This window comes from Roseibium sp. MB-4 (assembly GCF_053005265.1).
In genome coordinates, this window is the sequence record NZ_JBRKQB010000001.1 from 619293 (window position 1) to 734635 (window position 115343).

Below are 115343 nucleotides of genomic sequence, written 5' to 3' on the forward strand. Positions count from 1 at the left end.
CAAAGCCGTTTGGTTTAAGGTCGCATTTCAGGAAATGGAGTTGAAGTAATGGTGCGCGGCCTGGATCATGTCGTAATGCCTGTTCATGACCTTGCGGCCGCCGCTGCGGCTTTCGAGCGGCTCGGGTTTACGACATCACCGGAAAACCGCCATTCCTGGGGAACTGCCAACCGGCTGATTCAGCTGGACGGCTTTTTCCTGGAAATTCTTTCCATCGCCGACGACAGCCTGATCACGGAAACTCAGGGCTCAACGTTCTCATTCGGCGGCTTTAACCGGGAATTCTTGAATAAGCGGGAAGGGGCCAGCATGCTGGTCCTCGACAGCGCGGATCCCAAAACAGATCGGTCCGACTTCGAACGGGCCGGTTTGCAGCTGTATGACCCGTTCTCGTTTGAACGGGTTGCCAACCGCCCGGATGGAACGACGGCGCAAGTGGGGTTCGATCTGACAATTGTTGGAGATCCTGAGAGCCCTGAGATCGGTTACTTCACCTGCCACAACCGTTTTCCGGAAAACTTTTGGCAGCCAGCGTTGCAAAACCATGCCAATGGCGCTCAGACCGTCAAAGCGGTTTACATGTTGGCAAAAGATCCGTCTGATCATCACGAGTTCTTGGGTGGGTTCACTGGCCAGCGGGAGATGCGGGCAACCAGCCTTGGCCTTGAACTTGAAACAGCACGTGGTCAGGTCGTGGTTTTTAATCCGCGCGCCTACAGGTCCTTGATCGGGGACAAGGCCGCCGATGCTGTGTCAGGCGACCTTCCGCAAATCGCAGCGCTCGAAGTCTGCTGCAAAGGTTTGAAAACGCGCCAAGTTGTGCCTGCAAATGATTTGTTTGGCCTGACGCTTATCTTAAGCCCGACTGACTGATTTTCACTTCTTAGACCGCCTCTGCCACGCAGGGATGACACTCACCAGCACCAGTCACGTCTTCGCGACAGCCCTTGTTGAAACTCTAAGTCGCAATATATCCGGTTAAGAACGCGATTGTTTTTCGTCTCGTGATTTGGATTTCGGAGCGTGTGTTTGTCATGATCAAGATGCGGTTTGAGGCTTTGGCGCCAAAGATTGCCATTGCCGCACTTTCGGCGATTGTGTTGGCTGGCTGCTCGCCGACTGCCAATACTGGCGGGAGCCCCAGTGGCTTTTCTAATGGAACGTATATTGAGCCGCCGCCACGACAAGTCGGACGCGGACAATCCGGTGGTGGGCGATAACACGCACTTTTCGGTCCATTTTCCGTGCCGAAACTTGTAACGGTTACCTGATAGCGATTTACTCTGTGGCAGCTTTATTCAGGAGTGACTGTTTCATCTGTCAGATGAATTGAACGGATAGTATCTGATGAGACCTGAAAAACTTAAATATGCATCCCGATTTCTCGTTCCGATGCTTTTAACCGGTGCTGTCTTGGTGGGATGTTCTCCAACCACAAACAGTGGTCAAAGCTCGACCGGAGAAGTCGGGACTTTCACGAATGGAAAATACAATGCCCCGCCGCCTCGATTTGTTGGTAGCGGGATGGGCGGCGGGCGCTGATCTATGCGGGTTGGTCCGCTGTACCCTTGAATACACGCTTAATTGACTTCAAATTATAGCTACCGGCTCAATCTCAAGTTGAGTGATGTGATTTGTGCATCTTGACGGTTGATTTGGATGGACGTTGTCTCATGAATGCTAATCAGTCCAAAAGGTCACTCCGTGTTCTTGCCTCGACGCTTCTGATCGGCGCCGTATTGGTTGGATGTTCCCCGACAACGGGCGGCGGAACTGGCGCAACGCCCGGCGAGCCTGGCACATATGTCCACGGCAAATATATTGAGCCGCCGCCTCGGCGAGTCGGGCGCGGTGGTGGCCGCTGAGCCGAACATCATGCGAGATGTATTGCCAGTATAGGCGCTTTTGCATGCGTTGGCGTAAGTTGAGAAATTCCTTTGCCGGTTCATTCGATCGGCCTCTTCATTACAACAATTCTGCAGATGCTCAGGTCTTCGCTCGGGTGGTTCGTTGAAAATACCCCAGCGGCTTCCGGACCTTGCGCGCTGTGAAAGTTGAATAATCGCTTGTTGAAACGGGAACTCCTTTTATAGTGATGGGCAAATCACTGGTCTGGCCGGATCGGCCATCACGTGGGAGCCTACCCTTATGTTTTTTGAGCGTTTTAGCCTCAAAACCCGTTTCGCCGCTGCACCGTTATTAGCTGCAGCTGTCCTCGCAGGATGTTCTGATAACAGCGCAAATCAGCAGGCTGAAGCACCACCGCCTCCGGCAGTGACGGTTGCGAAGATCGAAAAAACCGACATTCGACAAAGCGCGCGCTTCGTGGGTCAGGTCGCTGCTGTCGATCAGGTTGACCTGGTTGCCCGTGTCAGTGGGTTCCTGGAAAACAAGGCTGTGCCGGATGGGTCGGTCGTCAAAAAGGGCGATCAGCTTTTCACGATTGAAAAGGCCCAGTACGAGGCATCTTTGTTGAAGGCCAAGGCAGATGTCGCCAGCGCCAAGGCGGATGCAGCGCTGAAGGCCGCTGACGAAAAGCGCGACAAGGATCTTTTTGAAAAAGGCCATGTTTCGGAGGCTGCTTACGAAGCGACACTGGCTCAGAAAGAGCAAGCCGAAGCCTTGGTTGAGGCCGCTGAATCCGCTCAGAAACAAGCCGAGCTGAACCTCAGCTATACGGATGTATCTGCGCCATTCCCCGGCCAGATGGGCAAGACGACTTACAGCGTGGGAGAGGTTGTCGGACCCAACACACAGCCGCTTGCAAAACTCATTCGGCTTGCACCCGTCTACGTGAATTTCTCCGTGAGCGAGTCTGAGTACCTCAATGCTGTAAAGAACCACGGCATCAACCCATCTGACATTGATGCGAGCAAGTCTCCTGATATCAAGCTGATCCTGCCGAACGGCCAGCAATATGAGGAAGTTGGCAAAATCGTTTATATCGACAACGCAGTCGACCCAACCACCGGGACGATCGCTTTCCGCGGCCAGTTTGCCAACGAAGACATCCGCCTGCTGGCTGGGACCTATGTCACCGTCATTCTTGAGGCTCCGGAAACAGAAACAGCCCTGGTTGTGCCGCAATCTGCGATCCAGCGCGATCAGCAGGGCGATTTTGCGCTTCAGGTCGCCGACGACAAGACCGTGAAGCAGGTCTATCTGGATCTGGGTCAGCAGGTCGACACGAACTTCGTTGTTAAAAAGGGCCTCGATGAGGGCGCCGAAGTGATTGTCGAAGGGCTGCAGAAAGTCCGCCCGGGCGTTGAGGTCGATCCGGTTCTTGCCTCACAGCCGGCGGAGAGCAGCTAAATGTTTTCACGCTTTTTTATTTACCGGCCGAAGTTCGCGCTGGTCATTTCCATTGTGATTACGCTCGCCGGTTTGTTGGGATATGTGTCCCTGCCGGTTGAGCAGTTTCCAAATATTACCCCTCCGGTGGTGAATGTTGCTGCCACCTATACCGGCGCGAACGCCGAGGTTTTGGAAGAAACGGTTGCCGCGCCGATTGAGGCGCAGGTGAACGGCGTTGACGACATGATCTACATGCAGTCAACCAGCAACGACAGCGGCAATTATTCACTTAATGTCACCTTTGCCGTTGGAACGGACCCGGATATCGCAACGGTCAACGTGCAGAATAGGGTCAGCCAGGCGACCAGCCAGTTGCCGTCGGAAGTGACGCAAAACGGTGTGACCGTGCAAAAAGCCAGCACGAACATGCTGCTGGTTGTCACGCTTTATTCGCCGAATGGCACCTATGACGAGCTGTTCCTGTCGAACTACGCTTCGATTTACATGAAGGATTCGCTTGCGCGCGTGCAGGGTGTCGGCCGCGCGGATGTGATGACGGATTTTGCCTATGCTATGCGCATCTGGTTGGATCCTGACCGCCTTGCCAGCCTTGGCATGACACCGACAGATTTCATCAACGCGGTACGTGATCAGAACATTCAGGTGGCAGCGGGTCAGATCGGGGCACCACCTGTCCCGGCCGGACAGCAATTCCAATACACGATCAAGGCGGAAGGCCGTTTGGCGGAAGCCGAGCAATTCGAACAAATCGTGCTGCGGACCGGTTCCGATGGCGCGGTCGTGACGATCGGGGATGTGGCCCGCGTGGAGCGCGGCGCACAGTTCTACAATGCAAGCGGTCAGTTCAATGGTCAGCCATCGACGGTTCTGGCGATTTACCAGGCACCGGGCGCAAATGCGCTCGCCGTTGCAGATGCTGTGAAAGCACGTCTTGAGTCGCTCTCGGAAAACTTCCCGGAGGATGTTGAATATGGCGTGCCGTTCGACACCACGGATTTCGTGCAGCAGTCTTTGAACGACGTGATTTCTACCCTGTTCCTGACCTTCCTGCTGGTTGTGTCGGTTGTGTTTATCTTCTTGGGGAATTGGCGGGCGACGATCATCCCGACCGTAGCCATCCCGGTTTCTCTCATCGGAACATTTGGTGTTCTTCTGGCGCTTGGAATGTCGCTGAACACAATCTCATTGTTCGCGCTCGTACTGGCGATCGGGATCGTGGTGGATGACGCGATTGTCGTCGTGGAGAACGTTGAACGCATCATTGCCGACGAGGGGCTTGGGCCGAAGGAAGCTACCGCCAAAGCGATGTTGCAGATCACCGGACCGGTTGTTGCAACCACGCTTGTTCTGCTTGCAGTGTTCGTGCCGACTATTTTTATGCCCGGGATTACCGGACAGCTCTATTCGCAGTTCGCGGTCACCATTTCCGTCTCTGTGATCATTTCCTCGATCAACGCTTTGACGCTGTCACCGGCGCTCTGTGGACTGATCCTGAAGGCCCGGTCCGGTCCGCCAAAGGGAATCATGGGCATCTTTGACCGCGGGATCATGTCAATCCGTGATGGCTACACAGCGATTGTGCGGCGCTTGGTGCGTGTTGCTGTCCTGTCGCTCGTGGTGGTCGCAGGTGCGGTGGCCATGATCATGACGCTCGGCAGTACCTTGCCGCAGGGCTTCTTGCCGCTGGAAGATCAGGGTTACCTGATGGTCGATGTTCAGCTGCCGGATGGCGCAGCACTTGGACGGACAGAGGGTGTCACCCAGCAAGTCGTGGATTTGGCGACCAAGACGCCTGGCGTTGAGAACATCGTCCTCGTGAACGGATACTCAATCCTCAACGGGGCCACCTCCTCGAATTCCGCTCTTGTTATTGCGACGATGACCGGGTGGGATGAGCGCCAGGAACCAGGTCTCGATATTAATTCGATTTTGGGCAAGTTCTGGGCGGAATTCTCAACAATTCCCGGCGCAAACATCATCGCATTTAACCCGCCGCCGATTCCGGGACTTGGAACCACCGGCGGTGTTCAGGCGATGCTGCAACAGACCGCGGGCGGTAGTCCGCAGGATCTGGCATCCGCCGTCGGCTCGATGGTCTATTCGGCCAACCAGAACCCGGCGATTGCACGGGCTTACTCAACCTTCCGTGCAAACGTTCCGCAGGTCTTTGTCGATCTTGATCGTGAGAAGGCCAAAACGCTTCAGGTGAACGTGTCGGATGTGTTTACAACGCTTCAGGCCTATCTTGGCTCGTTCTATATCAACGACTTCAACATTTTCGGCCGCGTCTACAAGGTCATGATCCAGGCGGAGGGACAGTTCCGCGACCGTGTGGATGACATTGGCAATCTCTATGTCCGCTCAGCCGACGGAACCATGGTGCCTTTGCGCAGTTTGGTGACAACGGAAAATGTGCTCGGGCCGCAGATCCTGACCCGCTACAATATGTTCCGCTCCGCGGCCCTTATGGCCGATCCAGCGCCCGGCGCTTCGACGGGTGTCGTGATAAATGCCGTTGAGCAAGCGGCGGTGGAAGCGATGCCTCCCGGGTATGCTTATGAATGGACGGGCACGGCGCTGCAGCAGCAAGGCTCTGGCTCGATCGTAATGTTCATTCTCCTGCTCTCGGTCATTTTCACCTATCTCTTCCTGGTGGCTCAGTATGAGAGTTGGACGATGCCCGTGGCGATCCTGATGTCGGTAACCTTCGCGCTTCTTGGTGCGTTGGTGGCCGTGGCCGTGACCGGTGGGGATGTGAACCTCTATACCCAGATCGGTATGATCATGTTGATCGGTCTTGGGGCGAAGAATGCGATCCTGATCGTCGAGTTCGCGATCGAACAACGCGAGAGCGGAATGTCGATCAAGGACGCGGCCATTGAGGCGGCGCATTTGCGGTTCCGCGCCGTTATGATGACGGCTTTGTCGTTCCTTCTCGGGGTCGTTCCATTGATGACTGCATCGAGCGCAGGTGCCGCCAGTCAGAAAGCCATTGGCTTTGCCGTCTTTGGCGGGATGTTCTTCGCGACTACAATCGGTGTGATGCTCATTCCGGTTCTTTATGCCAGCCTTCAGAGCATGCGAGAAACCGTCAAAGGGTGGTTTGGGTCCAAGCCGCCGCAGGCGCCGTCTGAGGGCGGTGAGACAGGCGCTCAGCCTGCATAAACTGCGCATCACACGGTTATAATAACAAAAGGCTCCGGAGCGTTTCGGAGCCTTTTTATTTCAGACATTGGTGCGCGCCGCTTGCATCTTATCGACATCGGTCGGGATCAAATACTGATACCTGTGTGTTGTCTTTGGGAAAGCCAGAACCATCTCTTTGGTGGAACCGGCTGATAGCGATTCTGGAGCGCAACGCGGTCTGTATCAGAATGCAGCGAAGGGAAACTTTGTTGCGGGACCCGGAGAAGACTGACGTCCGTACTTGACCCGCCTCAATGCATCAGCGCAAGAGGTTGCGAAGCCTCGGTTTGCACTTCTAGCGGGATCTGATATTTGTCTTTGAAGAAATTTGGTGAGCCGACAGGGGTTCGAACCCTGGACCTACTGATTAAAAGTCAGTTGCTCTACCAGCTGAGCTATCGGCTCTCACCAAAACCGACGTTTTATGGTGCCGCGTTTGCGCCGCATCTCGTCGGTGGCGCTGTGTTTATGCCGACACCGGACACAATGCAAGAGGCAATTTTGATTTTTTCTACAGGACTGTAAAAAATGCGGGGAGGGGTGTGGGTAGAATGATCATTCCACGTCAAAACTGATTAGGGAAAGGTATCAGATAGGCTTGTTAAGTATATCGGTATTGATGGTGAACATACGCTGTTCTGTGTTCCGATGATTACATAATCACGACTTCATTTGATTCATATTTATGAAAATATTTTCTTTTCTACTGCGAAAACTGTCATCTAGCGGCGTGTTCTTTAGTGCTGTAGCTTGATGTCAACATTGAGAGGCTACATGTACACAAATAATAATGAGACGCAGATGAGCTCGATCGAGTTTGATTTCGTTAAAGGCCATATTGCGGCGACTATGACGTTGATTCATGCATTGATTGATCAAGGAGCGCTCGATCGGGAGCGTCTGGACAGTTTTTTTGCCGCTTTTGTAAAAGATCTACCAAATGACCGGGAAACGCTCAGCTTACGTTTGATTATTGATCAGTGGCGTGAGGGGCTTCGAAATGGCGAGTCAGAAGATTCTCTGAAGGGCCAGATATTTGCGGTGATCGACGGCGGGCGCATCAACTGAGGCGGCCCACGCCGGGGCCCTGTTTTAGCTGGCTCAATTCCTCCCCAAGCAAACCGATATAACATCGTGTTTTGTTGTTCCAATTGCAGTTGGGACGCGGCTCAAACGAGAAAGATCGCCGGGAAATACAATCCCGGTGTCGAACGGCTGTTGCCTTATCTGGCCGCGGCTTCATCTCTTTGGTATGGGTGCAGACACAGCATCAGCATTTGGAAGAGGTGAAGTGTGCTACGGTATCAGACACTGGCGCGTGCGTGTGCATTAGGCAAGAAGGTCATGGCCGTGATCGCGCAAATCCCGAGCAACCGCTATCTCATCGCCGGTGTAAGTTTTTGCTGTATTGCTTTGACCGCACCGGCCGCTGCTAAGGACCAAGTGTTTCTTACATTGGCCACAGGCGGAGTGACCGGTGTCTACCATCCGGCGGGCACAGCGATCTGCCGGGCCGTCAATGAAAGCCGGTCTGAACACGGCGTGCGGTGTGCTGCTGAAGCCGGCCGCGGATCGGTTGGGAGCCTCAAACAACTTCGGGATCGCGACGTTGATTTCGCGATCGTTCAGGCCGACTGGCAACACCATGCTTATTTGGGAACGTCCGTATTTGCTGAATTTGGGCCCATGGCGGATCTGAGGGTTGTTGCCGGACTGCATACCGAAATGGCAGCCATCGTCGTGCGAGCAGATTCGGGTTTCATGGACATCTCTGACCTGAAAGGACTGCGCATCAACATCGGTCCGGCGGGCTCTGGTTCTGCCGCGACCTGGGGTCAGTTATCGCAACACCTTCCCTGGTCGGAGGAAGATCGCGCAGCGATTACCCAAGAAGATCTCTCCGGGCTGGGTGAAGCGCTGTGCTCAGGCGAAATCGACGCGTATTTTGTTGTGATTGGTCATCCGGCGGGCGTCATTGAAGAAACACAAGAGGTGTGCCCAGTCCAGTTTATTGAGATCGGTGCCGGCATCTCAGAGAAGATGGTGGCTGATGCTCCCTATTATCGCGCCGCCGAGATCTCTTCAGGGGCTTATGGAGAGCACAATGCGATTGAAACCATCGGGACGCGCGCATTGCTCGTCACTGTCGAGCAAATGCCTGCTCATGCTGTTTCAACCGTCCTAAGATCTCTGTTGTCGGACATTGAGCGATTCAGAACGGTCCATCCAGCTGTCACAGATCTGGATGGAGCCCAACTTGTTGAAGCGAAAACGGAAGCGCCGCTACATCTTGGCGCAGTGCAATTTTATCAAGATCAAGGCTATTTGCCCTGAAACGGCCTCAACCAAAGAGCAAGCGGTGATAATAACCGCTCGCCAAATGGTGACCAGGTCGTGTTTGTGTCGGCAGCTTGAGCCGGATAAAAGACACCCATTGGAATAAGACCGCTTCGGCCCACAAGGAATATTTTCTGGAATGATCCAAGACGTCACCATCATCGGCGCCCTCCTTGCCGGGGTCCTATCTTTCGTGTCTCCATGCGTTCTGCCGCTTGTGCCGCCCTATCTCGGATATCTCGCCGGGGTCTCACTGGATCAGTTGACGGGTGAAGACGACACTGACGACGCTGCCTCGCGGCGTGTTTTCTTCAGCGCCCTGGTTTTTGTGCTCGGCTTCTCGACGGTCTTCGTTCTCCTCGGCGCCACCGCAAGTTTCCTGGGTCAATTCATACGTATGTATCTGGATTATCTTGGATATATCGCCGGGGCAGCCATCATCGTGATGGGTTTGCACTTCCTTGGCGTGTTCAAGATCGGTTTTCTTTACAAAGAGGCCCGCGTGCATGTGGACCAGAAGCCCGCAGGCCCGATGGGCGCTTATGTCATTGGACTTGCGTTCGGATTTGGTTGGACACCCTGTGTTGGGCCTATCCTGGCTGCAATCCTGTTTGTCGCTGGGGCCAAAGATACGGTACTGCAGGGAACGGTTCTTCTGACCGCCTATGCCATGGGCCTCGGGATTCCGTTTCTGATCGCGGCGTTGTTTGCCAAGCCCTTCCTGCGGTTCATGAAGCGCTTCCGCAAGCACATGGGCACCGTTGAAAAGGCCATGGGTGGCGTTCTCGTCCTGACAGGGATTATGTTCCTGACCGGGCAGATGGCCGTTTTCTCGTACTGGCTTTTGGAAACATTCCCAGCGTTCCAATACATCGGCTAACTGCCGAGGCGTGGTCGGGCGGTGGCAGCTTTAGAAGGTCTGTTGCGGGAAGTCGGCCGCAGAGACCATCGGGGCTCCGTTATAGAGCGTAGGCTGGCAGACGTTGGTCACGTCAAGAAGGTAATAACAAGCAGCTGCTGCATCTGCAGCGTTTCCAAACGGCCCAATCAGGAGTGAGACGCCGCCTTCAGCAGCGCGTTCCTTTATGAGCGGGCGGAGATCCTGCATGCGTTCTTCATTTTGTTCCCGGAAGTTCGACCAGGCATTTGCGGCTTCGGCAAGCGAAGCATAATGGCCGACAATGGCACCGAAATCACTCCGCTTGAGCGTGCTTGATCCGCCGCCGCGCAGAGTTCCGACGCCGTCGGATGGTACAATGATCTTGGGCCGCAAACTTGTTCCTACAGGTGTGCTGTCGAAGTTCTCTTGAGGCAGCAGGGTGTCTGCCTGTGGAATGGATCCCGTCGTTATCGGTGCTGTCTCTGCCGAAGGGAGTTGAACGATTTTCACCGGAGCTTGGGAGGCAATCGGCGGTTCATATGCCGGTGTTGCTTGCCCGGAATGGATGGTTATCCGCCGGGAGGGCGGGCGCCGTTCACCTTGCTGATTTGCAGATGCCGGGGCTTCAAGCGCAGCGGTTTGGATATTCTCCGTCGCATGCGGTTTTGGCAGAGGAGCCATCGGACGTTTGATCTCGGTCGCATCCGCAAGATCAGGAACAGCAGGGTCCTTCATGAATGAAGCGGTTGTGGAAGAGGTCTGGTTTTCTTGAGCCGGGATCACGGCAACTGGTCGCGAAAGTTCCGATTCAAGTGCAGCAATGCGGCGGGAATAGCCGTCATTCTGCTCACTCATCGTGCTCAGTCGGCGGCGCAAGCGGGCTATCTGATCCTGCAATACCGAAATCTGGCTCTGATCCAACGTCGGTGGTTCTGGAGATGCTGATTGCGCAGGCATATGAAGCACTTCAACAGCGTTCGGGCTCGTGTAGGACCGGATGGATGCCGTGGATCCGACGTCTCCTGCTGGCGGCAGTGGCAAACCAGCGACCCGTGTTCCTGCCGGCGCAATACCGGAGGTGGATGATCCGAATTTGTAGGACGCCATGCCAATGGAACCCATCACAATCGCGGCGAAAGCCCAAGACAGCACACCGACACGCGATGGCGTGAAGGTGTCGCGGATGTTTTCCCGCATCGGTTTTTTGGCCCTGGCCGCCTGCAACTGTCCTGTTCCCCGATTCTCGCTTCGAATCCTTCGAAAGGTAGTTCATTTGGCGCTGAATATGGTTAATGAAACGGTAATATGCACTGTAGGCCGTTCAGATCTTTCAATGTTCTGTGGATCGGGGCATATAGGGGCCAAAGTGACTGGGCGCGCCGCCCAAGTTGAGTGAATTGAGGCGTTTATGACATTGCGAAGCTGCCATTCCGTGGTGCTGGCTGCCGGGCTTGGGACCCGCATGAAATCAGACTTGCCAAAGGTCATGCATCCGGTGGGCGGCTTGCCGATTGTCGGCCACGTTCTGAAGGTCCTCAGCCAAACCGGCTCGAGCCGACTGTCTGTTGTGACAGGTCCCGACATGCCAGAACTTGAAAAACTCGTTGGCAACCTGGCACCTGAAGCGCGGTGTTTTGTGCAGGCGGATCGCCTTGGCACTGCCCATGCGGCACTTGCAGCTTCTGCCGCTTTAGAGGATGCCGCCGACGATGTTTTGGTGCTTCTTGGAGATGCTCCGCTCGTCACGTCGGAAACAATTAGCAACGTCCGCCAATCGCTGTCTGAAGGTGCAGACCTGGTTGTGGTCGGATTTGAGGCTGAGAATCCGTTTGGGTACGGCCGGATGCTCATGGAAGACGGGCGGCTTTTGGCCATCCGGGAAGAGAAGGAAGCCAGCGAGGAAGAGCAGAAAATTACCTTCTGTAACTCCGGTATCATGGGCTTTGCTGGCTGTCATGCACTCGAATTGATGCGCGCGATTGGCAATGACAACGCGAAGGGTGAATTCTACCTGACCGATGCGGTTGAAGTCGCCAATGCCAAAGGTTTGAAGGTCGTCGCTGTTGCAGGGACGGAAGCGGAAACCCAAGGCATCAATACACGGTCCCAGCTTGCCGCCTGTGAGGCTGATTTTCAGGCACGAAAGCGCATGGAGGTCCTGGAGAACGGTGTCACGCTTCTTGCGCCAGAAACAGTCTTCCTTTCCCACGACACGATCATCGAACCCGATGTCATCGTTGAGCAAAACGTTGTCTTCGGACCCGGGGTGACAGTCCGGTCCGGTGCACAGATCCGGGCGTTCAGTCATTTGGAAGGTGCCGAGGTCGGGAACAGCGCAGTTGTTGGACCTTACGCGCGTTTACGACCCGGCACGATGCTTGGAAAAGATGTGCGGGTGGGCAATTTCGTTGAAGCCAAGAACGCAAAATTTGGAGACGGGGCCAAAGCCAATCATCTCAGCTATGTCGGTGATGCGAGCATCGGCGCGGCAACCAACATCGGGGCAGGGACGATTACCTGCAACTACGATGGTTTCCTGAAGCACCGGACCGAGATTGGGGCCGGCGCGTTTGTAGGTTCGAACTCCACCCTTGTCGCGCCAGTCACGCTTGGTGGTGGCGCATTTGTTGCGGCGGGTAGCGTCATTACAAAGGACGTTGGCGCTGACGCAATGGCCTTCGGACGGACCCGCCAGCAATCCAAGGACGGGATGGCCAAGGTTCTCCGCGACAAGCTGAAAAAGGCGAAAGATCAGAAGTCCTGACAGGGTGCCCGGCGGACCCGGCTTGTCACTTTCTGAAATAAGCTTTGATTTCAATTTGCCACGCCGCCTCGTCTAAACCGGGGCGGACGATTTGGTTTGGGTAATGTGAGGGACATAACTGCATGTGCGGGATTGTTGGCATTTTGGGCGGGGTTGCAGCGGCGCCGAGGCTTGTGGATTCGCTCAAGAGGCTGGAATACCGCGGTTATGATTCTGCCGGCGTTGCAACGCTCGTTGGCGGTGAACTTCAGCGCCGCCGAGCGGAAGGAAAGCTGCGTAACCTTGAAGCCGCGCTTGAAAAGACTCCGCTGGAAGGCTCCAGTGGCATTGGTCATACGCGTTGGGCGACGCATGGGGCACCGACGGTCGGCAACGCCCATCCGCATCAGGCAGGCAGCGTTGCGGTTGTCCATAACGGCATCATCGAAAATTATCTCGACTTGCGCGATGAAATTACCGCGGCCGGTGCGGTCCTTGACACGGAGACCGACACGGAAGTCGTTGCGCATCTTTTGAATTTCGAGATCGCAAAGGGCGCTTCGCCTAAGGACGCGGTTGCCGCGGTCCTTCCCCGTCTCAATGGTGCATTCGCACTCGCCATTCTGTTCGCTGGTGAAGACGATCTTCTGATTGGGGCGCGCAAGGGATCGCCGCTGGCTGTCGGTCATGGCGACGGTGAAATGTTCCTCGGGTCTGATGCAATTGCGCTGTCGCCGTTTACCGACCGGATCACTTATCTGGACGAAGGGGATTGGGCTGTTCTGACCCGGACATCCTCAGAGATTTTTGATGCCGCCAATCAGCCGGTGGCACGGCCGGAGGCGCGTTCGTCCGTCACCGCTGCGCTGATGGACAAGGGCAATTACAAGCACTTCATGGCGAAGGAAATCCATGAGCAGCCGGAAGTGCTCGGTCACACCTTGTCCCGGTATCTGGATTACGGCGCGCAGTCGGCCAAGGTGGCGGGCGCTGACAAGATGAAGTTCAAGGACCTGTCCCGTCTGGTTATTTCCGCCTGCGGCACAGCATATCTTGCCGGTCTTGTTTCCAAATACTGGTTTGAAAAATACGCAAGGCTTCCGGTCGACATCGATATTGCGAGCGAGTTCCGCTACCGAGAAACGCCGATGAGCGACAAGGACAGTGCGCTGTTCATTTCCCAATCCGGAGAGACCGCCGATACGCTCGCCTCGCTGCGGTATTGCAAGGAGCAGGGGGCTGCCATCGGCGCTGTCGTCAATGTGCCGGAAAGCACGATTGCCCGCGAAGCAGATGTGGTGTTTCAGACGATCGCGGGTCCTGAGATCGGCGTTGCCTCAACGAAGGCGTTCACTTGCCAGCTGGCTGTCCTGGCCGCACTTGCCCTGCAGGCCGGTCGGGAACGCGGTGTGTTGACTGTAGAAGACGAGAAAAAACTTGTGGCGGAACTCACAGAAGTTCCAAGCCTTGCGCTGAAGGCACTTGCCAGCGAACAGGCGATCGAAAAACTGTCGCAGCCTTTGTCCCAGGCGACGAACGCGCTGTATCTCGGCCGGTCGACCAGTTTCCCGCTCGCACTCGAAGGCGCGCTGAAGCTGAAGGAACTCTCCTACATTCATGCGGAAGGGTATGCAGCAGGTGAACTGAAGCACGGACCCATCGCGTTGATCGACGAGAACATTCCGGTTTTCGTTATCGCGCCCTATGATCGGATTTTTGAGAAGACCGTCTCGAATATGCAGGAAGTCGCCGCCCGTGGTGGGCGCATTATACTCATCACCGATGAAAAGGGCGCCGCAGAAAGTGGAAACGCCGCGCAGGACACAGTCATTCTACCGGAAATGTCGGATATCGTTGCACCGATTATCTACGCACTGCCGGTTCAGATGATTGCATATCATACGGCCGTTTTCATGGGCACTGATGTCGATCAGCCGCGCAACCTTGCCAAGTCGGTCACGGTCGAATGACCATGCCGAATGCGAATAAGTCAGACATCGTCCTGTTTAAAGAACAGCACCGCCAGGATGTCATCGCGCTTTGGAAAAAATGCGGTTTGGTGCGCGCTTGGAATGATCCGGACAAGGACATTGATCGGTGTCTCAGCGTGGACGCCAGCCGTTTGTTTGTGTTGATCAATGACCAGACAGTCATTGGCTCGGTGATGACCGGTTACGATGGCCATCGTGGCGCGGTTTATTATTTGAGTGTCGATCCCGCGCACCAAGGCGGCGGATACGGACGCAAACTCATGCAGCAGTGCGAAGACTATCTGACCGGCCTTGGCTGCCCTAAGATCAATTTGTTCGTACGCAAAGACAATGACGCCGTGCACAGGTTCTATGGGGACATGGACTATGCGCTTGAAACGTCGGCAGCCTTCGGAAAGCGTCTGATTCCGGACGACTGATGGCCGCCGATGGCTCGCGATGAGCGTTACATCGAGTCCGCGCCCTGGTCCTTGGGAGTGGGGCCAGACGGACGGGACACAACATAGATGGCGCATCCGATCATTCCCACCGCGACTATAGCTGCGAGCCAGAGTTGTGGTGCAGTGCCCCAATAAAACAGAGCATACCCGAAGCACATTCCGGCAATGGCATAGAGCTTGGCATTCAACGGGATAGCGCCGTGTTCGCGCCAGGAAATGACCGGCGGTCCAAACACGGGGTGATCGAGGATCTTTTTTTCCAGCCGGGGGGAGGATCTTGCAAAACAAGCGGCTGCAAGAATGAAGAAAATCGTACTGGGCAGAATCGGCAAGAACGCCCCAACGATGCCCACCGCGACGCAAGCCAGTCCGAGTATGATGAACGTGGTGCGGTGCAATCGTGCCTCCGATTCCGGCAGAAACTGCGGTCAAAGCCGAAAATTAATTCAAGCGCAGGATACCGCGCTGCGATAAAGATACTTATCTAGCTGGTGGCTGGATGCAAAATGGAAACTCACAAACGATGTTCAGGTTCCGCTCATGAGCAAGCACAAACATAATGCAGATGATGAGCATTTGGTAGCCCACCGCCCCAATGCCGCAACGCGAGTCCGGAACTATTTTCTCACAGGTCTCGTGATCACCGGGCCGATCGGCATCACGTTGTGGCTGACCTGGACGTTCATCAAGTGGGTCGACAGCTGGGTCAAACCCTTTGTCCCGCGGGTCTACAATCCGGAGACCTATCTGCCGTTCTCGATACCTGGTTTCGGTCTGATCGTTGCAGTGGTTGTCCTGACGATCGTGGGTTTCCTAGCGGCCAATTTCCTGGGCCGCAGTTTGATCTCCTTCGGCGAGCGTCTCGTCGATAGAATGCCACTTGTTCGTAATATTTACAGTGGCTTAAAACAAATATTTCAGACAGTACTTGATCAGCGTGGAACGAGTTTCAACAAGGCTGCCTTGATTGAATATCCACGGAAGGGCCTGTGGGCGATCGTGTTCATCTCCACAGACACCAAGGGTGAAGTCTCCTCACAGCTGAAAAATATGGCTGATACCGTGTCTGTTTTTCTGCCTACAACGCCGAACCCGACATCCGGCTTCTTGCTGTTTGTTCCCAAAGAAGACGTCATCGAACTGAACATGAGCGTTGAAGATGCGGCCAAGCTGGTCATTTCGGCCGGGCTTGTAAGCCCGGATTATCCCGAATATGTGGAAGATCTGGTGGTCGATCCGAAACAGGCAGAGCGCCTGAAAAAGGTCGAGAAAGTCTAGGAAACCAGCTTGTGCGGCTGGTCCGGAACAGACGCCGGCGAACACTCCAATAGCTTCCCAAGAGGTAGGCCATTCGGCTAGGGTGAAGACCCGCTTTATGTTCCTCCCGGACTGTTATCTATGCCCTTTGTTGATCACCTGATTGCCTTCTCAGCGCAGCCTGCTGCCGATTTGCCTGAATCGGCTCTCATGCTTGGCCAGTTCTCGTTGCTTGATTGGCTTGTCTGCGGCAGGGCCGGGGTGGAAGAACCGGTGGCTCAAAAACTTCGCGTGTTTGGTGCAAACGAAGGGGGCGTGCAAACTGCCTCAACATTTGGCGGTCCCAAGATGCCGCCAAGAATGGCCGCTCTCATCAATGGTGCTGTTAGCCACGCGCTGGATTATGACGACACCCATTTTTCCCATGTTGGCCACCTGTCGGTCGGCATCTATCCTGCGGCACTTGCCGCCTCCGAGGACGCTGGTGCCAACGTATCGGATTTGCTGGCAGCGTTTGTAATTGGTGCGGAGGCCGCGATCCGCATTGGCACGGTTCTTGGTGCATCGCATTACAATCTCGGTTTCCATCAAACAGCGACTGCCGGAGCGTTTGGCGCAACGATCGCTGCCGGGCGCCTTTATGGCCTGTCACCGGAGCAGATGCGGGCAGCCATTGGGCTCTGCGCGACCCGCGCTTCCGGCCTGAAGTCGCAATTCGGCACGATGGGCAAGCCCTACAATGCCGGGATCGTTGCCTCCAACGGTATTGAATGCGCCCAGCTTGCGCGCCTTGATATGACATCTTGCGACGACGGATTGATGGGACCGCAAGGATTTGTGGAAACGCATAATCCCGAAACCCTGCCAAGCGAGGCGGTCTGGGATCAGGGATCTGGAAACCGGCTTCTGCTTGAAGACAACAAGTACAAACTACACGCCTGCTGTCATGGCTTGCATGCCATGATCGAAGCGCTGTTGTTGGCAAAGGACGTTGGCGTAACCTTTGACGATGTTGCTGAATTTGTATTGAGAACCAATCCGCGGTGGCTGAAGGTTTGTGACATCAAACAGCCGCGCACAGGGCTTGAGGTCAAGTTCAGCTATGCTTGGCTCGCCGGCATGACCCTAAGGGGCGATATGACCGGCGCACCAGACACGTACACAGACGCATTGGCGCTGGATCCGGCCCTGGCAGCATTTGCAGAGAAAGTGACGGTGATTGGCGACGATAGCCTGACTGACTTGCAGGCTGAGGGCGTTCTGACGTTTAAAAACGGTGAGACCCGGCAAGCGTCCTTTGATCTTGCAGCGTCACTGCCAATGGAAACCCTGGAAGGCAAATTAAGGTCCAAGGCGCAGGCTTGCCTCGGTCAAGAAGGCGCTGACATCTGGTCAATCCTGAACCGTTTGGACCAGATGAATGCACGGGAGATAGGAAGACTTGTCTCCGGTTAACCCGCCCGCAGCAATTGGATCGCGGCATCGCGGCCGAAGAGATAGAGCAGGCAGCGCAGAGCCTCGCCGCGTTTTGATTTCAGGTCCGGATCCGTTTCAAGAATGAGCCGCGCATCGTCACGGGCGACTTCCATCAGGTCGGCATGTTCATCGGCCCTGGCAATCCGGAACCCCGGTGTCCCGGACTGACGGGTGCCGAGGATTTCCCCGCCGCCGCGCAGACGCAGATCTTCTTCCGCGATCAGAAAGCCATCGTTGGTCTCGCGCATGATGTTGAGCCGCGCACCGGCAGTTTCCCCGAGCGGCCCCTTGTAAAGCAGCACACAAGAGGACGGCTTGTCGCCGCGACCGACTCGGCCGCGCAGCTGGTGAAGCTGGGCGAGACCAAACCGTTCGGCATGTTCGATGACGATGATCGTGGCATCGGGAACATCGACGCCAACCTCGATCACGGTGGTTGCAACGAGAACCCGCGTGCGGCCGGACTTGAAATCGTCCATCGCCGCGTCTTTTTCGTCCGCGCTCATTCGCCCGTGCACCAGAGAGACCCGTTGGCCAAGCGCATGTTCCAAGACCCGGTGCCGGTCTTCCACGGCTGCCAGATCGATTTTTTCAGACTCTTCAACGAGTGGACAAACCCAATAGACCTTTTGGCCCTCCCGGGTCGCAGCGCCCACGCGGCCTATGATTTCATCAAGGCGGTCCAGCGATACGGATACAGTCTTGATCGGCTTTCGCCCGGCGGGCTTGCCAAGGAGTTTGGAGACATCCATGTCGCCGAAACAGGTCAGAACAAGCGTGCGGGGGATCGGTGTGGCTGTCATCACCAGCACATCGACGCCGCGCCCCTTGGAAGAAAGCGCCAGACGCTGGTGCACACCGAACCGGTGCTGCTCGTCGACCACCACCATCCCGAGGTCCTTGAACGTCACAGAGCCCTGGAAAAGCGCGTGCGTTCCGACAACCAGATCGATCTCGCCCGCATCCAGCTTTTCCTGAAGCAGGCGGCGTTCCTTTTGCGTGTCCTTGCCGGTCATGAGCGCCAGCCGGATGCCGGCCTTCTCGCAAATCGGGGCCATGGACGCAAAATGCTGACGGGCTAGGATTTCTGTCGGGGCCATGAGGCCGCCCTGGGCTCCGGTCTGTATCACTTGGGCCAAGGTTGCCAGCGCAACTACGGTTTTACCGGCTCCAACATCGCCCTGCAGAAGACGGAGCATGCGGGTGGGTTGGGCGAGATCCGCATTGATGTCCTTGATCGCGTCTTTCTGGCTGTCGGTCAGCTCAAAGGGCAGGGCGTTGATGACGGCCGCCTGCAATCTGCCGTCCGGTTTGCGTTCAATCCCCCCGAGCGTGCGCATGTTGGCCCGCACCAGCGCAAGTGCAAGCTGACTTGCGAGCAGTTCGTCATAGGCAACCCGCTGCATGTATGGGGATTGCGGCTCGACATCCTGCCGTTCTTTCGGGGCATGAAGGGTTTTCAGCGCTTCGGCAAAGTCAGGCCATCCGGTTTGGTGGAGATACGGCTCATTCAGCCACTCTGGCAAATGCGGGATTTTTTCGCACGCCGCCTTCATGGCCTTTTGCAATGTCTTGGAGGCAAGGCCCGCGGTTAGCGGATAGATCGGCTCGATCGGCGGCATCTGATCGGCTTCTTCCGGAGACACCGAATAGTCCGGATGCACCATCTGAGGCCGGTCATTGAACCATTCGACCTTGCCTGACACGATCCGCCGTTCGCCTTCCGGAAAGGTTTTTAGAAGCCAGTCCTGACGTGAATGGAAGAAGACGAAGGTGATCTGGCCTGTCTCGTCATAGGCGGATATGCGGTAGGGCGCCTTGGAGTGCCGCGGCGGAGCAGAATGCCGCCCGATGGTGACATCTAGCGTGACGATGTCGCCGTTTTCCGAATAGGCGATTCCCGGTTTATGACGCCGGTCGATCAGGCTGTGCGGGATGTGAAACAACAGATCGGCAACCGTCGCCTCCCGGTCCGGTTGACCGCCGACCAGTCCCGCGACCAGTTTGGCGATTTTCGGACCGATCCCGGGCAGCGTGGAGACGGGAGCAAACAGCGGATCAAGGACCGGGGGACGCATGGAAGGTGTTGTACCTTTGTCAGACGGCGGCGAAGCGGGCGGGATCTGTTCTGCCATGAAGATTGGCCTCAGTGCAACAATTGGAACATTCTGTGAACTTGGCCGCTGACATCCCGCAAGTTGGGCGCTATATAGTCCCCAGTTTTCATTCGATCCGGTAAGGTGATAGGCCATGCGTCTGTCTTTTCTTCTGGTTCCAGATCCGAAGGTTCTCCATGTCCGATCATCCGAGTGCGACCAATGACAATGAAACCGGCAGCCGGGATGCGCGGCGCAAGAAGATCCTGTTTCGTTGCTGGCACCGGGGCATGAAGGAAATGGATCTGCTGCTCGGCGGGTTTGCGAACGCCAAGATTGATGAACTCAATGAAGACGAACTGCGTGAGCTGGAGCATCTTCTGACCGCGCACGATCAGGATCTTTACGCCTGGATGACGGGCCGCAAGCCGTTGCCAGCAGAATGGGACGGCCCGCTCTACCGCCGGATCATTGCCTATCATGAAGCCGCTGGACCGGCCGGCTTTGTAAAATAAGAATAAAAGGACGGTTTTCGTGTTCGACAGCCTGTTGAAGGACCAGGCCAATGTGACATTGGCTGGCGTGCCCGATGGTGCGGAAAGCTATGCGCTTGCACGCTTGCTTTCAGAAACACCCGCCCAGGGGCTGGCGCTGGTGTTTGTCGCCCGGGACGCAACGCGCATGGCGATGATCAGCGAGGCGCTCGGGTACTTTGATCCAGCGGCCGAGATCATACAGCTGCCGGCCTGGGACTGTCTGCCCTATGACCGTGTGTCGCCCAATCCGGCGATCAGTGCACGCCGTCTTTTAGCGCTTGGTCAGCTTGCGCGTGGCATCGAGGCGGGGCGCAAGGTTCTTCTGGTCACCACCTTGAATGCTGCCGTTCAGCGGATCCCGGAAAGGGCGTTCATGGCCGAGCAGACCTTGTCGATGGCACCGGGCAATCAGGTCGACATGGCCGCGATTTCCAAATGGCTGGAGATGAATGGATTCTCCCGCACGCCAACCGTACGCGAAACCGGCGAATACGCGGTACGCGGCGGTATTGTCGATCTTTTTGCACCCGGTGAAGAAGAACCTGTCCGGCTTGATTTCTTCGGTGACACGCTGGAATCGATCCGCTCGTTCAACCCGGAAACCCAGCGAACCTCCAAACAACTGAAACGACTCGATCTCGTCCCGATGAGCGAGGTGGTTCTGTCTGAGGAAAGCATCTCCCGGTTCCGCCGCTCCTATCTGGCAAGTTTTGGCGCGGCGAGCCGCGACGATGTGCTCTACCAGTCTATCAGTGACGGGCGCCGTTATGCGGGCATGGAACACTGGTTGCCGTTGTTTCATGAAAAACTGGAAACCCTGTTTGACTTCATCGGCGACACTCCGGTCGTGTTGGATGCCAGCAGCGCGGATGCCGTGCGTGAGCGGCTTGACCAGGTTGCTGAACACTACAAGGCCCGTGAGGAAGCCCGCGAGATGGGATCGGGTGCCGGCACAGTGCCTTACATGCCTGTGCCACCAGAAAAGCTGTATTTCACCCAGAACGAATGGACGGCAGCGCTTGCGGACCGGGCGACGGCAACGCTTGATCCTTTCACGCCGCCGCCGGGCAGCGGAAAGACAGTGATCGAACTTGGCGGCCGCCAGGGGCGCAGTTTTGCAGCCGAACGGACGGCAGGAGACGTCAATATTTTCGACGCTCTGACGACCCATGTCCGGGAGCTTCAAAAAAGCGGTAAGCGCACCGTCATCGCTTGCTGGTCGGATGGGTCCCGGGACCGGCTCGGTCAAATCCTCGGCGATCATGGTCTCGGCGCAGTCCAGAATGTCGAGACGCTCGGCGAAACGGAAAAGCTTCCAGCCAAAACCTCTGCACTTTGTGTTCTTGGCATCGAGCACGGGTTCGAACTCTCTGACATCGCATTTATCGGAGAGCAGGACATTTTGGGTGACCGGCTTGTGCGCAAGTCCCGCCGCAAGTCCAAGGGCGCAAATGTCATCACCGAAGCGACCGGATTGTCGGAAGGTGATCTCGTGGTTCATGTGGAGCACGGCATTGGACGCTTCATCGGCCTGAAGACCGTCGAGGCCATCGGCGCGCCGCACGACTGCCTGGAATTGCAATATGCTGGCGGAGACAAGCTCTATCTGCCGGTTGAAAACATCGAGCTTCTGTCCCGCTATGGATCGGAAGACCAGGAAGCGCAGCTCGACAAACTCGGCGGTGGGGCCTGGCAGGCGCGCAAGGCCAAGCTCAAAAAACGGATCCTGGAGATTGCCGACGGTCTTATCAAGACGGCGGCGGAGCGGGCGCTCAAGACGGCGCCCGTGGTGGAAACACCGGAAGGCGTCTACGACGAGTTCGCCACGAAATTCCCTTACGAGGAAACCGACGATCAGCTGAACGCCATTGATTCCGTCTTTGAGGATCTGGCCTCCGGGCGGCCGATGGACCGGCTGGTGTGCGGTGATGTCGGGTTCGGCAAGACGGAAGTGGCGCTGCGTGCTGCGTTCCTGGCTGCCATGTCCGGCCGCCAGGTTGCCGTCGTGGTGCCAACCACACTGCTTGCCCGGCAGCATTTCAAGACGTTTTCGGAGCGCTTTCACGGGCTGCCGATCAATGTCGCCCATGCCTCGCGCCTTGTGCCCACCAAACAGCTGACCCAGACCAAGAAGGGCATCGCCGATGGATCCGTCGACATCGTTGTCGGCACCCATGCACTGCTTGGAAAATCCATCCAGTTCCGTGATCTTGGACTGCTGATAATCGATGAAGAGCAGCACTTCGGGGTGAAGCACAAGGAACGGCTGAAGGAGCTGAAGTCGGACATCCACGTTCTGACCCTGTCCGCCACGCCAATCCCGCGCACCCTGCAGCTGGCATTGACCGGCGTCCGCGAACTGTCGCTGATCGCGACACCGCCGGTCGACCGGTTGGCGGTGCGGACTTTCGTCTCTCCGTTCGACCCGCTGGTGGTCCGTGAAGCCTTGCTGCGCGAACACTATCGCGGCGGCCAGAGCTTTTATGTTTGTCCGCGCCTGTCCGACATTGCCGAACGCAAGAACTTCCTGGAAGAGGCCGTCCCGGAGCTGAAAGTTGCCGTTGCGCATGGGCAAATGCCACCGGGCGAGCTGGAAGACGTCATGAACGCCTTCTATGAGGGCAAGTACAACGTTTTACTGTCGACGACGATCGTGGAATCCGGTCTTGATATTCCGACCGCAAACACACTGATCGTGCACCGCGCCGACATGTTCGGGCTTGCCCAGCTTTATCAGCTGCGCGGTCGGGTTGGCCGGTCTAAAACGCGCGCCTATGCACTCTTTACCGTTCCGGCGAATAAGACATTGACGCCGACCGCCGAACGGCGCCTGAAAGTCCTGCAATCGCTGGAAACGCTCGGTGCCGGGTTCCAGCTGGCCAGCCACGATCTCGATATTCGCGGCGCGGGCAATCTCCTGGGCGATGAACAATCCGGGCACATCAAGGAGGTCGGCTTCGAGCTCTACCAGCAAATGCTGGAAGAAGCAGTTGCCAAGCTGAAAGACGGCGGCGCGGATTTCGGCGAGGAACAATGGTCGCCGCAAATCAACATCGGAACGCCCGTCCTGATCCCGGAAGACTACGTCGGCGATTTGCAGCTGCGCCTGCAGCTTTACCGGCGTCTTGGTGATGTGACCGAAGCGCAAGAGATCGACGCTTTTGGCGCCGAGCTGATCGACCGCTTTGGCCCGATGCCGGAAGAAGTCCAGCATCTCCTCAAGATCGTCTATATCAAGGGACTGTGCCGAAAAGCGAATGTCGAGAAGGTGGATGCCGGTCCGAAGGGTGTCGTTGTGTCCTTCCGCAACAGCGAATTCGCAAACCCGGCGGGTCTTGTGTCCTACATCGCGGAGCAGGGTGTTCTCGCCAAAATCCGGCCGGACCAGAAAGTGGTTCTGACCCGCGACTGGGAAAACACCGACAAGCGTTTGAAGGGCACAGCCACGATCCTGACCAAACTGGCGCGCCTGGCAGCGGCTTGAGAAAACGGATATTGCGGCACTATGTCCGCAGTGTTTTTCTGAAGAGCTGATATGGTCGCAGCCTCAACAACTTCAAGCGGAGTGCGTCAGATGAGTGCCGCCGCCAGCCTTCCTTTGGACAGTCACCTTAACGCCTATCACGCTTCAAAAGACTTCATGGATGTCTACTGCGGGAATTTGACCGGACGCCCGGACCTTATCGAGTGTGATATCCGGGTTTTTGCCAAGCACATGACCACGATCGATATGCCCTGGGCGCAGGGTTTGTTGAAACTTCGTGATCGGCTTGCGAAAACGGTGAATCTCAAGTCTACAGACGATTTGGCGAGCGAAGCACCGCCGAAACCGCTCAGTGAGGTTGGGCCGGGAGATCGGATCGCGTTCTTCAAAGTCTATGAAGTGCGTGAGAATGAAATTCTGCTTGGCGAGGATGACTGGCATCAGGATTTCCGCCTGTCGGTCTTTAGGCAGTTGACGCCAAAGCCAAAGGTTTTCATTTCAACGTGCTGCAAGCGGCACAATCTCTTCGGCTATGCCTATCTCGCGGCAATCCTGCCAGCGCATAAGATGCTCGTGAAACAGAGCATTGACAACGCGTTGGATCGGCCGTTGGTGCACTGACCTCAGGAGATTTAACGCCTGCTGCGCTATGAAACGTCGTCCCAACCTTCTTCGCCGATTAGTGGCACGAAAGTGACTTCGCCGAGAGTCTTGGATGAGAAATCCGTCTCGGACTGCCGAGTGATCCGCAACAAGTGTTGATGGTGGCGGGACGGACCGATTGGGATCACCAGCCGACCCCCGATCGTAAGCTGGTTCTTGAGTGTGCCGGGCAGGGCCGGGCTGCCGGCTGCGACCATGATGGCGTCGTATGGTGCGTCTTGCAGATATCCAAGGGTGCCGTCGCCGCAATGGATTTCGACTGTCGGATACCCTGCGCGGAGAAGATTGGCTTTTGCACGGTCTGCAAGCTCTGACTTGCGCTCTATTCCAATGACCTTCGCGCCCATATCTGCCATCACGGCTGCTGCGTATCCCGAGCCCGTCCCGATATCGAGAACGCGGGCACCTGGTTCGATTTTCAAGGCTTCACACATCAGTGCAACTACATAGGGCTGCGAAATTGTTTGACCGTAGCCAATTGGCAAAGGACGGTCCTCATAAGCGTATTGACGGCCTTCAAACGGCACAAACAGGTGGCGCGGGACTTTTGACGTAGCTGCAAGGAGCGCGGCATCAGATATACCGCGCGAACGAATTTGCCGATCCACCATAGTCGCGCGTTCTTCGTGATCGTCTCTCATAGTTCCATTCTTCAGGAACCGGGGATGGTTGCAAGTTTAAGAACTGCATCAAGACTCTATTAAGTCTGAATCGCCATAGTAGCCGAACGAAGAGGCCACCAGTTTTAGCGTTCAAGGTCCCAAGAGTGCCCCGAGCAGCCACACGTCAGCGAAAACAATCCTTCCTGCGCCGTCTCATCACCCCTGCGCTTGCTATTGCAGCGCTAGGCTATTTCGGCTTTCATGCCATGAATGGTGAATTGGGAGTGGTCGGCCGTGCCATGATCGAGCGCCAGGTTGCCGAACTTGAGGGCGAATTGCAGCTTCTTGTCGCCGAGCGCCAGGAACTTGCAGCACGGGTCAGTTTGCTGCGCCCGGAAAGCCTCGATCCGGATATGCTGGATGAGCGAGCCCGGCTCTATCTTAATCTGGTGCATCCAGATGAGCTGGTCGTGCTGAAACCGCAAGTCGTGGCGCAATAAACCAAAAATCAGTTGAATTTCGCGACTTAACCAATATTTGGTTACGTAAAAAATAATTACAATAAATCAAAAATATAGCACCTCATCGCACTGCGAGATTGCCATGTTGGATTGCCCTTTCATCCGGGATACGTTTCTGTAACCTGTCTTAGGGGAAACGTCACACCGAGTTGAGGGAAATGGCAGCAGCGAAGAAGACCAGCGCCGGCACCAGCCGGACCCGCAGTTCCGCCAAAAAGGCCGAACCTGCGATCGCCGAGTTCACCAAGGAAGAGGAACTTCACGCCTACCGCGAAATGCTTTTGATCCGCCGTTTTGAAGAAAAGGCCGGTCAGCTGTACGGCATGGGCCTCATCGGTGGTTTCTGTCACCTTTACATCGGCCAGGAAGCGGTTGTCGTCGGCATGCAGATGGCCAAGATCGATGGCGATCAGATGATCACGGCCTACCGGGATCATGGTCACATGCTGGCGATGGATCTCGACCCGAAAGGCGTTATGGCCGAGCTCACCGGACGCCGCGGCGGCTTGTCGAAAGGCAAGGGCGGCTCCATGCACATGTTCTCCAAGGAAAAGCACTTCTATGGTGGCCACGGGATCGTCGGTGCGCAGGTGTCCCTTGGAACCGGCCTTGGCTTTGCTAACAAATACCGGGAAAACGGCAATGTCTGCATGACCTTCTTCGGTGACGGCGCCTCCAACCAGGGTCAGGTTTACGAGAGCTTCAACATGGCCGAGCTCTGGAAGCTGCCGGTCATTTACGTGATCGAGAACAACAAATACGGCATGGGCACCAGCGTTGAGCGCTCATCCTCCATGACAGACCTGTCGCAGCGCGGCGCGTCCTTCAACATTCCGGGCGAAAAAGTCGACGGCATGGATGTGCGCGCCGTGATGGCCGCCTCCAAAAAGGCGCTTGAATGGTGCCGTGACGGCAAAGGCCCGTACATCCTTGAAATGGTGACATACCGTTACCGCGGACACTCCATGTCTGATCCGGCGAAATACCGGTCCAAGGACGAAGTTCAAAAAATGCGGACCGAGCACGATCCGATCGAACAGGTTCGCAAGCGTTTGCTCGACAATAAGTGGGCAACTGAGGACGATCTCAAAGCAATCGACAAGGACATCCGTGCCCGCGTTGCGGAAGCCGCCGAATTTGCACAGACCGATCCGGAGCCGGACGCGTCTGAACTCTACACCGACATTTTGCTTTAAGGCCGGGGGACATTATGCCGATTGACATTTTGATGCCGGCGCTTTCGCCGACAATGGAAGAGGGGAAACTCGCCAAGTGGCTGAAAGCCGAGGGCGATACAGTTTCCGCAGGCGATGTGATCGCCGAAATCGAGACTGACAAGGCAACCATGGAAGTGGAAGCCGTGGATGAGGGCACGCTTGGCAAGATCCTGGTTGCCGAAGGCACCGACAACGTCAAGGTGAACGAAAAGATCGCGATCCTGCTGGGCGAGGGTGAAGATGCCAGCGCCGCCGATGCTGCTGCGTCTGCACCGGCTGCGGACGCTGCTCCTGCGGCCGCCGCTGCGCCAGCTGCGCCATCACCGGCCGTTGCATCCGCGCCAACCCCACAGGCGCCGGCGCCAGAGACTGCCGAAGATCCGGAGATCCCGGCTGGCACGTCCATGAAGTCGTCGACCGTCCGCGAAGCGTTGCGCGATGCGATGGCGGAAGAAATGCGCCGCGACGGCGATGTTTTCGTCATGGGTGAGGAAGTTGCCGAGTACCAGGGCGCCTACAAGATCACCCAAGGCCTCCTTGACGAGTTCGGCGCAAAACGCGTCATCGATACCCCGATCACCGAACACGGCTTTGCCGGTTTGGGTGTCGGCGCGGCGATGGCAGGCCTCAAGCCGATCGTAGAGTTCATGACCTTCAACTTCGCCATGCAGGCGATTGACCAGATCATCAACTCTGCCGCCAAGACGCTCTACATGTCCGGTGGACAGATGGGTGCGCCAATGGTGTTCCGTGGGCCGAACGGGGCTGCCGCCCGCGTTGGTGCGCAGCACTCTCAGGACTACGCTTCGTGGTATGCGCATGTGCCGGGTCTGAAAGTGATCCAGCCGTATTCGGCAGCGGACGCCAAGGGCTTGCTTAAAGCGGCGATCCGTGATCCGAACCCGGTGATCTTCCTGGAAAACGAGATCCTTTACGGTCACTCGTTCGATATCCCGGATATGGATGATTTTGTCTTGCCGATCGGCAAGGCGAAGATTGAGCGCGGTGGCACGGACGTAACACTGGTGTCCTGGGGCATTGGCATGACCTACACCATGAAGGCCGCTGAAGAATTGGCGGGCATGGGTATCTCGGCCGAGGTGGTCAACCTCCGCACGATCCGCCCGCTTGATATCGACACAGTTCTTGCCTCGGTTCGCAAGACCGGACGGGTAGTGACTGTCGAGGAAGCCTTCCCGATGTGCTCTGTGTCTTCCGAGATTGCGTTCCAGGTTCAGGAAAAAGCGTTCGATTATCTGGATGCGCCGATCCTGCGGGTCACCGGTAAGGATGTTCCGATGCCGTATGCCGCAAATCTGGAAAAGCTGGCGCTACCGAGCGTTGCCGAAGTCATCGACGCGGTCAAAGCCGTAACCTACACGGCCTAAGGCGGGGGAATCGGACATGCCAATTAACATCACCATGCCGGCTCTCTCTCCCACGATGGAAGAGGGCAACCTGGCCAAGTGGCTGGTCAAGGAAGGCGACACGGTTTCAGCCGGCGACGTCATTGCTGAAATCGAAACCGACAAGGCAACCATGGAAGTGGAAGCCGTGGACGAAGGAACGGTCGGCAAGATCGTCGTTGAAGCTGGAACGGAAGGCGTAAAGGTCAATGACCTGATCGCTGTTCTTCTGGAAGATGACGAAGATGCAAGCGCGATCGACACCTCGGGTGGCGCGGCCCCTGCAGCGCCAGCGCCATCTCCGGCCCCTGCCGCAGATGCCGGGGCGAAGGAAGTCATCCCAGTTGGCGCTGAGGCGGCAACGGATCCGATCCCGGCTCCAAAGGCCGCTGACGGCGGACGCATTTTCGCCTCGCCATTGGCGCGCCGTTTGGCGCAGATCAATGGACTTGATCTGAAGGCTCTGTCGGGTTCCGGCCCGCATGGCCGGATCGTCAAGAAGGACATTGAAGCAGCTGTAGCAGCTGGAACTGGCAAGGCAGCAGCTGCACCAGCCGCCGCGGAAGCTTCGAAGGCGGCCGCTGCGCCAGCGGCAAGTCCGTCCTCGGATCAGGTTCTTAAGCTCTTCGAAGAAGGCTCCTACGAACTCGTTCCGCATGACGGCATGCGCAAGACCATTGCCAAGCGGCTGACCGAATCCAAGCAGACTATCCCGCATTTCTATGTGTCGGTGGACTGTCAGTTGGATGCGCTTCTGGCCCTGCGGTCCCAGCTGAATGGGGCAGCTGCAACCGACAAGGACGGCAAACCAGCCTACAAGTTGTCAGTCAACGACATGACCATCAAGGCCCTGGCCCTGGCGCTGCGGGACGTTCCGGACGCAAACGTGTCTTGGACGGATGACAACATGGTCAAGCACAAGCACGCTGACGTAGGGGTAGCCGTATCGATCCCAGGTGGTTTGATCACGCCGATCGTTCGCCGAGCAGAAGAAAAGCCGCTGTCGGTCATCTCCAACGAGATGAAGGACATGGGCACCCGGGCAAAGTCCAAGAAACTGCAGCCTCAGGAGTACCAGGGCGGCACGACGGCCGTGTCCAATATGGGTATGATGGGCGTCAAAAACTTCTCGGCTGTTGTCAATCCGCCGCATGCCACCATCCTGGCTGTCGGTGCGGGCGAACAGCGCCCGATCGTCAAGGACGGCGCATTGGCCATCGCAACCGTGATGACCGTGACGCTCTCCACCGACCACCGCTGTGTGGACGGGGCGCTCGGTGCCGAGTTGCTGGCAGCCTTCAAGGGATACATTGAAAACCCGATGAGCATGCTCGTCTAAGACAGGCTCTCAAAAGCGCGGCGTCTCTGCCGCGCTTTTTTCAAGGTTTCTACTTTTCGCCGGGGAAAACACCATGGCTGATACCAATTATGACGTGATCATCATCGGCTCCGGGCCGGGTGGTTATGTAACCGCGATCCGTGCCGCGCAGCTCGGGCTGAAAACTGCGATCGTCGAGCGCGAACACCTCGGCGGCATCTGCCTCAACTGGGGTTGTATTCCGACCAAGGCGCTGCTGCGCTCTGCGGAAATGATGGACCATGCCAACCATGCCAAGAGCTTCGGCTTGAAGCTGGAAGGCAAGATGACGGCGGACGTCAAGGACGTGGTCGCGCGTTCCCGCGGCGTGTCTGCACGGCTGAATGGCGGCGTCGGTTTCTTGATGAAGAAGAACAAGATCGACGTCATCTGGGGCGAGGCGAAACTCACCAAACCGGGTGAAATCGTTGTCGGCAAGCCGTCCAAGCCGGCGGTCGAGCCGCAGCATCCGGCGCCGAAAGGCACGAAGGGTGAGGGGACTTACACCGCCAAGAACATCATCGTTGCGACCGGTGCCCGTCCGCGCGCTTTGCCGGGTATTGAGCCGGATGGCAAGCTGATCTGGACGTACTTCGAGGCGATGAAGCCAGAAAAGATGCCGAAGTCTATGGTCGTTATGGGATCTGGCGCCATCGGAATCGAATTCGCGTCCTTCTACCTTTCCATGGGTGTGGATGTGACCGTTGTCGAACTGATGCCGAATGTCATGCCGGTTGAGGACGATGAGATCTCCAAGTTTGCCCGCAAGATGCTTGAAAAGCGCGGCATGAAGATCATCACCGAAGCGAAGGTGTCCAAGGTCGACAAAGCGGCCGACAGCATCACGGCGCATGTGGAAACGAAGGATGGCAAGGTTCAGCAAATCACGGCAGACCGCCTGATTTCCGCAGTCGGTGTTCAGGGCAACATTGAGAACCTCGGACTTGAAACGCTTGGTGTCAAAACCGATCGCGGATGTATCGTTATCGACGGCTACGGCAAGACCAATGTTCCCGGTCTTTACGCTATTGGCGATGTCGCCGGTCCGCCGATGCTTGCACACAAGGCAGAACATGAGGGCGTCGTTTGCATCGAAAAGATCGCGGGCCTGCCAAATGTCCATCCGATGGACAAGGGCAAGATCCCGGGCTGCACTTACTGCAATCCGCAGGTTGCCTCCGTCGGCTTGACCGAAGCCAAAGCCAAGGAGCAGGGCCGCGACATCCGGGTTGGGCGGTACCAGTTCAATGCTAACGGCAAGGCGATCGCTCTCGGTGAAGACACCGGCATGATCAAGGTGATCTTTGACAAGAAGTCAGGCGAGCTGCTTGGCGCGCATATGGTTGGCGCGGAAGTGACCGAACTCATCCAGGGTTTCGTTGTTGCGATGAATCTGGAAACGACCGAAGAAGACCTGATGCACACCATCTTCCCGCATCCGACCTTGTCGGAAATGATGAAGGAAAGTGTGCTCGATGCCTATGGTCGCGTCCTGAACGCTTGATCGAAACTGCGCATTCATATCTGGACCCAGGCAGCGAAATGTTTAACGTGGCGCTGTCTGGGTTCAGGCACATAAGGAGCCGTTTGTTATGGATGTAAAAGCAATTTTGATTTGGGTTGCGATTGGGATTATCGCCGGTTGGCTGGCCAGTGTCGTCGTTGGCGGCGGCGGATTGATCCGCTATTTGATCACCGGTTTGATTGGCGCGTTTGTTGGTGGCTTTTTGTTCAAGCTTGTTGGCATCAACATTGATCTTGGCAATGCGTATGTGAACGAGATCGTGGTCGCAGCCATCGGCGCGGTTGTTATTGTGCTGCTGGCGCGCTTGATCGCCTGATTTTTTCAAAGGAGTGCCCGCAATGGGGCTGATTATCACAATCATTATTGGCCTGATTGCGGGCGCTGTCGCCCATAGGGTGCTGAACAGCCGGGGCGGTTTTCTGGGCAGTCTTGTTGTTGGCCTGGTCGGCGCGCTGATCGGCGGTGAGCTAGCCTCCATCCTCAATCTGAATGTCACCGGTGGCGTGCTCGATCGGTTGATCATCGCCGTGATCGGCGCGATCCTTTTTCTGTTCGTCTGGAAGAAGGTGTTCAAATAAACCATGGTGCGGCTCGCGGCAGACCATCGCCTCGCCACATATGGAACGCTCGCGCCAGGCCGGGTGAATCACCATCATGTTGAAAATATTGAGGGAACCTGGACCACAGGGGCGATCCGGGGACGTTTGGTGGAAGCCGGGTGGGGCGCTGAGCTTGGGTATCCAGGGCTTGTTGTCGATCCGAACGGCGACAGCATCGAAGTGCATGTTTTAGTCTCAATTGACCTTATCAACCATTGGGACCGGCTGGACGCGTTTGAGGGAGCCGGGTATCAACGCGTTCCAATCGATGTCGAGACGCCTGAAGGACAAGTCCCGGCATCGATCTACGTGATTGCAACTGAGACAGAAGAATGAAGACCGAAGCGTTTGCCCGCATATCCGATTTTCCGATGACCGCTTCAGACAAGCTGCGCTATGCAGACACCGACCGGCAAGGGCATGTAAACAATGCGGTCTTTGCGACCTTTCTGGAAACTGGGCGGACCGAAGTCATCTACGGTGAAGCTTTAGCAGACACTGGAGCATCCTTTGTTATCGCAAGGTTGGAGCTGGATTTCCTGGCTGAAGTCAACTGGCCTGGCGAAGTGCAGATTGGAACTGTGGTGCAGGATGTCGGAAGATCTTCCTTCAAACTGCATCAGAAGATCTTTCAAGACAGCAAGGCTGTTGCACAGGCTGTCACCGTCATCGTCCAGATGAACAATGAAAGCCGCCGGTCCCATCCGCTGACAGACCGCGCGAAGGACCGTCTCAATACGCTGACCAGCCCTGCGTCAACTTGCTAGCAGGCATGACAGTTTTGTGGCTTGATCTTTAACGGAAAGAACGACACTTAAGGCCCATGGTTACGATCGTCGACACGCTCAATCGCCCGAAAGATCCATCCGAAGTGCGCCCGCGCCACCCGGAAAAGGCTCACCGTCCGGATAACCCCGTCCAACGGAAGCCGAAATGGATTCGCGTCAAGGCACCGACATCGCCCGTCTACAAAGAGACGCACAACACAGTCCGGCAGAATAACCTCGTGACTGTGTGTGAAGAGGCCGGCTGTCCCAATATTGGCGAGTGCTGGTCGAAGAAGCACGCGTCTTTCATGATTTTGGGTGACACCTGCACCCGCGCTTGCGCGTTCTGTAACGTGCGCACAGGGATGCCGGGACCGGTCGACCCGAAAGAGCCCCAGGGTGTTGCGGACGCCGTGGCGACGATGGGCCTGGAACATGTCGTGGTCACATCCGTCGACCGGGATGATCTGGACGACGGCGGCGCACGGCATTTCGCGGATGTCATTCAGGCGATCAGGAAGACGTCTCCAACAACAACCGTCGAGGTCCTGACGCCGGATTTCCTGCGAAAGGATGGTGCCATGGAAATTGTTGTTGAAGCGCGCCCGGATGTGTTCAACCACAATCTTGAGACAGTACCGTCCAAGTACTTAAAAGTCCGCCCAGGAGCCCGGTACTTCCATTCCATCCGGCTTCTCCAAAAGGTGAAGGAACTGGATCCGGAAATGTTCACAAAGTCCGGCATCATGGTTGGTTTGGGCGAAGAGCGGAACGAAGTCCTCCAGTTGATGGACGACCTGCGCGCTGCAGATGTCGATTTCCTGACGATCGGTCAGTACCTGCAGCCATCGAAGAAGCACCATCCGGTGATGTCCTTCGTGACGCCGGAAGAATTCAAAGGCTATGAGCGGATCGCTTACGCCAAGGGGTTCCTGAAGGTCTCTGCAAGCCCACTGACACGGTCATCACACCACGCGGGCGAAGATTTCGCGGATCTGCGCGCGGCCCGCAAGGCAAAACTCGGCCACTAACGGCCCGCATAAAGGATTTGGCAAGGCGATAGGACCACACTAACCCATGCCCAGTTTTTCATCTTCGCATAAGGTCAATCACAAGGCGGACGATATGTTCCGCCTCGTGGCAGATGTTGAGCAATATCCGAAGTTCGTTCCGCTTTGCCAGGCCCTGCAAGTGCGTGGTCGGAAGGAACTGCCGGACGGGCGCACCGTGCTGGTCGCCGACATGACCGTTGCCTATAAGATGTTCAAGGAAACTTTCACCAGCCGGGTGGAACTTCAGCCGGATAGCAAGACCATCTTGGTCGAGTATCTGGACGGCCCGTTCAAGCATCTAGAGAACAAGTGGACGTTCAAGGATGTGGACGATGGCCGGAGCACCGTCGGGTTTTACATCAATTACGAATTCCGCAGCCGAGCGCTCGGGTCGTTGATGGGGGCCATGTTCGATAAGGCGTTCCGGAAATTTTCAAACGCCTTCGAAACCCGCGCAGATCAAGTCTACGGCGGCTAGGCGTCAGTCCGGCCGCTATTGTTGATTTATTTGAACTGCTTGAATGCGTCGCGGATCGTATGAATCCGGCTTGCCCGCGTCTGGAAGGATCCTTCCGGCTCCCGAAGGGCTTCGATTTCCCGTTTCTCCAGGCCAAGGTCGTAAAGGCTGGCGAAGGCCGTATTGTCGCTGCATAACACGTTGCGTTCTTCACCAAAATTTTCTTCCAGGATCAGTGTTCGACCGGCGGCAACTTCTTCCTCGGTCCAAACGACGGTGGTCGTGCTGACCCAGAACATGCGATCACAATACTGCGCCTGGTAGTAGCCTTCTTTCGGCCGTGTCAGAATTTCGTGAGAGCCGGTGAATGTGCCATCCGGATATTGGGACCGAATGTAGTAGTCGCTTTGCGCAAAACTGGAACCGGCCAGAGTGATCGCTGGCAAAAACGTCAGGATTGCTATGCATTGAGCGCGTGTCATCGGCAAATGTCCTGTACAGCTTTCGGTTCTCGTCTTTAAGTCACGATCCTTTTTTACTGCAATTGTCTTGCGCGAGCCTTACCAATGGATTTCGAGCCTATTCAGTGGCGTGGTAAGAGCCTTTTGCCTTGTCGCCAGAGCCGAATGATTTGCTAATTGCAGCGAAGCGGCTGATCGGGTTCACCAGCGGACCGTCTTCCTGAATGATCAGGCGTGGATCTTCATTGATCCCAAGATCAGCAAGGGTGACTTGTTCCTCCGGATTGGCACAAATCGGCCGCCAGCCTTTGCCGCGATTGTACTCGACGCGCAGCTCATATCCGCGGTCAACTTCAAGCTGGGTCCAGGCAACAGTTGCGTACCTCACCCAATAGGATCTTTGGCAATAGGTCACCTCAACCAGACCTTCGGCCATGCGGTTGTAGATTTGATGGGACCCGCGGAAGATGCGATGACCGTCCCGGGAGATGATGTAGGTATCACCCGGTTCAAGTTGGTCAGCGGAGGTCTGGGTCGGTACGGTGCACGCGAGTGCCAGCGCGGCGGCCATTACTGTCTTCTGGATCATCATATCCGGTCCTTATTCGCGAACTCATTTCGCGAAAGCAAAGCTGCTCAACGTCTTGAATAACCGAAATCCTTCAAGAACAAATTTCTGAAGGGGTTCGAAATTGTCTAAAGTTTTAATGAAATAAACTCTGCGGCATGCGCTGCGGTCAGAATGTAAATCAGCGCGTATGGTAGCTTTTATATCGGCTGTCAGCCTTGCTCTTGTTAAAGATGCCGCTGATCGCGCTCAAGCGGCTGACAGGTTTGTCGTCACTTTGTGATTGCTGCAGGAATTCTCTCGGTTGCATGTCGATGCCAAGATCAGCAAGGGCAACCTGATCCTGCGGGCGCTGACAGATCGGGCGCCATCCACGGCCGAAATTGTATTCGATCTGTACTGTCCGGCCGAGTTCGGTCTCAAACTGTGTCCACGCAACGGAGTGGCTGCGCACATAGTAGTCGCGATTGCAGTAGCTGACTTGTTTCAAACCGCTGGAATACTCCAGGTAGAGTTTGTGGCTTCCAACGAACGTGCCTTGTTGATCCCGGGATATAAAATAGAAGTCGCCAGGCTGGGGAATTCCACCTGCCTGAGCACTGACTGGAACCAACAATGTGATCGCCGCGAGAAGGGCGTTTCTGAGCGTCATGGCACGAATGTTTTGTTTGCAACGACTGCAACCTACATTTGCCGGGCCTGGTCGTAAAACGCCTTTCTTGGCCAGTGTAAACCACCGGTTACCAAGCGGCGGACGGTTTTATAGGTGTTTTATTTGCATTGCGCAATTGGCCCTAATCACGCCAGCAGGACGCTGGGTCATGTGCTTTCGACAGCTATTGAACAGCTACTCTTTGCGAGGTCAAAAAAATTCGACTGAGCAGCTAGTCCAGAGCGTCTAGCAGAGCGGTGAGGGCGGTCTGGACCGTTTCTAGTCGGATCGAGGTCCTGCCATTGTCGGCGAACCAGCAATGCAAATGCCGCGTCGGTTTGTTCTTCACCGCAACAGCAATATGAACGGTTCCGACTGGTTTTTCGTCGCTGCCTCCACCCGGTCCGGCAATTCCTGTGACGGACACTGCGATGTCGGCTTTGGACTTGGCGAGCGCACCTTCGGCCATGGCTATGGCGACGTCTTTGCTAACAGCGCCGACCTTCGCAATCAGTTGTGCCGGTACACCGAGCATGTCCGTTTTGGCTTCGTTGGAATAGGTCACAAACCCGCGATCCACGACGGCTGATGAGCCCGCAATATCGGTCAAGCTCCCGGCAATAAGCCCGCCGGTGCACGATTCTGCTGTCGCCACCATCATGTTCTGGGCCTTCATGGCGTCTAGTACGGACGCTGCGAGGGTGCCTAGGTCAGAGAGGCTTGCAGGATTTTTGCCTGACATCTGGATCTCACTCATCTTCGTTCAGTGGCAAGCGGACCGTAACGCTGGCGAGCGTTGCGATTCCCTCTTTCCGGCCAGTAAACCCGAGTTTTTCCGATGTCGTCGCCTTTACGGATACCCGAGAGCTCGGAATGTCGCAGATAGTAGCGATGGATTCCCGGATTGTTTCGCGATGCGGTCCGATCTTTGGAGCCTCGCAGACGATGGTGACGTCTATATGGGCGATCCGGCCGCCAAGGTCTTTGACACGTCGGACCGCGTCGATCTGAAACTGGTCCGAGTCAGCGCCTTTCCACTTTGGGTCGCTGGGCGGAAAATGCTGACCAATATCACCGTCGCCAATCGCTCCAAGGGTGGCGTCTGTAATCGCATGCAGAACCACGTCCGCATCCGAGTGGCCTTTTAAGGATTGGGTATGAGGTATAGCCACGCCGCCAAGAACTACCTCTGTTCCGGCCTCAAATGCGTGCACATCATATCCGATGCCGGTCCGGACATCTTGAAGGCTTGCCAGAGACGGTTTTTGATGGGTTGAGGCAGTCATGGTCCACGTCTTTGCTAGAGTTTGTGCCCGGCTGAGGTCGGCCGGCGTTGTTATCTTGAAGTTCGCCGGATCGCCATTGCTCAGTGCGATCTCAAGGCCAGCCCATTCTGCAAGACTGGTATCATCGGTAAAGTCATCGAGACCAGCAGCTGCCGCGGCCCGATGCGCAGAAAGGATCTTGGCGAAGGGGAAACCCTGCGGCGTTTGTGCCGCATGAAGATTGCTGCGGTCGATGGTTTCCAACCTGTCAGCGCCTTGTGGCTGGCGTTTTAAAGTGTCAACGACGGGAACAGCGGGAAGAACGCCGTCTTGACCTTCTTCTAATGCTTCGATGACGCCGTCCAATACGTCGGTGCTCAGGAAGGGGCGAGCTGCATCATGTATAAGGACAAAATCCGGGTCGGCTTTTTCCAAGGCTTTCAAACCGTTCAAGACAGACTTCTGCCGTGTTTTTCCGCCAACCACCGCCGACAAGAGCTTTGAGGATACTTTCTGAGGCAAGGACTCCAGGGCATTGATATACGCGTCGCCGTCGTCTGCGTGGATCACCGTAAGAATAGTTGAGATTGCGGGATGATTCCCGAGTGCTTTCAATGTATGGGAGAGGATCGAAGCGTCGGCGATTTGCCGGTACTGCTTCGGAGTGGTGCTGCCGTCTTGCGCCATTCGGCTGCCGCGTCCGGCGGCGACAACAAGAGCGGCGGTTTTCGGCATGGTGATGGATCTCCAAAGGGCAGTTGCCTCGTCACGAGATCGTCTTTAACCAAATCAATGGCCTGACCGCAATTTATCCCTTGTTGCCATCTGTGAAATGTCTAGTATATAGGCAGAATGAGAAATGCACAGACAATGAGCATTTGTGAAAGCGCGTCGCGACCTGGCATGAAGTCTATCAAGATCGGCCCCCACTCCCTGAAAAATCGCGCAGTCCTAGCGCCGATGTCTGGCGTGAGCGATTTGCCGTTCCGTCGTCTAGCGGCCCGGTTCGGCGCCGGCATGGTGGTCAGCGAAATGGTTGCCAGCGAATCCTTCGTCAAAGGTGATGCGGAAACCCAGATGCGCGCGGAAGCGCAGGATGGGGGGCTGCATGTCGTTCAACTGGCCGGCCGGGAAGCGCGTTGGATGGGCGAAGCAGCCAGAGTTATCGCAGGTCTGGGCGCCGATATCATCGATATCAATATGGGCTGTCCCGCGAAAAAGGTGACCTCCGGTTACTCCGGTTCGGCCTTGATGCGCGATCTCGATCATGCCTTGACCTTGATTGAAGCAACAGTTGAAGCCGTTGATGTTCCGGTAACGCTCAAGATGCGGCTTGGTTGGGACGACACCTCGATCAATGCACCTGAGCTTGCGCGCCGGGCGGAAGCTGCTGGTGTGCAACTGATCACGGTGCATGGCCGGACACGCTGTCAGTTTTATAAAGGCACGGCAGATTGGGACGCGATTTCGGCCGTCAAATCTGAAATATCGGTACCGCTCATCGCCAATGGGGATTGCACGGGTATTGAAAGCGCTGACGCGATGTTGGCGGCATCTGGTGCCGATGCGGTCATGATCGGGCGCGGGGCATATGGCCGGCCGTGGCTGCCGGGCCTCGTTGGACACTATCTGGAAACGGGCGAAATCCTGTCAGCACCCCAAGGCAATGCGCTTGGCGATCTGGTGATTGAGCATTACGAGGCAATTCTGGACCTTTACGGCGTTTTGCCAGGCGTGCGTATCGCACGAAAACACCTCGGCTGGTACCTCGATACGTCTATTGAACAGGGCGGATTGGACATGCCAGGTGCACTCAAAAAGACAATGATGACATCGAACCAGCCGGATGAGGTTGTCCGGATTGCGTCCGATTGGTTTTCTTCCTGCAATACACGGACGGCAGCGTGACGGATCGAGATACTCCAAAGGGACGCACCGAAGCCTTGGCCAGCGATGGTCCAACCATCCTCGATGCACTCCCGCATCCGGTCCTGCTTGTTGCCCCAGATGGGGTAATTGAATCGGCCAATATGGCGGCAGAGTTTTTCATGCGGTCCAGCATCTCCGTGCTGCGCCGGCATCCAATCAATGAGTTCATCCCGTTCGGAAGTCCGCTGCTGACTTTGATTGATCAGGTTCGTGAGCGCGGTGCCGCTGTCAACGAGTACAAGGTCGATATCGGGTCACCGCGCATCGGCGCGCCGAAGATTGTCGACATCAATGCAGCGCCAGTCGCGAACCGGCCCGGTGCTGTGGTGCTGATGTTTCAAGAGCGCACCATGGCGGAAAAAATCGACCGTCAACTAACGTCGCGTGGCGCAGCGCGCACGGTCACAGGCTTGGCCGCCATGCTTGCGCATGAGATCAAGAACCCGTTGTCCGGGATTCGGGGTGCCGCCCAGTTGCTTGAACAATCAGCTCCCGATGAAGACCGGGCTTTGACCCGGTTGATCACGGATGAAACCGACCGGATCGTGAAACTGGTCGACCGGATGGAAGTGTTTTCCGACGAGCGGCCGATCGAGCGCGACCCCGTCAACATCCATGTGGTCCTGGATCATGTGAAGCGATTGTCCGACAGCGGCTTTGCACGGGACAACAGGATTATTGAGAATTATGATCCGTCGTTGCCGCCGGTCTATGCCAACAAGGATCAGTTGATCCAGGTGTTCCTGAATCTGATCAAGAATGCCAGTGAGGCGATTGGCGACGATCCGGATGGCGAAATCCGGATTTCGACTGCATTCCGGCCCGGTGTCCGCCTGTCCGTACCTGGCACGGAAGACAAGGTCAGCCTGCCGCTCGAGTTTTGCGTCCAGGACAATGGTCCGGGCGTTCCTGAAGATTTGCTGCCGCATCTGTTTGAGCCATTTATCACAACAAAAACAAACGGTTCCGGACTGGGTCTCGCGCTCGTTGCCAAGATCATCGGCGATCATGGCGGTGTCATCGAATGTGACAGCCAGCGCGGAAAAACCGTCTTCCGGATTTTGATGCCAGCGTATTCAACCACCGATTCCGGGCCTGGGGCCGGAGCAGTATAAGGGCTGACTGACCATGCCGACTGGCACGATTTTGGTTGCCGATGATGATGCCGCCATCCGCACCGTGCTTAACCAGGCCCTGTCGCGGGCTGGATATACGGTGCGTTTGACATCGAATGCGTCCACGCTCTGGCGCTGGGTTTCAGCCGGCGACGGAGATCTGGTGATCACCGATGTGGTGATGCCGGATGAGAACATCTTTGATGTCCTGCCGCGCATCAAGAAGATGCGCCCGGAACTGCCTGTTTTGGTTATGAGCGCGCAAAACACGTTCATGACCGCAATCAAGGCATCGGAAAAGGGCGCCTATGAATATCTGCCCAAACCGTTTGACCTGAAAGAACTGACCGGCATCGTCCAGCGTGCGCTGGAAGAGCCAAAGAAACGTCCTGTGGCCGACCTTGAGGAAAGCGGTGAGGGAATGCCGCTTGTCGGCCGTTCGCCGGCAATGCAGGAGATTTACCGCGTTCTGGCTCGTCTGATGCAGACTGATTTGACAGTCATGATCAATGGCGAATCTGGAACGGGCAAGGAGTTGGTGGCGCGCGCGCTGCATGACTATGGCAAACGGCGCAACGGCCCTTTTGTCGCGATAAACATGGCGGCCATCCCGCGGGATCTGATCGAGGCCGAGTTGTTCGGGCATGAGAAAGGCGCATTCACGGGCGCACAGAACAGGAGCTCTGGCCGGTTCGAGCAGGCAGATGGCGGAACGCTTTTCCTGGATGAGATCGGTGATATGCCCATGGAGGCGCAGACCCGACTTCTCCGCGTCCTGCAGCAAGGCGAATACACCACTGTCGGTGGTCGAACCCCGATCAAAACCGATGTCCGTATCGTTGCGGCCACCAACAAGGATTTACGGCATCTCATCAATCAGGGACTATTCCGCGAAGATCTGTATTTCCGGCTGAACGTTGTACCGATCCGGCTCCCACCGCTGCGCGAACGGGTTGAGGACATTCCGGACCTTGTGCGGCACTTCTTTTCCATGGCGGAAAAGGAAGGTCTTCCGGCCAAGCAGGTCGATCAGAGCGCGATGAACCTGATGCGCCGGTACCGTTGGCCGGGCAACGTGCGGGAACTGGAAAACCTCGTTCGCAGGTTGGCGGCGCTCTATCCGCAGGATATCATCGGCGAGGCAATGCTCGATCATGAACTGAGCCAACCGTCCACGAATCCGCTTGAAGATGAAACTTCCGAAACCGTTGATCTTGGCGGTTCCGTTGAAAAGTACTTGTCCGGATATTTCGAAACGTTCGGCGACGCGCTGCCACCCCCTGGTCTCTACCATCGCATTTTACGGGAGGTGGAGTACCCTTTGATCAGCGCGGCGCTTGCGGCAACGCGAGGAAACCAGATCAAGGCGGCAGAGCTTTTGGGCGTGAACCGCAACACTTTGCGCAAGAAAATTCGGGATTTGGACATTCAGGTTATGCGCTCCACACGGTGACGCTGGAACAAAATTCAGCGCCACTTTTCACTTGAATTTGTCAGTGGACGATTTTGCCTTGTCGCAATTTCGCAACATTGTGTGGTAAGTCTGCCGCATTCGCAGATCGTGTTATTCTGCGCCGAATTTTTGCAGGCAAATACCAGGGGCCGAATGATACTGGAATCCGCGCAACATCCCGTAGCGCAATCCGGCAGCGCCAGTAAGTTCTGGCGGCGCGCCGGTCTTGCAGTCATGATCCTGGCGCTCATTTCCATCGGGGTCACATTTTTCATCCTGATGGGTCTGACGTCTCTCGACCCGACACGCGACGTCATCGTCACGGCCATGGCGATCAACGGCCTTTGGGCCGTAATCCTGTTGGCGCTCATCGGCTATGAAATCATCAAACTGCTTCAGGCCCGCCGCCGTGGCCGGGCGGCCGCCCGTCTTCACGTACGAGTGGTGGCGTTGTTCAGTGTCGTTGCAGCCGTTCCAGCGATCCTTATGGCCATTCTGGCGGCGGTGACGCTTGATCGCGGGCTCGACCGTTGGTTCGAGGACCGAACACGCACCATCATCGACAACGCCTTGACGGTGGCGCAGGCCTATTTGCAGGAGCACGCAAGGGTTCTGCGGGGCGATCTCATCGCAATGCGGACCGATCTGGACCGGGCCAAGCCAGTTTATGATTTCGAACCGACCCGGTTTGATCAGTTCTTCCGAACTCAGGTCTCCTTGCGCGGCATTCTGGCGGCCTACATCATCAACCGCGAAGGCGACGTGGTGACTAGGGTTGTTCTGGATCCCAACGCCGATATCCCACTGCCGCCGGCAGATAGCATTTTCAAGGCACAATCCGGTGACCCAATTCTAATCGCGCCGGGGATTTCGAACCTTGTCGGCGGCGTGATGAACCTCTCCGCCTACGATGGCTTTGTTCTTTATGCGGTACGCCGTCTTGATCCGCGTGTCGTGGAGTACATGGGCCTTGCCGAAAGCGGCGCACTTCAATACCAGCAAATGGAAAACAGCCGGTTCGGCGTACAGGTCGCCTTTGCGCTGGTCTATCTTGGTGTTGCTCTGGTTCTGCTGCTTTCCGCGATATGGATCGGCTTCGGGTTCGCAAATCAGCTGGTCTCACCGATCCGTAGTCTCATTTCAGCTGCAGATGAAGTGGCGAGCGGTAACCTGTCTGTCACCGTCCCAACAGAAAAAGCCGGCGGCGACCTAGCCAATCTCGGGCAGAGCTTCAACAAAATGACCGGTCAGTTGGTCGGTCAAAGGGATGCGCTTCTTGCGGCAAACGAGCAGATAGATCGGAGGCGACGCTTCAACGAAGCTGTCCTCTCTGGGGTTTCGACCGGCGTTATCGGGGTGGACGATGAGGGATCGATCATCCTGGTCAACCGGTCCGCCGAAGAGCTCCTGCAAGTTGAAGAAATTCGTATCCTGAACAAGCCGTTACCGGACGTCTTGCCGGAGTTGACGGACTACCTTTCAGATGTTCTGGCCTTGCAAGGCGACAAGATGCCAGAAACCCAGATTGAAATCACGCGCGGGGGACGACTGCGGACAATCAATGTGCGCACGACGAGCGAGCAATCAACCCGCCGGGAACACGGCTTTGTTGTGACGCTGGACGACATTACCGACCTTGTGTCCGCGCAACGCAACTCGGCCTGGGCGGATGTTGCCCGCCGGATTGCGCATGAGATCAAGAATCCTTTGACACCGATCCAGTTGTCTGCCGAGCGGATCCGGCGGCGTTATGGCAAACGGATCGAAGCGGACCGCGAAGTCTTTGACCAGTGCATTGATACAATCGTGCGCCAGGTCGGCGACATCGGGCAGATGGTCGATGAATTCTCCTCCTTTGCGCGTATGCGCAAACCGAAAAAAACCACGAGCGATTTGCGGGAATCTGTTCGAAATGCTGCCTTCATGCAGTCCGTGGCGAACCCGGACATATCCGTAACCGCCGACTTGCCTGAGAGCCCTGTTTTGGCGACGTATGACGAGCGGCTGGTCGGACAGGCCTTCACAAATGTTATCAAGAACGCCACAGAAGCCGTTGCGGCCCGGACGGGTGACGATTTGCCCAAGGGATCGGTCTCCGTTCACGTCAAATGTGATCCAGAAGACGATCCGCAGCGGGTAATTGTTGATGTGGTCGACAACGGCATCGGCCTGCCGGAAGAAAATCGATCGCGGCTCTTGGAGCCGTACATGACGACACGTGAGAAGGGGACAGGACTGGGACTTGCCATCGTGCGCAAGATTCTTGAAGACCATGGAGGGGGCATTGAATTGCTTGATGCGCCGAAGGCCAATCCAGGCGACACCGGAACGCTTGTCCGGTTGACGCTCTCCATGAAGCCGTCTGAAGCCCTTGAAACAGACCAAACCGAAGAAGAAGCAGTGACTGCCCATGGCGCATGACATTCTGGTTGTAGACGACGAAACCGATATCCGTGAGATGATTGCCGGTATTCTGGACGATGATGGATACGGCACCCGCACGGCGCATGACTCAGACAGCGCGATTGCCGCCGTGAAAGAGCGAAAGCCTTCGCTAGTCATTCTGGATATCTGGTTGATGGGAAGCCGGCTGGACGGCCTGGCGCTTTTGGATCAGTTCAAGGAAACCGATCCGGATATGCCCGTTGTGATCATTTCCGGTCACGGCAACATCGAAACGGCTGTTTCCGCAATTAAACGTGGAGCCTACGACTACATCGAAAAGCCATTCAAGGCTGATCGGTTGGTACATATTGTTGAAAGGGCCTTGGAAGCCTCCAGTCTTCGCCGCGAAGTGCGCGACTTGCGCCAAAGAAGCGGGGAGACCAGCGACATTGTTGGCGATTCTTCAGCTGCCAACGGTCTCCGCCAAACTATCGAAAAAATTGCAGGAACGAACAGCCGAATTCTGATTTCCGGGCCATCGGGGTCCGGCAAAGAACGTGCAGCGCGGATGATCCATGATCTTTCACCGCGTGCGAAAAGTCCGTTTGTTGTCTTGAACGCGGCCACCATCACACCGTCCCGAATGGAAGAGGAGCTTTTCGGGATCGAGGATGAAAGCGGCAACCTGCGCAAAATTGGTGCTTTGGAAGAGGCCCATGGCGGGACGCTGTACCTCGACGAAGTTGCCGACATGCCGGCGGAAACCCAGGGCAAGATCCTCAGAGTGTTAGTGGAGCAGAGTTTTTCGCGTGTTGGCGGAACCGGCAAGGTTCAGGTCGACATCCGTATCCTGTCGTCGACATCAAAGAATCTGGAAGAACACATTGCGACGGGCTTGTTCCGGCAAGATCTCTATCACCGCCTGAGCGTGGTGCCTCTCCGCGTGCCGGGGCTCGCCGAGCGCCGGGAAGACATCCCGGTGCTTGTCCGCCATTTCATGGAGCAAATTTCAGCCGCATCAGGTATTCCGCTGCGCCCGATTGGCGACGATGCCATGGCAGTCCTTCAAACACACGATTGGCCCGGAAACGTCCGCCAGCTGCGGAACAATGTCGAGCGTCTGCTGATCCTGAGTCGGGGCGAGCCGGACAGCACCATTACCGCGGACCTTCTCCCGGCCGAAATCGGCGAAACGCTTCCGAGCCTTCCGTCTTCCGGTACGGGGGAACACCTGATGTCTGTTCCTTTACGCGAAGCGCGGGAAATCTTTGAACGCGAATATCTTCAGGCGCAAATCAAGAGATTTGACGGCAACATCTCGCGCACGGCGGAATTTGTCGGTATGGAACGGTCAGCGCTGCACCGCAAGCTGAAGACCTTGGGAATGACCTAACGCGCCAGCGTGCCTGTGAGAGCCAAATAGCAAGAGCCGGGAAGGGGTTTCCATGAAAATCGTGATTTGTGGCGCCGGACAGGTCGGCTACGGGATCGCCGAACGGCTAGCTGCGGAACAGAACGATGTTTCCGTTATTGATTCCTCGCCCAAACTGATCGATGCGATTGGCGATCAGCTGGATGTTCGCGGTTTTGTCGGACACGGTGCCCATCCGGATGTTCTGGCCCAGGCCGGAGCGGAAGAAGCCGATATGATCGTTGCCGTGACCTTGTATGACGAGGTGAACATGGTCGCGTGTCAGGTGGCCCATTCCCTCTTCAATGTGCCGACAAAGGTCGCGCGTATCCGCGCGCAATCCTATCTTCAGGGCCGTTGGCGCAATCTGTTTTCCCGCGAAAACATGCCGATTGACGTGATCATTTCACCTGAAATCGAAGTCGGTGAAATGGTGCTTCGGCGCTTGGCCCTTCCTGGTGCCGTGGAAACCGTCCGGTTTGCCGATGACAATGTCGTTGTGGTCGGGATCATGTGTGAAGACGACTGCCCGGTCGTCGATACGCCGCTTCATCAGCTGACAGAACTGTTCCCGGATCTCGGAGCTGTTGTCGTCGGTCTTTACCGGAACAACAAACTGTTTGTGCCGAAAAGCAGCGATTCCATCTACACAGGCGATCTTGCATATGTCGTAGCTAAACGGGATCAGGTGCGCCGCACACTCAGCATTTTCGGGCATGAAGAGCCGGAAGCCGGCAAGGTTGTGATCGCAGGCGGTGGCAATATCGGTCTTTATGTTGCGAAGGCCTTGGAACAGCGTCAGGCCGGTACAAAGATCAAGCTGATCGAAGCATCCCGTGAACGTGCCATTTCAGTTGCGGATGATCTCAAAAGGTCGGTTATTTTGCATGGCAGCGCGTTGGATCTGACAATTTTGAACGAAGCCGATGCCGGTGATGCGGACACGATGGTTGCTCTCACGAATGAAGATGAGGTCAATATTCTGTCGTCCGTTATGGCCAAAAAACTTGGCTGTAAGCGGTCCTTGTCGCTCTTGAACAACCCGAGTTATCCGGCGTTCACCAACGCGCTTGGAATTGATGCCTTCATCAATCCACGCGCCGTCACGATTTCCAAGATCCTCCAACATGTGCGCCGCGGCCGGATCCGGGGTGTCCACACATTGCAAAACGGCGCTGCCGAAATTGTTGAGGCAGAAGCGCTCGACACGTCGCCATTGGTCGGGCGGCCGTTGCGCATGATCGACTTGCCGTCCGGGATCCGGATCGGAGCGGTGTTCCGGGATGGCGAGGTTCTGACGCCGAATGGAGATCTGCAAATCCAGGCGAAAGACAGGATCGTAATCTTTGCAGTTGCCAGCAGGGTCCGGCAGGTCGAGCAGATGTTCCGCGTCAGTCTTGATTTCTTTTAAGTCAGTATGACGTTTTTCTGATCTTGCATTTGTCTGACCAAACGGTCAAAACAGTAGCAATACCAATTGGTTCAAAAAGAACCTGCCGGGATCAGGAGAATTCATGAGCCGTATTGCCTATGTGAATGGTCAATATGTCCAGCATTCGGAAGCTGCAGTCCATATTGAGGATCGCGGTTACCAGTTTGCAGATGGCGTCTATGAGGTTTGCGAGGTTTGGAACAACCAGATCGTTGACATGCCGCGCCATCTGGACCGTCTCGGTCGGTCCTTGAGCGAGTTGTCTATTGATTGGCCTATGAGCCGGCCGGCAGTCGAATTTGTGCTGCGCCAGGTGGTGCGCCGGAACAAGGTGCGCAACGGGCTTGTGTACATCCAGGTGACACGCGGCGTTTCAAAACGTGACCATTTTTTCCCGCCGGCAAATGTCGCGCCTTCAATTGTTGTGACGGCACGCTTTTCCAACCCGGCTGCGGTGAACGCGCAAGCCGAGGCCGGGATTGCGGTATTCAGTTACCCGGAAAACCGTTGGCCGCGGGTGGATATCAAGACTGTTGCCCTGCTGCCGAATGTTCTCGCCAAACAGAGCGCGAAGGAAAAGGGTGGCAAAGAGGCCTGGTATGTGGACGCGGACGGCAATGTGACCGAAGGCGGCTCAACCAATGCCTGGATTGTCACAAAAGATGGCAAGCTGATCACGCGGCCGGCGGAGAGCGGTATCTTGCGTGGGATCACACGCACAGCGATTTTGGACCTCGTTGAGCGCGAAGGGTTGTCTTTCGAAGAACGGCCTTTCAGCCTCGAAGAGGCCTATGATGCCAAGGAAGCGTTTGTTACCGCTGCGACAAATATCGCAATGCCTGTTGTACGAATTGATGACAAGGTAATCGGGAATGGGCATCCCGGATCGGTTGCAACCCGATTGCGCGAACTGTTCCATACTGCTACTGATTTGAAGGTGGTGTGAATCGTAGCCCTCTATGATGCTGGGCTGGGGATACTTGAGGGTCAGGGCAGATGACCCACTGATAGATGGGCAATAAAAAAGCGGGCAGGCTGGGTACACCATAATCTGAGAGGATTTGTGCTTGGAACAGTCAGCCAGGAGAAAACCGGGTGCCTGGCCGCATTCGGACCAAATAGGATAAAAGAACACATGGCTGAGCGCGCACAAAACCTACAAGACACATTCCTCAATCACGTTCGCAAACAAAAAACACCGCTCACAATTTTCTTGATCAACGGGGTCAAGCTGCAGGGAGTTGTGACGTGGTTCGACAATTTCTGCGTTCTGCTGCGCCGCGACGGTCATTCGCAGCTGGTTTACAAACATGCCATTTCCACAATTATGCCAAACGGACCTGTTCAATTGTTCGACCAGGCTGAGGAAAACGCGGAAAAGGCAAGCTGATTGAAACCGAAGTCTCGCGAAGACGACTTTTCGAAATCCAATGGTTCAGAAGAACCGGGTCAGAAATCTCTTAGACAAAAAGACACTGGGGTAGATCGTCTGCCCCAGCGCTTTCGTGCGATGATCCTAGAACCGGTCATCCAGCTGCGTTCTGAAAACTCCCAGGCAGACCTCAGATCCAACCGGAGCCCGGAAGCCCGGCTTGACGAAGCGATTGGCCTCAGCGCGGCCATCAACTTGAATATCGTCCATTCAGGCGTGGTGCGGATAAACAATCCCAAGCCTGCGACGCTGTTCGGCGAAGGTAAGGTTGCGGAACTTGCCGGCATTGTTGCCAGTGAGGATCTGGATCTGGTCGTTATTGACCACCCGTTGTCTCCAGTTCAGCAGAGAAACCTGGAACGCCGCCTGAAGACCAAGGTGATCGACAGGACGGGTTTGATTCTGGAGATCTTCGGTGACCGCGCACGGACCAAAGAAGGCAAGCTGCAAGTCGATCTGGCGCATCTGACCTGGCAGAAAAGCCGGTTGGTCCGGTCCTGGACGCACCTTGAACGGCAAAGGGGCGGCGCCGGGTTCATGGGCGGCCCAGGGGAAACCCAAATCGAGGCCGACCGCCGTCAGATCCAAGAACGGATCATTGCGCTGCAGAAGCAGCTTGAAAGCGTGCGCCGAACCCGGGAACTGCACCGAAAGAAACGGAAGAAGATCCCGCAACCGGTTGTCGCCCTGGTCGGCTATACGAATGCCGGAAAGTCCACACTTTTCAATCGTCTGACTGAGTCCGAAGTGTTTGCCAAGGATCTTCTCTTTGCAACGCTGGACCCAACGCTGCGCAAAATCACGTTGCCGCACGGACGCGAGATTATCCTGTCAGATACGGTTGGCTTCATTTCGGATCTGCCAACGCATCTGGTGGCCGCTTTCCGCGCGACCCTTGAAGAGGTATTGGAAGCGGATTTGATCCTCCATGTGCGTGATATTTCACACCCTGACACGGACGCGCAGGCCGAAGACGTTCAAAAGACCTTGGAAGAACTTGGTGTCGATGCGCTGACTGGCGCACCGATCATTGAGGTCTGGAACAAGATCGATCTCCTCGACAAGGACTACCGGGCGAAACTCCTTTTAGAAGAACAAGGTGAGGGTCCCGTCGCCCTGTCTGCTGTGACCGGTGAGGGCATTGATCATCTGAGTGCCCGCGTTGACAGTTTCATGGCGCGGCACGACGATATCCTGTCGGTCCGCATACCAGTCGCTGAAGGCGCTTTGATTGCAAAGCTTTACCAGATGGCTGAGGTCCTCGAGCGTTCCGACGGCGAGGAATATGTGACCGCGGAAGTCCGGGTCTCGGACAAGCAACGTGGACCGTTCCGGGATCTCTTCGGCAAGTTTGCGTTTGTTCCATCTGAATAACGGACCGATACACGCCCTTCGGGCTTCTGATACCGGAACAGCGCCAACCTTTCGAATTGACGGGTTCATTTTTTAAATGACCGGGACGGTACACGTCCTGGTTTGATGGCAGGTGTTTGCGTTCCTGCCGCCGTATTTCCTGTTTCCGGTCTCAGTGCCGCCGAAATTCCGGCCATTTCGCTAACTATCAGTCTTAGAACAATAAAACTGGTCCAAAACGGATCGCCGGCACTCTGTTTTTTCGAGTTGGGGGCATATTTGAGAGCGGTTCAACGCACTCAGACATGCGGCACGGGAATTCGGGGAAACCACCTGAAGCTTAGACAGGCATAACAATGCTATTCATGGTGGGAGCAACTGATGCGACTTATCTATCCGCATGTCGGATTTCTACTTCTTATTGCTGTCGTTTACAGCGCACTTCTCAGCGGTGTTCCAGCTGAAAACCTGATACCAGCTACCTTTGGAGTTGGTACATTTGTGGCCATGACAGTGTGTATGGTGCTGGCCGCTCGGATAAGGATCGTTGACGGACTTCTGGGTGGTCCCGGGCGATCTTACCAAGTGCACAGGATCTTTGCCCATTGGGCATGGATTATGACCCTTGCTCATTGGATCCTGGCGGAACCGCGCGGAGAAGGCATTGTGCCCGGCTGGGAAGAGTTTGGCACCCGCGCCGGGACATTTGCGGGGATTTATCTCATGATCCTGGTGTTGTACGGGCTCATCCCGGCGATTCCCTATCATGTCTGGCGCTGGACCCATTATGCAATGGGCCCGATTTATCTCGTCACGGTCGCTCACGTCTTCCTATCGGCTATCCCTGTCGAAGATTTCAGTGTGCATTGGTGGGTGCTGGCGGTCTTGTCTGTGGTTGGCATTGCTGCGATGGCGCGTGTCATCGCGCACCATTTGCACCGGCCTCGCCGAATGCAGGTAAGTGCTTTGAAGCACAACCATGACAGCATCGATATCCGGCTTGAACCGCGAGATGGCCGGGGGCCGGTCGCATGGTGTCCGGGCCAGCACGCGAGCCTCTCCTGCACCAAACGGGGCCTTCGGGAACCGCACCCGTTCACAATTGCATCGGCGCCAAGTCAGAACGGCATGCGTTTCGTTATCTTCGACCGTGGAGATTATACAAAGAAGCTGCAGACGCAGCTCAAGGTTGGCGACGAAGTGCTGTTGAACAGGATTGCGGGTGACTTTGCCCCACAAACCGATCAGAAACGGATCTACAGGCAGATTTGGGTTGCGGGCGGAGCAGGGATTACCCCGTTTCTGGCAGCGCTTGGCGCAATGTCCCCTGACCACGGGCCGCGCATTGACCTGTTTTATATCTACAGATCCATGAACCATGCGGTCGATCTCAATTATCTGGCGGCAATGGCCAAACGGTTGCCTCAACTGGTGGTGCACTTTCTCGGCGATGCGGAAGGCGGCCGCTTCAACATGGAGACCTTCGATGCCCATTTGCCGCCTGGTTGGCAATCATCCGAGCTCTTTGCGTGCGGTCCGGATCCACTGCTGACAATCGCATGCCGGTCCTATCGCGCAGCCGGAGGTCAACTGCCGATCCACACGGAGGTCTTTGATTTCCGCAATCCCATACGGACATGGCGGCAGGTCTTCGGCCTCGGACCCAAACGCACCATCCAGCAGCGCCCCCCATCAGATGACGCTCATCAGATCGGTCCGAAAACCATCGGGGCACCAGCCGGAATGCAACCCGCCTGGCCACAGCGCAGACCTCAACTGGCGCCTGAACCAGGAGCGATACCGTCGCCCGTGGCAAGTTGATGATCAAAGGCTAGGAATTGGCGTTGGTTCGTGGAGGACTAGCGCCAATTCAATTGGGTAAACACTCAGTGTCTAGTTCTGTTTGGCCGGGGGGTGATAGGCGCAACAGGTAAGCTGGTTCCGGCTGAATTGCGGCAAAACAGTATTGAGGCGCACTCTTCGCGAGACGTTATCCCTTTCACCGGAAAAGGCCAGCACCAACGGTTTGCGAAACAAAATGTATTTGTTGGCAACCAGCCCGGTGATACCCATTTTTTCGCTGATGCGGAGCATGACTGATGGATCGGTCACGGCGACCTCTATCCGACCGGCTGCAAGCATACGAACAAGATCTTGTTCAGTGTCCACGCCGGTCGCCGTGGTGGCGTGGTGTTCGACCTCTTCTTGAATTTCGATCGGATAGACAAAGCTCCGCACATACCCGACCGGGTAATTTTCAAAGAGATCGTGCGTGTTGCGCCAAGACACACTGGTGTCCTGACGGTGAACAACTCCAACCTGAGACATCATGATGGGCCGGGAGGCTTTGAAACCTTCGATGATTTCTTCTGGCCAGGCCGGAAAATAGCCGATGTACTGGCCGCTTTTTGCAAGCGCCTTGGCACGGGGGAACGACATGTAATCGATTTCGAGGGTCACACCGATCTCGGCTAAAGATGCGCGGAGAACGGCAACAGCGCTGCCACCATCCTTTTCCTGCGGGCTTGAATAGGGCGGCCAATCCAATGCTGAAATGCGCCACGTCTCAGCATGCGCTGAATACGCAGCTGCGAGGGTCGCCATTGCAAACAGCGCAAAAGCTTTGAGGAGGGCCATGAAAGTCTGGTGCTTCCGAACGTGTTTTTCAGAAGTTTGAGAGATTCTGACCCCAAGTAAACCTTGGCAAAAAACGTATGGTCAGTTTTTGCGAGGCTCAAAACAGGATCAGGTTGCAGTTGGATCCTGTTTCTTTGCAGCTTGCCACGCCGTTTCCATGTCTTCGAGGCTCATCGCTTCCAGTGTGGTTCCATTTGCCTCTGCAACGCCCTCGATTGCTGCAAACCTTCGGCGGAATTTCCGGTTGGTCCGGCGCAGGGCTTCTTCCGGGTCGATATCGAGGTGCCGGGCGAGGTTTGCCAGGGCAAAGAGCGTGTCCCCCAACTCGTCTGTGATCCGGTCCTTGTCAGGATCAGATTTGGAGAGTTCCTCGTCCAGCTCATGGGTCTCTTCCCGGATCTTGTCCAGAACCAGCCGGGCATCGTTCCAGTCGAAACCGACCTTGGATGCCCGGCGCTGGAGCTTGTCCGCCTCTTGAAGGGCAGGGAAGGCCGTTGGCACGTCGTCGAGAAATCCTTTGTTCGGCTCGGCAAGCCCCAGGGCTTCCCGTTCAGCACGTTTTTCAGCCCGTTCTTCCGATTTGATCCGCTCCCAGATTCCCTTGACGAGTTCGGGTTTTTCACCGGTTTCATCGCCAAAGACATGCGGATGCCGACGGATCATCTTTTTGGTGATGCCCTCCACCACATCGGGAAACGAAAACTGATCCTTTTCCTCCGCCATCCGCGCGTGGTAGACCACCTGCAAGAGGAGGTCGCCAAGTTCTTCGCGCAGCTCCAGCATGTCGTCTTTCGCGATCGCGTCGGCGACCTCATACGCTTCTTCCAGAGTGTAGGGCGCAATCGTCGCGAAGTTCTGTTCCAGATCCCAGGGGCACCCGGTTCCGGGCGTGCGCAGGGCAGCCATGATTTCGATAAGGCGGGAGATGTCTCGGCTGGGTTTCATTGGAGGCCTTGGCAGATAGTTGTTGCGCTCGAAGATGCCACTCTTGGCAGGTTCCAAGGTGAGTTTCAATCCGCCTGACATGCTGCGCAGAAGTATGCCTTGCGTGTGTCGATTTCGACCTGCGTGATATCACCCGCACAGGTGGGGCAACTCCGTTTCCCGAAGATATTGACCCGCTCGCGATACCGGCCCCGACCGGGGGCAGCCTCATCGACAGTGATGATCGCGTTGCGTTTGACGCCGATCTCGAGCAAATGTACGGCATCGGCCCAGAGGCGCTCAAAGTCATCTTTTGAGAGGTCTTTTCCAGGCCGGTCAGGATGAATGCCTTGGCGCCACAAAATTTCACTGCGGTAGATGTTGCCGATACCGGCCACAACGGATTGGTTCATCAGGAGCTTGCCGATGGGTGACCGGCTCTTGGAGATCCGGGAGTAGACCCGCTCAGGATCTGCATCTGCGCGAAGAATGTCGGGGCCAATCCGCGATGTCAGCTTGGCCAGATCATCCGGATCGAGGATCTCACACGCCGTTGGTCCGTTGATATCGATGAGATGTGTGTCGCCAATCATCCGGATACGGACCGCGCCCCGCGGTTCGGGCTCAGGGAGTTTCCTTTTTCGGATACGGCCGAACAGTCCGAGATGGACGTGAAGAAAGGTTTCCCGTTCAAAGCTGTAGATCAGGTGTTTGCCATAGGCTTCGACATCTTTGCAAAGGCGTCCGTTGAGCCAGGCGGCACCATCTTCGAACCGCCCTTGCGGTGAAGAAATGGCTAAATAGCGATTTTTAAGGATTTTCCGGTGGTCACTGGCGGCACGATGGATCGTATGGCCTTCTGGCATTGGCGAATGGCTCTTGGAAATGCGGGTGGGATGAAGGGCTTCAATTTGAAGTCCTCCAAACCATAGGGCGCGTTTCCGATCAGACCAGTCCTAAAGGTCACCCTCCGGACGCGTTACCCGCGGATTGAGGGATGCCAGAAGGTTACCGCGCGCTCCAGAAGCGCAACCAGGCCATAAAACAAAGAGCCGGCCAACGCTGCGACAGCAATTTCTGCCCAGACCATATCGACATTCATTCGCCCGACTTCTGTGGAAATCCGGAAGCCCATGCCGACTATCGGGGTGCCGAAGAATTCCGCCACGATAGCCCCGATCAGAGCGAGCGTGGAGTTGATCTTGAGCGCATTGAAAATGAACGGCATGGCCATGGGCAAACGCAGCTTGAACAAGGTCTGCCAGTAGTTGGAGGCGTAGGTCCGCATCAGATCCCGTTGCATGGAATCAGATGCGGCGAGACCAGAGACCGTATTCACCAGCATCGGGAAGAAGGTCATGATGATCACGACGGCCGCCTTGGATGGCCAATCGAAGCCGAACCACATCACCATAATCGGGGCGACACCGATGATTGGCAGCGCGGAAACCAGATTGCCGATTGGCAAAAGCCCCCGGCGGAGGAAGGGTACCCGGTCGACCAGGATCGCGATCAGGAAACCTGCTCCGCATCCAAGCGCGTAACCGACGAGCACTGCCTTCAAGAAGGTCTGCTGGAAGTCGGCCCAAAGGGTGGGGACAGACGTCGTCATCCGCAGCCAGATCTCGGACGGCGCTGGCAGCAAGACCTTGGGAACACCTGCGCCGGTTACGATCAGCTCCCAAAGGATCAAGAGCGTGATGCCAAAGATCGCCGGGATGGCCAGGTTCACAATTCGGGTGGTGAGCAGCGACCGGCTTTTCCAGATCGCCAAACGTTCCACGAACAACCAAAAGGCCGCCCAGGTTGCAGCTGTCAGCGCCCAGAACCCGAGTGCGGCGTCCCCTTCGTGGCGGCCCGCCGCGCTGATTAAAAGCGAAGCAGCGAGGGCCGCGACAATGCCCAATGCTAAGTCGCCAATCCAGTTGCGCATGAAGCCAAGCTCATAACGAACGCCAAGGATCGCCAGAAGCACGAGGCTCAAGGCAAGTTGTGGTGCCTCCAGAATGCCGATATCCGGTTTGAAGGCGGTGCTGAAAAGCCCGACAAGAACCATGGCGACGACAAACCAGGCGAGTAGTGCCGGCATGTCGAACCGGCGTTTTGAGACCGTTTGTGCACTCATCTCGCCATCCCCATGCGCTTCAAGGTGAGTTTTTCAAGGGCGCCGATCAGGGCCACCAGGCTTCCGGCCAGGAAGGCGGCCATCAAAAGCGCGGACCAGATCTGGATGGTTTGACCATAGTACGAGCCCGCGAGAAGGCGTGCGCCAAGTCCGGCGACGGCTCCAGTCGGTAATTCCCCAACGATCGCGCCCACCAGAGACGCCGCCATGCCGATCTTCATGGATGTGAAGAGGTAGGGAACCGCGTAAGGCAAGCGCAGTTTCCAAAACGCTTGAAGACGCGTTGCAGAATAGGTGTGCATCAGATCCATATGAATGACTTCCGGAGAGCGCAGGCCTTTCACCATTCCGACGGTGACCGGAAAGAAGGACAGATAGGTCGAAATCATCGCCTTCGGCAGCAATCCGGAGATGCCGACCGCATTCAAAACCACAATGATCATCGGCGCGATGGCGAGGATCGGAATGGTTTGCGAAGAAATCACCCATGGCATCAGAGACTTGTCGAGAACGCGGCTGTGTACGATCCCGACAGCAAGCAGGATTCCGAGCAATGTCCCGATCAGAAACCCGAGAAGGGTCGACGACAATGTAATGCCGGAATGGTAGATGAGGGACCGCTTGGACGTGATCTTCTTTTCGACCGTTGTGTTCCAGATCTCAGCGATGACCTGATGCGGTGCCGGCAGAACGGGGCGCTCCTGGGCCAACGTATCTGTGACCAACTGGCTCATTGGCACGTCGGTCTGATTGGCCCGCTCATACATGTCCTGCTGAAACGGCGTGTTCAAGGCAACAGCTGCGACGTACCAGATTGCAAAGATCGCGAGAACGACCACCAGGACCGGTCCGAGAGTGCCGGACATCAGACCAGCAAACGGATTTGTGCTGCGCGGGGCGGTGAGGGCTGTGTCAGACATAAGCTGCTCCCTCAGTCTTCATAGGAGTGACCGGCCTTCAGGCCTTCGCGGACACGGTGGGCGATCTTCAAAAACTCCGGAGTCTCGCGAATGTCGAGATTACGGTCGCGCGGCAAGTCGCTTTCGATCACATCGTAAATCCGGCCGGGCCGCGGACACAGGACGACGATCTTGGTCGACAGGAACACAGCTTCCGGAATGGAGTGGGTGACGAAAACGACGGTCTTATTGGTTTTCGCCCAAAGCTGCAGCAGCTGCTCGTTGAGGTGATCGCGCACAATTTCATCGAGCGCGCCAAAGGGTTCATCCATCAGCAGGAGGTCGGGTTCCACAGCCAAGGCACGGGCAATGGATGCCCGCTGCTGCATTCCGCCGGAGAGCTGCCATGGGTATTTCTTTTCAAATCCGGCGAGGTTCACCAGCTCCATGTTTTTCTGGATGCGCTGCTGCTGTTCTTCGCGTGAAAGGCCCATGATCTCCAGTGGCAGGGCAACGTTTTTTGCAATCGTCCGCCAGGGATAAAGGGCTGCCGCCTGAAAGACATATCCATAGGCGCGATTGAGCCGTGCCTCTTCCGGAGAAACGCCATTGACGGTGATGGATCCAGCCGTTGGCCGCTCCAGATCGGCAATTACGCGCAGCAGGGTGGTCTTGCCGCAGCCGGATGGACCGATGAAGGAGACGAAGTCACCCTCCTCGATTTTCAGGTCAATGTCGGACAGCGCATGGACCGGGCCATCGTTGGTTTCAAAGGTGAGCGACAAATTGTCGATATCGATCACCCGGTTCGCCTGTGAGCTCATGGCGTCTTCCAGTCCATCTTCAATTTCAGCGGCAGTCAGCATTTTCTTCTTTTTCCTACAGGCGAAGGTCGCGGGGCAATGCCCGGCAAGAGCTCAGGCCGCGATATCTGGATCGCGGTCTGAGCTTGTTTCAAATCAGACGCCGCTGGCCGGTATGCCGGTGCGTTCGACCTTGCGTGGTGCGGTCAGTTCCTTCCAGGTGGACAGCGCCTTGTTGACCGCCTGGAATGGCTCGCGTTTGACGAATTCACCATGGCCCTGCTGCGGGTTGACCGTCCCGTCTTCGACCGCGACGCGTCCGCGGGTTAACGTGTAGCGCGGCAGACCTTTCACATGCTTGCCTTCAAAGACGTTGTAATCGATGGCAGATTGCTGGCTAGAAGCGGAGATCGTCTTTTCCTTCTCTGGGTCCCAAACCACAATATCTGCGTCTGCGCCAACCAAAATTGCTCCTTTTTTCGGATAGATATTCAGGATCTTTGCAATATTGGTTGAAGTCACAGCAACGAACTCGTTCGGTGTCAAACGGCCCGTGCCGACACCGTAGGTCCAGAGCATCGGCATCCGGTCTTCGAGGCCGCCGGTGCCGTTCGGGATCTGGGTGAAATCGCCGATACCGGTGCGCTTCTGATCGGTCGTAAAGGCGCAGTGATCAGTTGCAACAACTTGAAGAGACCCGGAGGCGAGCCCCGCCCACAGGCTGTCCTGGTGTTTCTTGTCGCGGAAGGGCGGCGACATCACCCGGCGGGCGGCATGGTCCCAGTCGGGATGCTTGTACTCGCTGTCATCAAGGGTCAGGTGCTGGATGAGCGGTTCGCCATAAGCCCGGATGCCGTTTTGGCGGGCGCGGCGGATCGCTTCATGGGCCTGCTCCGACGATGTGTGCACGATGTAGACCGGGACGCCGGCCATGTCTGCGATCATGATGGCGCGGTTTGTGGCCTCGCCCTCGACTTCCGGCGGGCGGGAATAGGCATGCGCTTCCGGACCGTTGTTGCCTTCTGACAGAAGTTTTTGCTGCAGCGTTGCGACAACGTCACCGTTTTCGGCGTGCACCAGCGGCAGGGCACCAAGTTCCGCACAGCGTTGGAAAGATGCGAACATCTCGTCATCGTTCACCATCAAGGCGCCTTTGTAGGCCATGAAGTGCTTGAAGGTGTTGATGCCTTTTTCGCGGACAACAGTCTCCATCTCGTTGAAGACCTGCTCGCCCCACCAGGTGATCGCCATGTGGAAGGAGTAGTCGCAGTGGGCCATCGTCGACTTGTTGTCCCACATCTGAATGGCTTCCAGGAGACCTTGACCGGGCGAGGGCAGGGCGAAGTCCACCACCATTGTCGTGCCGCCCGAAAGCGCCGCACGGGTGCCGGAATCAAAGTTGTCAGAAGAGAATGTGCCCATGAACGGCATTTCGAGGTGCGTGTGCGGATCGATCCCGCCCGGCATCACATAGCAGCCGGTCGCATCCAGTGTTTCATCGCCGGATAGATTTGGACCGATTTCGACGATTTTGCCACCTTCGATTTTCACGTCCGCTTCATAGGAAAGGTCAGCGGTGACGACGGTGCCGCCCTTGATCACTTTGCTTGCCATTGTCGTTCCCCTTCTTGTCTCGGCGGTCTCGGACTATCGGTCCGAACAGCCTGTCTCGTCTGTTTGATCAAAACTCTGCCTGGCAGAAGATCACCGGTGCCGTCACCGGCCGGTCCTTGCGGATCATGTTGATGTTCAGCCGCGCGCCTTCTGCGCAGGCTTTTGCAAAATCAATGTCGGCATCCGTGTATTCGGCATTGAAGGCCGGTTTGTTTACCTCTGGATAAGCTGCGATCTGCTCGCATGTGCCGGTTTCAAAGCAGCTTTCGGTGATCGCGAAATCAAAATGCGGCAGCAAGGCTTCGGTGAGCTCCGGGACGTTCTTTTGCGCGATCCTGAGCCCCAAACCATGCGCCACATGGGCCAGCGTTGTGGCATAGTGGACCGTATCCGCCGCGGTTAGCGGGAAGCCGCTGTCTTGCGCATAAGCGTCGAGACCATCCGGTTCTATGGCAGTGAAACCCTGTTTTTTGCAGGCAACGATCTGCTGTGTGATCACCGGCACAACCATTTGAAGGCGGCGTAAATCCAGATAATGTTCGTTCGGCTTGGTCTTGTGTGCGCTGCCGATGACAGTGGGCGGAAGGTCAGAAAACCCAGGGTCTGTCTCTGCAATTGTTCCAGCGTTGACGTGGCAGACCGTATCGACCCCTTGTGCGCGGAGCGCTTGCAGTTGGTCCGCAGTGACAAGCCGCGGATCAAGCGTCAGCACTTCGACATCCCGATCGAGATCGGCAGGTCCTTTGAGCTGCCAATCCCACCGGTCTCCGACATGGAACTTCGCCGCCGCGAATGCCGGTGCCGAATGCGCCCCGCAGACCCCAAATCCACACACCATCGTGATAGCCGCTGCTCTCAGCGCCTTTCCGATGTGCATGATTTTTGGGGCTGCGTATCTCATTGGTGTCTCTGTTAGTTCGGAACCTACTCCACGATTTCCGCTGTTTCGACGACCGCATGGAAGAGAACATCCGTGCCAGCTTTCGCCCAATCCTTGGAGATTTCTTCGGCTTCGTTGTGGGACAATCCGTCCACGCAGGGACACATGATCATCGCTGTCGGCGCGACCTTGTTGATCCAGCAAGCATCGTGACCCGCGCCGGAGATGATGTTTTGATGGGTGTAGCCGAGGCGCTCAGCCGCATTGCGGACAGCGGTGACGCAGTTTTCGTCGAAGGTGACCGGATCAAAGCCGCCGACTTTTTCAAACTCGACCTCCAGGCCCATCATGTCGCAAATCTTCTTTGCGCCTTTCTTCATATCCTCTTCCATCGCCGCAATGACGTTGATGTCCGGCGAACGGAAGTCGATGGTGAAAACCACTTTGCCCGGGATCACATTTCGGGAATTCGGATAAACGTCGATATGGCCGGCGGCGCCGACGGCGTGCGGCTTGTGGGACCAGGCAATCTCGTCGACCAGATCCAGGATCCGGGCCATACCAAGTCCGGCGTTCTTGCGCATCGGCATCGGCGTGGATCCGGTATGGCTGTCCTTGCCGGTAATGGTCACCTGGGTCCAGGAGAGGCCTTGGCCGTGAGTGACAACACCGATGTCCTTGCCTTCCGCCTCCAGGATCGGGCCTTGCTCGATGTGCAGCTCGAACATGGCGTGCATCTTGTCTTTGCGGGCGCCAACTTCTTCATCGCCCACCCAGCCGATACGCTTCAGCTCATCGCCAAATTTCAGACCTTCATGATCTTCTTTTGCATAGGCTTCATCGAGGGTGTGAATGCCCGCAAACACGCCGGAGGCCAGCATAGCCGGGGCAAAGCGCGTGCCTTCCTCGTTGGTCCAGTTGGTCACAACGATCGGGTGTTTGGTCTTGATGCCGAGATCGTTCATCGTGCGCACGACTTCAAGGCCGCCAAGCACACCCAGAACGCCGTCGTATTTGCCGCCGGTCGGTTGGGTGTCTAGATGAGACCCGACATAGACGGGCAGGGCGTCCGGATCTGTGCCCGGCCGTGTCATGAACATGTTGCCCATGGTGTCGACACCCATGGTCATGCCGGCGTCTTCGCACCATTTCTGAAAAAGTTTCCGGCCTTCCGCGTCCGCATCTGTAAGGGTTTGACGGTTGTTGCCACCAGCAACGCCCGGACCGATCTTGGCCATTTCCATCAGGCTGTCCCACAGCCGGTCTGCGTTGATCCTGAGGTTTTCGCCCGGAGCTGCCATGGTGCCCTGTCTCCTATTTCAATTCCACTTCGACGAAGGACATCGGATTGTCTCCGCCGTTGATTACATTGTGTTCCACGCCTTCAGAGCGCCGGTAAGCCGTGCCAGCTGCAACCGTTACGGTTCTGCTCGTGCCACCCGGCTCCTCCAGCAACATCTGGCAGTCAGTGACTGCCGTAATGACGTAGTCGAAGCCATGACGATGCCAGCCGGTCTCCGCGCCAGGTTCGAAGTCAAATCGTGTCACGCGGACACGATCATCATCGATCAGGGTTTCGCTGGTGGCAGCTGGTCTCGTCATGACTGGCTTTCCGTTAGTCGATCGCGTTCAAAACCGTCCGCAATTTGCCGAACAACTCGTCGATTTGAGCTTCGGAAATGATCAGCGGCGGCGACAACGCGATGATGTCACCGGTCGTGCGGATCAAAATGCCGTCGTCATAGGCTTTCAGGAATGCGGAGAACGCACGTTTCGTCGGCGCACCGTCGATCGGTGTCAGCTCAATCGCCCCGATCAGGCCAAGATTGCGGATGTCGATCACGTGCGGACAATCTTTTAGCGAGTGCAGGCCGTCTTCCCAATATTGGGCCAGGCTTGCCGCCCGGGTCAGAAGGCCTTCTTCTTCATAGGTATCCAAGGTCGCCAGAGCGGCTGCACAGGCAATCGGGTGACCGGAATAGGTATAGCCGTGGAAAAGTTCGATCAGATGATCGGGCCCATCCATGAACGCATCATAGATCTTCTTGGCGCAGAACACTGCACCCATCGGGATCACGCCGCTGGTGATACCCTTGGCCGTCGTCACCATGTCCGGAATGACGTCGAAATAGTCGACCGCGAACGGCGTTCCGAGGCGTCCGAAACCGGTGATCACTTCGTCGAAGATCAGGAGAATGCCGTTCTGGTCGCAAATTTCCCGCAGACGCTTGAGATATCCAACTGGCGGGATCAAAACGCCCGTCGAGCCGGCGACAGGCTCCACGATTACGGCAGCGATAGTGGAGGCATCATGCAACTGGACCAGACGGATCAGTTCTTCGGCATATTCTGCACCGTTTTTCGGCTCCCCGCGGGAAAAGGCATTCCGGCTGAGGTCGTGAGTGTGCGGCAGATGGTCGACACCGTTCAGCATATTGCCGAACTGTTTGCGGTTCGCGACGATGCCGCCAACGGAAATCCCGCCGAAACCGGTGCCGTGATAACCGCGTTCACGGCCGATAAACCGGGTCCGTGTGCCCTGACCGATGGAGCGCTGATACCCGAGTGCGATTTTCAGGGCCGTGTCGACGCTCTCAGACCCCGAGTTCGTGAAAAACACATGATCCAGCGGGGAGGGCATCATGGCGGTGAGGCGGGCCGCCAGCTCAAATGCCTTCGGATGGCCCATCTGGAACGCCGGGGCGTAGTCCATCTCGGCGACTTGATTCTGGACCGCTTCCACGATCTTCGGGCGGCCGTGACCCGCGTTGCAGCACCATAGACCTGCTGTCCCATCCAAAACCTGCCGGCCATCGGAGGTGGTGTAGTGCATGTCCTTCGCGCCGACGAACATCCGCGGGTTCTGCTTGAACTGGCGGTTCGCCGTGTAGGGCATCCAGAATGCTTCAAGATTGTTGGTTGCAGCCTGGCTCGATGCTGCTGATGCCGATGACGACATGCGTCCTCCTTGCGGTCCTTAACGCGTATCGCGAACCGCCTGTTGGTTGTTTTCTATGGAGGAGAGTAAGACATAGGTCAGCTGCCCGCGCAAAGCAGGAATTTCACTGACATGCCGGGTCCTCTCCCCCTGGCTGTTCCTTGTGCACCTGGCGCGGGCTTTGGCCTCTTTTGCCGGGTGCGAAATCCTCTGTCGGCCATTTGGGCCAGACCGTTTTCCGGCCATTCTTGCCTGATGACTGAGGCTCGTCCGGTTCCGTCTGCCCCATTGCGGCGCCGATCCGGATCGTCTAGCCTTCTGACCATCTGGTCAATTTAGCCTATGGCGCTTTTGACCAAATGGTCAAGATGCAAAATCAGCCGGTGTGACTAATTTGTGATCATGTCCGTGTTTGGTGCATTTTCATGGCCAAGGACGGCGCGGATGTTGGTTTCTGAAGGAAATCGGTTGTCTGTGGGGAATACGCTCTAAGGGGCAAGTGCGGGGTAGCTAAATGGCTGATGTCGGTGGGCAAGTGCCTGCGAGTTCAAGGGTCGGTGGTATGAGCCGGATCCAGGAGAAAAACAGGACACTGATTCTGGACGCCGCCTTGAAGGAATTTTCCCGGTACGGGTTTTCCGGTGCAACGGTGGAGCGGATCGCAGCCGAAGCCGGTATGTCGAAATCCAATCTCCTGTATTATTTCTCGTCCAAAGAAGCGATCTATACGGCAGCTCTTGCGCATATTCTGGACGTCTGGCTGGCACCTTTGAAAACGCTTGATCGGGAGGGCGACCCTGCCACGGAACTTGCTGCCTACATCCGCCAGAAGATCGAGATATCCGCCAATTTCCCTGAAGCCTCGCGTCTGTTTGCTAATGAGGTGATGCAAGGGGCGCCGCAAATCCTGCCGATCCTGGAAACAGATCTCCGGCGTCTGGTTGCCGAAAAGGTGGCGGTGATCGAAAGCTGGATTGCGGACGGCAAGATCAGCAAGACCGAGCCGTTGCATCTGATCTTTTCCATCTGGGCGACCACGCAGCATTACGCGGATTTTGCCGTGCAGATCCGGGCTCTGACTGGTCACGATTTGAGCGATGAGGATTTCAAGCGGGAAACCGAGCGGGCCGTGACACAACAGATTCTGGCAAGTGTCGGACTGCGCCTTCCCGAAGAGGCACCCGAAACCGCATGAGCGGGGATGAAGACCAGCCGGCGCCGTCGTCCCGAATTCCGGTCACCGGAAGTCTCTACATCACGCGCGACGATTTGAGTGAGGATTTCATTCGAGCCTCGGGTCCGGGCGGTCAGAACGTCAACAAGGTGTCGACGGCCGTTCAATTGAGGTTCAATCTGTGGGCCAACCAAACGCTGCCGCATGAAGTCAAAACCCGGGCCGCGAAGATAGCCGGAAGCCGATTGACGCAATATGGCGAAATCATTCTCCAGGCGGACCGGCACAGGACCCGGGAGCGCAACCGCGAAGATGCGTTGGCCCGGTTGATTGATCTGTTGAAACGGGCGACCGAAAAGCCCAAGCCCCGAAAAGCCACCAAACCTACTCTTGGGTCTAAGCGCAGACGGCTCGATGCCAAGAAACAGCGCGGTCAGGTCAAGAAACTGCGGGGCCGGTCTTCTGGTTTCGAGGACTAAACTTAAGTAATTATTCTGTTTTTCCGGCGGCCTTCAGAAGAGTTGCCTTAAGATCCGGATCTTCGGTTGCCCGTGCCAATACGAGGGCGCCAACCATTTGGGAGATGAACCTCAAGGCATCTTCTTGCTCGGAGAGGGGCGTGGTTTCATCTTTCCCCGAAACGAGTGCGGCCGTTTCGCGTAAGGCTTCGTCAAAAGCTAGACGGACTTCCTTGGTCTGCCTCGGTGCATCTCCGGCAAGGGCTGCATAGGCGCAGCCGGTCCCGCGAGCGTTTTCATGGGTTTTGGACAAATACCAGCGCGTTACAGCATTTTTCGAAGAGCCTGATGTTTCCTCGGCAATGCTTCGGCGCCAGTGGTCCAGGTTTTCAGTCAGGGCGTGCGCGGTGGCTTCGGCCATCAAGGCGTCCTTGCTGGCGAATTGTTTGTAAAACGCGCCATTTGTGAGGCCTGCTGCCTTCATCAAGCCGGCAATGCCAATACCATCGAACCCGTGTTGGCGGAACAATTGGCTGGCTGTCTCGACAACCCGTGCCCTGTTTTCGCGCGCATCTTCGCGGCTCAATCTCATCAGAAAATCTCCATCAACTGACTTTGATTATAGTCATAATCTTTTTGTTGACAATAAAGAATACGATCATAATCTAAGCGTGAAATTCAGATAGAGGTTCAGATCATGCCGCTTACTCAAGACAGGCCAATCGTCATCAGCGCAGCAAGGAGAACACCGTTGGGGGGCTTCATGGGGGCATTGGCGTCTGTGCCTTCCCCGCAACTTGGGGCAACCGCGATATCAGCAGTTCTCAAGGATGCTGGGGTTTCTGGTGATCTGGTCGACGAGGCGCTTATGGGATGCGTCTTGCCCGCAGGCATCGGGCAAGCACCCGCGCGTCAGGCGGCGCGTGCTGCCGGTCTGCCTGATTCTTGCAACGCCACAACCATCAACAAGGTCTGCGGTTCCGGCATGAAATCGGTCATGCTTGGCCATGATCTTCTCAAGGCCGGATCAGCTGATGTCGTGGTCGCAGGCGGCATGGAATCAATGTCGCGGGCACCGTTTCTGCTTCCTGAGATGCGCGGAGGGCGAAAGGCTGGGTCCACGGAAGTCATCGATCACATGATGCGCGACGGTCTTGAAGATGCTTATGAGACCGGTAGGCCGATGGGAGCCTTTGGCGAAGCAACTGCGGAAAAGTACCGGTTTAGCCGGTCTGACCAGGATAGCTATGCCATGGAAACTTTGGAACGGGCGCAAGCCGCTGTTCGTAATGGAACCTTTGCATCGGAAATCGTGCCCGTTCCGGTCCAGACGCGAAAGGGAACCATCCTTGTTGAAAAGGATGAGCGCCCCCCGCAGATCAACTCCGCCAAGATACCGGATTTGCGGGCAGCCTTTGGGGAGAATGGAACGATCACGGCAGCGAGTTCGTCTGCCAATGCAGATTGCGCAGCTGCTTTGGTGCTCACCAGCAGGGAAACGGCACATGAGTATGAAATGCCTGTCCTGGCCCATATTGTCGGTCATGCGACTCATGCCCAAGAACCGGAATGGTTCACAACAGCGCCTATTCCTGCCATTCAGAAAATGATCAAGCAGATCGGCTGGACGGTTGAAGACGTTGATCTTTTTGAAATCAATGAAGCTTTCGCCGTCGTCGCCATGGCCGCCGCCAAGGAAGTGGGGATCCCGCGCGGCAAACTCAATGTAAATGGCGGCGCTTGTGCTCTTGGGCATCCCATTGGAGCGACCGGAGCCCGTATCGTGGTCACACTGCTTCATGCCTTGAAGGCGCGCGGCCTCAAAAAAGGCATCGCGTCCCTGTGTATCGGAGGCGGGGAGGCAACCGCGATCGCAATTCAGTTGCCATAATCGCAACGCTTCGTTTTTCAAATCCCTATTCCAAAACTTGCCGGCAGAAATACCCGCCGATTGCGGCCGGGTGGTACGGCGAGTTTTGGCAAGATGATAGGAATAAATTCTTATGATGAGCCTTGCTCTCTTGTTGTGCCCCTTTGCGTTCACCATGGGTGCTTTTGCGTTCTCCGGCGCCTTGGTACCAATGGCTGCAAGTCTTGGTGTCACTGTCGGCGAAGCCGCGGCGCTGCAGTCCGGCTTCGCAATCGCCTGCGCGATTTGCGGTCCGATGCTTGCCAAACTGACATCATCTCTTCCCCGCAAGCCCCTCCTGCTGACGGTCTTGATGTTGATGACGGTACTCAATTTTCTTTCGGCTATGGTGCCTGGGTATGGCGCGTTGATGGCCTCAAGGGTCTTGGTTGGTGGTGTCGGGGCATTGGCTTTTCCGCTGGCAACAGCGATTGCCTCAGCTGGCGCAACCGAAGACAGCAGACCGGCGGCTGTCGCCAAGGTCTATGCCGGGATACCTCTTGCCATGATCGTCGGCATTCCGGTTGGATCCGTCCTCGGGAATACCGTCGGATGGCAGTCCTGTTTCGCGGCAACGGGTATTGTCTCGGTCATGGCCTTCGCGCTGGTTTTGGTGAGTGTGCCCTCCAAAATCCCTTTGCAACAGCATTCTGCCGGGTCTCGTGAGCCTGTAGGGACGGCCATTGTGGCTCACCTTGCGATCATGCTGATTGCCTCCACGGCCTTGTTCACACTGGTGGGGCTGCTGGGACCGATTATCCGCGCAATCACCGGGTTTTCAGGCCTTGGGATCGCCGCGCTTCAGCTCTTAGCCGGGCTGAGCAGTCTTGCCGGGATCCGGCTTGGGGCGAGATACGCGATGGGTCAAAACCGGTCCTTGCTCGCAGTCCTGTTCCTGGTCTTGGCTGTTTCACTTGCCGTTGTCGTTCCATCGCTTGGACTTCAACAGGCCGGCAGTATCGGACTGGGAACCATCTTCGTAAGTGTGGTCCTTGGGCCTGTAGCCCAATTTGCCATCGGCGCAACTGTGCAAGCCCGGCTTGCCGCTTTGGCTGGTTCTTCGGCGACCTTTGTTTTCGCGTTGAATGCATCCATGGTTTACTTCGGTCAGGGCCTTGGAATTGCGCTCGGCGCTGCCGCACTGGATCTCTCAGGAATAGCATCCGCGCCAGCCATAGGAACCGCGATTGCGTTGACCGGTTGCCTGTTGGCCGTATGGCTCGGACACTTCACCAAAAACAATTTTCAAACAGCAAGAGGATAAAATGTCTCCAATTAACAACGAGGCCAGGTTGGCCGCATTTGAGGGCCAGGTCACCCATCATTTTGCCGATAACAACGGCACCAAGATCCATTTTGCCAGCGCAGGCGAGGGGCCGTTGGTCGTGTTTATCCATGGGTTCCCGGATCACTGGCTCACCTGGTGGCAACAGATGGATGCTTTGTCAAAGACCCACCGCACTGTTGCCATGGACCTTCGGGGGTTCAATCTCTCCGATCATCCGGAAGATCCATCTGCTTACGCACCAGAGACCCTCGCTTCAGATGTCTGCGCGGTCATAGACGCCTGTGGCGAACGGGGCGCTGTCGTGATCGGTCATGACTGGGGCGGTTTTGTCGCCTGGCAAACGGCGATGCTGTTTCCAGATCGGGTGCAGCGCCTTGGAATCGTCAATCTGCCGCATCCCTGGGCCATTGCACGCGAACTTGCCAACAATCCGGATCAACAAAAAGCCAGCGGTTATGCGCGGGTGTTCCAGCAGCTGGGCTCTGAAGCCAAACTTGATTTTGACCGGCTCTCCACCTGGATCCATGATCCGGCGTTCCGTACCCGCCATATGGCAGCGATGGAGAAGTCCAATCGCACAGGCATGCTCAACTATTATCGGGTGTGTTTTCCCGCCGAGCCTTACACCGAACGCACCGATACCCCGCCCCCAATCAAAGTGCCGGTTCTTGTCGTCCATGGGACAGAAGACCCTTATGTCCTAACCGCGGGCCATAACAATTTGTGGGAGTACGTGGAGGGCAGTTTGACCATTCGGGCCTGGTCCGGTGTCGGTCATTTTGTTCAACATGACGCCCCGGACCGGTTGACCGCGGCAATCAGGAGCTGGATAGGCGAAACGATCTAGAAGAGCGAGCGTTATGGTAATCCCGCCCGGGCGTGTTTGTTGACATGGTGCGCCACGCTTTTATCCTGATCCAAGGGGTGATTGGGGATCATCATGACGACCATAAATCATCATATCATCGACCGCGGCGATGGCGCCGCGGTGGAACTGTTTCAGGCGCATCCGATTGGAAGCGGAGAGCCGGGCGGTGCGATCTTGTTCGTGCATGGCAACCAGGAAGGTCAACTCACCGGCGCCCGCGAACTCGTAGACCGGGGAACCTTAAGCACGTTTGCGGTCGCCATGAACGTCACCGCGGCCGCCGTGTCTCAACCCGGTTTTGGGGCGTCTGATGGTCCATGTGATTTTTGTGGTCCCAACACCCAGGATGCGATCATCGCCGCATTAAACGCGTTGAAAAATCAACCATCTATCGACCCGGGGCGCATCGTTCTTTACGGCCACAGCCGGGGCGCTGTCGCAGCCGGTATGGTTGCCGCCCGGTATGACGGATTGCGAGCGGTGGTCCTCTCAAGTGGCGTGTATGATCTCAACGCGTTTCATATGGACTGTGCGGATGGGCTGCGCATAGCAATCGAGACGGAGGCCGGGCAGTCGGCTCAAGCGTTTCACGAACGCTCCGCCTTGTTTCATGCCGACAAAATCACCACTGAGACGCTGCTGTTGCATGGCCGCCATGATGACCGGGCGCCTGTTGCACAAGCCGAAGCATTCTCGTTGGCGCTTGAAAATTCGGGCGGGAAGGTGATCTTGAAGGTTCTCGAGTGCGGGCACCGGCTGCCGGCGAAAGCCCTTAAGGGCGTTGTCGAGCCGTTTCTCAAGGAGAGGCTGTCTGCCGAACAGGTGATACATTAGCTCAGGCGTCAAGCATGAGACGAGTGAACGGCTGAAGTGTCATTTCGGCCTGACCCCAAGTAGTATTACGCATCGTTGAATTGTTTTGCGTGCCTGATGCTGATCTCTTGCGCAATTTTCGCCGCCCTTGCAATCAACTCGTTGCGCGGTTCTCCGACATAGGTTGCCGTAAACACCAGTGGGCTTGGTTGCCAGCCGGGATCAAATGACGCAATCCGGCCTTCGGCTACCAAACGGCGGCCCAGCACACTGGGCAGGATGCCGACGCCGATCCCGGACGCAACCATTTCAAACCCGGTCGACAGTGAGTTTGTCGGGAAAACTTGCGTCGAAATCCCATAAAGATCGCGCAGCTTTTGAACGAGTTCGCGGTAGGGACGGGAGCTGCGGTTGTAGGTAATGACCGGTACCTGGGAGAGGTCAGGCTCCTCTAGATCCAATGGCCTATACCAGCCGAGATCAAAGGGCGGGAGCGGCAGGTTGTCGGTACTGTACTCGGATATTGGTCCCATCAGGATTGTCAGATCGAGGGCCCTGTCGAGCAGCATCTCCCGAAGGTTGAACGATGTATCGACCGTGACCTCGATGTTCAGCCGCTGAAACGTGGTGTGAAGCGCTGCAAGAAAATCCGGCAGCCAGGTCTGGGCGATGGTCTCTGCAACGCCCAGACGGAGCAGGGAGCTGATGCTGTCATCGGACATGACATCGCCTTTGATGCGCTCCGTGATTGCCATGATCTGCTCCGCATAATCCCGCAGAACCACGCCCTTTGCGGTCAACGAGACCCCAGTCGTTTCGCGGCTGAAGAGGCGCGTGCCAAGATAGTCCTCCAGGCTGGAAATACGGGCAGAAATGGCCGGCTGTGAGATGTTCATTTGTTCGGCGGCTTTGCGAACACCGCCCATGCGCGCAACCGCCAAAAAAGTTCTAAGCTGTTCAAGTGTCATGACATTGTGACCCAATTGCTAATGTGATCAGGTATTTGGATCACTTTCTGCAAAAAAACACGATTTGACTTGATAATGTATCCGCTGCAGCCTTTTGCCAACAAGGAATTGGGCAACCGATGCAGCAAGATCTCACAAAGTTTTCTGAATTGGCCGGTGCTGACATGGGGCAGGTTCGCGTCGCGATCCGCTCAGGCCGGTACTCGGGGCACACGGCCGGGCTGGCACACGGAAAACTCCAGTGCAATCTCGCGATTCTCCCGGGTGAATATGCAGATCCATTTCATGAGTTCTGCCGGCTCAACCCAAAGGCCTGCCCGCTTGCCGGTGTCTCAAACCCAGGCGAACCCGTGATTGTTGAGCTCGGTGCAGAAGTTGATATCCGCACAGATGCCGCCCGCTACAACATCTACCGGCACGGCAAACTTGACGAGCAAGTGTCCGATCTGAACGCCTGCTGGCAGGACGACCTGGTGTCCTTTGCAATAGGATGTTCCTTCACCTTCGAGAACGCCCTGAGGCTTGCCGGTGTACCTATGCGCCATATCGATCTCGACCGGACCGTCCCGATGTACCGGACATCGATCGAGACACATCAAAGTGGCCCGTTTGGCGGCGGGATGGTGGTTTCCATGCGACCCATTGCGAAAAAGCGGATCGACGAAGTCTATGAAATCTGCCGCAAGTATCCATTGGCACATGGCGCGCCGGTGCATGTTGGCGATCCTGCCGAGATCGGCATTTTGACCATCGATGCCCCGGATTGGGGGAACCCGGTTCCCATTGAGGATGGGGAAGTGCCGGTGTTTTGGGCCTGTGGAGTAACGCCGCAAGTTGCCATCATGACAGCAAAACCGCCCCTTTCGATCACTCACGCTCCCGGAGCAATGCTGATTGCTGATGTCAGTGAGCAGACAGCCCCGCTTTACCCATACAACGACAACTAAAACCAACCGCACCAGAGGAACTAGAGATATGAAAAAACTCACGATCTTATCCGCCGTCTCCGCAATCGCGCTCTCAATGGGCACAACGGCGCATGCCGAAGAACTTGCTGTCGTTGGCAGCTGGAGCGGCCTGCCGCTTCACAAGCAGTTTGAAGCCCCTTTCTGGAACGACAAGTTGGGGGAAGTTTCCGGTGGCGAGCTGTCCGCTTCATTGACCACACATGACCAGATGGGCATTTCCGGCGGCGATGTCTATCGCATGATGTCCCAAGGGGTGTTTGATGTCGGCATGACTGTTGCCGACTATGCGGTTTCCGACAGTGTTGCGCTCGAAGCGCTTGATGTTCCAATGATTGCAACCGACGCTGACACTGCAAAAAAGGCGGTCGATGCGGCCCGGCCGATGGTCGATGATATCTACAAGGACGTCTTCAACGCCAAGGTCCTCGGTATTGCGCCGTACCCGCCTCAAGTTGTTTTCTGCAACGCCGAAATCAACTCCCTGGATGATCTTCAGGGCAAGAAAGTGCGCGCGTCCGGCCGGATGACCGCAAAGTTCCTGGAAGCTCTTGGCGCAGAGGGCGTCAACATCGGATTTGGTGAGGTGCCGGGTGCCCTGCAGCGCGGCGTGGTGGATTGTGCCATTACCGGTGCTGGATCAGGTTACAATGCAGGTTGGTGGGAAGTCTCCACACATCTTCTGCCGATCCCGCTGGGGGGATGGGATCCGGTTGTGACCGCGATCAATCTCGACAAATGGAGCACCCTGAGCGATGCACAGAAAGGAGCGCTTGAGAAAGGCGTGAAAGAGAACCTCGAAGCCCCGGCGTGGGAAGTTGCTCAAAATGCACTGAATAATGATATCGCCTGCCTTACCGGCAACGGCGAGTGTCCTTATGGCGATGCGCGTAGCCTTGTGCTGGTTGAAGCCACAGACGAAGATCAGGCCAAGGCGAAAGCGGTTTTGATTTCTGAAGTGCTGCCGGACTGGGCTGAGCGGGCCGGCGGAGACTGGGCACAGCGCTGGAGTGACAGCGTCGGCAAAGTCACCGGCGTTTCCCTAGAAGCGAAGTAAGGATCTTTCCATGACCTCCTTGGTTCACCTCTTGCGGCGATTAAACGACCGCGTTGCGATGGGCGTCGGCATTGTGCTGCTGGTCTGTGTGGCCTTCACGCTCGTCGAAATCATCACCCGAAAGCTGGGGGCGGGCCTTGGAGGCGTGGACGAGATCTCCGGATACGTTATGGCTGTCACGACTGCGTGGGGCATCAGTTATGCATTGACGGAACAGGCGCATGTGCGCATCGACCTGCTGCGTCAACGCCTTGTCCCGTTCGGACGTGCGGTTTTCGACGTCATCTCCATGGCATGTCTGGCCGGAACGGCGATTGTGGTTGCCTGGCGCGGGTGGGGCGTTTTGGAAAAGACGCTTTCCACCGGCGCGCGGGCAAACACGCCACTGGAAACGCCGCTTTGGATCCCGCAGACGCTTTGGTGGCTTGGCTGGGTTTGGTTTGCGATGTCCGCTACCATCCTGCTGGTCTCCGTCGCAGTTCGGTTCGCAACGTCAGATTATAAATCCGTCGATCAAATCGCCGGTGCGCGGGGGGAAGCATGATTGCGTTCACGTCTTTCGGGCTCCTTGGCCTGCTTGCGCTGTCCATCCCGGTCGGCATCGTCCTCTTCCTGCTAGCTTTCGGCATTGATACGTTTTTCAGCCCGTTTCCGCTGATGCGTGGCTTGGGGCAGGTGGTTTGGTCGTCTTCAAACAGCGCAACCCTGATCGCCATTCCACTCTTCGTACTCCTCGGTGAAATCCTGGTTCGCAGCGGTGTTGCGCGCCGGACGTATTCTGCACTGGAAAAATGGGTTGCCTGGATGCCGGGCGGTCTGATCCACGCCAACATTGCCACGTCGACCATGTTTTCAGCGACCTCGGGATCGTCCGTGGCGACAGCGGCAACCGTTGCGACCGTCGCGATGCCCCAAGCCAAAGAGCTGGGGTACAACCAGAAGCTCTTTTCAGGGGCTATCGCGGCTGGCGGCACGCTTGGGATCATGATCCCGCCGTCCATCAACCTGATCGTCTATGGTTTCCTGACGGAAAGCTCCATTCCACAGTTGTTTCTGGCCGGACTTATTCCAGGCCTCGCATTGGCCGGCCTCTTTATGCTGATCACAGTTCTCTTGTGCATCTTCAAGCCGTCCCTGGGCGGTCCGAAGCGTCCCAGTTCACTGGCTGAAAAGCTCTCGGGGCTTGGCGATCTTCTCCCGATCCTCGGTTTGTTTGCCGCAATCATCGGCTCGATCTATGCCGGTTGGGCAACGCCGACGGAGGCCGCGACCGTTGGGGTGGCGCTTGCACTCCTCATTGCCGCCCAGCAAAAGGCGCTTAATTGGGAGATGCTGTCCGAAGCGTTGCGCGGGGCCGTCAAGACATCGGCCATGATCATGCTCGTCGTCATCGGTGCCTATGTCCTGAACTTCGCCCTGACAGCGGCCGGTGTCAGCCGATCCTTGCAAAACCTGTTGGGTGGATTGGGGCTCGGGCCATTGGAGACGCTTCTGGTGATCATCCTGATGTACATCATTCTGGGCTTCTTCATTGAGACCCTGTCCCTGATGGTCGCGACCATTCCGATTGTTGTGCCGATCATTGTCCAGCTTGGCTACGACAAGATCTGGTTCGGTATCCTGATGATCATTCTGGTGGAGATGGCGCTCATCACACCGCCCGTTGGGCTCAACCTTTATGTGGTGCAGGCTGCGCGAAAAACGGGCAGGTTCTCGGATGTGATGCTTGGATGCATTCCCTACGCCTTGGCGATGCTTGCCATGGTCGGGCTGTTAATCCTGATGCCGCAAATCGCCTTGTTCCTTCCGTCTACACTTTGAGGAAATTCATGAAGTTCACGACAAGCGAAGGCGTGCTGGAAAGTACGCCCCAGCGGCTCATTGTTGCCGGATGGACCGGCCGAAACAAAGCGGCTGTTGATCACCATATTGCTGAACTTGAAGCGATCGGCGTTCCGGCGCCATCAACCGTACCGCTCTATTATCAATGCGCGCCGGAGCTTCTCACCCAGGCTTCCCAAATTCAGGTTGTCGGCAAGGACACGTCCGGTGAGGCTGAGCCTTTTCTTATTGAGATGAACGGCAGCACCTGGTTGGGCCTCGCCTCCGATCATACGGACCGGGCCCTTGAAACCTACTCTGTGGCGCATTCAAAACAGATCGCTGCCAAACCGGTCGCCGGTGAACTCTGGCCATTCGACAGCGTGCAAGGCCATCTGGACGAGATTGTTCTTCAATCCTGGATCCTGGAGGAGGGGGTGTGGACCCTCTATCAGGACGGCACACTGGCCGCGATCCGGCCGCTTAAGGATCTCATGGACGGTGCAAACTTTCAGGATGGAACCGCCATGCTCTGCGGAACGTTGCCGGCAATTGGCGGTGTTCGCCCGGCAGCCGATTTCAAGATGCGCATGTATGATCCCAAAACCTCCCGGGAGATCACTTGGGCTTACAGCACACTCGCACTGGATGCAGTCGCCTGAGCACGATTTCCTTGAGGCTGTGACAAGGTCCCCGACGCTCTGCCTGCTGTGTTGCTGTAAATCTATGCGGTAAAACGTTGCTGCAATGCATCCAAGGCTTGCGCAGGTTCGTATTCCGGAAAATACTTTGCCGTCGCGTTTTCCGGGAGACAGGCTCATTCGCAAGCATACCGCAGACACCGAAAACCGGATAAGGCACTTAAGAACCTTGTTCTTGTCTGACATTCACCTTGGGACCCGCGGGTGCCAAGCAGACGTTCTGCTGGATTTTTTGGCGCTGCACCACGCCGATACGATCTACCTGGTCGGCGACATCATTGACGGGTGGCGGTTGAAGCGCAAAAGATACTGGCCGGAAAGCCACCAAGCCGTAATTGATGAGTTGCTGGCGCGGGGCAGGGCTGGCATCAAAATCATCTATTTGCCCGGAAATCACGATGAGTTTTTAAAAGACACCCAGCCGCTACGGTTTGGTTGCGTGGAGTTTACGGAAACCGCAGAGTTTGAGACCGCGGCTGGCCGCAAGTATCTTGTACTCCATGGAGATCAATACGATCTCATTGTGCAAAAGGCCAAGTGGCTTGCCTTCCTTGGGGACCAGTTTTATGCATTCGCCCTATGGACGAACACGTGGGTAAACATCGTTCGCCGGAAAATGGGCTTGAACTACTGGTCGCTCGGGGCTTTTGCCAAACAACATGTCAAACAGTTCGTCAACGTCATCAGCGCGTTTGAGGGTGAAGTGACCAAGGATATCAAAGATCGCGGTTTGGACGGCGTTATCTGTGGTCATATTCACCATGCGACCGATCAGGAAATGAACGGCACGCGTTATCTGAATACCGGTGACTGGGTGGAAAGCTGCACGGCCATCGTTGAAACTCATGACGGTGTTCTGGAGATCGTTCGCTGGCGGGACAGCGGCGCGCATCCTGACGCTGGAAATTCAAACGGCAAAAGGGCCATGAAACCGGCCGGGAAACTTGAAAGAGAGCGGACCGTCGCTGCATGAAATCACTGCTTTTTGTGTCGGATGCCTGGCATCCGCAGGTCAATGGCGTCGTCCGCACCTTGGAATATACGGCTCGAGAGTTGGAAAAACGCGGCATTCGCGTTGAGTACCTCACCCCGAACGGCTTCACCACAATACCGTGTCCAACCTATCCGGAAATCCGGCTTGCGCTGACCACAAGGGGCAGGGTTGGTCAGCACATCAAGGACTTCGATTGCGACCACATTCACATTGCAACTGAAGGCCCGTTGGGCTTGCTTGCAGCTAAGGTCGCGCGTAAGGAAAAGCGCTCTTTTACAACAAGTTATCACACCCGGTTTCCGGAGTATGTTGCAGCCCGCGTGCCTTTGCCGAAAGCGCCGTTCTATGCCTGGTTCCGGCGGTTTCACAATTCCGCATCCGGGTGCATGGTCGCGACGGACGAGTTGGAAACCAGCCTTCGGGACCGTAAGTTTCAAAACCTGATGCGGTGGTCCCGCGGTGTCGATACAGACATCTTCAAACCCTATGAGGGCAGTGTCCTGCCGTCCGATCTCCCGAGGCCAATTTTCATGAATGTCGGCCGGGTTTCGGTCGAAAAAAACATTTCCGCATTTCTGGATCTGGATTTGCCCGGTTCCAAGGTCGTTGTTGGGGACGGACCGCAGCTGGAAACCCTTAAGCGGGACTATCCAGATGTCCATTTCACCGGATCCAAGACCGGAGAAGAATTGGCGCGGCATTATGCCAGCGCAGACGCGTTCGTGTTCCCGTCCCGGACTGACACCTTCGGCCTTGTGCTTTTGGAAGCCCTTGCATGCGGAGTTCCGGTTGCCGCGTACCCCGTAATGGGGCCGGTGGATGTCATCGGCGACAGCGGAGCAGGGATCCTGTCCGATGATTTGCGGGAAGCGGCTTTGGCCGCGCTCGACATTCCAAGGAATGTGTGCCGCGCTACGGCCCTCAGCCAAAGCTGGGCGGTCTGTACAGACCAGTTTTTAGAAAATACGGCTGCAGCAGACGCCGCGCATCGCCAAAACGGATCAGCAGTTTGATACGTCCAAACTAGTCGACTACCCGGAAACGAACACCTTCGGAACTGATATACCGATTGTCACCAAGACGCTTGAAGCTGACACAGCTTGTGCCTTTTGCCGGGCCTCTTGGAAATGTCGAGCAGATCTGGTTTCCGCGCGCCCGCCAAGTTCCATCGACCGATCCGAGCAGCGCCTTGGCAGATACGACTCCGCCGGGCATATAACGCATCGTGACCCGCATGCCGAACCGGTGCGTGATAATCGTCTTGTTCAACATCTCGTTCTGGATTTCGCGCGCTGTCAGCGTGTTTGCAACGGCCGTTTGAGGCAGCGAACCCAACAGCAGCAGGGCAACCAAAAGCGATCTTATCATCATGACCATTCCATCCAATGTCGTGGTGTGATTGAAAGATATGGTCTGGTTACGCAAGAAAACGGTGTGCGGACCATTCAGCATAATTTGCAAGAGCGTATGTGGAGGGATCTGCATCCATTAGCACATCAGTTCAGCAACATCGTAGTAAAATACGCATAATCAATATTATGGAACATTTAATATAGCCACAGAAACAGCGGAGTTACGGTCCAACGGGACACTTTGAAACGTAAATTCTCATCGTGTGATATCGACACTGGTTTGCAGTCATCACCTCCGCATCGCACATTGAAACAAACCACGCTCAGGATCTAAGCGCAGAGAACGTCCAGGTCTGCGTCAATGATCTGACGAGCGGTCTCGTAATCAAAACCAGCGCGGCACATCGCGGCGATGTCTTTTAAGCGCCGGTCATCCCGTTTGGCCTGATCACGGAACGGTCCGAACCGTCGGCGCTTTGCATAAGCGATCGCGGCTGTTCGATCTTCCGACGTGTCTTCGGCCATAACAGCTTCGATAATATGTGCTGGAACGCCTTTGGCCCGAAGCTGTGCTTCGATCTTCTTCTTCGATTGGCCCTTGCGCCTAAGGCTCGCCAGTTTCATCTCTGCAAATCCACGGTCATTGACCATGCCATTGCGGACGCATTTTGAGACGATGCCTTCGATGAGATCGCGGTAATCATCCGCCACCAAATCGAGCGCATGACACGCGCGGGAGACCTTGCGCTCAAGCACTTTTCGCAAATTGGCCTCCGTGCTCGCGTACCGCTCAAGATAATGAACGGCAGACCGGGTCAATCGGTCTTCTGTCGGGAGTTTGTATCGCCGTTCAGCCGGCATCCGCCGCGATCCTGGGCATGGTTTCCGCCAATGCACCGTCGATCAGAACTTGAAGACCATCAAAAGCCGGCTCGATGCCATCCGGCAGCTCAGCTTTCAGCGTTTCATAATCCAAATCGTTGTGAAGATTGGTGAAAATCGCTTTTTTGGGCGCAAGGTCCTTTGTCCAGCTGAGCGCGTCGTCCAAATTGAAATGGCTGGGGTGCGGATTGCGGCGCAAACAATCCAAAATTAGCAGATCCAACCCGGTCAATAGATCAAAGCTTTCAGGGGTAATATCTGAAACATCAGGCACATAAGCTGAGTTTCCAATCCGAAATCCAAGGGCATTGATTTCGCCGTGGGTAACTTCTATCGGTAAAAACTCAATCTCACCGCCAGGACCGTCGATCACAACCGGCATTCCCGCTGTCATACCATGCCGATCGAGAATGGGCGGATAACTGGACCCCTTAGGCGTTTCAAAACAATAGCCGAAAGCGGCCATTGCCTTGTCGAATGTCGGAGTATCCATGTAGACCGGGATCCGCCGCCGATCACGGACCATGAATGCCCTCAGATCATCAATCCCGTGAAGATGGTCGGCATGCGCGTGGGTATAAAGCACGGCATCCATTCGTTGAACATCAGCATCAAGAAGCTGATCGCGCAGATCTGGGCCGGTGTCTATCAACACCGTTGTGCAGCCGTTATCCCCAAACTTTTCCACAAGCAGTGAACAACGCCGCCGCCGGTTCTTTGCCTCCTTAGGATCGCATTTTCCCCAATCGTTCCCAATCCGTGGAACACCGCCGGAGGACCCGCAGCCGAGGATCGTCAGCCGTACACTCATGCTGCGCCCGCTACTTCGTTGGAAACACTTTCCGGTTTCGGTACCTTTTTGAAAAGCCGGAAGAAATTCTCTGTGGTCTGTCGGGCGATTTCTTCTTCGCTCACACCGCGAACCTCCGCCAAAACGGCCGCTGTCATCGCAGTGTAAGCTGGCTCATTGCGCTTGCCGCGTCTTGGTTGGGGGGCAAGGTAAGGGGCGTCGGTTTCCACAAGCAACCGATCGGCCGGCAGCTCCCGGGCGATGTCGCGCAACACCTCGGACTTTTTAAACGTCAGGATGCCGGAGAACGACACGTAGAGACCGAGTTCAATGCCGGTGAGGGCAAGATCGCGACCGGACGAGAAACAGTGCAGCAAGGCAGGGAAGGCCCCCTTCCCCATTTCCTCGCGCAGGATCGCCGCCATGTCGTCATCCGCATCGCGGGAATGAATGACCAAAGGCAAACCAGTCTGCCTCGCTGCCTCGATATGGATCCGCAGGCCTTCTGCCTGAGCGTCCCGCGGCGCCTTGTCATAAAAGTAATCGAGCCCGGCCTCACCAATGGCGACGACCTTCGGATGTTCAGCCAGTTTGACGATCTCTTCCACCGGGATACCGCGCTCGGCACCGGCATTGTGCGGATGAGTGCCAACGGAACAGAAAACCTCAGGGTAGGATTCGGCAATGGCGCGTACCTGATCGAACTTTCGGATATGGGTGCAGATCGTCACCATCAACTCAACGCCCGCATCTTTTGCCCGGGCGATGAGCTCGTCACGTTCGCCTTCAAAGTCTGGAAAATCGAGGTGGCAGTGGCTGTCAACAATCATGGAATGCCGTTCTGAACGTTTCAGGTGGTGTTTTCAAAAAGGTACATACGGGTCTGGTGATCGAAAAACCAGACATCAAATTTACGCAAGTTATGTCCGCACGGACCGGAGATTCAAAAAGAAATCCAGAACAACCTGTTTGCGGTCGAGATTAAGCGCATCAGACTCTGCAATTGCTTTTTGTGTGCCTTCCCAGAGTTTCACATAGGCAAAGGCGGCGCCCGTGCCGGCTGTAATCGACCGGCGCATTTGACCATGCAGCCAGGTTTCAGCCACGTGCTGAAAGCTTTCCCAATTGTCTGTTTGACCGCGGGCGGCAACCAGATCGGACAAGGCATGAAGCGCTTTCAAATCCATCTGACTGCCGGCTTCTGCGAGTTTTCTCGTGCCCTGGGCGATCGCTAAACCATCGCCCGCCAAGAGCGTCAATGCTGCTCTTAAACTGCCATCGGCGGTCTGGGCGATTTCAGATAGTCCACTGGCATCGGGGATCGCATGTCCGGCAAGATCGCGCAGACCGTTGGCAATGTCGGCTTCAGAGAGCGGCGCCAAATCCACCCGGCGACATCTGGACCTGATGGTGGGGAGCAATCGGCCCGGCGCATGGCTCAAGACAAGGAACAAACACCGTTCAGGTGGCTCTTCAAGTATCTTCAATAACGCATTGGCAGAGCTTGCATTCATATCATCGGCAGCATCAACGATACAGACCCGCCAGGCCCGCGCGGATGCGGTTGTTCCGAAGAAGCTGACGGTTCGGCGAACCTCATCAACTGGAAGATCGGCTTTGAACCGTTTGCCCTTGTCATCCCAGGGCCTGCGCAAGTGCAAGATGTTCGGATGCCCGCCTGCAGCGACCTGCCGGACGACAGGATGGTCTTCGGCAACACTGAGATCGTGAACCATCGCTGCTTGCGGTCCGAACCGGTCCGGATTGGCCAGAACAAACTTGGCGAAACGAAATGCTAGTGTCGCCTTGCCGATACCCTTCGGCCCGCCCAGGATCCAGGCGTGGTGCAGCCGCTCTGAGCGGTAAGCGTCCAGAAGGCTGGTCTCCGTCTCACCATGACCAATCAGAACGTTGCGCTGGTGCGGCAGTGGGATACCCGGCAGGGCATCGACCTCTGGAGTTTCAACAGGTTCGTTTCTGCGCGCCAAAGTCAGTCGGCCTCCTGCGCCAGGGTGTCAGTGCTCAGCTGATCCTGAAAGGCAGCCTCGACTGCGGATTGAATGGATGCGCTGACAGTCTCCAAATCCTTCGATCCATCGATGACGGCAAAGCGGTAAGATTCTTCCGTTGCCAAATCCAGAAACCGCTTCCGGCGGCCTTCGTGGACACGAAGAGCCTCGCCCTCGAAGCGGTCCGGCCCACCGCTTGTGTCTGTCTTCGCGCGTTCCTGCACCCGAGCCAGGCCGAGTTCCGCCGGCACATCAATCAGGATTGTGAGTTCCGGCCGGACACCGGCCACGGCTGCGGTTTCCAAATGCCTCAAATAGTTCAGATCTACGCCCGCTTCCCCCTGATATACCAACGTGGAGTCAGAATAGCGGTCGCACAGGACCCAGTCGCCACGCTCCAGCGCTGGTTTGATCAACGTGTCCACATGATCTGCACGCGCTGCAGCAAAGAGCATGGCTTCGCCGCGTGGCCCAAGATCACGGGCTTCGCCGGACAGGAGCATGGCGCGGATTTTTTCAGCACCCGGCGACCCACCTGGCTCACGCGTAACGATGACCGTCTTACCCAGGCTTTCCAGAAAAGTCTTCAACCGGGCAATTTGGGTGGACTTGCCAGCCCCCTCACCGCCTTCAAAACTGATAAAGTGTCCCTGCACCTGGTTCCGGCCCTGTTTTCTTTTTCCGCTGATTGCCTTGCCGGGCCGAACGGGGGTTTGTCAACCGGCGGGTTTCAGGATTTTATTATCCGATCCAGCCAAACAAAAGTTCCTGCACGCTGTCCAGCGCCTTGCCGACAAGTCCGCCTTCCGGAACGGATGCGCCGGTAACGAGCGGTGCCCTATGAACCACGCCGTCCTGTCCGATTACCTGAAGTTCTCCGGCAGGGGCGCCAGCTGCAATCGGGGCAACGAGTGGCCCTTGATACACAACGCGCAGCCGGTATTCCAGGGTTCCGCCGCGCGGCAGAAATACATCAATATCTGCTTCAGATATTAGTGGGACAGTGCCGTCGACACCACCAAAAACACGGCCTTCGGCCACCATTTCTCCGGCTGGAAAGACGGTTTTAACGGCATAAAATTCCCAGGTTCCCTCGAAGATTTCTTTCAAGGCGGCCAGGCGGTGATTGTCTGATGTCAGGCCAGCAACTGCGGCTATGATCCGGCGGCCATTGCGGTCAATGGATCCAAGGCCGGAAAAACCGTCTTCCGAATGTGCGCCGCCGCCAAGTCCATCAAGATTGCGGATTTCCCCAAGAAGCGGGTTCTTGTTGCGCTGGAAGATGTTGTTCCAAGTGAATTCGGGGATTGCGAACATCGTATACCGGTCGGGATGCTCTTCCACGATGTATTCGCCAAGACGCACCTGATCACGCACCGTCGTCGTGCTGACGGCCTCTTCGTATCCTGTTGGATTTCCAAAGCTGCTGTTCGCCATACCGATTTCGGCAGCGAGCGTATTCATGCGGTCCGCAAAGGCGGCCTCGGAGCCGTCCAAACACTCAGCCAGAATGATCGCAGAGTCGTTGCCGTTATGAACCAAAAGACCCTTCAGCAGGTCCTCGACGGATATCTCTGACTTGATTGCGGCGAACATGGTAGCCCCCCGGCCAGACGGAGCACCGCCTGTCCGCCATGCGTGTTCGCTTACAGTGCACAGTTGATCCGGCGTCAGTTCGCCATCCGACAACGCCTGAAAAACCGTCGCCGCGGTCATGACCTTGACCAGAGCCCCGGGCGCGAAGGGAACGTCAGCATTCTTCGCGAACAAAACTGTGCCGGATGCTGGTTCATAAAGGAGCGCTTTCGGCGCCTTCGTGGTGAGCTGCTCGGCATGAACGCTGACAAGAGCAAACAAAGACACCAAAACCGCGGCAGAGCACCTTGTAAGGGCGGACAAGCAGTTCGGTTTCAGGTTTGGGATATGCGGCATGCGGCTGAAGATACGTCGCATCATCAGCCCCGATCACTCAATCCAGAGCTGCCTGGCGAGCAAGCAACTTCAAGGACAAACCGGATCCGGACGCAAAGGTGAGCATTTCATGGGCATCCGACACACGTTGGTTCGCCATGTAGGAAGAGATAGCACTTCCTGGGGTCAGACCCTGCTCAGCCGGTACGGTCAACGTGCCAAGCACGCCGCTTTCCGGCGCATAGGCTGCCGGTTGCGGCTCAAACCGATTGTTGGCTGCCACCTGAACATTGCTGGAGCCAGCTTCGAAGGCGATAGCCGGATCAAACGCGGCTGCAATCGTGGTTCCAGGTGTTGCCACGGACGCAAGCGTTGCAGACGGCCTGTATGGCCGCGGTGGCGGGGCTTGTGTCGGACCAACAACAAGGCGCGGAGCATTTTGGGCAATCAAAGTGCCCGGACGGCTGGTGCCGGGCTGAACAGCGCCTGGACCGTTATACGACGCCATCAGGTAGGTTTCATCCTGGCCATGAAGCGGCGCGCGGCCGACATACTCGACCTTGACCTTGGCAACACCGGCACTTTTGGTGTCCAGCATGTTGGCGACCCGCTCAGACAGATCAATGATGCGGTTGCCGTGGAATGGCCCCCTGTCATTGACCCGCACAATCATGGACCGGCCGTTGTTCATGTTGGTGACACGGGCGTAGGACGGCAGCGGCATGGTGGTGTGCGCAGCTGTCAGTGCGTTGCGGTCAAAGACCTCACCGTTCGCGGTTTTACGGCCATGGAACGTCGGCCCGTACCAGGATGCCAGCCCAACATTTTTATAGTTCGGCTCGTGTTTTGGGTAATACCACTTGCCGGCAATCTTGTATTTCTTGCCAACGACGTAGCGACCGCCACCTTTGGGAACAGGCTTTCCGGCGGCAACCACTTTCGGGCTGCCTTTAACGCCATACTTTTTCGGGCTGAATTTCGCTTTTTCTTGTGGCACGGATCCGCAGGCGGCGACAAATCCGGCGGCGGCTGCAACCATCAAAATGGTGCGCACTTGCCGCATCACAGAACCCGTTCGGTCATTTCGTGAAGAAACAATGCCAGTGTCTTCGATAGACTTGTCATCCGAGCGCCAAGTCTGCCCGCCGATCCCATGCATCCCGCCATCCTACTCACAACGCGCTGGCAGCCCCTGAGCTCACGCGACTATTGATCCGGTCGTCCGGCAACCGGTTTCAAAGGTGTGCCCGGCAACTTGCCGGAATTTTAGACGCACTGCCCCCGCGATGCATCCCTAACCACACGCCATGTAACGGCAAACGTCTTACTTCAAAGTAAACCGCCCGTCGACCCTGCAATAACGCTGAACGCATGCCGGAGGAACCTTTCCACCGGTTCGTTTGACGGAAAAGCAATGCCGCGAACCCTAAGTGCCTGCAAAGGCGACATGAATTATATGGATCTTCAAGCGGTATAGGTTGTTGCTCAAAGGTCACGGGCTCAGACTTATCGCCAAATGGACAGGATGTGACACACATCACAACGTGCATTCGGGCTGCCTCGTAAGGTGTGTTCATTGCTGGTGACCGCCCTGTCACAAGCAATGCTGGACCCACCTCCAGCTTAAGGCCGCCGGTTCGACCCCTGCCCACGACACTGGACCGGCGGCCCCTTCGACCCTCCCGGGTGTTGGTCTTTAGATGGTTGCCTCACAGCCCCCCATCCAGGCCGCCATTTCAATCAACGCCCGGGACGGTCCAAACTGTCTTAGTTTTGCTTTACGAACGCGTGTTTCGGCCCGGCACAAAGTGCGCGGACAATGGCAGTCGATGGACAGTCTTGTGGGCAATCACCCCGAATTCTGATTTCCCTGCTTGACTTTGAAGGCAAGACCGGAGAAACGGGTGCTCTCGCATGAGCCTTTCAGGCTTTTGCTCTGCGCCGGAGGGGTGGCAGAGTGGTCGATTGCAACGGTCTTGAAAACCGTCGAGCGTGCAAGCGTTCCGTGGGTTCGAATCCCACCCCCTCCGCCACTCTCTTTAATTATGATTGCGACTAGGTCGGCCGAGGCAGCCGATATCTGTCAAACGCTCGAGCCGATCATCTTTTCAGGGCGCACAAGTGCGTCAAATTCTGTTTCCGTTACATAGCCAAGATTGAGCGCTTCTTCGCGCAAGGATGTGCCGTTCTTGTGAGCTGTCTTGGCGATTTCCGTGGCCTTGTCATAGCCAATCGCGGGAGCGAGCGCGGTTACCAGCATCAAGGACCGTTCCATAAGGCGGGTGATATTATCCTCATTTGCCTTTATGCCGGACACGCATCGGTCTGCGAAGCTGATAGAGGCATCGGCCAGCAACTTGACCGACTGCAACATCGCATGTGCCATCACGGGCTTGTAGACGTTCAGCTCAAAGTGCCCCTGGCTTCCGGCGAACGAAATCGTTGACTGGTTACCGTGAACCTGTGCGCACACCATGGTCACGGCCTCGCACTGGGTCGGATTGACTTTGCCCGGCATGATGGAGGAGCCGGGTTCATTTTCCGGTAACGCCAGCTCGCCAAGCCCTGACCGCGGTCCAGACCCCAAAAACCGGATGTCATTGGCGATCTTAAACAGGGATACCGCGACCGTATTGAGCGCACCATGTGCGTAGACATAGGCATCATGCGCTGCAAGCGCCTCGAACTTGTTGGATGCGGTTCGAAACGGAAGACCGGTAATCGCGGCCACTTCGGCGGCGAATGCAGTGTCGAAGCCTTTTTTCGTGTTAAGGCCTGTTCCGACGGCCGTTCCTCCTTGCGCCAGCACATACAGCCCGTTGAGCCCTTCGGTGACACGCTCCATTCCAAGAGCAATTTGGGCGGCGTACCCGCCGAACTCCTGGCCGAGGGTCAATGGCGTTGCATCCTGGGTGTGGGTTCGGCCGATTTTGACGATATGCGCCCATTCTTCAGACTTTTTCTCAAGAGCGGACTTCAAATGCGCAAGTGCGGGAAGAAGCTTTTCTTTGATTTCCGTGGCTGCGGAAATATGCATGGCAGTTGGAAAGGTGTCGTTTGAAGACTGGCTCATGTTGCAGTGATCATTTGGGTGCACTGGTGTTTTTGAGCCGACAACACCGCCAAGCTGCTCAATTGCGCGGTTTGCAATCACCTCATTTGCATTCATGTTGGTCTGGGTGCCCGAGCCCGTCTGCCAGACGACAAGAGGGAAATGATCGTCCAGCTTTCCGGCGGCGACTTCCGACGCCGCCTGTTCAATCGCATCCGCAAGTTTGGGATCAAGCTTTCCTTGAGCCGCATTCACACGGGCAGCCGCCTGCTTGATGACACCCAGCGCATGGATGAGAGGACGTGGCATCGTCTCCCCGCCGATCGGAAAATTGATCAAGGAGCGGGCTGTTTGGGCGCCGTAGTACTTGTCTGCGGGTATCTCCAGTGCCCCAAAAGAGTCTGTTTCGGTCCGGACATTGTGAGACATGTTCACCTCGTTCATCGCAACTGCCTGTTGGGTTTAGTTGGTCTCGCTGTTGAACAGTTTCCAGAGACTGCGCAAAATATGGTTTTGGGGTGTGTGTCGGACGACGTTCGACTCAGATCCAGTTTATGGCGACAACCAGTGGCTCACACGCACAGAAATTTTCGGGTACCAGAAATCCAATGACAACCACTGATAGCCGTTCTGCATATTGAAAGGTTTCTCTTCGGGGGGTAGTGCTGAATGCACGCCACTCCCGAGCTTCAATCGAAGGACCTGAATATGGAAAGCTTTGCTGGTGACTTGAGGGAAATGGCTCGAACGCCTCTTCACCAAAGCCATGTCCAGGCAATCCGGGATCTGGGAACGGAAGTCCGCTTTGATGCGGGCACAATGATCGCCGAAGTTGGCGACCCAATGGACCGGTTTCTTTATATCCTGGAAGGGCGCGTCGAGATAATCGACACCTACACGCGGGAGGCTTACCTGCCGTCATCGCTTGGACCGGATCAATTCATTGGAGAAATTACGTTTTTAAATGGCGGGGCTTATACGCTGCCGCTGCGCGCCAAGGAAGACACGGTCTTAATCTCGGTCTCCCGAAAAGACATGCTTGCGGCCATGTCACGAATACCCGAGATGTCGGACATCATCATTTCGGTTTTTGCCGCGCGCCGGCGCCGCCAGGTTGAAGAGCACGACACGTCGTTGAAGCTAGTCGGTGCAGATGTTGACCGCGATGTGAGACGGATTGCGGAATTTGCGGCGCGGAACAAGATCGCGTTTCAAATGATTGATCTCGGGTCTGAAGACGCGGATGAAATCGCGCAGAGCTGCAAGCTCAGCGGCCGGCAGCCGGCCGTTGTCTTTGGCAAAAACCGGGTTGTCGACCAACCCACACCTGCCAAGGTGGCAAAACTCTTGGGTCTGGCGCAACACTTTGAATGCCATGAAACCGTAGATGTTCTTATCGTCGGTGGCGGACCGGCAGGCGTTGCAGCTGCCGTATATGCAGGAGCGGAAGGACTTTCTGCGGTGCTTGTCGAGGATCTGGCCATTGGGGGGCAAGCTGGGACGTCCAGCCGGATTGAGAACTACATGGGCTTTCCGACCGGGATCTCCGGGTCTGATCTCGTTTGGCGGGGCGAAGTGCAAGCGCTCAAGTTCGGCACACGATTTCTGCGGCCCCGGCGGGCGGAGAAACTGGAACGGCGGGCCGATGGGACATTCTGTGTAACTTTGGACAATGGCAAGGAAATTTGTGCCAAGGCTGTTGTCGTTGCATCCGGTGTCCAGTATCGCCGCTTACCGCTCAACCGGTTGGAAGAATTTGAAGGCACCGGTATCTATTATGCCGCAACGGACATGGAGGCCCGCTATTGCCGCGGCGCTGATGTGGTCGTGGTGGGAGGCGGCAACTCCGCCGGGCAAGCCGCGATGTATCTGTCCAGAGCAGCGTGCCATGTCCATATGTTAATCAGGGGCGGCAGTCTGGCGGAATCCATGTCGGACTATCTTCTTTCAAGGCTCGAAGCTGACCAGTCTGTAACAATTCACTACAAGTCCCAGATCAAGGCGCTGGAAGGAAACGACTTGCTGGAAAAAGTCGTGATCGACCGGAACGGCGAGGACTGGAACCTGGATTGTCCCGCTGTATTCATCATGGTGGGTGCGGCCCCCAACACAGACTGGCTGTCGGAAACCTGCGATCTGGATGAACGCGGCTTCGTGCTTACAGGCGATAAAGTTGGCGAACAATCGCAATATGCAACATCGTGTCCTGGTTTATTTGCCGTTGGTGATGTTCGAGCCGGCTCGGTAAAACGTGTTGCTTCGGCCGTTGGTGAAGGATCTGTTGTGATTTCCCACGTATGGCAACATGTGCAAGGTAATTGAAGCGTAGGCCTTTTTTGGAAAGTTCTTGGAATGCCAAGACGACAGTCGAAACTGTTCAAGATAACATCCGGCCGTGTTCTCGCTGGGTTCGTGCTGCTGTCCGCGATCGTTGCCGTGTTGTCGGAACCCGTCATTGAGACGTATTTTCAAAAACAGGCTGGCCTGCGGGGACAAGCAACCCTGAAACTGACTGTCGAAGGGTTGAAAGGCGCGTTGCAGCGCTATGAACCCCTGCCCTCGCTGATTGCCGAGCGCCCGAGCTTAGTGGCACTCCTGAAGTCTCCCACAGACCCTGGACTTTTAAAGCGGGTCAACGAAGACCTTCGTCTGTCCGCGTACCGGCTGAAAGCTTCAGATGTCTATGTGATGGATGTGTCCGGCATGACGCTCGCTGCCAGCAGCTATCAAAAGGAACTGTCGTTTGTAGGGCGGAGCTTTGCTTACCGGCCCTACTTTACGCAGGCACTTGAAGGCGGAACCGGCCGCTTTTTCGCGCTTGGTACAACATCCGGGGAACGTGGGTATTTCTTCGCGGCTCCAATTGAAGACAATGAGCGTGTCATAGGCGTGGTCGCCGTCAAGTTTACAGTTGATGGGTTTGAACAAGCCTGGCGCAACGCAGATCATCAGATCATCGTGTCTGACCTGCGCGGTGTCGTCTTCATGGCGAGCCGGCCGGATTGGCATTTCCGCACCCTACGTCCGCTGACAAGAACCGAAATCGCTGAAATTCAGGCGAACCGGCAATACCCGGCGGATGGGCTTCTTCCCCTTGTCAACACGGTAAAGCCACTCACGGAGGATCTCAATCTCATCAAGATTGAGGATGAACCAAGTGGCTACCGCTATATCAGCAGCTCGGAATACATCTCTGACGCCGGGTGGAATGTACGGATCCTGGTTTCCGCCACCAGAGCAAGAACACAGGCCTTTGCGGCGGTTTTGATCCTTGTCCTCGGGATCATGCTGATTGGATTGGCCGTCGCCTTTTATATCCAGCGGCGCGCGCAACTTCTTGAACGGCTGCTGACCCAGCAGGCAGCACAGGAACAGCTCGAAGTCCGGGTGGAAGAACGGACCGCTGATCTCAACCGGACGAATGCACAGCTTTTGGAAGAAGTTGCCGAACGAAAGGCAGCTGAAACCAGGCTGCGGAAAACCCAGACAGAATTGGTGCAAGCGGGTAAGCTGGCAGCGCTTGGTCAGATGTCCGCAGCGCTCAGCCATGAGTTCAACCAACCGCTTGCCGCGGTAAAGTCTTACGCGGAAAACGCTTTGAAGCTTCTTGAAAGGAACAGGACACCTGAAACCCGGGAAAACATCAGCCGTATCTCTGAAATGACAGATCGGATGGCGTCAATCTCGAAGCATTTGCGCAACTTTGCACGCCGTCCGATGGAAAAGGTCCGGCCGGTCCCTCTGGTACAGATCGTTAATGACGCGATTGGTCTCCTTCAACCAAGGCTGCGGGGGAGCGGCGCCAAGCTCAATTTCGCTCAGCCGGATGAAGAGGTCTGGGTCATGGGCGGACATATCCGCCTGCAACAGGTTGTGGTCAATCTCCTGACGAATGCACTTGATGCCATGAAAGATCGGCAACCCGTCCAAATCGATATTGGCCTTCGAACAGATGCCGACACTTGTGTACTGTCGGTCCGGGATTACGGCGCCGGGGTTTCGGAAGAGGAAATGGGCCAGGTTTTTGATCCCTTTTTTACAACTAAGCAGCCGGGCGAAGGCATGGGGTTGGGCCTTTCAATTTCATACAACATCGTCAAGGATTTCGGAGGAACGCTCCGGGTTTCCAATCATGATGAGGGCGGCGCCGTGTTTTCGATTGATCTCCTTCTGGCTGACGAGACCGCCAACGAAAACCAGGAAATCCGCGCGCAGGAAACAGCCGCCGAATGAGTGCTCAAAAAATACTCTTTGTCGATGACGAAGAACATCTGCGTTTCACCGCCAAACAAAGCCTGGAGCTGGAAGGCCTTGAGGTTGAGTGTTTCCCCAATGCCGACCAAGTGCTGCAGCACGTAACACGCGACTTTCGCGGTATTCTCGTGACCGACATTCGTTTACCGGGAACTGATGGGCTGACTTTGATGCGCAAGGTCTTGGAAATCGATCCGAGTTTTCCGGTTATTCTGGTGACCGGCCACGGCGATGTCGAACTCGCCGTCAGCTCGATGCGTGACGGAGCCTATGATTTCATTGAAAAGCCGTTCCCCCCGAGCCGCCTGGTCGAAACCGTGCGCCGCGCACTGGACAAACGCCGTTTGACCGTCGAAGTCCGGTCGCTTCGCCGGGAGGTTGGCGCGCGGGATGCCGTCGAAGGGGTTTTGCACGGTCGCAGCCCGGTTATGCGCGCCTTGAGAGATCAAGTTAGCGCTGTTGCGGCTGCCGATGTGGATCTGTTGATTACTGGCGATACCGGTGTCGGCAAGGAAGTCGCCAGCCGGGCAATCCACGAAGCCAGTTCGCGTGCATCCATGCCGTTTGTTCACATCAATTGCGGTGCGCTTCCTGCAAATCTTGTTGAAAGCGAACTTTTCGGCCATGAGGCAGGAGCCTTCCAGGGAGCCATGCGGGCCCGAACCGGGCGCTTTGAGGCCGCCCGCGGCGGGACGGTTCTTCTGGATGAGATCGACAGTCTGTCACTCCCGCTGCAGACAAAACTCCTGCATGCCATCCAAAACCGGGTGGTCACACGGCTCGGGTCAAATGAACCGGTGGAATTGGATGTCCGTTTCATCGCAGCCACAAAAAAGGATCTTGTTGCGGAAGCGGCCGCCGACCGATTCCGGTCCGATCTCCTCTACCGGCTCAATGTTGTGACGGTTACCGTGCCACCTCTCAGTGCACGCCGGGAAGATATCCCGCTCCTGTTTTCAAAACTGGTTTCGGACGCTGCAACCCGCTTCAAGCGGGAGCTACCCGAGATACCGGATAGTGTTTTGGCCAAAGTCGTCAGTCAGGACTGGCCAGGAAATGTTCGCGAACTGCGCAACGCCGCTGACCGATTTGTTCTGGGGCTCGCCTCTGGCATTGATCACGACGGCGATGAACACAAAGACCTCAGTCTTGCTGATCACATGGCCCAACATGAAAAGGCTTTGATCGCGGCAACGCTTGCGGCCCATGGTGGCAGCATCAAGGAGACTTATGAGGCGCTCAAGATTTCTAGAAAGGCGCTTTATGAGAAGATGCAAAAATACGATCTCTCCCGGAAAGCCTATTCTGAAGAAATCTAAATTCTGAACTGCCCCCCAAGATGTGTCACCTAATCGGGACACGACTTGACCGCTTTGTCACCGTCTCCACCCAAATACCCCCTTCCCCAACGACAAACTTCATTTCTTGGGGCGCGGAAGCTTGCCTTTTTATCCGTTCGCACTTGATTACAGGGCGGCACGCTTTGGGAGGAGCGCCGGTCCAGTTCAATTTGGTCAGCAGGAATCCGCAAAAACTCCGTGCCCGTTCCGCTCGGAACAATAATCTTTGGAGGAACTCATGAAATTCACCATGATCACTGGCGCGGTTGCAATCGCAGCTATGACCGCAACGTCCGCTTTTGCTCAGGATGAGGATCGCACCGGCTGGCCGGAAAGCTTCACCGTTGGCACCGCGTCTCAGGGCGGCACCTACTTCGCTTACGGTTCTGGCTGGGCAAACCTGGTTGCAGAAGAACTCGGCATTTCCGGCGGCGGTGAAGTTACCGGCGGCCCGATGCAGAACATGGCCCTGGTTCACACCGGTGACGCACAGTTCGGCATGACCACCATGGGTCCGGCAGCAGAATCGCTCGGCGGCACCAACCCGATCGCACCGGGCCTGCAGATGACCAACGCCTGCGCAATGTTCCCGATGTATCAGACCCCGTTCTCAATCACGGCTCTGTCTTCCTCCGGTATCACGTCTATTGCGGACATTCCGGATGGCGCAAAGATCGGCTTCGGCCCGGCGGGTTCCACGTCCGACACCTATTTCCCGCGCATGATGGAAGAGCTTGGCGTGAACTTTGAGCGCCGCAACGGCGGCTGGTCTGACCTTGGCGGCCAGCTTCAGGATGGTCTTCTGGACGTGATTGCATTCGCAGCAGGCGTTCCGGTTCCGGCCGTCAGCCAGCTCGAAGTCCAAACCGACATCAACATCATCGAGTTCACCGAAGAAGAGCGTGCGAAGATCCTGGAAGCCTTCCCGGTTTCAGAGTTCGCAATTGCTTCTGACACCTACACGACTTTGGAAAACGACGCGCGTTCAGTGTCCATGTGGAACTTCGCTGTCGCCAACTGCGACCTGCCGGCGTCCTTCGTCAAGGCAGCAGTCAACGTCGTCATGTCCGACAACGACCGTATGGTGAACATCCACAAGGCCGCACGTTCAACGCTGCCTGAGAACTGGACCAAGAACACCGTTCTGAAGTGGCACCCAGGTGCAGCTGAGTGGTTCACGGAAAATGCTGGTGCCGACATTCCGGCCGACATGATCCACGGCAACTAAGACCGTCTTCACAAAAACCAAAGGAGGGCCGCGGGACTTGCGCGGCCCTTACTTCAACGACAAGATAAACTCTGGCTGACGCAGCTGGAGGCGCGGGGGACCATGACCGACAAGACAACACCAGCCGAAGACGACGATCATCTGATCGCGCACGGCGTCGATGAGGAACCGGTTGAGGTAAACCGGCGCCTGTTTGAGGGTAAATCCCTCATGTTCATTACGTCCTTCGCTGCGCTTTATGCCGCATTTCACATGGCGGCCTTGAACGGCCTCTCGATCTCCGAATGGACCGGGATTGTTATCCCGTTCCTGCCGACGTTCCCGATGGAAACCTGGAACTTCCGCATCGTGCACGTCGCCGGTGCGCTCGCGCTTGGGTTTCTTTTGTTTGCCGGCCGGATTGATTTTCCTGAAAAGGGTCAGGAAACACCAATTCTTGGTTATGCCGCTTATGCCTTGATGATCCCTGCCCTGTTCTCGCTCGGCATGGCCTTCTCCTTCGCCGCTGAAATCTCCAATGGCAAGATGTGGAATGGCATTGATGAAGGCATCAAGTACAGCGAAACCTACCTTTTCGGCCTGCCACTTATCGTTGCAACAGCCGGTGGCATCATCCTCTCCTGGTTCCATCAACGGGTCCGGTCAGGGTTCGCGGCGCCGGATGTCGTGCTCGCAGTTTGTGGTGCGGCGGTCGCGGCCTATCTGATCACGATCTACGGCACCTTGATGCGGAATTCGACCGGAACACCGTTTGCGCCGATCGGCATTTCAATCGCAGCGGTTGCCGGTACCGCACTCATCATGGAATTGACCCGGCGCGTTGCCGGTATGGCCCTTGTGGTGATCGCCGCTGTCTTCCTCGGCTACGTCTTCATCGGCGACAAACTGCCCGGCTTCCTAAATTCACCGCCAATTACCTGGCAGCGCTTCTTCAGCCAGGTCTATACCGATGCTGGCATTCTCGGCCCGACAACCGCCGTTTCGTCGACCTATATCATTCTCTTCATCATCTTCGCAGCCTTCCTGCAGGCCTCGAAAGTGGGCGATTACTTCGTCAACTTTGCCTTCGCAGCCGCAGGCCGCGCCCGCGGCGGTCCGGCAAAGGTTGCGATCTTTGCCTCCGGTCTGATGGGCATGATCAACGGAACGTCCGCCGGTAATGTGGTTTCAACCGGCTCCCTGACCATTCCGCTTATGAAGAAGGTTGGCTACCACCGCAAGACCGCGGGTGCCGTTGAAGCGGCTGCCTCAACCGGTGGCCAGATCATGCCGCCGATCATGGGCGCCGGCGCATTCATCATGGCGGAAATCACCGGCATTCCTTACACGGAAATCACCATCGCCGCCCTGATCCCGGCCGTACTTTACTTCGTATCGGTCTACTTCATGGTCGACTTCGAAGCCGCCAAACTCGGCATGCGCGGGATGAAATCTGAAGAACTGCCGAAGTTCGCACAGATGGTCAAACAGGTTTATCTGTTCATCCCTATCATCATCCTGATCTACGCGCTCTTCATGGGCTACTCGGTGATCCGCGCGGGCGCTCTGGCAACCATTTCAGCGGCCGTCGTATCGTGGCTCACCCCGTACCGGATGGGGCCAAGGTCCATCTTCAGGGCCTTTGAGATCGCCGGAACAATGTCGGTGCAAATTATCGCCGTGTGTGCCTGCGCAGGCATCATCGTGGGTGTGATCTCGCTGACCGGTGTTGGCGCGCGATTCTCAGCGCTCCTCCTGAGCCTTGCAGATACCAGCCAGCTGTTGGCGCTGTTCTTTGCAATGTGTATCTCGATCCTGCTCGGGATGGGCATGCCGACGACAGCCGCCTATGCGGTGGCCGCCTCCGTTGTGGCACCGGGTCTTGTTCAACTCGGCATTCCGCTTCTGACCGCGCACTTCTTCGTGTTCTACTTTGCGGTTCTCTCGGCGATCACACCGCCCGTGGCCCTCGCCAGTTACGCAGCGGCCGGGATATCGGGGGCAAATCCGATGGAGACGTCGGTCGCCTCGTTCAAGATCGGCATTGCAGCCTTCATCGTGCCGTTCATGTTCTTCTACAATTCCGCATTGTTGATGGACGGTTCGGTGCTGGATATCGGCCGTGCGGCTCTGACAGCGGTCGTTGGCGTGTTCCTGTTGTCGTCGGCTGTTCAAGGCTGGTTCCTGGGAGCGGTAGCGGCCTGGTTCCTGCGCATTGGCCTGACCGCGGCGGCCCTCTTGATGATCGAAGGCGGGCTTATTTCCGATCTAATTGGTGTCGGGATCGCAGCGGCCGTCTTCGCTGTACAGCGGATCTTTCATCCAAAACCCGATGCAGCGATCCCGGTCCGCGGCGCGGATTAACGGCCCTATAGCCCCAACGGCACAACGCGCCGGGGCCAAGTCCGAAAACAAAACAGCAAAAAAAGCTCGTACGCCCGGCTTCAGGCCGGGCGTAACAGTGTCTCCCTCGGCCCCTCGCCGAAGTGCTGCTTATAAAGGCCGGACAAACGTCCCAGCTGGGTGAAGCCGTTTTTGTATGCGAGCTCAGTCACTGATGTTTCATCGCGGTGAGCGGATCTGAGATCGCGGCGCAACTGATGAAGGCGCTTAAGCTCAATAAACCGGCGCGGACCAATGCCAAGTGTATTTTGAAATGCGTAGTAGAGTTTTCGCCGCGAAATCCCCAGGTCCGCCGCTATAACAGAAGCATCTGGAGATGCCTCAATCTCCTCGTTGTTGAAGAGAATCTCTGCTGACCGGATGATGTCGTACTGTTTGGACGCTGGCAGCGCTGATAACTCCAGATCTGAATTCTGGAACCAGGGTTGAAGCACCTTTGCAAGTGCGTCCAGCAGCAGATCGCGCCACACATTCAACCGGGTTTCAAAAGTCTGTTTATCCAGATCAATAGCCGTATCAAGCCAAGCACTGGCCATCTGGGCTACATGTGTCAGGCGGTTAAGATGGGCTTCAGATACTTTTTGCAACGGGGCCCCTGTCGGCTCCCAGCCAAGCGCAGCAACGAGTTCCTCAGAGACCGTGAGTTCCAGACTGAAAAGCGGCCCTTCGAGGAGGTAATCAACTTCCTTCCCAGGGATCCAGACCAACGCGTCAGCAGGATTGATTTCAAGACCGGCGGAGCGGACCAAACCCTCGCTTTCAATCACATAGCCGAAATGCAGCCGCCCATCCTGAACCGTGTCGCGCCATAGTTGGCGGCCCTCGCTTTTCACCCAGGTTAGCGTGACGCCGGCAAACTCATCAGAGCGGACCTTGAAATTCAATGACCCTGCCGACAGTTGTGTCAAGGCGGGGCTGACGCCGATTGCCTCAATCCAGAACGCTTCGATTTCATCGAATGTACTGAATGTGAGAAAATCGGATTGCATCGACCGCCCTACTTTAATTTCCGTTTTGCACGAACTGAACAGTCCATCGGCGTCGATAATGGCAGTCTCTCCTTTGAGGTCAAGGACATGTGCGCGCTTGCAACACATGCCCGCCATTTAGGAGGCATTGGAAATGCAAATTAAGAAGCTGAGTTTGCCGGTGGTGGCTTTGGGGCTGATCGCCTCGATGGTTTCCCCGAGCCATGCACAGATGCTCAAGGACATTGCCGAGGCTGCGCCGAATGAAAACATCGGACCCATGCCGCACGAAGTCCCGGGTGATCCGACCAAGATGAATATTAAGCAGGACAAGTCGACCAACATCTGGCGGGAACTGCGGGAAGGTACTGGCGGCAAAGAACCCGGGCCGATCGACATCCAGCGCTATAACTTGCAGATGGAACCGGTTGGCATTCAAACTTTCTTCAAGCTTCCGGTTGCGATCACTCCGGAAGACTTGAAAGCCGGTGAGATCGACATCGCTATCTTTGGGGCACCGACGGGCGCGCTCCCCCATTCTGCCGGAAACATGTGGGCCCCTGCCGAAGTACGCACCACACGCGATTACGGTGGCTATGGAGACCCGCAATTCCCATTGAGTTGGATCGAGTACGAAACCTTAATCGCACCGTTCACAATCCTGAACGCGGTCGATTATGGCGATGTAGGTCTTAATCCCTACAATCAATCACACACGATGGAAGAAATCCGGCGGGTGACGCGGGAAGTGGCATCCGTTGGCGCCATTCCATTCATCGTTGGGGGCGACCACTCGGTGCCAAACGGAACCTACCGCGGAATCGTCGATGTTTACGGCAAGAACAATGTCGCCATTCTACATTTTGATGTTCATCTCGACCGGGATATGGGCCTCGGCAAATTCGGAGCTTACTACCACTCTGGCGTTTTCATGAACCGAGCCGTCGAAGAAGGCATGGTGGAGGGGCGCCATATCATTCAGTATGGAATGTCGACTCCTGTCTTCGGTGCCGAGGAATACGACAAGGCGGCAGCAGATGGTGCCAAGGTTTACCACATCCACGAAATCCGCCGGGATGGCGTTCGGGAGACTTTCGACAAAATCTATGAGGACCTCAAGGATATCGATCTTGTCTATGTTTCCTTTGACATCGACACCTTCGATATGGCCTACGCACCAGGTACCGGTTCTTCGTCTCCAATTGGATCAAAGCCCGAGGACCTTTTCCCGTTGTTGCGTGAATTCGCGGCGACAAAGACCATCGTTGGGGCCGATTTTGTGGAATTCAATCCGTTCTACGACAACAAGGGCCAGCAGACTGCGCGTCTTGTTCGCCGGACCATGTTCCAGTTCCTGACCGGAATCGCGATGAAAAAAGAAGCGATGGATCCAAAATACATCCATCCGCGCGTTTCCGGAGAGCCATGAGGCGAATGAATCAGTCTTTGTGGAAAGCCAAATTCACGACCCGTTTAAACGGGTCGTTTTTTTTGACAGTGTTATTTACTCTGAGTGCTGAATCGGACTGTTTTTGAGAGGCTACGCAAAAATACTTACGCATCTGATTTCACAGATGTTTTTGGCACTATTTGCATATTGCGGATTATCGAAACTAGGTGTGTTTGAAGGCTCTGACGATGGCAGGCTTGGAGCTTGTGGACTATCCGTAGCGCTAATTTGAACGGGTGCGGAGCGTTGTGCTTGGCAGTTCTCCGAACTGGTTTTTGTAGAGCTGGGACAGCCTCCCAAACTGTACAAACCCGTTCTTAAGGGCCAGATCGGTCACGGTAGCTTCTTCCGGAACGTGGGCTTTCAGGTCCCGACGCAGCATGTTTAACCGCTTTAGTTCAAAATATCTGCGCGGACCAAGCCCCAAATGCTCTTGAAAGGCTCTAAACAGGGATCGGCGTGACACGCCTATTTCCTTGCTCAGGTTCTTCATGTCGGGCATTTGGTCGGGTGGCAGTCCGTTGAAAAAGGTTTCTGCAAGCCGGATCAGCTGGTAGGGCGTCGGTCGATCTGCTGACTGTGCTGCTGGGCACTCCTTAGCACCCCATAGCATCACCACATCGCGAAGATCGTCAAGCAACTGGTCACGCCATGCCCGGATGATGGCCTGCGCGTATTCCGGACGTATCGGCAGAGATTGGCGTTCCGCAGCGCTGCGTATCGCTTTGCAAGTTGATGTCAAACGCGCTCGAGTTTCTTCGGGGATACACACTACCGGCGGACCAGATGCGTTCCAGCCAAGCTCGTCCAACAGTTCTTGCTCAATACCAATATCAATGGATGCTGTCTTCCCTTTCATGAGGAAGTCCATCTCGGCCTCTGGCTGCCACATGGCCATTTGAGATTGGTCGACTTCCCTGCCCTGAAAAAGGATCGGTTCTTCAGCGGATACAGCGAACGCAAAATGCAATCCAGTTTCGGGCGCCTCGTCACGCCACCTGTGGCACCCCTCGTTTCCGGACCAGATAACGGTCACACCGTCCAGATCAACACACTCGACAGATAGATTTATCAAGCCCGCAGACAACTGAATGAAGCCTGGTTTCATGCCGGTTGATGTCAAAAAGAACTCTTCGATTTCGTCACAATCTTTGAGGGTTAACTGCGCCAGATCCATCTCGATCGCACCTCCGCATTAAAACCTAAGTATATTCACTTATCTGTTTCGCGACTTCCCTTCTTTCTAACTGATATCTGTTTTGTTTTACTCGACAAAACACAAAAATCGGATCCGTTTGTTTCCAGCATAATAAGCAATTTGGCACAAAACGGACAGAAGAGGCCACATGATTGAGGCAAGCTGGTTCGTACTCGTAGGGTCGGGCTGAAGGTATTGCAACAACTTCTCCCGAAAAATCGACGGAGGAGTTACCTCATGAAATTGCGTCAAAGCTTGATCGCCTGTCTGGCACTCGGCATCGGATCCGTAGCAGCCGGTCCTGCTTTTGCCCAGGACAATCCCGCCCCTGATCTATCGGACGACCGGCGCATCGACGGTATTCCCGAAACGCTCGTGCCATGGCGTGACCCGGACAACCCTAATATCCAGCGTTTGGATGATGGCTGGAACAAGTACTACCTCAGAAAGGATATGGTGGGGGACAACCCGCAGCGTGAGCCCGGCCCGATTGATTTGCAACGCTACCACGTGCTGCCAACCAAGCACGCCTTCCCGACGTATTTCGGCCTGCCCTACGCCATGACCACGGAAGATCTGATTGCCGGTGAAGTGGACATTGCACTCGTGGGTGCACCTTCAGAATACAACCCCGCCAGCGGTAATGGCTGGGCTGCAAACTACCTGCGTATCAACCACAATTACGACTTCGCGCAAACAGGCCACGATTTGTGGTTCAACAACGAGTATTTCGAAGAGTTGAACATCGTGGACTACGGCAATGCCAACCAGCATCCGTCACTGATGATGCAGAACTTTGCCAATCAGGCGCTTGTATTCAAAGAAATCCTCGATGGTGGCGCAATGCCATTGGTCCTCGGCGGAGATCACGGAACACAGGTGGCCTCTCTGATGGCGCTGTATGACCATTATGGCCCCAAAAGTTTCACCATCGTGCACTTTGATGCACACACGGACCTTGCGCCTCCCGATGGGCGGCTCGGCATGTTCACACATGGCGGAGCCGCGCTTCGTTTCGCTCATGAACAGGGACTCGCTGACGGCGATCAAATCTTCCATGTAGGGCTGCGCGGTGCGTACGACAGCGTCGAGCGTATGGACTGGATGTTCAATACCAAGACCAATTACTACTTTATGCCGCAGTTCGAGAAGAACGGTTTTAAAGAGACGGCTGACGCATTGCTTGCGGAACTGGAAGGCCGCAGGATCTACATTTCGCTCGATATGGACGTGATTGACCCTGCCCATGTTCCCGGCGTGTCCAACCCGGAAATTGGTGGTTTCACCACAAAGGAAATGATGCAGCTCTTGCGCATGATCTTCCTTCAAAATGAAGTGATCATGATGGACATCTCCGAGTATTCTCCTTTGCTGGATGACCGTCGGCGCAACACTGCCAACACGATCAACCGCCTGCAGCGGCACGTTTTCGCAGCCTATGCCGCACGCAAGTCGGGGATTACCGATCCGAACTATGTCCACCCGGCCATGCTGAAGGATAACAGCGCCGAATAGAGTTGAGAAACGCGGCCGCTGGGTGCGGCCGCGATTTTTTTGGGATAGCTCATCCCAACGCGGCCGATCCAGAGCCAGATTCTTTTGAGGGAAGGGACCCGACACATTTGCAGTCTCGGATTTCGGATCAGGTCGAGAAGCGCTGAAAAGTAGGTGTCGATGCAAAGACAACAATTTCTTCTGCTCATCGGAGTGGTATTTGCGGCTATTCAAATCATTCCTGAAGCCGCCGCCGATGACTGCGATGCCCAGTGCCAGGCAGTTCGAAACGCACAAGATCCGTTGGCCGACGTGAAGGCTGTAATGACGGATAACACGGTTTCCCTTGGGACCGCAGACGATCAGACGGGCTACGGATTCCAAATCCAGCCTGTTTATTTCATCCCCACAGAAAATGGCTTTAACCTGATTGCTCGGGGGATCATCCCAGTAACCGGGGTGCACAGTGGTGCCTCCTTTCCAAAATTGGGTCCCGGCCGCATTGGAGGCACAGGTTATACGTGGGGCCTGTCCGACGTGATGCTACAGGGTTTTATCGTCCCGCAGATCGAGGGCCTCCCAATCAAATTCGGGGTCGGCCCACAGGTCTCTCTTCGGTCTCGAACGGATAAAGTTGTTGCCGGACCAGGTTGGGGCGCCGGCCTTGCAGCCGTTGCCTTTGGATTTGCGGGAAATTTGTCATACGGGGCAATCCTCGGGCACCACTGGGGGCAAGACAATTTCAACCTCTCAACCATCCAGCCCATTGTTTTCTACAACACCCAATTTCTTGGTGGATCGTACTTTGGCTACAACAACTCCATCACCTACAACTGGACGGCAAATACGGGTGACAGGTGGCAAGTCCCGGTTGGCTTAACCGTTGGAAAGACGTTTGTACTGGAAAACGGAACAGCGATAGACGCAAACATCGGTGGCTATGGGCTGGCGGCACATCCAAAATGCGGCGCTGACGCACAAATAAAGTTTGGTTTGTCAGTCTTCTTCTAGGTCAAAAACATTGGGCTGCTCAGTTGTGTGCACAATCGGCATATCCAATACAAAACTCTACCTTTAGTCTCGCCTTACCAAGGTGAGAACCCAATTCCGAGTGAGGGTCATTCAATGCGTTCCAGAGCCACTGTTTCTTCTAGCGTTTTTGTTCTTGTCTCTTTGGCGTTGGCGGTGCCTGCGCTGGCGCATACTGGTCATGGATATGGTGGCGGGTTCATCAGCGGGTTTGCGCACCCAATCCTTGGGTGGGATCACGTTGCTGCCATGGTCGCTGTCGGGTTGTGGGGCGCCTTCCTTGGGGCACCGTCGATCTGGATCCTCCCGATCGTCTTTCCCCTCGTGATGGCGTTCGGGGCGGTGCTTGGCATTCTCGGCGTCCCGATCCCTGCCGTTGAAACCGGGATTGCCCTTTCAGCTGTCGTCTTGGGCCTCATGATCGCGCTGGCAGTTCGAGCGCCGATTTGGGTCTCTGCCGTCCTCGTCGGATTGTTTGCAATCTTCCATGGCTATGCCCACGGAACAGAGCTGCCCGCTTCTGCGAATGTCTTCGCCTACGCGATCGGGTTCGTCCTTGCGACCGGCATGCTGCACATGATCGGGATCGCATTTGGTCTTCTCGTCAAATGGCCGGCTGGCCGGATCGCTGTTCGCAGTGCCGGCGGTGTCATATCGCTGGCCGGCGTCGCCTTTCTGATGGGTGCCGTCTGAGAATGCGGGCAGTCGGACTTGGTCTTGGAATCCTTTTTGTCTCAACCGGGACTGCGCAGGCTCACAGCCCGGTTCCGGGGATTGAAGGCTTTTATGTCGGTCTGCTGCATCCCCTGTCATCGCCCGCGCAGATCCTTTTGATCCTCAGTGCCGGGCTTTTGATCGGCGGGTTTCCAAGGGACAGGGTGCGTTGGTTGCTGGCAGCCTTTCTTGGCTGTTCCTTCGCCGGTCTTTTCTGGTCGGGTGGTGATGTGTCAGACACACTGGCCTACACCGTCGTCATCGCCACCAGTGCCTTGGCAGCGGCCTCCGCCAACCGGTTGTTTCCCTCCGCTGTTGGATGTGTTGCGATCGCGGGTCTTCTTCTCGGAGCAATGTCTGTGCCCGATGGCGGGCTCATGTGGGACCGTTTTGTGACGATGAGCGGTTCCTTGGCGGGGCTCAATATCTTGATTCTCTATCTGTCCGGATGTGTCGTCGTACTCAATGAACGGGTGCACTGGGCCATGCTGCCGGTTGCGTTCCGGATTGCAGCGGCGTGGATTGCGGCTGTTTCGTCCATGATGCTTGCGATACAGTTCGCACCAGCCTCCTCTGTGGCAGCGCTCTAAGGAAGACGTATGACCTCACAAGCTTCTGCCGAAATGCCTCTAGAAGACAAACCAACAAAAGTCTCGCTTCTTCGTCGGTTTCTCCGCGAACCCTTATTGCATTTCCTGCTTCTGGCAGCGGGTCTCTTTGTTGCGCAAGGCATTATTGGCGGAGATGAGCGGGAGGTGATCCTTGTTGATACGGAAGCCCAAAGATATCTCTTTTCTCAGGAAGAGGACCTCCGTCTTCGACCGCTGACCGAAGGCGACAAACAGCGAATTGTCGACGCTTTCATCGAGGAGGAAATCCTCGTGCGGGAAGCAAAAGCCCGTGGGTTCACCGACAGCTCCCGGGTTCGGGCGTTGCTGTTGCAAAACATGCGCTTTTTTATTGGAAGCGACATACCCGAACCGTCCGAAGACGACTTACGCGCCCATTTTGAGGCCAACCTGGACGCCTTTACCAGTCCGCCGAGCCTCGATCTGAACCATGTCATGTTCTCAGATCCTGACACGATACCAGATGGCATTCTGGACGCGCTCAATCAGGCCGAAGATCCCTCCACTCTCGGGGACTTGGATACACGGCTCGGGTACCGTCTGCGGTTTCTCGATCAACGCCGGCTTGTGGGCCTCTTTGGCACCGAACCTGCCAAGGACTTGCTCTCGGTCAGCGAAGACGACCAGGACTGGCGCGGTCCTTATGTATCCCCAACGGGATCCGTCCATTTTCTTCGTGTGATCAATCGGAACCCGCCGCGCACGCCAACTTATGAACTGGCCCAGGACTGGATCTCTACCCATTGGTTGTCGGTAAAATCCAACGAGCTGCTCGATGCAGCGCTGGACGACATGCGGCAAAACTATCTTGTTGTGGTCGAGCCGGTTGAGGGCGCGCCGAATGACTAAGGCACACCCGATTGCAGCGTTCATGTTGGTGGTGTTGGCGGTTTGGTTGTGGCCTGCAGAGGCATCAGCGCACTCGCTGGGTGTCGATAAAGCCGAGCTGATCGAAACAGCTCCAGGCACCTATCAGCTCCTCTCAAAGGTTCCACAGCGACTTGCTAGTTCAATCACCACACCCATCTTGCCGGACCGGTGCGCCTTTGAAGGATCGCCGCGCGGAGAACGTGGGTCGTATCTGGTGCTTTTCCGATTTACCTGCGAAACAGCCCTGACGTCTGACGACCAACTCGTCCTCCCTTGGAAACGCGATGGCGCTTTGCTGACCGTGCGCTGGTTCGAGCAAGAGCCCCTCACCAGGCTCGCCTCACGCCAGGGCGAGGCCATTGTTGTTGATCTTGAGGAGTATCTTGCCGGGTCCGGATCCATCGTGAAGGCAGCCTCCCGGTACACGAAGCTCGGGTTTGAGCACATCCTCGAAGGGCTGGACCATCTTCTGTTTGTGTTCGCGCTGATGATTGTCGTGCGCAACGGTTGGCGTTTGGTCAAGACCATCACCGCCTTCACCATCGCGCACAGCATTACTCTGGCGCTGGCAACGTTCGGCTATGTCAACTTGCCGTCCGCACCGGTTGAGGCCACGATTGCGCTGTCGATTGTTTTTCTTTGTGTCGAGATCGTCCATGCGGCCCGTGGCCGGATCAGTTTGACTTACCGGTATCCTTGGATCGTTGCCTTTGCCTTCGGCCTTTTGCATGGCCTCGGGTTTGCCGGGGCGCTCTCGGAAATCGGCCTGCCGCCAAACGAGATCCCGATCGCGCTTTTGTTCTTCAACATTGGCGTAGAGCTGGGGCAACTGGCCTTTGTGTTCGTGATCTTGATCGCGCTGAACCTGCTCACGGCCCTCCGCTTCGGATTTCCAAGATGGGCGGAGCTTGTTCCAACCTATGTGATCGGCACGCTTGCGATGTACTGGACCCTGGAGCGAACAGCGGCAATTGCCGGCCTTTGATTGATCGCCCCTGAAATCACATCAGCATCCGCGCAAGATTTGGTTGTTCGGAAAAGAAAAGCGCATTCAGATCGTCGATTGCCATGGGGCCTCCGAAGAGATACCCCTGCCCCAGTTCACAGCCAAGCGCGGTCAGCATATCACGCTGTTCGATCGTCTCTATTCCTTCGATGAGCGCCGTGGACTCAAGTGTCTTCACCATGGTCAACGCCATCGCTATCAGGCCATGGCCCGCGTCACCGTCCCGCAAAATGTTTGTCAGAGACGTGTCGATTTTCACTTCATCCCATTTGTATTGAAGGATGCCGGACAAGGCGGAGGCTGGCGTGCCAAAATTGTCCAAGGATAGGGTGACACCCAGTGAACGCAGATCCTCAAGGCAACCATGGACACGGTCGAACGTGTTGAGGAGCCGGCCTGCTGCGACCTCTACCTTCAGCCGCTCGGCGGGGAGGCCCGTGCTGTTCAGGCAATCTTCGATCATCGGGGCAACATCCCCATGGAGCATGTGCGGCACAGACAGATTGATTGCCAGATCCACGTCTCCGGGCAGCAGCTGAACCTGAGCGCAGGCCGTTTCAATGATTTTGCGTTCCAATGGGATGATCAAGCCGTTCTGCTCGGCGATCGGAATCACCTCGGCAGGTGCAATCCAGCCGAGCTGCGGATGATACCAGCGGGCCAAGGCCTCAATCCCAACGATTTGACCGGTCTTCATGTTAAACTGCGGCTGAAAATGGGGCAGGCAATCTTCTTGTTCGAGTGCCTGAAGCAATGCGCGAGAAATGCCGGATTGCCGCTCCGCAACCGCGCGCAAAGGCGGCTTGTATGTTCCGACATCCCGGCGGCCTGTCCTTATTTCCTCCGAAACAGCCAACAGTGCATTTTGCAGCCCTGCGCCCGGGTCTCGTTCTTCCTGGTCTATAAAGGCGATCCCCGCGATACTGTTTACTGGATAGATACCGGAGCGAATGGCCACTGGCCTGTGAATATGGTTGCGCAGGCGATTGGTGATCTCTAAGGCTGTTGTTCCACTCTCCTGATTCATCTTCATGGCAACGAAGAACCCGCTCCCACTTGCCCGCGCAAGACATGCTGGCTCGGGCCCAAGATTGATCTGATGCTGGATCCGTTCGGCAATGGCCGCGAGAATGGAATTGCGATCAGTCTCGCTTGCAGATCCGGATCCGGTCCAGGGCATGACCAGATCAATATAAAGCACGACCAAATCCTGATCGTCGCGACGCTTGGAATGCATTTCCTCGATCTTCTCGATCAAGACCTTTTGTGTCATCAGCCCCGTGGCCGGATCGTGCCTCAACTCGGCGGCTGCACGAGCGAGATTGAACCCGTGGCGTTTTCTTTCATTGGCGAAGTACCGCAATCTCCGGAATAACAAGAAAACCCAGGCACTGAGACTTGCAATCAATCCAGCGCCAAGAAGCGATTGAATACGGGCTTGGCGATTAAGAGCCGCGTTGCTTTCCTGAGCAATTGACGACATACGGTTTTCAGCCAAATGCCGGACTTGGTTCAACGACGTTCCGATCTGGTGGACTTTTGCCAGCGCCTGATCAATCGAGCTTCTGTTTTCCAGATTGGAGATCAGAGGTTCAATTGACCCTGCCATCTCTTTAGCGTCCGCAAGCCTGCGCGTAATGAGAGACGCTTGCGGACCAAGTTCCAGCAACGGGTTCACGTGCCAGGAATTCAGGGCGTTTTGAAAGCGGACGAAAGCTCTGGCGACTCGGGCTTGATACTCGAAGTCGGAATTGTAAAGCGCACTCGTCAAAAGGCTCTCCAGCCGATGCGTGTTGAGCAGGCTGGAAGACGTAATGAGCGCGTGCAGAGCGTCGTCCTTTGCCTTCGCATCCTGCCTTTTTTGGACCATCTCGACTGCGCTGATCGACAGAGCAAACGCCATTGCGATCACGACCAATGGAAGAATATATCGGCTATAACCAGGCTGGCCCGTCATGCTTACTGTCCTACAAAACTTACGTGTATTCAGGCAGAACAACGCTGGTATGCGGCCGGGAGACAGAGTCTCACCGTCCCGGGTGCAGTCCTGGTAGAAGCCAGGCAACGAATTTCCAAGCGTCGTTTGGGAGACAATGAGCGCAGACAGTTAACTGCGCTTGAATCCATTAAATGGCATTTTCTTCACCAAGGATATTATCCCTGACAAAACGCGGTACTACTAATGGCGTGTTAAACCGATCATAGAAAATCCGACCGCCCCTTCCGGAGACGTTGATGCCGCATTCTCAAAACCGCCTGCCCGGTTGGATGATGTCCAACATGTCCACGTTTGCTGCAATTGTTGCAATCAGCGCGTTTGGTGCCTCGCTTACCCCATCTTTGATGCCACGCGACCCCTTGGTGCAAAGCCTCTTGTCAGGAATTGTTGCAAGCCTGGGTTATGAAGCGGCACTTCTTGTCCGGGCAACCTGGCGCTACATGGAAATTCCGTGGCTAAGGGGGCGCTTGCGAACAGTTTGGGTTGTCGGTGGCTTGGCCGCGTGTGCCGGTATTCTAGTCTATTCCCTTTCAAAAGCAGCAAACTGGCAAAATGCAACACGCGAGGCTGTTGGACTGGAGCCGCTGGAAAGTGGCGCCCCGTTTCTCATTCTCGGAGGATCCCTCGGGGTCTTTCTGGTTCTGTGGCTGGTCTTCAGAGCGCTTGGGATCGCTCGCCGCCGGATGGAGCGGATTTTGGACCGTTTGGTGCCGCGTCGTGTTGGCATCGTGGTCTCAATTGCAGCTGTTGGCTGGCTCTTCTGGGCGTTGGTCGATGGCGCATTGATCCGCAATGCGTTCAAAGCAGCCGACGCGTCCTTTATGGCTGCAGACCTTCTCATGGAACCGGATATTGAACAGCCATCCGATCCGCAAAAGACAGGAAGTGCAGCGTCCCTCATCCGCTGGAAGGAAATGGGGCGGCACGGCCGGGCTTTTGTTGCAACGGCCCCTTCAACAGATGAAATTGGGGAATTCTTTGAGGGTCCGGTTCAAAACCCGATCCGGATTTATGTTGGCCGATTGTCGGCCGAGACAGCGGAAGAACGCGCCGAAATCGCGTTGGAAGAATTGAAGCGCGTGGATGCCTTCTCGCGCTCAACTCTTGTTGTGGCAGTGCCGGTTGGAAGTGGATGGATGGATCCGGGCGCTCATGACACACTCGACTTCATGCTTGGCGGAGATGTGGCGACGGTTGCCGCGCAATACTCGTATCTCACTAGTGTTTTGTCGCTGCTCGCACATCCGGACTATGGCGTTAATCAAGCACGCGTTCTTTTTGAGAAAGTCTATGACCATTGGACAACGTTGCCGAAAGACAACCGGCCAAAGTTTTATGTGCATGGTCTCAGCCAAGGGGCTTTCAACTCTCAAGCCACGATACCTTTGTTCGACATGTTGGGAGACCCCATTCAGGGAGCGATGTGGGCCGGGTCCCCGTTTTTCTCAAAATTCTGGTCAGAAGTTCGCGATCATCGAAACCCGGACAGTCCCGCTTGGCGGCCCACCTATGGCAACGGGTCTCTGATCCGGGTCTTGGACCAATATGGGGGACTTGAAGATGAATTTACGTCTTGGGGCCCGATCAGAATGGTGTTTCTCAATTACGGCAGCGATCCGATTGTGAACTTCACTTACGACAGTTCCATCTTTGAGCCCGGCTGGCTATCACCTCCACGCGCTCCGGATGTTACGCCTCAACTCAGGTGGTTTCCCGTCGTCACCATGCTGCAGCTCGCGCTTGATTCAGCGTTTTCGCTGAATGTCTCGGGCTTTGGTCATTATTATATTGCCCGGGACTACATCGACGCCTGGGCCGCGGCCGTTGATCCAGAGGGATGGAATACTGACCGTGCAGCCCGCCTCAAGGAAATCTTCGTCAAACGCGGTGGGTCGTTCTAGCTTGGAAAGACAGCTGCCTCAGATCTTTTGACCCAGCAGACGGTCCAACCCACGTTTGACATCTTCCCGGATCGGATCGGCTGCGTCCAAAATGGCCTCAACTTCGAAGAAATCCATCGTTTGGAAATGACCGATTGCCGGTTCCAGGAGGAGATCCGGCTGGGCGCAACTCAACTTCGCTGCAACGAGGGAATGAAGCGTAATCGAAAATGAGCCGATCCAGGTTTCCATTCCGCTTGGCAGACCATCGATCGCAGAGAAATCAGCCCCGGTCACATCAACGGCCATCACGGGATAATCCGTGTCTTCGAACACGTCAAAAGGCGTCGGGTTGACGAAGCCGCCATCAATCAAGACGCGCCCATCAATCTGGACTGGCGTCAGCAACATGGGCAGCGCTGATGAAGCTGCTATTGCGGGTAGAAGCGCACCTTCGGTCAGGACCGCCTGGGATTGGCGATGAAAATCCGTTGCGACGACTTTCATCGGGATTTGTAAATCTTCAAAGCTCTCCGCCAGCCCGTCCGGAAACAGCGTCTCGAACAAAACCAGGGGATCAATGATCGACGGACGCATCATATTCAGAAGCGATCCCCAGGTCCGGCCATCAGTCAGAAACAGCTTTTGAAGCAATTGACCCTTTAGGGTGAAGAGATCGACTGTAAAGCTGCGGATGTCCTTGCCGCTCATGCCGCTTGCATAATAGCCGCCGATGATAGAGCCCATGGATGTCCCGGCGATTACTTCCGGTTTCACCCCGAGATCATCTAGAGCTTCCAACACCGGAATATGTGCAAACGCCTTGGCCGCGCCGCCGCCGAGGGCCAGGTGAAATCCGTCGGTGCGTTTTGCCGGATTTGCCGCGGTGTTTTCCCGTGCAACCTGTGAAGACGCGGCATGACCGTTCGCGGCTGATGCAAAAATGGCGCTTCCGGTGACAATAGCTCCGGTCAAAAAACTGCGGCGTTCCATACTGGATCTATTCCTTCTGTCGTGACGACACGCGCCCTGCAAGCTGTACATAGAATAGTGCGAAGCGGCTCAAGTCTATCGGAGAGTATTGGAAGACTGCCAGACCCCACAGGTCAAGAAAAAGGCCGGGGAACAGGTGATCGCCTGTCTCCGGCCTAATCCTTGGTTCGAGAGCCGGAAACTCCGGCTCTCAGAGGGCAGAATTACTGCGGCAGTTGGTCGTCAATGCCCTGAACGTACCAGTTCATGCCGAGGATCGCGCCGTCGTCGAGACGCACACCATCTTCAGCTGCAACGGTACCATCCTGCTTGGTGATCGGACCGGTGAACGGCTCCCAACCATCGACAATCTTGGCTTCCGTTGCTTTGGCCATTTCAACAACATCTGCTGGCAGATTGGTGTATGGGGCCATGACAACGTGTTTCTCTGCAAGGCCCTCCCAAGAGGAGTGGCTTTCCCACTTCCCGTCGAGAACGTCCTGTACGCGGTGGATGTAGTATGGCGCCCAGTCGTCAATGATGGCGGTGTACTGAGCGTCCGGGGCAAATGCGACCATGTCGGATGCCTGACCGAAGCCATGAACGCCGCGCTCTTGAGCAACCTGAAGCGGTGCGGTGGAATCGGTATGCTGCGTGATGATGTCAGCGCCCTGGTCGATCAGCGCCTTGGCTGCATCTGCTTCCTTGCCCGGGTCAAACCAGGTGTTCACCCAAACCACCTTCAATTGGAAGTCCGGATTGACGGATTGTGCGCCCAACATGAACGCATTGATACCAGCGATAACTTCCGGGATCGGGAAGGAGGCGATGTAACCCGCTACGCCAGTCTTGGACTGTTTGGCCGCGACCTGACCGATGATGTACCGGCCCTGGTGGAATTTGGAGTTATAGGTCGCGACGTTGTCGGCGGTCTTGTAGCCCGTGGCGTGCTCGAACTTCACATCCGGGAACTTCTTGGCAACCTTGATGGTCGGGTTCATGTAGCCGAACGATGTCGTGAAGATGATGTTGCAGCCTTCCCGCGCGAAACGCTCAATGGCGCGCTCTGCATCCGGGCCTTCTGCAACGCTTTCAAGAAAAGCGGTTTCGACCTTGTCACCGAAATGCTCTTCAACGGCCAAGCGGCCCTGGTCGTGCTGGTAGGTCCAACCGAAGTCACCGACCGGTCCGACGTAAACGAAACATGCCTTAACATCGGCTGCGTTTGCTGCGGTTCCTGCTGCGAGGAACGCGGCGGCAGCCACAGTTGCTTTCAATAGAGATTTCATCAGTTTGGTCCCCTCTGTTTGATCTCTCTTTGTGTACGATCTTTTTGCTTTGATCCAGCCCTGATCGCTGCAGGCTGGACCCGACCGATAACGGGGAGGCGCTACCGGTCCGGAACGAACGGCTTGCCAAGACAGGCCGGTGTATTGACGAGCGTCAGTCTGCGGTTTGCGGAGATGAGCACAAGTACTCCAATGGTCGCAAGATATGGCAGGCTGGACAGGAATTGCGATGGAACCCCAAGGCCGATTGCCTGGGCATGCAAATTCAGAACGCTGACCGCGCCGAACAGGTATGCCCCGATGATGACGCGGAACGGCAACCAGGATGCAAACACCACCAGAGCAAGCGCAATCCAGCCGCGGCCGGCCGTCATGTTTTCCACCCACTGCGGTGTATAAGCCAGCGACATATAAGCGCCGGCCAAACCCGCACAGGCCCCGCCAAACAACACCGCCATGAACCGGATTTTCAGGACTGAATACCCCAACGCATGCGCGGATCCGTGATTGTCACCAACAGAGCGCAAGATCAGGCCGGCACGGGTTCGGAAGAGGAAGTAGGCCACCCCGATGACAAGTGCAAAGCCGATATAAACGATGGCATCCTGCTGGAAGAAGACCGGTCCAATGAACGGGATGTCCGACAAGATCGGGATGTAGAGTTCCGGGATCCGCAGACCCGGTACCCCGATATAGGCTTCTCCGATCATCCCGGAGAGCCCAAGACCGAGGATCGTCAGTGCAAGACCGGTTGCGACCTGATTGGCGACCAGTACCAGCACCAAAAAACCAAACAAGGCAGACATGGCCATACCGGCCGCGATTGCACCGATGACCCCGAGTGTTCCAGAGCCGGTCTGGTTAGCGACTGCAAATCCAATCACCGCCCCCATGATCATCATGCCTTCGACGCCCAGATTGAGGACGCCGGAGCGCTCCACCACCAGTTCGCCAATTGCCGCAATGAGAAGCGGGGTTGCCGCCGTAATGACTGTGAGCAGAACAGCCTCAAACATGAGAAACCTCCCCGGCCGGATTGGCAGCACGGCGGGAGACCATGCGGATGCGATAGAGAATGAGCGTGTCACAAGCAAGCACGTAGAAAAGCAGCAAGCCCTGGATCACGCTTGCGATCTTGTTAGAGACGCCAAGTCCGGACTGGACGCCCTCCCCGCCTATGTAGGACAGGGCAAGGACAAATCCGGCGATGATGATGCCGATCGGGTTCAAGCGGCCCAGGAAGGCCACGATGATCGCCGTGAAGCCATAGCCCGGAGAAATGGACGGCAGAAGCTGGTTCAGGGACCCTGAGACGACCATGGTGCCGGCAAGGCCGGCCAACCCGCCTGCCAAGGCGAACGAGAAAATGGTCAACCCTTTTGCTGAGAACCCGGCAAAGCTGCCTGCGCGCGGGCTTTCGCCCATTACGCGGATTTCAAAGCCCTTGATGGTTTTTGCCAAAACGAGCGCGAGCACCAACGCCACAATGATGGTGATGGGCGTCGCCAGGCTCATCATTCCACCGAAAACTTCCGGCAAGGTCGCAGCATCAGAAAAGATCCGCGATTCCGGAAAGTTGAAGCCATCCGGATCCCGCCACGGACCGCGAACGAGATAATCCAGCAGAAGCCCGGCCACATAAACCAGCATCAGGCTTGTGAGAATTTCATTGGTGTTGAACCGGGTCTTTAACAGCGCTGGGATCATCGCCCAAAGCGCGCCCCCGATCACTCCGCAGATCAGCATCAGCGGCAGTGTCAGGCTGTTTTCAAAACTGGGGAACATCACCGGCAGGATGGAGCCGAACATTGCCCCGACCACGAACTGCCCTTCGGCGCCGATGTTCCAGTTGTTCGAGAGGTAACAAACCGCCAAACCGCAGCCGATCAGAATAAGCGGTGTTGCTTTTTCGATCGTTGCTTCCAGCGACCACTGTTCTGTCAAAGGTTCAATGAAGAACTTGTAGAGACCAAGGGCTGGATTGACGCCGGAAATAGCAAAGATGATCGCAGCGGACAGAGCTGTCAGGCCGACTGCAATCAGCGGCGACATCAGCGACATCAGTTCGCTGTGTTCCTTACGCTTGACGAGTTCGATCCGCATTAGGCGACCTCCCCTTGTGTCTCGGCTCCGCCTGCCATGAGAAGTCCGACCCGTTCGCGGGTCATATCCGCGGCCGGCTCTGGTTCAGACAGATAGCCTCTGGAGATCACCGCGATCTTGTCGGCGATTTCAAAGATTTCATCGAGATCCTGGCTGATCACCAGAACCGCAGATCCACTGCGGGCAAGATCAATGATTGCCTGTCGGATCAGAGCCGCAGCTCCTGCGTCGACGCCCCAAGTCGGTTGATTGATGATCAGGACGCCTGGTTGGCGGTCGAGCTCGCGACCGACAACGAACTTCTGCAGATTGCCACCCGATAGGGAACGTGCCTCCGGATCGTCATGCGACATACGGACATCAAAGGCTTGCTTGATCCGCTGTTCCATCTGTCCGGCATTGGCCGTTGACACCATCCCGCCGTTGACCAGCTTGTCTCCTGTGCTGTGACGCGTAAGTACAATGTTCTGGGAGAGCTTCATACCTGGAACGGCGCCATGACCGAGCCGCTCTTCGGGAACGAAGGCGGCGTTTTTCTTCCGGCGCCAATTGATCCCCTTGGAGCCGCAGGGAGCTCCATCCAGCAGGATCATGTCGGAGCCAACGCGCATTTCACCGGAAATTGCGTCGAACAACTCCCCCTGCCCATTTCCGGCAACGCCTGCGATCGCAACAACTTCACCCGCACGGAGTTCCAGCGAAATGTTGTTCAGCGCCGTTGCAAAGGGTGTGGCCGCGGGAGCGGACAACTTGTTCAACCCAAGCCGGACATCTCCGATAGCCGGTTTTTGCGCTGCCGCGTTTACCGCGATTACTTCAGCCCCCACCATCATGCTGGCGAGTGTTGCTGGTGTTTCCTTCGTGGGATCACATTCATTGACCACCTGACCGTGGCGCAAGATGGTCGCGTGATGGCAGATCCGCTGAACTTCTTCCAAACGGTGGCTGATATAAAGGACAGCGCAGCCCTCAGATGCCAACCGTTGCAGGGTCAGGAAAAGCTGATCCGCTTCCTGCGGCGTCAGGACAGACGTTGGCTCGTCCATGATGATCAAACGGGGTTCCTGAAGGAGACAGCGGACGATTTCGATCCTTTGGCGAATTCCGACAGGCAGATCGGCGACAATGTCACTGGGGTTCAGCGGGAGACCATACTCACGGGAAACCGTTTCGATCCGTTTGGCCAGATCTTTCATATTGCCTGGATTTGGAAGTGCGAGCGCAATGTTCTCGACCACATTCAGCGCCTCGAACAAGGAAAAGTGCTGGAACACCATCCCAATGCCGAGTTCGCGGGCAGCGGCAGGATTGTCTATCGCAACCTTTTGGCCATCCCACCAGATCTCGCCGCCATCCGGCTCGAGCGACCCGTAGAACATCTTGACAAGCGTAGACTTTCCCGCGCCGTTTTCACCAAGAAGAGCGTGAATCTCACCCTTGTTGATCGTCAGATCGACGGCGTCGTTGGCAAGGATATCGCCGAACCTCTTGGTCAGCCCTTGCGCTTCCAGCAACTTGTCTTTGCCGGATCTCGCGAACGGGGCAGCTGCCGTGTCCACTTCTGAATGGTTTTCTGTACCCACACTGTCCCCCGGTTGGATGCCGCCTTATTATTCATGTCTTATTTATGTGCAAGCCTCCCGCTTGCAGCGGCTTGTTGATAACAGGCCTCGTCCCGGGCGATCAGGTCGACAACTATTCCGGCCGCGATCGCAGCCGGGTGTTTTGATTTTATCGTTGTCACCCCGACCGGGCAGACCATGGTCGAAAGAACGCTGTCACTCAGACCGCGCGTTTTGAGACGTTTCAAAAACCGGGCCCGCTTGGTTTTTGAACCGATAACACCGCAATAGTCAAAGCGCTGCGCGAGGAGCGCACGGGCCATGATCTCTTCATCGAGGCCGTGTGAATGGGTCATGGCGAGAACAAAGGCACCATCCGGCGCATCCTCAAGTGCTTTTGCGGGGTCCGAAGTGCAGATCTTCGTAACATTGGCCGGGACAGCAGTTGGAAACTGATCCGCTCTGCTGTCGATCCAAACGATCGAAAACGGCAAGGGCGCCAACGCCAGAACGAGTGCCTTTCCGACATGCCCCGCACCAAAGAGATAGAGTGTCCGCCGTGTTTCGCCGAATTGTTCGATCAGCAGCTTTTGACCATTCTCCTCGACGATATGAAATGCGTCTTCAGGCGTTTGATCCACGATCTCTCGTTCGCGAACGGAGCCGCCCTCGATAATCGCACGTGTTGCAAACGGGAGTTGTTTTTCTTCTTCCAGCGCCATCCGTTCCGCGGTTTCCAACTGTTCGTCAATGAACACTTCGATCCCGATTTTGGCCCGGCCTCCACAACACTGGCCGAGATCGGGGCCGAGAGAAACGGTTTTTAGTTCGAAACCCGGTGTCCTGTTGCTTGCTGCCTTTGCCGCCTGACGGATCACTTCAAATTCCAAGGTGCCGCCGCCGATTGTGCCGTAAAACCCGCCGTCCGGCCGCAAGATCATCCGTGCGCCGGTTTCCCGCGGTGTCGACCCGCCAGTTTCGGCGACCGTGACGAGGGCACAGGCGCCGCTGCTTTTCAGGCAGTTTGCTATGTGCCCCCAGACCCTCATGACGAAACCTCTCGGGAGCGCAAATCCCGGACAGCCTTCATGATCGCTTCGGGCGTTGCCGGCGCATCAAGGTTTGGGACCTGGCCTGGCGCAATGCTCGCCACCGCGTCATTGATGGCGCAGAAGACAGCGTTTGCCAGCATGACTGGAGGTTCGCCTACAGCCTTGGACCGGTAGACAGTGTCTTGCGGATTGCCGTTGCCGTTATAGAGGCTGACGTTGAACTCCTCGGGAATGTCCGACGCGGTCGGGATCTTGTAAGTCGACGGGGCGTGGGTGCGCAGCCGCCCCTTGTCATCCCAGACCAGTTCTTCAGTGGTCAGCCAGCCCATTCCTTGCACAAACCCGCCCTCAATCTGCCCGAGATCAATAGCAGGGTTCAGCGAGTGGCCGACATCGTGCAGGATATCAACCCGGTCGATCGTCATTTCACCGGTCATGGTGTCGATTGTGACCTCGGCGCAGGCGCCGCCAAATGCGAAGTAATAAAATGGCCGGCCTGTTACGCTTTCCCGATCCCAAGTAATGCCGGGCGTCGCGTAAAACCCGGCGTGGGACATCTGGATCCGTGCCATGTGCGCCTGTTTGGCAACTTCCGCCAGAGTGAAACTCTGATCGCCAATGAGGACCTTGTTGTCTCCGAAATGGATGGCTTCCGGACCGCATTGGTGCTGTTCGCACAGGAACGAGATCAAGCGGCCCTTGATTTCCTGCGCTGCAAGTTTTGCGGCC

Annotated in this window: 103 protein-coding genes and 2 tRNA genes (2 of these 105 cut by a window edge); 63 read left to right on the forward strand and 42 right to left on the reverse strand. The window is 56.2% G+C overall.

The window, feature by feature from the left end; translation table 11 throughout:
- From pyrG to ACVDG4_RS03060, 4 genes are all read left to right on the forward strand, one after another.
- Positions 1 to 18, forward strand: partial view of a CTP synthase gene (gene pyrG / locus ACVDG4_RS03045; RefSeq protein ID WP_447233975.1) — the 3' end only. The gene continues 1611 nt to the left of window position 1, outside the view; only the last 18 of its 1629 coding nucleotides appear in the window; its start codon lies off the left edge, out of view; it ends in the stop codon at positions 16 to 18.
- 30 nt (positions 19 to 48) lie between these two features.
- Entirely contained in the window at positions 49 to 873 is an 825-nt protein-coding gene (locus ACVDG4_RS03050; protein ID WP_447233976.1) for a VOC family protein, read from the forward strand.
- 1275 nt (positions 874 to 2148) lie between these two features.
- Positions 2149 to 3312, forward strand: a complete 1164-nt coding sequence (locus ACVDG4_RS03055) for an efflux RND transporter periplasmic adaptor subunit (RefSeq protein WP_409687736.1) — start codon at positions 2149 to 2151, stop codon at positions 3310 to 3312.
- A complete protein-coding gene (locus ACVDG4_RS03060; RefSeq protein ID WP_133947287.1) occupies positions 3313 to 6480 on the forward strand; it encodes an efflux RND transporter permease subunit in 3168 nt (1055 codons plus the stop codon).
- A 350-nt stretch (positions 6481 to 6830) separates the two neighbouring features.
- Here ACVDG4_RS03060 and ACVDG4_RS03065 read toward each other — a convergent pair.
- Positions 6831 to 6906, reverse strand: a tRNA-Lys gene (locus tag ACVDG4_RS03065).
- Positions 6907 to 7302: 396 nt separating this feature from the next.
- Here ACVDG4_RS03065 and ACVDG4_RS03070 point away from each other — a divergent pair.
- From ACVDG4_RS03070 to ACVDG4_RS03080, 3 genes are all read left to right on the forward strand, one after another.
- Positions 7303 to 7569 carry a hypothetical protein gene (locus tag ACVDG4_RS03070; RefSeq protein ID WP_133947289.1) on the forward strand — a complete coding sequence of 89 codons (267 nt, stop codon included), beginning with the start codon at positions 7303 to 7305 and terminating at the stop codon, positions 7567 to 7569.
- Positions 7570 to 7794: 225 nt separating this feature from the next.
- A complete protein-coding gene (locus tag ACVDG4_RS03075; protein WP_447233977.1) occupies positions 7795 to 8835 on the forward strand; it encodes a TAXI family TRAP transporter solute-binding subunit in 1041 nt (346 codons plus the stop codon).
- A gap of 142 nt (positions 8836 to 8977) precedes the next feature.
- Positions 8978 to 9718 (forward strand): cytochrome c biogenesis CcdA family protein, encoded by a 741-nt coding sequence (locus ACVDG4_RS03080; protein WP_209175497.1) that lies wholly within the window; start codon positions 8978 to 8980, stop codon positions 9716 to 9718.
- A gap of 30 nt (positions 9719 to 9748) precedes the next feature.
- Here ACVDG4_RS03080 and ACVDG4_RS03085 read toward each other — a convergent pair whose 3' ends face one another.
- A complete protein-coding gene (locus ACVDG4_RS03085; protein ID WP_447233978.1) occupies positions 9749 to 10915 on the reverse strand; it encodes a hypothetical protein in 1167 nt (388 codons plus the stop codon).
- A gap of 211 nt (positions 10916 to 11126) precedes the next feature.
- Between ACVDG4_RS03085 and glmU the strand changes: the two genes are divergently transcribed.
- From glmU to ACVDG4_RS03100, 3 genes are all read left to right on the forward strand, one after another.
- Positions 11127 to 12482, forward strand: coding sequence for a bifunctional UDP-N-acetylglucosamine diphosphorylase/glucosamine-1-phosphate N-acetyltransferase GlmU (gene glmU / locus ACVDG4_RS03090; RefSeq protein ID WP_447233979.1), 1356 nt, complete (start codon positions 11127 to 11129; stop codon positions 12480 to 12482).
- 122 nt (positions 12483 to 12604) lie between these two features.
- The gene (glmS, locus tag ACVDG4_RS03095) at positions 12605 to 14431 is read left to right on the forward strand and encodes a glutamine--fructose-6-phosphate transaminase (isomerizing) (RefSeq protein WP_447233980.1); all 1827 of its coding nucleotides are present in this window, start codon (positions 12605 to 12607) and stop codon (positions 14429 to 14431) included.
- 2 nt (positions 14432 to 14433) lie between these two features.
- Positions 14434 to 14871 (forward strand): GNAT family acetyltransferase, encoded by a 438-nt coding sequence (locus ACVDG4_RS03100; protein ID WP_447233981.1) that lies wholly within the window; start codon positions 14434 to 14436, stop codon positions 14869 to 14871.
- A gap of 26 nt (positions 14872 to 14897) precedes the next feature.
- On the opposite strand, the gene ACVDG4_RS03105 is transcribed toward ACVDG4_RS03100, so the two are convergent.
- A complete protein-coding gene (locus ACVDG4_RS03105; protein WP_409687717.1) occupies positions 14898 to 15290 on the reverse strand; it encodes a YbaN family protein in 393 nt (130 codons plus the stop codon).
- A gap of 142 nt (positions 15291 to 15432) precedes the next feature.
- Here ACVDG4_RS03105 and ACVDG4_RS03110 point away from each other — a divergent pair, with 142 nt between their 5' ends.
- Together ACVDG4_RS03110 and ACVDG4_RS03115 are read left to right on the forward strand one after the other, a co-directional pair.
- Positions 15433 to 16170: a DUF502 domain-containing protein gene (locus tag ACVDG4_RS03110; RefSeq protein ID WP_208326669.1), complete on the forward strand. Its 738-nt coding sequence runs from the start codon at positions 15433 to 15435 to the stop codon at positions 16168 to 16170.
- A 120-nt stretch (positions 16171 to 16290) separates the two neighbouring features.
- Positions 16291 to 17604, forward strand: a complete 1314-nt coding sequence (locus ACVDG4_RS03115; RefSeq protein ID WP_447233982.1) for an MmgE/PrpD family protein — start codon at positions 16291 to 16293, stop codon at positions 17602 to 17604.
- Here the strand turns inward: ACVDG4_RS03115 and recG are convergent.
- The gene (recG, locus tag ACVDG4_RS03120; protein ID WP_447235076.1) at positions 17601 to 19703 is read right to left on the reverse strand and encodes an ATP-dependent DNA helicase RecG; all 2103 of its coding nucleotides are present in this window, start codon (positions 19701 to 19703) and stop codon (positions 17601 to 17603) included. The two genes, ACVDG4_RS03115 and recG, sit on opposite strands and share 4 nt — an antisense overlap.
- Positions 19704 to 19918: 215 nt before the next feature.
- Between recG and ACVDG4_RS03125 the strand changes: the two genes are divergently transcribed.
- From ACVDG4_RS03125 to ACVDG4_RS03135, 3 genes are all read left to right on the forward strand, one after another.
- Positions 19919 to 20236 carry an FAD assembly factor SdhE gene (locus ACVDG4_RS03125; RefSeq protein WP_133947307.1) on the forward strand — a complete coding sequence of 106 codons (318 nt, stop codon included), beginning with the start codon at positions 19919 to 19921 and terminating at the stop codon, positions 20234 to 20236.
- A gap of 19 nt (positions 20237 to 20255) precedes the next feature.
- Positions 20256 to 23741 carry a transcription-repair coupling factor gene (mfd, locus tag ACVDG4_RS03130; protein ID WP_447233983.1) on the forward strand — a complete coding sequence of 1162 codons (3486 nt, stop codon included), beginning with the start codon at positions 20256 to 20258 and terminating at the stop codon, positions 23739 to 23741.
- A gap of 90 nt (positions 23742 to 23831) precedes the next feature.
- Complete coding sequence (locus ACVDG4_RS03135) at positions 23832 to 24362, forward strand: DUF2867 domain-containing protein (protein WP_447233984.1); 531 nt, start codon at positions 23832 to 23834, stop codon at positions 24360 to 24362.
- Positions 24363 to 24388: 26 nt separating this feature from the next.
- Here the strand turns inward: ACVDG4_RS03135 and ACVDG4_RS03140 are convergent, their stop codons facing one another.
- Positions 24389 to 25045: a protein-L-isoaspartate(D-aspartate) O-methyltransferase gene (locus tag ACVDG4_RS03140; RefSeq protein ID WP_447233985.1), complete on the reverse strand. Its 657-nt coding sequence runs from the start codon at positions 25043 to 25045 to the stop codon at positions 24389 to 24391.
- Between the two features lie 125 nt (positions 25046 to 25170).
- Between ACVDG4_RS03140 and ACVDG4_RS03145 the strand changes: the two genes are divergently transcribed.
- The 11 genes from ACVDG4_RS03145 (at position 25171) to ACVDG4_RS03195 (ending at position 33928) form a co-directional block, all read left to right on the forward strand.
- On the forward strand, positions 25171 to 25506 hold the full coding sequence (locus ACVDG4_RS03145) for an FtsB family cell division protein (protein ID WP_447233986.1): 336 nt from the start codon (positions 25171 to 25173) through the stop codon (positions 25504 to 25506).
- 179 nt (positions 25507 to 25685) lie between these two features.
- Entirely contained in the window at positions 25686 to 26723 is a 1038-nt protein-coding gene (gene pdhA / locus ACVDG4_RS03150) for a pyruvate dehydrogenase (acetyl-transferring) E1 component subunit alpha (protein ID WP_209175528.1), read from the forward strand.
- A 14-nt stretch (positions 26724 to 26737) separates the two neighbouring features.
- The gene (locus tag ACVDG4_RS03155; RefSeq protein ID WP_447233987.1) at positions 26738 to 28132 is read left to right on the forward strand and encodes a pyruvate dehydrogenase complex E1 component subunit beta; all 1395 of its coding nucleotides are present in this window, start codon (positions 26738 to 26740) and stop codon (positions 28130 to 28132) included.
- Between the two features lie 55 nt (positions 28133 to 28187).
- Complete coding sequence (locus ACVDG4_RS03160; RefSeq protein ID WP_447235077.1) at positions 28188 to 29489, forward strand: pyruvate dehydrogenase complex dihydrolipoamide acetyltransferase; 1302 nt, start codon at positions 28188 to 28190, stop codon at positions 29487 to 29489.
- A 73-nt stretch (positions 29490 to 29562) separates the two neighbouring features.
- Positions 29563 to 31011, forward strand: coding sequence for a dihydrolipoyl dehydrogenase (gene lpdA, locus ACVDG4_RS03165; RefSeq protein ID WP_133947321.1), 1449 nt, complete (start codon positions 29563 to 29565; stop codon positions 31009 to 31011).
- An 88-nt stretch (positions 31012 to 31099) separates the two neighbouring features.
- Positions 31100 to 31348, forward strand: coding sequence for a GlsB/YeaQ/YmgE family stress response membrane protein (locus ACVDG4_RS03170; protein WP_133947323.1), 249 nt, complete (start codon positions 31100 to 31102; stop codon positions 31346 to 31348).
- A 22-nt stretch (positions 31349 to 31370) separates the two neighbouring features.
- On the forward strand, positions 31371 to 31610 hold the full coding sequence (locus ACVDG4_RS03175; RefSeq protein WP_133947325.1) for a GlsB/YeaQ/YmgE family stress response membrane protein: 240 nt from the start codon (positions 31371 to 31373) through the stop codon (positions 31608 to 31610).
- Between the two features lie 3 nt (positions 31611 to 31613).
- Positions 31614 to 31967, forward strand: coding sequence for a gamma-glutamylcyclotransferase family protein (locus tag ACVDG4_RS03180; RefSeq protein ID WP_447233988.1), 354 nt, complete (start codon positions 31614 to 31616; stop codon positions 31965 to 31967).
- Positions 31964 to 32398 (forward strand): acyl-CoA thioesterase, encoded by a 435-nt coding sequence (locus ACVDG4_RS03185; protein WP_133947329.1) that lies wholly within the window; start codon positions 31964 to 31966, stop codon positions 32396 to 32398. Before ACVDG4_RS03180 ends, ACVDG4_RS03185 begins: the two co-directional genes overlap by 4 nt.
- Before the next feature lie 56 nt (positions 32399 to 32454).
- The gene (gene lipA, locus ACVDG4_RS03190) at positions 32455 to 33429 is read left to right on the forward strand and encodes a lipoyl synthase (protein WP_447233989.1); all 975 of its coding nucleotides are present in this window, start codon (positions 32455 to 32457) and stop codon (positions 33427 to 33429) included.
- Positions 33430 to 33475: 46 nt separating this feature from the next.
- Positions 33476 to 33928: a type II toxin-antitoxin system RatA family toxin gene (locus ACVDG4_RS03195; protein WP_133947333.1), complete on the forward strand. Its 453-nt coding sequence runs from the start codon at positions 33476 to 33478 to the stop codon at positions 33926 to 33928.
- A 26-nt stretch (positions 33929 to 33954) separates the two neighbouring features.
- Here the strand turns inward: ACVDG4_RS03195 and ACVDG4_RS03200 are convergent, their stop codons facing one another.
- The 5 genes from ACVDG4_RS03200 to ACVDG4_RS03220 form a co-directional block, all read right to left on the reverse strand.
- Positions 33955 to 34389: a hypothetical protein gene (locus ACVDG4_RS03200; RefSeq protein ID WP_133947335.1), complete on the reverse strand. Its 435-nt coding sequence runs from the start codon at positions 34387 to 34389 to the stop codon at positions 33955 to 33957.
- A gap of 97 nt (positions 34390 to 34486) precedes the next feature.
- Positions 34487 to 34960, reverse strand: coding sequence for a hypothetical protein (locus tag ACVDG4_RS03205; RefSeq protein WP_447233990.1), 474 nt, complete (start codon positions 34958 to 34960; stop codon positions 34487 to 34489).
- A gap of 157 nt (positions 34961 to 35117) precedes the next feature.
- Positions 35118 to 35588, reverse strand: coding sequence for a hypothetical protein (locus tag ACVDG4_RS03210; protein WP_447233991.1), 471 nt, complete (start codon positions 35586 to 35588; stop codon positions 35118 to 35120).
- A 232-nt stretch (positions 35589 to 35820) separates the two neighbouring features.
- Positions 35821 to 36330: a CinA family protein gene (locus tag ACVDG4_RS03215; RefSeq protein WP_447233992.1), complete on the reverse strand. Its 510-nt coding sequence runs from the start codon at positions 36328 to 36330 to the stop codon at positions 35821 to 35823.
- Between the two features lie 7 nt (positions 36331 to 36337).
- Positions 36338 to 37588: a bifunctional 2-C-methyl-D-erythritol 4-phosphate cytidylyltransferase/2-C-methyl-D-erythritol 2,4-cyclodiphosphate synthase gene (locus ACVDG4_RS03220; protein ID WP_447233993.1), complete on the reverse strand. Its 1251-nt coding sequence runs from the start codon at positions 37586 to 37588 to the stop codon at positions 36338 to 36340.
- 168 nt (positions 37589 to 37756) lie between these two features.
- Here ACVDG4_RS03220 and dusB point away from each other — a divergent pair, with 168 nt between their 5' ends.
- The 10 genes from dusB (at position 37757) to ACVDG4_RS03270 (ending at position 51184) form a co-directional block, all read left to right on the forward strand.
- Positions 37757 to 38761 carry a tRNA dihydrouridine synthase DusB gene (dusB, locus tag ACVDG4_RS03225; RefSeq protein ID WP_447233994.1) on the forward strand — a complete coding sequence of 335 codons (1005 nt, stop codon included), beginning with the start codon at positions 37757 to 37759 and terminating at the stop codon, positions 38759 to 38761.
- Positions 38758 to 39897, forward strand: coding sequence for a two-component system sensor histidine kinase NtrB (locus tag ACVDG4_RS03230; RefSeq protein ID WP_133947341.1), 1140 nt, complete (start codon positions 38758 to 38760; stop codon positions 39895 to 39897). Before dusB ends, ACVDG4_RS03230 begins: the two co-directional genes overlap by 4 nt.
- Positions 39898 to 39910: 13 nt before the next feature.
- A complete protein-coding gene (ntrC, locus tag ACVDG4_RS03235) occupies positions 39911 to 41350 on the forward strand; it encodes a nitrogen regulation protein NR(I) (RefSeq protein WP_447233995.1) in 1440 nt (479 codons plus the stop codon).
- A 153-nt stretch (positions 41351 to 41503) separates the two neighbouring features.
- A complete protein-coding gene (locus ACVDG4_RS03240) occupies positions 41504 to 43771 on the forward strand; it encodes a sensor histidine kinase NtrY-like (protein WP_447233996.1) in 2268 nt (755 codons plus the stop codon).
- Positions 43761 to 45128, forward strand: coding sequence for a nitrogen assimilation response regulator NtrX (ntrX, locus tag ACVDG4_RS03245; RefSeq protein ID WP_209175564.1), 1368 nt, complete (start codon positions 43761 to 43763; stop codon positions 45126 to 45128). The genes ACVDG4_RS03240 and ntrX overlap by 11 nt, the downstream gene beginning before the upstream one ends.
- Positions 45129 to 45180: 52 nt before the next feature.
- Positions 45181 to 46557 carry a Trk system potassium transporter TrkA gene (trkA, locus tag ACVDG4_RS03250; protein ID WP_133947349.1) on the forward strand — a complete coding sequence of 459 codons (1377 nt, stop codon included), beginning with the start codon at positions 45181 to 45183 and terminating at the stop codon, positions 46555 to 46557.
- A gap of 103 nt (positions 46558 to 46660) precedes the next feature.
- The gene (locus ACVDG4_RS03255) at positions 46661 to 47524 is read left to right on the forward strand and encodes a D-amino-acid transaminase (RefSeq protein ID WP_447233997.1); all 864 of its coding nucleotides are present in this window, start codon (positions 46661 to 46663) and stop codon (positions 47522 to 47524) included.
- Positions 47525 to 47713: 189 nt separating this feature from the next.
- Positions 47714 to 47968: an RNA chaperone Hfq gene (gene hfq / locus ACVDG4_RS03260; protein WP_006934516.1), complete on the forward strand. Its 255-nt coding sequence runs from the start codon at positions 47714 to 47716 to the stop codon at positions 47966 to 47968.
- 120 nt (positions 47969 to 48088) lie between these two features.
- A complete protein-coding gene (gene hflX / locus ACVDG4_RS03265) occupies positions 48089 to 49384 on the forward strand; it encodes a GTPase HflX (protein WP_447235078.1) in 1296 nt (431 codons plus the stop codon).
- A gap of 360 nt (positions 49385 to 49744) precedes the next feature.
- Complete coding sequence (locus tag ACVDG4_RS03270; protein ID WP_447233998.1) at positions 49745 to 51184, forward strand: ferredoxin reductase family protein; 1440 nt, start codon at positions 49745 to 49747, stop codon at positions 51182 to 51184.
- Between the two features lie 72 nt (positions 51185 to 51256).
- On the opposite strand, the gene ACVDG4_RS03275 is transcribed toward ACVDG4_RS03270, so the two are convergent.
- The 11 genes from ACVDG4_RS03275 to aptA form a co-directional block, all read right to left on the reverse strand.
- A complete protein-coding gene (locus tag ACVDG4_RS03275) occupies positions 51257 to 52000 on the reverse strand; it encodes a substrate-binding periplasmic protein (RefSeq protein ID WP_447233999.1) in 744 nt (247 codons plus the stop codon).
- Positions 52001 to 52108: 108 nt separating this feature from the next.
- A complete protein-coding gene (gene mazG, locus ACVDG4_RS03280) occupies positions 52109 to 52945 on the reverse strand; it encodes a nucleoside triphosphate pyrophosphohydrolase (protein ID WP_447234000.1) in 837 nt (278 codons plus the stop codon).
- A gap of 65 nt (positions 52946 to 53010) precedes the next feature.
- Positions 53011 to 53790 (reverse strand): Fpg/Nei family DNA glycosylase, encoded by a 780-nt coding sequence (locus ACVDG4_RS03285; RefSeq protein ID WP_306148745.1) that lies wholly within the window; start codon positions 53788 to 53790, stop codon positions 53011 to 53013.
- A 113-nt stretch (positions 53791 to 53903) separates the two neighbouring features.
- A complete protein-coding gene (locus ACVDG4_RS03290) occupies positions 53904 to 55049 on the reverse strand; it encodes an ABC transporter permease (RefSeq protein WP_447234001.1) in 1146 nt (381 codons plus the stop codon).
- Positions 55046 to 55969: an ABC transporter permease gene (locus ACVDG4_RS03295; protein ID WP_409687635.1), complete on the reverse strand. Its 924-nt coding sequence runs from the start codon at positions 55967 to 55969 to the stop codon at positions 55046 to 55048. Before ACVDG4_RS03295 ends, ACVDG4_RS03290 begins: the two co-directional genes overlap by 4 nt.
- Before the next feature lie 11 nt (positions 55970 to 55980).
- Positions 55981 to 56772, reverse strand: coding sequence for an ABC transporter ATP-binding protein (locus ACVDG4_RS03300; protein ID WP_133947767.1), 792 nt, complete (start codon positions 56770 to 56772; stop codon positions 55981 to 55983).
- A gap of 135 nt (positions 56773 to 56907) precedes the next feature.
- Positions 56908 to 58365 (reverse strand): dihydropyrimidinase, encoded by a 1458-nt coding sequence (gene hydA / locus ACVDG4_RS03305; RefSeq protein ID WP_422023670.1) that lies wholly within the window; start codon positions 58363 to 58365, stop codon positions 56908 to 56910.
- Between the two features lie 67 nt (positions 58366 to 58432).
- Complete coding sequence (locus ACVDG4_RS03310) at positions 58433 to 59266, reverse strand: endo alpha-1,4 polygalactosaminidase (RefSeq protein ID WP_447234002.1); 834 nt, start codon at positions 59264 to 59266, stop codon at positions 58433 to 58435.
- 23 nt (positions 59267 to 59289) lie between these two features.
- The gene (locus ACVDG4_RS03315) at positions 59290 to 60546 is read right to left on the reverse strand and encodes a Zn-dependent hydrolase (protein WP_447234003.1); all 1257 of its coding nucleotides are present in this window, start codon (positions 60544 to 60546) and stop codon (positions 59290 to 59292) included.
- 13 nt (positions 60547 to 60559) lie between these two features.
- Positions 60560 to 60847 carry a cupin domain-containing protein gene (locus ACVDG4_RS03320; protein ID WP_409687624.1) on the reverse strand — a complete coding sequence of 96 codons (288 nt, stop codon included), beginning with the start codon at positions 60845 to 60847 and terminating at the stop codon, positions 60560 to 60562.
- A gap of 13 nt (positions 60848 to 60860) precedes the next feature.
- Entirely contained in the window at positions 60861 to 62204 is a 1344-nt protein-coding gene (gene aptA / locus ACVDG4_RS03325; RefSeq protein WP_428525496.1) for an omega-aminotransferase AptA, read from the reverse strand.
- Between the two features lie 493 nt (positions 62205 to 62697).
- Between aptA and ACVDG4_RS03330 the strand changes: the two genes are divergently transcribed.
- Both ACVDG4_RS03330 and arfB read left to right on the forward strand, forming a co-directional pair.
- Positions 62698 to 63378, forward strand: coding sequence for a TetR family transcriptional regulator C-terminal domain-containing protein (locus ACVDG4_RS03330; protein WP_447234004.1), 681 nt, complete (start codon positions 62698 to 62700; stop codon positions 63376 to 63378).
- Positions 63375 to 63836 (forward strand): alternative ribosome rescue aminoacyl-tRNA hydrolase ArfB, encoded by a 462-nt coding sequence (gene arfB / locus ACVDG4_RS03335; RefSeq protein ID WP_447234005.1) that lies wholly within the window; start codon positions 63375 to 63377, stop codon positions 63834 to 63836. Before ACVDG4_RS03330 ends, arfB begins: the two co-directional genes overlap by 4 nt.
- 10 nt (positions 63837 to 63846) lie before the next feature.
- Here the strand turns inward: arfB and ACVDG4_RS03340 are convergent, their stop codons facing one another.
- Positions 63847 to 64407, reverse strand: a complete 561-nt coding sequence (locus ACVDG4_RS03340; protein WP_447234006.1) for a TetR/AcrR family transcriptional regulator — start codon at positions 64405 to 64407, stop codon at positions 63847 to 63849.
- Between the two features lie 105 nt (positions 64408 to 64512).
- Between ACVDG4_RS03340 and ACVDG4_RS03345 the strand changes: the two genes are divergently transcribed.
- The 4 genes from ACVDG4_RS03345 to ACVDG4_RS03360 all read left to right on the forward strand — a co-directional run bounded on the left by ACVDG4_RS03345 (position 64513) and on the right by ACVDG4_RS03360 (position 68714).
- Positions 64513 to 65706, forward strand: a complete 1194-nt coding sequence (locus ACVDG4_RS03345; protein WP_447234007.1) for a thiolase family protein — start codon at positions 64513 to 64515, stop codon at positions 65704 to 65706.
- A gap of 112 nt (positions 65707 to 65818) precedes the next feature.
- Positions 65819 to 66988, forward strand: coding sequence for an MFS transporter (locus ACVDG4_RS03350; protein WP_447234008.1), 1170 nt, complete (start codon positions 65819 to 65821; stop codon positions 66986 to 66988).
- 1 nt (position 66989) lies between these two features.
- On the forward strand, positions 66990 to 67859 hold the full coding sequence (locus ACVDG4_RS03355; protein WP_447234009.1) for an alpha/beta fold hydrolase: 870 nt from the start codon (positions 66990 to 66992) through the stop codon (positions 67857 to 67859).
- Positions 67860 to 67952: 93 nt separating this feature from the next.
- Complete coding sequence (locus ACVDG4_RS03360; protein WP_447234010.1) at positions 67953 to 68714, forward strand: alpha/beta hydrolase family protein; 762 nt, start codon at positions 67953 to 67955, stop codon at positions 68712 to 68714.
- A gap of 65 nt (positions 68715 to 68779) precedes the next feature.
- On the opposite strand, the gene ACVDG4_RS03365 is transcribed toward ACVDG4_RS03360, so the two are convergent.
- Positions 68780 to 69661 (reverse strand): LysR family transcriptional regulator, encoded by an 882-nt coding sequence (locus ACVDG4_RS03365; protein ID WP_306148760.1) that lies wholly within the window; start codon positions 69659 to 69661, stop codon positions 68780 to 68782.
- Between the two features lie 119 nt (positions 69662 to 69780).
- Between ACVDG4_RS03365 and ACVDG4_RS03370 the strand changes: the two genes are divergently transcribed.
- The 7 genes from ACVDG4_RS03370 to ACVDG4_RS03400 all read left to right on the forward strand — a co-directional run bounded on the left by ACVDG4_RS03370 (position 69781) and on the right by ACVDG4_RS03400 (position 76212).
- Positions 69781 to 70608 (forward strand): putative hydro-lyase, encoded by an 828-nt coding sequence (locus ACVDG4_RS03370; RefSeq protein WP_447234011.1) that lies wholly within the window; start codon positions 69781 to 69783, stop codon positions 70606 to 70608.
- A 28-nt stretch (positions 70609 to 70636) separates the two neighbouring features.
- A complete protein-coding gene (locus tag ACVDG4_RS03375; protein ID WP_447234012.1) occupies positions 70637 to 71683 on the forward strand; it encodes a TRAP transporter substrate-binding protein in 1047 nt (348 codons plus the stop codon).
- A gap of 10 nt (positions 71684 to 71693) precedes the next feature.
- Positions 71694 to 72227 carry a TRAP transporter small permease subunit gene (locus ACVDG4_RS03380; RefSeq protein WP_306148762.1) on the forward strand — a complete coding sequence of 178 codons (534 nt, stop codon included), beginning with the start codon at positions 71694 to 71696 and terminating at the stop codon, positions 72225 to 72227.
- On the forward strand, positions 72224 to 73504 hold the full coding sequence (locus ACVDG4_RS03385; protein WP_008189920.1) for a TRAP transporter large permease: 1281 nt from the start codon (positions 72224 to 72226) through the stop codon (positions 73502 to 73504). The genes ACVDG4_RS03380 and ACVDG4_RS03385 overlap by 4 nt, the downstream gene beginning before the upstream one ends.
- A gap of 8 nt (positions 73505 to 73512) precedes the next feature.
- On the forward strand, positions 73513 to 74166 hold the full coding sequence (locus tag ACVDG4_RS03390; RefSeq protein ID WP_447234013.1) for a DUF2848 domain-containing protein: 654 nt from the start codon (positions 73513 to 73515) through the stop codon (positions 74164 to 74166).
- An 85-nt stretch (positions 74167 to 74251) separates the two neighbouring features.
- The gene (locus ACVDG4_RS03395; protein ID WP_447234014.1) at positions 74252 to 75178 is read left to right on the forward strand and encodes a UDP-2,3-diacylglucosamine diphosphatase; all 927 of its coding nucleotides are present in this window, start codon (positions 74252 to 74254) and stop codon (positions 75176 to 75178) included.
- Positions 75175 to 76212, forward strand: coding sequence for a glycosyltransferase family 4 protein (locus ACVDG4_RS03400; RefSeq protein WP_447234015.1), 1038 nt, complete (start codon positions 75175 to 75177; stop codon positions 76210 to 76212). Before ACVDG4_RS03395 ends, ACVDG4_RS03400 begins: the two co-directional genes overlap by 4 nt.
- Before the next feature lie 10 nt (positions 76213 to 76222).
- Here ACVDG4_RS03400 and ACVDG4_RS03405 read toward each other — a convergent pair whose 3' ends face one another.
- From ACVDG4_RS03405 to ACVDG4_RS03440, 8 genes are all read right to left on the reverse strand, one after another.
- On the reverse strand, positions 76223 to 76570 hold the full coding sequence (locus ACVDG4_RS03405) for a hypothetical protein (protein ID WP_133947401.1): 348 nt from the start codon (positions 76568 to 76570) through the stop codon (positions 76223 to 76225).
- Between the two features lie 311 nt (positions 76571 to 76881).
- On the reverse strand, positions 76882 to 77412 hold the full coding sequence (locus ACVDG4_RS03410; protein WP_447234016.1) for a regulatory protein RecX: 531 nt from the start codon (positions 77410 to 77412) through the stop codon (positions 76882 to 76884).
- Positions 77402 to 78244, reverse strand: coding sequence for an MBL fold metallo-hydrolase (locus tag ACVDG4_RS03415; RefSeq protein WP_447234017.1), 843 nt, complete (start codon positions 78242 to 78244; stop codon positions 77402 to 77404). Before ACVDG4_RS03415 ends, ACVDG4_RS03410 begins: the two co-directional genes overlap by 11 nt.
- Positions 78241 to 79053, reverse strand: coding sequence for a TatD family hydrolase (locus ACVDG4_RS03420; RefSeq protein WP_447234018.1), 813 nt, complete (start codon positions 79051 to 79053; stop codon positions 78241 to 78243). The genes ACVDG4_RS03415 and ACVDG4_RS03420 overlap by 4 nt, the downstream gene beginning before the upstream one ends.
- A gap of 90 nt (positions 79054 to 79143) precedes the next feature.
- The gene (locus ACVDG4_RS03425) at positions 79144 to 80211 is read right to left on the reverse strand and encodes a DNA polymerase III subunit delta' (RefSeq protein WP_447234019.1); all 1068 of its coding nucleotides are present in this window, start codon (positions 80209 to 80211) and stop codon (positions 79144 to 79146) included.
- A 2-nt stretch (positions 80212 to 80213) separates the two neighbouring features.
- Positions 80214 to 80888 (reverse strand): dTMP kinase, encoded by a 675-nt coding sequence (gene tmk, locus ACVDG4_RS03430; protein WP_447234020.1) that lies wholly within the window; start codon positions 80886 to 80888, stop codon positions 80214 to 80216.
- 85 nt (positions 80889 to 80973) lie between these two features.
- Positions 80974 to 82095, reverse strand: a complete 1122-nt coding sequence (locus tag ACVDG4_RS03435) for a D-alanyl-D-alanine carboxypeptidase family protein (protein WP_447234021.1) — start codon at positions 82093 to 82095, stop codon at positions 80974 to 80976.
- Positions 82096 to 82201: 106 nt separating this feature from the next.
- A complete protein-coding gene (locus ACVDG4_RS03440; protein ID WP_447234022.1) occupies positions 82202 to 83302 on the reverse strand; it encodes a septal ring lytic transglycosylase RlpA family protein in 1101 nt (366 codons plus the stop codon).
- Positions 83303 to 84086: 784 nt separating this feature from the next.
- Between ACVDG4_RS03440 and ACVDG4_RS03445 the strand changes: the two genes are divergently transcribed.
- A tRNA-Ser gene (locus tag ACVDG4_RS03445) sits at positions 84087 to 84176 on the forward strand.
- Positions 84177 to 84226: 50 nt separating this feature from the next.
- Here the strand turns inward: ACVDG4_RS03445 and fumC are convergent.
- Positions 84227 to 85624 carry a class II fumarate hydratase gene (gene fumC / locus ACVDG4_RS03450; RefSeq protein WP_447234023.1) on the reverse strand — a complete coding sequence of 466 codons (1398 nt, stop codon included), beginning with the start codon at positions 85622 to 85624 and terminating at the stop codon, positions 84227 to 84229.
- Positions 85625 to 85903: 279 nt separating this feature from the next.
- Here fumC and ACVDG4_RS03455 point away from each other — a divergent pair, with 279 nt between their 5' ends.
- The 5 genes from ACVDG4_RS03455 (at position 85904) to ACVDG4_RS03475 (ending at position 94360) form a co-directional block, all read left to right on the forward strand.
- Positions 85904 to 87517 (forward strand): FAD-dependent oxidoreductase, encoded by a 1614-nt coding sequence (locus ACVDG4_RS03455; RefSeq protein ID WP_447235079.1) that lies wholly within the window; start codon positions 85904 to 85906, stop codon positions 87515 to 87517.
- Between the two features lie 30 nt (positions 87518 to 87547).
- Positions 87548 to 89428 carry a sensor histidine kinase gene (locus ACVDG4_RS03460; protein ID WP_447234024.1) on the forward strand — a complete coding sequence of 627 codons (1881 nt, stop codon included), beginning with the start codon at positions 87548 to 87550 and terminating at the stop codon, positions 89426 to 89428.
- Positions 89425 to 90768, forward strand: coding sequence for a sigma-54-dependent transcriptional regulator (locus tag ACVDG4_RS03465; RefSeq protein WP_447234025.1), 1344 nt, complete (start codon positions 89425 to 89427; stop codon positions 90766 to 90768). The genes ACVDG4_RS03460 and ACVDG4_RS03465 overlap by 4 nt, the downstream gene beginning before the upstream one ends.
- 259 nt (positions 90769 to 91027) lie before the next feature.
- Positions 91028 to 92017, forward strand: coding sequence for a TAXI family TRAP transporter solute-binding subunit (locus ACVDG4_RS03470; protein ID WP_286183631.1), 990 nt, complete (start codon positions 91028 to 91030; stop codon positions 92015 to 92017).
- Positions 92018 to 92119: 102 nt separating this feature from the next.
- Entirely contained in the window at positions 92120 to 94360 is a 2241-nt protein-coding gene (locus tag ACVDG4_RS03475; protein WP_447234026.1) for a TRAP transporter permease, read from the forward strand.
- A gap of 80 nt (positions 94361 to 94440) precedes the next feature.
- On the opposite strand, the gene ACVDG4_RS03480 is transcribed toward ACVDG4_RS03475, so the two are convergent.
- Positions 94441 to 95388, reverse strand: coding sequence for an AraC family transcriptional regulator (locus ACVDG4_RS03480; protein WP_447234027.1), 948 nt, complete (start codon positions 95386 to 95388; stop codon positions 94441 to 94443).
- 133 nt (positions 95389 to 95521) lie between these two features.
- Here ACVDG4_RS03480 and ACVDG4_RS03485 point away from each other — a divergent pair, with 133 nt between their 5' ends.
- On the forward strand, positions 95522 to 96796 hold the full coding sequence (locus tag ACVDG4_RS03485; RefSeq protein WP_447234028.1) for an arginase family protein: 1275 nt from the start codon (positions 95522 to 95524) through the stop codon (positions 96794 to 96796).
- Positions 96797 to 97040: 244 nt separating this feature from the next.
- On the opposite strand, the gene ACVDG4_RS03490 is transcribed toward ACVDG4_RS03485, so the two are convergent.
- A complete protein-coding gene (locus ACVDG4_RS03490) occupies positions 97041 to 97994 on the reverse strand; it encodes a helix-turn-helix domain-containing protein (RefSeq protein ID WP_447234029.1) in 954 nt (317 codons plus the stop codon).
- Between the two features lie 258 nt (positions 97995 to 98252).
- On the opposite strand from ACVDG4_RS03490, the gene ACVDG4_RS03495 reads away from it, so the two are divergent.
- From ACVDG4_RS03495 to ACVDG4_RS03520, 6 genes are all read left to right on the forward strand, one after another.
- A complete protein-coding gene (locus tag ACVDG4_RS03495; RefSeq protein WP_447234030.1) occupies positions 98253 to 99530 on the forward strand; it encodes an arginase family protein in 1278 nt (425 codons plus the stop codon).
- A gap of 153 nt (positions 99531 to 99683) precedes the next feature.
- The gene (locus tag ACVDG4_RS03500; RefSeq protein WP_447234031.1) at positions 99684 to 100520 is read left to right on the forward strand and encodes a hypothetical protein; all 837 of its coding nucleotides are present in this window, start codon (positions 99684 to 99686) and stop codon (positions 100518 to 100520) included.
- 114 nt (positions 100521 to 100634) lie between these two features.
- Positions 100635 to 101231 (forward strand): HupE/UreJ family protein, encoded by a 597-nt coding sequence (locus tag ACVDG4_RS03505; protein WP_447234032.1) that lies wholly within the window; start codon positions 100635 to 100637, stop codon positions 101229 to 101231.
- Positions 101232 to 101233: 2 nt separating this feature from the next.
- Complete coding sequence (locus ACVDG4_RS03510) at positions 101234 to 101842, forward strand: hypothetical protein (RefSeq protein WP_447234033.1); 609 nt, start codon at positions 101234 to 101236, stop codon at positions 101840 to 101842.
- 9 nt (positions 101843 to 101851) lie between these two features.
- Positions 101852 to 102730 (forward strand): peptidylprolyl isomerase, encoded by an 879-nt coding sequence (locus ACVDG4_RS03515; RefSeq protein WP_447234034.1) that lies wholly within the window; start codon positions 101852 to 101854, stop codon positions 102728 to 102730.
- Positions 102723 to 103736, forward strand: coding sequence for a HupE/UreJ family protein (locus ACVDG4_RS03520; protein ID WP_447234035.1), 1014 nt, complete (start codon positions 102723 to 102725; stop codon positions 103734 to 103736). Before ACVDG4_RS03515 ends, ACVDG4_RS03520 begins: the two co-directional genes overlap by 8 nt.
- 16 nt (positions 103737 to 103752) lie before the next feature.
- On the opposite strand, the gene ACVDG4_RS03525 is transcribed toward ACVDG4_RS03520, so the two are convergent.
- The gene (locus ACVDG4_RS03525; protein WP_447234036.1) at positions 103753 to 105714 is read right to left on the reverse strand and encodes an EAL domain-containing protein; all 1962 of its coding nucleotides are present in this window, start codon (positions 105712 to 105714) and stop codon (positions 103753 to 103755) included.
- 278 nt (positions 105715 to 105992) lie between these two features.
- On the opposite strand from ACVDG4_RS03525, the gene ACVDG4_RS03530 reads away from it, so the two are divergent.
- A complete protein-coding gene (locus ACVDG4_RS03530; RefSeq protein WP_447234037.1) occupies positions 105993 to 107657 on the forward strand; it encodes an alpha/beta hydrolase in 1665 nt (554 codons plus the stop codon).
- 18 nt (positions 107658 to 107675) lie between these two features.
- On the opposite strand, the gene ACVDG4_RS03535 is transcribed toward ACVDG4_RS03530, so the two are convergent.
- The 7 genes from ACVDG4_RS03535 to xdhB all read right to left on the reverse strand — a co-directional run.
- On the reverse strand, positions 107676 to 108629 hold the full coding sequence (locus tag ACVDG4_RS03535) for a patatin-like phospholipase family protein (RefSeq protein WP_447234038.1): 954 nt from the start codon (positions 108627 to 108629) through the stop codon (positions 107676 to 107678).
- Between the two features lie 203 nt (positions 108630 to 108832).
- Positions 108833 to 109897: a BMP family ABC transporter substrate-binding protein gene (locus ACVDG4_RS03540; RefSeq protein WP_306147193.1), complete on the reverse strand. Its 1065-nt coding sequence runs from the start codon at positions 109895 to 109897 to the stop codon at positions 108833 to 108835.
- 101 nt (positions 109898 to 109998) lie between these two features.
- Positions 109999 to 110913, reverse strand: coding sequence for an ABC transporter permease (locus tag ACVDG4_RS03545; RefSeq protein WP_008190621.1), 915 nt, complete (start codon positions 110911 to 110913; stop codon positions 109999 to 110001).
- A complete protein-coding gene (locus ACVDG4_RS03550; protein WP_306147192.1) occupies positions 110906 to 112000 on the reverse strand; it encodes an ABC transporter permease in 1095 nt (364 codons plus the stop codon). Before ACVDG4_RS03550 ends, ACVDG4_RS03545 begins: the two co-directional genes overlap by 8 nt.
- Positions 112000 to 113559 carry an ABC transporter ATP-binding protein gene (locus ACVDG4_RS03555; RefSeq protein WP_447235080.1) on the reverse strand — a complete coding sequence of 520 codons (1560 nt, stop codon included), beginning with the start codon at positions 113557 to 113559 and terminating at the stop codon, positions 112000 to 112002. The genes ACVDG4_RS03550 and ACVDG4_RS03555 overlap by 1 nt, the downstream gene beginning before the upstream one ends.
- 62 nt (positions 113560 to 113621) lie before the next feature.
- The gene (xdhC, locus tag ACVDG4_RS03560) at positions 113622 to 114611 is read right to left on the reverse strand and encodes a xanthine dehydrogenase accessory protein XdhC (protein WP_447234039.1); all 990 of its coding nucleotides are present in this window, start codon (positions 114609 to 114611) and stop codon (positions 113622 to 113624) included.
- A protein-coding gene (gene xdhB, locus ACVDG4_RS03565) for a xanthine dehydrogenase molybdopterin binding subunit (RefSeq protein WP_447234040.1) crosses the window boundary here: on the reverse strand, positions 114608 to 115343 show its final stretch. Its footprint extends 1604 nt past the window's final position; the window shows 736 of its 2340 coding nt (coding positions 1605-2340); the start codon falls outside the window, past its right edge; its stop codon occupies positions 114608 to 114610. The genes xdhC and xdhB overlap by 4 nt, the downstream gene beginning before the upstream one ends.

Excerpts from the sequence above, each read along its gene's own strand:
- ACVDG4_RS03545 (WP_008190621.1), bottom strand. The coding sequence starts at position 110,913 with ATGTTTGAGGCTGTTCTGCTCACAGTCATTACGGCGGCAACCCCGCTT.
- ACVDG4_RS03170 (WP_133947323.1), top strand. The coding sequence starts at position 31,100 with ATGGATGTAAAAGCAATTTTGATTTGGGTTGCGATTGGGATTATCGCC.
- ACVDG4_RS03115 (WP_447233982.1), top strand. The coding sequence starts at position 16,291 with ATGCCCTTTGTTGATCACCTGATTGCCTTCTCAGCGCAGCCTGCTGCC.
- ACVDG4_RS03345 (WP_447234007.1), top strand. The coding sequence starts at position 64,513 with ATGCCGCTTACTCAAGACAGGCCAATCGTCATCAGCGCAGCAAGGAGA.
- ACVDG4_RS03495 (WP_447234030.1), top strand. The coding sequence starts at position 98,253 with ATGAAATTGCGTCAAAGCTTGATCGCCTGTCTGGCACTCGGCATCGGA.
- ACVDG4_RS03285 (WP_306148745.1), bottom strand. The coding sequence starts at position 53,790 with ATGCCAGAAGGCCATACGATCCATCGTGCCGCCAGTGACCACCGGAAA.
- ACVDG4_RS03550 (WP_306147192.1), bottom strand. The coding sequence starts at position 112,000 with ATGCGGATCGAACTCGTCAAGCGTAAGGAACACAGCGAACTGATGTCG.
- ACVDG4_RS03340 (WP_447234006.1), bottom strand. The coding sequence starts at position 64,407 with ATGAGATTGAGCCGCGAAGATGCGCGCGAAAACAGGGCACGGGTTGTC.
- ACVDG4_RS03205 (WP_447233990.1), bottom strand. The coding sequence starts at position 34,960 with ATGATGATCCAGAAGACAGTAATGGCCGCCGCGCTGGCACTCGCGTGC.
- ACVDG4_RS03490 (WP_447234029.1), bottom strand. The coding sequence starts at position 97,994 with ATGGATCTGGCGCAGTTAACCCTCAAAGATTGTGACGAAATCGAAGAG.
- ACVDG4_RS03240 (WP_447233996.1), top strand. The coding sequence starts at position 41,504 with ATGATACTGGAATCCGCGCAACATCCCGTAGCGCAATCCGGCAGCGCC.
- ACVDG4_RS03140 (WP_447233985.1), bottom strand. The coding sequence starts at position 25,045 with ATGAGAGACGATCACGAAGAACGCGCGACTATGGTGGATCGGCAAATT.
- ACVDG4_RS03440 (WP_447234022.1), bottom strand. The coding sequence starts at position 83,302 with ATGCATGGGATCGGCGGGCAGACTTGGCGCTCGGATGACAAGTCTATC.
- mazG (WP_447234000.1), bottom strand. The coding sequence starts at position 52,945 with ATGAAACCCAGCCGAGACATCTCCCGCCTTATCGAAATCATGGCTGCC.
- trkA (WP_133947349.1), top strand. The coding sequence starts at position 45,181 with ATGAAAATCGTGATTTGTGGCGCCGGACAGGTCGGCTACGGGATCGCC.
- ACVDG4_RS03525 (WP_447234036.1), bottom strand. The coding sequence starts at position 105,714 with ATGACGGGCCAGCCTGGTTATAGCCGATATATTCTTCCATTGGTCGTG.
- ACVDG4_RS03070 (WP_133947289.1), top strand. The coding sequence starts at position 7,303 with ATGAGCTCGATCGAGTTTGATTTCGTTAAAGGCCATATTGCGGCGACT.
- ACVDG4_RS03420 (WP_447234018.1), bottom strand. The coding sequence starts at position 79,053 with ATGATTGTTGACAGCCACTGCCACCTCGATTTTCCAGACTTTGAAGGC.
- ACVDG4_RS03485 (WP_447234028.1), top strand. The coding sequence starts at position 95,522 with ATGCAAATTAAGAAGCTGAGTTTGCCGGTGGTGGCTTTGGGGCTGATC.
- hydA (WP_422023670.1), bottom strand. The coding sequence starts at position 58,365 with ATGGCAAGCAAAGTGATCAAGGGCGGCACCGTCGTCACCGCTGACCTT.
- ACVDG4_RS03300 (WP_133947767.1), bottom strand. The coding sequence starts at position 56,772 with ATGAGCTCACAGGCGAACCGGGTGATCGATATCGACAATTTGTCGCTC.
- ACVDG4_RS03155 (WP_447233987.1), top strand. The coding sequence starts at position 26,738 with ATGCCGATTGACATTTTGATGCCGGCGCTTTCGCCGACAATGGAAGAG.
- glmU (WP_447233979.1), top strand. The coding sequence starts at position 11,127 with ATGACATTGCGAAGCTGCCATTCCGTGGTGCTGGCTGCCGGGCTTGGG.
- xdhC (WP_447234039.1), bottom strand. The coding sequence starts at position 114,611 with ATGAGGGTCTGGGGGCACATAGCAAACTGCCTGAAAAGCAGCGGCGCC.
- ACVDG4_RS03175 (WP_133947325.1), top strand. The coding sequence starts at position 31,371 with ATGGGGCTGATTATCACAATCATTATTGGCCTGATTGCGGGCGCTGTC.
- ACVDG4_RS03195 (WP_133947333.1), top strand. The coding sequence starts at position 33,476 with ATGCCCAGTTTTTCATCTTCGCATAAGGTCAATCACAAGGCGGACGAT.
- ntrC (WP_447233995.1), top strand. The coding sequence starts at position 39,911 with ATGCCGACTGGCACGATTTTGGTTGCCGATGATGATGCCGCCATCCGC.
- ACVDG4_RS03050 (WP_447233976.1), top strand. The coding sequence starts at position 49 with ATGGTGCGCGGCCTGGATCATGTCGTAATGCCTGTTCATGACCTTGCG.
- ACVDG4_RS03465 (WP_447234025.1), top strand. The coding sequence starts at position 89,425 with ATGAGTGCTCAAAAAATACTCTTTGTCGATGACGAAGAACATCTGCGT.
- ACVDG4_RS03275 (WP_447233999.1), bottom strand. The coding sequence starts at position 52,000 with ATGGCCCTCCTCAAAGCTTTTGCGCTGTTTGCAATGGCGACCCTCGCA.
- fumC (WP_447234023.1), bottom strand. The coding sequence starts at position 85,624 with ATGTCTCACAATGTCCGGACCGAAACAGACTCTTTTGGGGCACTGGAG.
- ACVDG4_RS03080 (WP_209175497.1), top strand. The coding sequence starts at position 8,978 with ATGATCCAAGACGTCACCATCATCGGCGCCCTCCTTGCCGGGGTCCTA.
- ACVDG4_RS03365 (WP_306148760.1), bottom strand. The coding sequence starts at position 69,661 with ATGACACTTGAACAGCTTAGAACTTTTTTGGCGGTTGCGCGCATGGGC.
- ntrX (WP_209175564.1), top strand. The coding sequence starts at position 43,761 with ATGGCGCATGACATTCTGGTTGTAGACGACGAAACCGATATCCGTGAG.
- ACVDG4_RS03315 (WP_447234003.1), bottom strand. The coding sequence starts at position 60,546 with ATGGCAGCTCCGGGCGAAAACCTCAGGATCAACGCAGACCGGCTGTGG.
- ACVDG4_RS03110 (WP_208326669.1), top strand. The coding sequence starts at position 15,433 with ATGAGCAAGCACAAACATAATGCAGATGATGAGCATTTGGTAGCCCAC.
- ACVDG4_RS03395 (WP_447234014.1), top strand. The coding sequence starts at position 74,252 with ATGCATCCAAGGCTTGCGCAGGTTCGTATTCCGGAAAATACTTTGCCG.
- ACVDG4_RS03270 (WP_447233998.1), top strand. The coding sequence starts at position 49,745 with ATGCGACTTATCTATCCGCATGTCGGATTTCTACTTCTTATTGCTGTC.
- ACVDG4_RS03350 (WP_447234008.1), top strand. The coding sequence starts at position 65,819 with ATGATGAGCCTTGCTCTCTTGTTGTGCCCCTTTGCGTTCACCATGGGT.
- ACVDG4_RS03360 (WP_447234010.1), top strand. The coding sequence starts at position 67,953 with ATGACGACCATAAATCATCATATCATCGACCGCGGCGATGGCGCCGCG.
- ACVDG4_RS03470 (WP_286183631.1), top strand. The coding sequence starts at position 91,028 with ATGAAATTCACCATGATCACTGGCGCGGTTGCAATCGCAGCTATGACC.
- ACVDG4_RS03535 (WP_447234038.1), bottom strand. The coding sequence starts at position 108,629 with ATGGAACGCCGCAGTTTTTTGACCGGAGCTATTGTCACCGGAAGCGCC.
- ACVDG4_RS03455 (WP_447235079.1), top strand. The coding sequence starts at position 85,904 with ATGGAAAGCTTTGCTGGTGACTTGAGGGAAATGGCTCGAACGCCTCTT.
- ACVDG4_RS03410 (WP_447234016.1), bottom strand. The coding sequence starts at position 77,412 with ATGCCGGCTGAACGGCGATACAAACTCCCGACAGAAGACCGATTGACC.
- ACVDG4_RS03530 (WP_447234037.1), top strand. The coding sequence starts at position 105,993 with ATGCCGCATTCTCAAAACCGCCTGCCCGGTTGGATGATGTCCAACATG.
- ACVDG4_RS03540 (WP_306147193.1), bottom strand. The coding sequence starts at position 109,897 with ATGAAATCTCTATTGAAAGCAACTGTGGCTGCCGCCGCGTTCCTCGCA.
- ACVDG4_RS03370 (WP_447234011.1), top strand. The coding sequence starts at position 69,781 with ATGCAGCAAGATCTCACAAAGTTTTCTGAATTGGCCGGTGCTGACATG.
- ACVDG4_RS03415 (WP_447234017.1), bottom strand. The coding sequence starts at position 78,244 with ATGAGTGTACGGCTGACGATCCTCGGCTGCGGGTCCTCCGGCGGTGTT.
- ACVDG4_RS03390 (WP_447234013.1), top strand. The coding sequence starts at position 73,513 with ATGAAGTTCACGACAAGCGAAGGCGTGCTGGAAAGTACGCCCCAGCGG.
- aptA (WP_428525496.1), bottom strand. The coding sequence starts at position 62,204 with ATGTCGTCATCGGCATCAGCAGCATCGAGCCAGGCTGCAACCAACAAT.
- arfB (WP_447234005.1), top strand. The coding sequence starts at position 63,375 with ATGAGCGGGGATGAAGACCAGCCGGCGCCGTCGTCCCGAATTCCGGTC.
- pdhA (WP_209175528.1), top strand. The coding sequence starts at position 25,686 with ATGGCAGCAGCGAAGAAGACCAGCGCCGGCACCAGCCGGACCCGCAGT.
- ACVDG4_RS03380 (WP_306148762.1), top strand. The coding sequence starts at position 71,694 with ATGACCTCCTTGGTTCACCTCTTGCGGCGATTAAACGACCGCGTTGCG.
- ACVDG4_RS03405 (WP_133947401.1), bottom strand. The coding sequence starts at position 76,570 with ATGATGATAAGATCGCTTTTGGTTGCCCTGCTGCTGTTGGGTTCGCTG.
- ACVDG4_RS03310 (WP_447234002.1), bottom strand. The coding sequence starts at position 59,266 with ATGAGATACGCAGCCCCAAAAATCATGCACATCGGAAAGGCGCTGAGA.
- ACVDG4_RS03510 (WP_447234033.1), top strand. The coding sequence starts at position 101,234 with ATGCGGGCAGTCGGACTTGGTCTTGGAATCCTTTTTGTCTCAACCGGG.
- ACVDG4_RS03480 (WP_447234027.1), bottom strand. The coding sequence starts at position 95,388 with ATGCAATCCGATTTTCTCACATTCAGTACATTCGATGAAATCGAAGCG.
- ACVDG4_RS03375 (WP_447234012.1), top strand. The coding sequence starts at position 70,637 with ATGAAAAAACTCACGATCTTATCCGCCGTCTCCGCAATCGCGCTCTCA.
- lpdA (WP_133947321.1), top strand. The coding sequence starts at position 29,563 with ATGGCTGATACCAATTATGACGTGATCATCATCGGCTCCGGGCCGGGT.
- recG (WP_447235076.1), bottom strand. The coding sequence starts at position 19,703 with ATGCGTCCCCCGGTCCTTGATCCGCTGTTTGCTCCCGTCTCCACGCTG.
- ACVDG4_RS03475 (WP_447234026.1), top strand. The coding sequence starts at position 92,120 with ATGACCGACAAGACAACACCAGCCGAAGACGACGATCATCTGATCGCG.
- ACVDG4_RS03215 (WP_447233992.1), bottom strand. The coding sequence starts at position 36,330 with ATGTCAGGCAAAAATCCTGCAAGCCTCTCTGACCTAGGCACCCTCGCA.
- ACVDG4_RS03515 (WP_447234034.1), top strand. The coding sequence starts at position 101,852 with ATGACCTCACAAGCTTCTGCCGAAATGCCTCTAGAAGACAAACCAACA.
- hflX (WP_447235078.1), top strand. The coding sequence starts at position 48,089 with ATGATCCTAGAACCGGTCATCCAGCTGCGTTCTGAAAACTCCCAGGCA.
- ACVDG4_RS03100 (WP_447233981.1), top strand. The coding sequence starts at position 14,434 with ATGCCGAATGCGAATAAGTCAGACATCGTCCTGTTTAAAGAACAGCAC.
- dusB (WP_447233994.1), top strand. The coding sequence starts at position 37,757 with ATGAAGTCTATCAAGATCGGCCCCCACTCCCTGAAAAATCGCGCAGTC.
- ACVDG4_RS03505 (WP_447234032.1), top strand. The coding sequence starts at position 100,635 with ATGCGTTCCAGAGCCACTGTTTCTTCTAGCGTTTTTGTTCTTGTCTCT.
- ACVDG4_RS03520 (WP_447234035.1), top strand. The coding sequence starts at position 102,723 with ATGACTAAGGCACACCCGATTGCAGCGTTCATGTTGGTGGTGTTGGCG.
- ACVDG4_RS03295 (WP_409687635.1), bottom strand. The coding sequence starts at position 55,969 with ATGTCTGACACAGCCCTCACCGCCCCGCGCAGCACAAATCCGTTTGCT.
- ACVDG4_RS03210 (WP_447233991.1), bottom strand. The coding sequence starts at position 35,588 with ATGACGCTCAGAAACGCCCTTCTCGCGGCGATCACATTGTTGGTTCCA.
- ACVDG4_RS03180 (WP_447233988.1), top strand. The coding sequence starts at position 31,614 with ATGGTGCGGCTCGCGGCAGACCATCGCCTCGCCACATATGGAACGCTC.
- ACVDG4_RS03355 (WP_447234009.1), top strand. The coding sequence starts at position 66,990 with ATGTCTCCAATTAACAACGAGGCCAGGTTGGCCGCATTTGAGGGCCAG.
- ACVDG4_RS03290 (WP_447234001.1), bottom strand. The coding sequence starts at position 55,049 with ATGAGTGCACAAACGGTCTCAAAACGCCGGTTCGACATGCCGGCACTA.
- ACVDG4_RS03255 (WP_447233997.1), top strand. The coding sequence starts at position 46,661 with ATGAGCCGTATTGCCTATGTGAATGGTCAATATGTCCAGCATTCGGAA.
- glmS (WP_447233980.1), top strand. The coding sequence starts at position 12,605 with ATGTGCGGGATTGTTGGCATTTTGGGCGGGGTTGCAGCGGCGCCGAGG.
- ACVDG4_RS03330 (WP_447234004.1), top strand. The coding sequence starts at position 62,698 with ATGGCTGATGTCGGTGGGCAAGTGCCTGCGAGTTCAAGGGTCGGTGGT.
- ACVDG4_RS03460 (WP_447234024.1), top strand. The coding sequence starts at position 87,548 with ATGCCAAGACGACAGTCGAAACTGTTCAAGATAACATCCGGCCGTGTT.
- ACVDG4_RS03185 (WP_133947329.1), top strand. The coding sequence starts at position 31,964 with ATGAAGACCGAAGCGTTTGCCCGCATATCCGATTTTCCGATGACCGCT.
- ACVDG4_RS03055 (WP_409687736.1), top strand. The coding sequence starts at position 2,149 with ATGTTTTTTGAGCGTTTTAGCCTCAAAACCCGTTTCGCCGCTGCACCG.
- ACVDG4_RS03085 (WP_447233978.1), bottom strand. The coding sequence starts at position 10,915 with ATGCGGGAAAACATCCGCGACACCTTCACGCCATCGCGTGTCGGTGTG.
- ACVDG4_RS03125 (WP_133947307.1), top strand. The coding sequence starts at position 19,919 with ATGTCCGATCATCCGAGTGCGACCAATGACAATGAAACCGGCAGCCGG.
- ACVDG4_RS03385 (WP_008189920.1), top strand. The coding sequence starts at position 72,224 with ATGATTGCGTTCACGTCTTTCGGGCTCCTTGGCCTGCTTGCGCTGTCC.
- ACVDG4_RS03400 (WP_447234015.1), top strand. The coding sequence starts at position 75,175 with ATGAAATCACTGCTTTTTGTGTCGGATGCCTGGCATCCGCAGGTCAAT.
- lipA (WP_447233989.1), top strand. The coding sequence starts at position 32,455 with ATGGTTACGATCGTCGACACGCTCAATCGCCCGAAAGATCCATCCGAA.
- ACVDG4_RS03135 (WP_447233984.1), top strand. The coding sequence starts at position 23,832 with ATGAGTGCCGCCGCCAGCCTTCCTTTGGACAGTCACCTTAACGCCTAT.
- ACVDG4_RS03060 (WP_133947287.1), top strand. The coding sequence starts at position 3,313 with ATGTTTTCACGCTTTTTTATTTACCGGCCGAAGTTCGCGCTGGTCATT.
- ACVDG4_RS03200 (WP_133947335.1), bottom strand. The coding sequence starts at position 34,389 with ATGACACGCGCTCAATGCATAGCAATCCTGACGTTTTTGCCAGCGATC.
- ACVDG4_RS03320 (WP_409687624.1), bottom strand. The coding sequence starts at position 60,847 with ATGACGAGACCAGCTGCCACCAGCGAAACCCTGATCGATGATGATCGT.
- hfq (WP_006934516.1), top strand. The coding sequence starts at position 47,714 with ATGGCTGAGCGCGCACAAAACCTACAAGACACATTCCTCAATCACGTT.
- ACVDG4_RS03160 (WP_447235077.1), top strand. The coding sequence starts at position 28,188 with ATGGAAGAGGGCAACCTGGCCAAGTGGCTGGTCAAGGAAGGCGACACG.
- ACVDG4_RS03220 (WP_447233993.1), bottom strand. The coding sequence starts at position 37,588 with ATGCCGAAAACCGCCGCTCTTGTTGTCGCCGCCGGACGCGGCAGCCGA.